Annotated in this window: 83 protein-coding genes and 1 riboswitch (1 of these 84 cut by a window edge); of the genes, 43 read left to right on the top strand and 40 right to left on the bottom strand. The window is 48.5% G+C overall.

From position 1 onward, the window contains the following. Positions 1-2,007 (bottom strand): efflux RND transporter permease subunit (locus L4D06_RS12760; protein ID WP_429739759.1); only part of this gene is annotated, 2,007 nt, incomplete at its 3' end. Next, a complete protein-coding gene (locus L4D06_RS12755; protein ID WP_429739757.1) occupies positions 2,004-3,413 on the bottom strand; it encodes an efflux RND transporter periplasmic adaptor subunit in 1,410 nt (469 codons plus the stop codon). The genes L4D06_RS12755 and L4D06_RS12760, both read right to left, overlap by 4 nt. 638 nt (positions 3,414-4,051) lie before the next feature. On the opposite strand from L4D06_RS12755, the gene leuA reads away from it, so the two are divergent. From leuA to L4D06_RS12705, 10 genes are all read left to right on the top strand, one after another. Then, the gene (leuA, locus tag L4D06_RS12750; protein WP_274164739.1) at positions 4,052-5,608 is read left to right on the top strand and encodes a 2-isopropylmalate synthase; all 1,557 of its coding nucleotides are present in this window, start codon (positions 4,052-4,054) and stop codon (positions 5,606-5,608) included. 2 nt (positions 5,609-5,610) lie between these two features. Beyond that, the gene (gene leuB / locus L4D06_RS12745) at positions 5,611-6,699 is read left to right on the top strand and encodes a 3-isopropylmalate dehydrogenase (RefSeq protein ID WP_429739755.1); all 1,089 of its coding nucleotides are present in this window, start codon (positions 5,611-5,613) and stop codon (positions 6,697-6,699) included. A 105-nt stretch (positions 6,700-6,804) separates the two neighbouring features. Next, entirely contained in the window at positions 6,805-8,205 is a 1,401-nt protein-coding gene (gene leuC / locus L4D06_RS12740; RefSeq protein ID WP_429739753.1) for a 3-isopropylmalate dehydratase large subunit, read from the top strand. Between the two features lie 9 nt (positions 8,206-8,214). Beyond that, positions 8,215-8,817: a 3-isopropylmalate dehydratase small subunit gene (leuD, locus tag L4D06_RS12735; RefSeq protein ID WP_017017735.1), complete on the top strand. Its 603-nt coding sequence runs from the start codon at positions 8,215-8,217 to the stop codon at positions 8,815-8,817. 229 nt (positions 8,818-9,046) lie between these two features. Then, positions 9,047-9,853, top strand: coding sequence for a DUF547 domain-containing protein (locus L4D06_RS12730; protein ID WP_429739751.1), 807 nt, complete (start codon positions 9,047-9,049; stop codon positions 9,851-9,853). Between the two features lie 38 nt (positions 9,854-9,891). Continuing rightward, positions 9,892-9,996, top strand: a riboswitch (TPP riboswitch). 74 nt (positions 9,997-10,070) lie between these two features. After that, entirely contained in the window at positions 10,071-11,042 is a 972-nt protein-coding gene (gene thiB, locus L4D06_RS12725) for a thiamine ABC transporter substrate binding subunit (protein ID WP_429739766.1), read from the top strand. A gap of 4 nt (positions 11,043-11,046) precedes the next feature. After that, positions 11,047-12,648 (top strand): thiamine/thiamine pyrophosphate ABC transporter permease, encoded by a 1,602-nt coding sequence (gene thiP / locus L4D06_RS12720; RefSeq protein WP_429739750.1) that lies wholly within the window; start codon positions 11,047-11,049, stop codon positions 12,646-12,648. After that, a complete protein-coding gene (gene thiQ / locus L4D06_RS12715; RefSeq protein WP_429739748.1) occupies positions 12,632-13,321 on the top strand; it encodes a thiamine ABC transporter ATP-binding protein in 690 nt (229 codons plus the stop codon). The genes thiP and thiQ overlap by 17 nt, the downstream gene beginning before the upstream one ends. A gap of 93 nt (positions 13,322-13,414) precedes the next feature. Further along, positions 13,415-14,413: a GGDEF domain-containing protein gene (locus L4D06_RS12710; RefSeq protein ID WP_429739746.1), complete on the top strand. Its 999-nt coding sequence runs from the start codon at positions 13,415-13,417 to the stop codon at positions 14,411-14,413. A gap of 178 nt (positions 14,414-14,591) precedes the next feature. Then, entirely contained in the window at positions 14,592-16,040 is a 1,449-nt protein-coding gene (locus L4D06_RS12705) for a transporter substrate-binding domain-containing diguanylate cyclase (RefSeq protein ID WP_274164732.1), read from the top strand. A 143-nt stretch (positions 16,041-16,183) separates the two neighbouring features. Here L4D06_RS12705 and L4D06_RS12700 read toward each other — a convergent pair whose 3' ends face one another. Continuing rightward, positions 16,184-17,557 (bottom strand): PhoH family protein, encoded by a 1,374-nt coding sequence (locus L4D06_RS12700; protein WP_028023530.1) that lies wholly within the window; start codon positions 17,555-17,557, stop codon positions 16,184-16,186. A gap of 321 nt (positions 17,558-17,878) precedes the next feature. Between L4D06_RS12700 and rapA the strand changes: the two genes are divergently transcribed. The 3 genes from rapA (at position 17,879) to L4D06_RS12685 (ending at position 22,687) form a co-directional block, all read left to right on the top strand. Continuing rightward, positions 17,879-20,797, top strand: a complete 2,919-nt coding sequence (rapA, locus tag L4D06_RS12695; RefSeq protein ID WP_429739743.1) for an RNA polymerase-associated protein RapA — start codon at positions 17,879-17,881, stop codon at positions 20,795-20,797. Positions 20,798-20,969: 172 nt separating this feature from the next. Continuing rightward, entirely contained in the window at positions 20,970-21,692 is a 723-nt protein-coding gene (gene rluA / locus L4D06_RS12690) for a bifunctional tRNA pseudouridine(32) synthase/23S rRNA pseudouridine(746) synthase RluA (protein WP_429739741.1), read from the top strand. A gap of 41 nt (positions 21,693-21,733) precedes the next feature. Continuing rightward, positions 21,734-22,687: a D-2-hydroxyacid dehydrogenase gene (locus tag L4D06_RS12685; protein ID WP_429739739.1), complete on the top strand. Its 954-nt coding sequence runs from the start codon at positions 21,734-21,736 to the stop codon at positions 22,685-22,687. Positions 22,688-22,752: 65 nt separating this feature from the next. On the opposite strand, the gene djlA is transcribed toward L4D06_RS12685, so the two are convergent. After that, on the bottom strand, positions 22,753-23,580 hold the full coding sequence (gene djlA / locus L4D06_RS12680) for a co-chaperone DjlA (protein WP_274164728.1): 828 nt from the start codon (positions 23,578-23,580) through the stop codon (positions 22,753-22,755). Positions 23,581-23,787: 207 nt separating this feature from the next. Here djlA and lptD point away from each other — a divergent pair, with 207 nt between their 5' ends. Genes lptD through L4D06_RS12650 form a run of 6 tightly spaced genes read left to right on the top strand, consistent with a single transcriptional unit; the run spans position 23,788 to position 30,504 of the window. Further along, positions 23,788-26,139 (top strand): LPS assembly protein LptD, encoded by a 2,352-nt coding sequence (gene lptD, locus L4D06_RS12675; RefSeq protein ID WP_429739737.1) that lies wholly within the window; start codon positions 23,788-23,790, stop codon positions 26,137-26,139. Between the two features lie 22 nt (positions 26,140-26,161). After that, positions 26,162-27,457: a peptidylprolyl isomerase SurA gene (gene surA / locus L4D06_RS12670; RefSeq protein ID WP_274164726.1), complete on the top strand. Its 1,296-nt coding sequence runs from the start codon at positions 26,162-26,164 to the stop codon at positions 27,455-27,457. Continuing rightward, a complete protein-coding gene (gene pdxA, locus L4D06_RS12665) occupies positions 27,447-28,439 on the top strand; it encodes a 4-hydroxythreonine-4-phosphate dehydrogenase PdxA (protein ID WP_274164725.1) in 993 nt (330 codons plus the stop codon). The genes surA and pdxA overlap by 11 nt, the downstream gene beginning before the upstream one ends. Further along, a complete protein-coding gene (gene rsmA / locus L4D06_RS12660) occupies positions 28,436-29,248 on the top strand; it encodes a 16S rRNA (adenine(1518)-N(6)/adenine(1519)-N(6))-dimethyltransferase RsmA (protein ID WP_274164724.1) in 813 nt (270 codons plus the stop codon). The genes pdxA and rsmA overlap by 4 nt, the downstream gene beginning before the upstream one ends. A gap of 29 nt (positions 29,249-29,277) precedes the next feature. Beyond that, positions 29,278-29,652: a Co2+/Mg2+ efflux protein ApaG gene (apaG, locus tag L4D06_RS12655; protein ID WP_429739735.1), complete on the top strand. Its 375-nt coding sequence runs from the start codon at positions 29,278-29,280 to the stop codon at positions 29,650-29,652. Between the two features lie 15 nt (positions 29,653-29,667). Beyond that, positions 29,668-30,504 (top strand): symmetrical bis(5'-nucleosyl)-tetraphosphatase, encoded by an 837-nt coding sequence (locus L4D06_RS12650; protein WP_429739733.1) that lies wholly within the window; start codon positions 29,668-29,670, stop codon positions 30,502-30,504. Positions 30,505-30,703: 199 nt separating this feature from the next. Here L4D06_RS12650 and folA read toward each other — a convergent pair whose 3' ends face one another. The 6 genes from folA to rplU all read right to left on the bottom strand — a co-directional run bounded on the left by folA (position 30,704) and on the right by rplU (position 34,759). Next, the gene (folA, locus tag L4D06_RS12645) at positions 30,704-31,183 is read right to left on the bottom strand and encodes a type 3 dihydrofolate reductase (protein WP_429739732.1); all 480 of its coding nucleotides are present in this window, start codon (positions 31,181-31,183) and stop codon (positions 30,704-30,706) included. A 55-nt stretch (positions 31,184-31,238) separates the two neighbouring features. Continuing rightward, positions 31,239-31,703, bottom strand: coding sequence for a threonine/serine exporter family protein (locus L4D06_RS12640; protein WP_274164720.1), 465 nt, complete (start codon positions 31,701-31,703; stop codon positions 31,239-31,241). Further along, positions 31,700-32,467: a threonine/serine exporter family protein gene (locus L4D06_RS12635; RefSeq protein ID WP_274164786.1), complete on the bottom strand. Its 768-nt coding sequence runs from the start codon at positions 32,465-32,467 to the stop codon at positions 31,700-31,702. Before L4D06_RS12635 ends, L4D06_RS12640 begins: the two co-directional genes overlap by 4 nt. A gap of 149 nt (positions 32,468-32,616) precedes the next feature. Beyond that, positions 32,617-33,792, bottom strand: coding sequence for an Obg family GTPase CgtA (gene cgtA / locus L4D06_RS12630; protein ID WP_429739731.1), 1,176 nt, complete (start codon positions 33,790-33,792; stop codon positions 32,617-32,619). A gap of 380 nt (positions 33,793-34,172) precedes the next feature. After that, a complete protein-coding gene (gene rpmA, locus L4D06_RS12625) occupies positions 34,173-34,430 on the bottom strand; it encodes a 50S ribosomal protein L27 (protein WP_028023518.1) in 258 nt (85 codons plus the stop codon). 17 nt (positions 34,431-34,447) lie between these two features. Continuing rightward, positions 34,448-34,759 (bottom strand): 50S ribosomal protein L21, encoded by a 312-nt coding sequence (gene rplU / locus L4D06_RS12620; RefSeq protein ID WP_274164718.1) that lies wholly within the window; start codon positions 34,757-34,759, stop codon positions 34,448-34,450. A gap of 269 nt (positions 34,760-35,028) precedes the next feature. Here rplU and ispB point away from each other — a divergent pair, with 269 nt between their 5' ends. Together ispB and L4D06_RS12610 are read left to right on the top strand one after the other, a co-directional pair. Further along, positions 35,029-36,000 carry an octaprenyl diphosphate synthase gene (gene ispB, locus L4D06_RS12615; RefSeq protein WP_429739729.1) on the top strand — a complete coding sequence of 324 codons (972 nt, stop codon included), beginning with the start codon at positions 35,029-35,031 and terminating at the stop codon, positions 35,998-36,000. Between the two features lie 96 nt (positions 36,001-36,096). Next, a complete protein-coding gene (locus L4D06_RS12610; protein ID WP_429739728.1) occupies positions 36,097-36,783 on the top strand; it encodes a DUF3313 domain-containing protein in 687 nt (228 codons plus the stop codon). 201 nt (positions 36,784-36,984) lie between these two features. Here L4D06_RS12610 and mdh read toward each other — a convergent pair whose 3' ends face one another. After that, the gene (gene mdh / locus L4D06_RS12605; RefSeq protein ID WP_274164715.1) at positions 36,985-37,920 is read right to left on the bottom strand and encodes a malate dehydrogenase; all 936 of its coding nucleotides are present in this window, start codon (positions 37,918-37,920) and stop codon (positions 36,985-36,987) included. 304 nt (positions 37,921-38,224) lie between these two features. On the opposite strand from mdh, the gene argR reads away from it, so the two are divergent. The 3 genes from argR (at position 38,225) to L4D06_RS12590 (ending at position 42,141) form a co-directional block, all read left to right on the top strand. Continuing rightward, the gene (argR, locus tag L4D06_RS12600; RefSeq protein ID WP_429739726.1) at positions 38,225-38,695 is read left to right on the top strand and encodes a transcriptional regulator ArgR; all 471 of its coding nucleotides are present in this window, start codon (positions 38,225-38,227) and stop codon (positions 38,693-38,695) included. 397 nt (positions 38,696-39,092) lie between these two features. Continuing rightward, entirely contained in the window at positions 39,093-41,651 is a 2,559-nt protein-coding gene (locus tag L4D06_RS12595) for a TRAP transporter permease (protein ID WP_274164713.1), read from the top strand. 55 nt (positions 41,652-41,706) lie between these two features. Continuing rightward, positions 41,707-42,141: a universal stress protein gene (locus L4D06_RS12590; protein ID WP_274164712.1), complete on the top strand. Its 435-nt coding sequence runs from the start codon at positions 41,707-41,709 to the stop codon at positions 42,139-42,141. Positions 42,142-42,220: 79 nt separating this feature from the next. Here L4D06_RS12590 and L4D06_RS12585 read toward each other — a convergent pair whose 3' ends face one another. Both L4D06_RS12585 and mpl read right to left on the bottom strand, forming a co-directional pair. Then, a complete protein-coding gene (locus L4D06_RS12585; RefSeq protein ID WP_429739724.1) occupies positions 42,221-42,853 on the bottom strand; it encodes a flavin prenyltransferase UbiX in 633 nt (210 codons plus the stop codon). Beyond that, positions 42,846-44,234 (bottom strand): UDP-N-acetylmuramate:L-alanyl-gamma-D-glutamyl-meso-diaminopimelate ligase, encoded by a 1,389-nt coding sequence (gene mpl, locus L4D06_RS12580; protein ID WP_429739723.1) that lies wholly within the window; start codon positions 44,232-44,234, stop codon positions 42,846-42,848. Before mpl ends, L4D06_RS12585 begins: the two co-directional genes overlap by 8 nt. Positions 44,235-44,549: 315 nt before the next feature. Here mpl and fbp point away from each other — a divergent pair, with 315 nt between their 5' ends. After that, positions 44,550-45,566, top strand: a complete 1,017-nt coding sequence (gene fbp, locus L4D06_RS12575; RefSeq protein ID WP_274164709.1) for a class 1 fructose-bisphosphatase — start codon at positions 44,550-44,552, stop codon at positions 45,564-45,566. Between the two features lie 70 nt (positions 45,567-45,636). On the opposite strand, the gene tamB is transcribed toward fbp, so the two are convergent. After that, the gene (tamB, locus tag L4D06_RS12570; protein WP_429739721.1) at positions 45,637-49,386 is read right to left on the bottom strand and encodes an autotransporter assembly complex protein TamB; all 3,750 of its coding nucleotides are present in this window, start codon (positions 49,384-49,386) and stop codon (positions 45,637-45,639) included. After that, complete coding sequence (gene tamA, locus L4D06_RS12565) at positions 49,386-51,107, bottom strand: autotransporter assembly complex protein TamA (protein WP_429739720.1); 1,722 nt, start codon at positions 51,105-51,107, stop codon at positions 49,386-49,388. The genes tamB and tamA overlap by 1 nt, the downstream gene beginning before the upstream one ends. Before the next feature lie 148 nt (positions 51,108-51,255). Between tamA and msrA the strand changes: the two genes are divergently transcribed. Then, positions 51,256-51,897 carry a peptide-methionine (S)-S-oxide reductase MsrA gene (gene msrA / locus L4D06_RS12560; RefSeq protein WP_429739719.1) on the top strand — a complete coding sequence of 214 codons (642 nt, stop codon included), beginning with the start codon at positions 51,256-51,258 and terminating at the stop codon, positions 51,895-51,897. A 147-nt stretch (positions 51,898-52,044) separates the two neighbouring features. On the opposite strand, the gene L4D06_RS12555 is transcribed toward msrA, so the two are convergent. Continuing rightward, on the bottom strand, positions 52,045-52,254 hold the full coding sequence (locus L4D06_RS12555; RefSeq protein ID WP_028023504.1) for a DUF1107 domain-containing protein: 210 nt from the start codon (positions 52,252-52,254) through the stop codon (positions 52,045-52,047). A gap of 494 nt (positions 52,255-52,748) precedes the next feature. Between L4D06_RS12555 and L4D06_RS12550 the strand changes: the two genes are divergently transcribed. Both L4D06_RS12550 and L4D06_RS12545 read left to right on the top strand, forming a co-directional pair. Further along, entirely contained in the window at positions 52,749-53,303 is a 555-nt protein-coding gene (locus L4D06_RS12550) for a YtfJ family protein (protein WP_274164705.1), read from the top strand. Between the two features lie 290 nt (positions 53,304-53,593). Beyond that, positions 53,594-54,511: a TIGR03899 family protein gene (locus L4D06_RS12545; RefSeq protein ID WP_274164704.1), complete on the top strand. Its 918-nt coding sequence runs from the start codon at positions 53,594-53,596 to the stop codon at positions 54,509-54,511. A 28-nt stretch (positions 54,512-54,539) separates the two neighbouring features. Here the strand turns inward: L4D06_RS12545 and cysC are convergent, their stop codons facing one another. The 5 genes from cysC to cysG are packed head-to-tail and all read right to left on the bottom strand — an operon-like array spanning position 54,540 to position 60,700. Further along, complete coding sequence (cysC, locus tag L4D06_RS12540) at positions 54,540-55,160, bottom strand: adenylyl-sulfate kinase (protein ID WP_274164703.1); 621 nt, start codon at positions 55,158-55,160, stop codon at positions 54,540-54,542. 17 nt (positions 55,161-55,177) lie between these two features. Continuing rightward, positions 55,178-56,905 carry an SLC13 family permease gene (locus tag L4D06_RS12535; RefSeq protein WP_274164702.1) on the bottom strand — a complete coding sequence of 576 codons (1,728 nt, stop codon included), beginning with the start codon at positions 56,903-56,905 and terminating at the stop codon, positions 55,178-55,180. A 6-nt stretch (positions 56,906-56,911) separates the two neighbouring features. Next, entirely contained in the window at positions 56,912-58,345 is a 1,434-nt protein-coding gene (cysN, locus tag L4D06_RS12530; protein WP_429739718.1) for a sulfate adenylyltransferase subunit CysN, read from the bottom strand. A 10-nt stretch (positions 58,346-58,355) separates the two neighbouring features. After that, a complete protein-coding gene (cysD, locus tag L4D06_RS12525) occupies positions 58,356-59,264 on the bottom strand; it encodes a sulfate adenylyltransferase subunit CysD (protein ID WP_274164700.1) in 909 nt (302 codons plus the stop codon). Between the two features lie 14 nt (positions 59,265-59,278). Further along, on the bottom strand, positions 59,279-60,700 hold the full coding sequence (gene cysG / locus L4D06_RS12520) for a siroheme synthase CysG (RefSeq protein ID WP_429739716.1): 1,422 nt from the start codon (positions 60,698-60,700) through the stop codon (positions 59,279-59,281). 323 nt (positions 60,701-61,023) lie between these two features. Between cysG and L4D06_RS12515 the strand changes: the two genes are divergently transcribed. Both L4D06_RS12515 and L4D06_RS12510 read left to right on the top strand, forming a co-directional pair. Next, complete coding sequence (locus L4D06_RS12515; protein WP_429739714.1) at positions 61,024-62,979, top strand: bifunctional 2',3'-cyclic-nucleotide 2'-phosphodiesterase/3'-nucleotidase; 1,956 nt, start codon at positions 61,024-61,026, stop codon at positions 62,977-62,979. 256 nt (positions 62,980-63,235) lie between these two features. Beyond that, positions 63,236-63,700, top strand: coding sequence for a GNAT family N-acetyltransferase (locus tag L4D06_RS12510; protein ID WP_274164697.1), 465 nt, complete (start codon positions 63,236-63,238; stop codon positions 63,698-63,700). Positions 63,701-63,740: 40 nt separating this feature from the next. On the opposite strand, the gene L4D06_RS12505 is transcribed toward L4D06_RS12510, so the two are convergent. Further along, a complete protein-coding gene (locus L4D06_RS12505; protein ID WP_429739711.1) occupies positions 63,741-64,376 on the bottom strand; it encodes a LysM-like peptidoglycan-binding domain-containing protein in 636 nt (211 codons plus the stop codon). Between the two features lie 337 nt (positions 64,377-64,713). On the opposite strand from L4D06_RS12505, the gene bamJ reads away from it, so the two are divergent. Then, entirely contained in the window at positions 64,714-65,334 is a 621-nt protein-coding gene (gene bamJ / locus L4D06_RS12500; protein WP_274164695.1) for a BamJ family beta-barrel-assembly machinery protein, read from the top strand. A gap of 194 nt (positions 65,335-65,528) precedes the next feature. Here bamJ and L4D06_RS12495 read toward each other — a convergent pair whose 3' ends face one another. Beyond that, on the bottom strand, positions 65,529-66,461 hold the full coding sequence (locus L4D06_RS12495) for a LysR family transcriptional regulator (protein ID WP_274164694.1): 933 nt from the start codon (positions 66,459-66,461) through the stop codon (positions 65,529-65,531). A 148-nt stretch (positions 66,462-66,609) separates the two neighbouring features. Between L4D06_RS12495 and L4D06_RS12490 the strand changes: the two genes are divergently transcribed. The 8 genes from L4D06_RS12490 (at position 66,610) to L4D06_RS12455 (ending at position 73,760) form a co-directional block, all read left to right on the top strand. Further along, positions 66,610-67,170 carry a rhodanese-like domain-containing protein gene (locus L4D06_RS12490; protein ID WP_429739709.1) on the top strand — a complete coding sequence of 187 codons (561 nt, stop codon included), beginning with the start codon at positions 66,610-66,612 and terminating at the stop codon, positions 67,168-67,170. Beyond that, complete coding sequence (locus tag L4D06_RS12485; protein WP_429739707.1) at positions 67,167-68,084, top strand: quinoprotein relay system zinc metallohydrolase 2; 918 nt, start codon at positions 67,167-67,169, stop codon at positions 68,082-68,084. The genes L4D06_RS12490 and L4D06_RS12485 overlap by 4 nt, the downstream gene beginning before the upstream one ends. Before the next feature lie 15 nt (positions 68,085-68,099). Beyond that, a complete protein-coding gene (locus L4D06_RS12480; protein ID WP_274164691.1) occupies positions 68,100-68,894 on the top strand; it encodes a quinoprotein dehydrogenase-associated SoxYZ-like carrier in 795 nt (264 codons plus the stop codon). A 542-nt stretch (positions 68,895-69,436) separates the two neighbouring features. Then, positions 69,437-71,245: a methanol/ethanol family PQQ-dependent dehydrogenase gene (locus L4D06_RS12475; protein ID WP_274164690.1), complete on the top strand. Its 1,809-nt coding sequence runs from the start codon at positions 69,437-69,439 to the stop codon at positions 71,243-71,245. Between the two features lie 125 nt (positions 71,246-71,370). Further along, positions 71,371-71,820 carry a plastocyanin/azurin family copper-binding protein gene (locus L4D06_RS12470; protein WP_274164689.1) on the top strand — a complete coding sequence of 150 codons (450 nt, stop codon included), beginning with the start codon at positions 71,371-71,373 and terminating at the stop codon, positions 71,818-71,820. Between the two features lie 81 nt (positions 71,821-71,901). Further along, positions 71,902-72,279 carry a hypothetical protein gene (locus tag L4D06_RS12465; RefSeq protein ID WP_274164688.1) on the top strand — a complete coding sequence of 126 codons (378 nt, stop codon included), beginning with the start codon at positions 71,902-71,904 and terminating at the stop codon, positions 72,277-72,279. Between the two features lie 9 nt (positions 72,280-72,288). Further along, positions 72,289-73,170: a quinoprotein dehydrogenase-associated putative ABC transporter substrate-binding protein gene (locus tag L4D06_RS12460; RefSeq protein ID WP_429739704.1), complete on the top strand. Its 882-nt coding sequence runs from the start codon at positions 72,289-72,291 to the stop codon at positions 73,168-73,170. Positions 73,171-73,175: 5 nt separating this feature from the next. Then, positions 73,176-73,760 (top strand): DUF2380 domain-containing protein, encoded by a 585-nt coding sequence (locus L4D06_RS12455; protein WP_429739703.1) that lies wholly within the window; start codon positions 73,176-73,178, stop codon positions 73,758-73,760. Positions 73,761-73,886: 126 nt separating this feature from the next. Here the strand turns inward: L4D06_RS12455 and L4D06_RS12450 are convergent, their stop codons facing one another. Next, positions 73,887-74,660, bottom strand: coding sequence for a hypothetical protein (locus tag L4D06_RS12450; protein WP_429739701.1), 774 nt, complete (start codon positions 74,658-74,660; stop codon positions 73,887-73,889). A 211-nt stretch (positions 74,661-74,871) separates the two neighbouring features. Between L4D06_RS12450 and L4D06_RS12445 the strand changes: the two genes are divergently transcribed. The 3 genes from L4D06_RS12445 (at position 74,872) to L4D06_RS12435 (ending at position 77,300) form a co-directional block, all read left to right on the top strand. Next, the gene (locus tag L4D06_RS12445) at positions 74,872-75,774 is read left to right on the top strand and encodes a LysR family transcriptional regulator (RefSeq protein WP_429739699.1); all 903 of its coding nucleotides are present in this window, start codon (positions 74,872-74,874) and stop codon (positions 75,772-75,774) included. Positions 75,775-75,824: 50 nt separating this feature from the next. Then, complete coding sequence (locus tag L4D06_RS12440) at positions 75,825-75,983, top strand: hypothetical protein (protein ID WP_429739697.1); 159 nt, start codon at positions 75,825-75,827, stop codon at positions 75,981-75,983. A 609-nt stretch (positions 75,984-76,592) separates the two neighbouring features. Next, entirely contained in the window at positions 76,593-77,300 is a 708-nt protein-coding gene (locus L4D06_RS12435; RefSeq protein WP_429739695.1) for a hypothetical protein, read from the top strand. Positions 77,301-77,393: 93 nt separating this feature from the next. Here the strand turns inward: L4D06_RS12435 and L4D06_RS12430 are convergent, their stop codons facing one another. The 6 genes from L4D06_RS12430 to nosP form a co-directional block, all read right to left on the bottom strand. Further along, positions 77,394-78,155: a phosphoadenylyl-sulfate reductase gene (locus tag L4D06_RS12430; RefSeq protein ID WP_274164681.1), complete on the bottom strand. Its 762-nt coding sequence runs from the start codon at positions 78,153-78,155 to the stop codon at positions 77,394-77,396. Further along, positions 78,148-79,866 carry an assimilatory sulfite reductase (NADPH) hemoprotein subunit gene (cysI, locus tag L4D06_RS12425; protein ID WP_429739692.1) on the bottom strand — a complete coding sequence of 573 codons (1,719 nt, stop codon included), beginning with the start codon at positions 79,864-79,866 and terminating at the stop codon, positions 78,148-78,150. Before cysI ends, L4D06_RS12430 begins: the two co-directional genes overlap by 8 nt. Then, the gene (locus L4D06_RS12420) at positions 79,866-81,689 is read right to left on the bottom strand and encodes an assimilatory sulfite reductase (NADPH) flavoprotein subunit (RefSeq protein WP_429739690.1); all 1,824 of its coding nucleotides are present in this window, start codon (positions 81,687-81,689) and stop codon (positions 79,866-79,868) included. The genes cysI and L4D06_RS12420 overlap by 1 nt, the downstream gene beginning before the upstream one ends. Positions 81,690-81,976: 287 nt before the next feature. After that, positions 81,977-82,207, bottom strand: coding sequence for a thymidylate kinase (locus tag L4D06_RS12415; RefSeq protein WP_274164678.1), 231 nt, complete (start codon positions 82,205-82,207; stop codon positions 81,977-81,979). Positions 82,208-82,289: 82 nt separating this feature from the next. Continuing rightward, positions 82,290-84,923: a hybrid sensor histidine kinase/response regulator gene (locus tag L4D06_RS12410; protein ID WP_429739688.1), complete on the bottom strand. Its 2,634-nt coding sequence runs from the start codon at positions 84,921-84,923 to the stop codon at positions 82,290-82,292. Further along, positions 84,924-86,177: a nitric oxide-sensing protein NosP gene (nosP, locus tag L4D06_RS12405; RefSeq protein ID WP_429739686.1), complete on the bottom strand. Its 1,254-nt coding sequence runs from the start codon at positions 86,175-86,177 to the stop codon at positions 84,924-84,926. Between the two features lie 355 nt (positions 86,178-86,532). Here nosP and L4D06_RS12400 point away from each other — a divergent pair, with 355 nt between their 5' ends. Continuing rightward, positions 86,533-87,201 (top strand): LuxR C-terminal-related transcriptional regulator, encoded by a 669-nt coding sequence (locus tag L4D06_RS12400; protein ID WP_274164675.1) that lies wholly within the window; start codon positions 86,533-86,535, stop codon positions 87,199-87,201. 50 nt (positions 87,202-87,251) lie between these two features. Here L4D06_RS12400 and L4D06_RS12395 read toward each other — a convergent pair whose 3' ends face one another. From L4D06_RS12395 to L4D06_RS12350, 10 genes are all read right to left on the bottom strand, one after another. Then, the gene (locus L4D06_RS12395) at positions 87,252-89,288 is read right to left on the bottom strand and encodes an insulinase family protein (RefSeq protein WP_429739684.1); all 2,037 of its coding nucleotides are present in this window, start codon (positions 89,286-89,288) and stop codon (positions 87,252-87,254) included. 14 nt (positions 89,289-89,302) lie between these two features. Beyond that, the gene (pqqE, locus tag L4D06_RS12390; RefSeq protein ID WP_274164673.1) at positions 89,303-90,433 is read right to left on the bottom strand and encodes a pyrroloquinoline quinone biosynthesis protein PqqE; all 1,131 of its coding nucleotides are present in this window, start codon (positions 90,431-90,433) and stop codon (positions 89,303-89,305) included. After that, positions 90,405-90,671 carry a pyrroloquinoline quinone biosynthesis peptide chaperone PqqD gene (pqqD, locus tag L4D06_RS12385; RefSeq protein ID WP_274164672.1) on the bottom strand — a complete coding sequence of 89 codons (267 nt, stop codon included), beginning with the start codon at positions 90,669-90,671 and terminating at the stop codon, positions 90,405-90,407. Before pqqD ends, pqqE begins: the two co-directional genes overlap by 29 nt. A gap of 76 nt (positions 90,672-90,747) precedes the next feature. Further along, a complete protein-coding gene (gene pqqC, locus L4D06_RS12380) occupies positions 90,748-91,509 on the bottom strand; it encodes a pyrroloquinoline-quinone synthase PqqC (RefSeq protein WP_274164671.1) in 762 nt (253 codons plus the stop codon). A gap of 114 nt (positions 91,510-91,623) precedes the next feature. Beyond that, entirely contained in the window at positions 91,624-92,544 is a 921-nt protein-coding gene (gene pqqB, locus L4D06_RS12375) for a pyrroloquinoline quinone biosynthesis protein PqqB (RefSeq protein ID WP_429739682.1), read from the bottom strand. Between the two features lie 181 nt (positions 92,545-92,725). Beyond that, entirely contained in the window at positions 92,726-92,797 is a 72-nt protein-coding gene (gene pqqA / locus L4D06_RS12370) for a pyrroloquinoline quinone precursor peptide PqqA (RefSeq protein ID WP_081796241.1), read from the bottom strand. 164 nt (positions 92,798-92,961) lie between these two features. Continuing rightward, positions 92,962-95,121, bottom strand: coding sequence for a 4Fe-4S binding protein (locus L4D06_RS12365; protein WP_429739680.1), 2,160 nt, complete (start codon positions 95,119-95,121; stop codon positions 92,962-92,964). 101 nt (positions 95,122-95,222) lie between these two features. Continuing rightward, the gene (exaC, locus tag L4D06_RS12360) at positions 95,223-96,731 is read right to left on the bottom strand and encodes an acetaldehyde dehydrogenase ExaC (RefSeq protein ID WP_274164668.1); all 1,509 of its coding nucleotides are present in this window, start codon (positions 96,729-96,731) and stop codon (positions 95,223-95,225) included. Positions 96,732-97,131: 400 nt separating this feature from the next. Beyond that, on the bottom strand, positions 97,132-98,898 hold the full coding sequence (locus tag L4D06_RS12355) for a PQQ-dependent methanol/ethanol family dehydrogenase (RefSeq protein WP_429739678.1): 1,767 nt from the start codon (positions 98,896-98,898) through the stop codon (positions 97,132-97,134). Positions 98,899-99,031: 133 nt separating this feature from the next. After that, on the bottom strand, positions 99,032-99,932 hold the 3' portion of the coding sequence (locus L4D06_RS12350; protein WP_429739764.1) for a substrate-binding periplasmic protein. Its footprint extends 140 nt past the window's final position; only the last 901 of its 1,041 coding nucleotides appear in the window; its start codon lies beyond the right edge, outside the window; its stop codon occupies positions 99,032-99,034.

Raw genomic sequence — 99,932 nt, 5'->3', positions numbered from 1 at the left:
ACCCGGCCCCATAGCGGGTTGCTTGATCACCAAAGAGATGGGCTCGGTCAGCACGCCAATGTCTTGTTCCCATGCAATGGCGAAATCATCAATCAAGGTGTTACGGGTTTCTGCGCTCAGTAAATCCAATCGCACGGTGGCGATATGCGGCCCACTTTCGTCGGCATCGGCATTGGCGTTAAATTGCTGCGTAATGTGTGAAATCAAAGGCTCGCTTTCGCCGTTTTCTTTACTTAGGCGGTCACCAATACGCATCGCGGATCCCACTAAGGTTTTAACCACTTTTTCGGTTTGTGACAGCGACGAACCTGGCGGCAAAATAATGCGCGCTTCCACGATGTCACCATCAAGTTCAGGGAAACCCACAAACCGGACAGAACCTGACGCAAGAAGCGCAAACGAGATCAACAACATCGCCATCACGCCGCCAACGAAGGCATACCGCCATTCAACAACGCGTGTGACTAAGGTAGCGAGCGTGCCTGCTCGAAACCGTTCAAATGCCGCCAAGAAGCGACGCTTAAACGCCAAGTCGGGTTTGGGATCCCCCGCTTTTGATAACGAATGCTGAAGGTGATGCGGCAATATCAGGAAGGCTTCTACCAAGCTCAAGGTCAGCACCAAAATCAGCACCATGGGCACGACGCGAAGCACGGCCCCCATTTCCCCTTGGAGGAATATCAGGCTCCCAAATATGCACACCGTGGTGAGATAGGATGAAACCACGCCGGGCATCACTTTCTTCACACCGTTGACCACGGCATCTTCAAGTTTCTGTCCCCTATCTATGTGGGCCGCAATGGATTCAGATATCACAATGGCATCATCCATCATGATACCGATGGCCATGAGTAGCCCCACCAGCGACATGATGTTTATCGATAAGCCCAACTGCGCCATCAAGAAGAATCCGCCCAAGAAGGCCACGGGCAAGCCTGCCGCAACCCAGAATGAATAGCGGAACGAGAAGAATAGCCACATGACACCGAACACCAAGAGCACACCCTGCCACGCATTGCGCACCATCATGGTGAGGCGATCCCATAGTAGCGAGGAGAAATCATTGGTGAGGTTTAAGGTGACGCCGTTTGGCGCAATGATTTGCTGATCGTTAACAAACTGCTCGACCCGCGCTTTGATCCGCAAGGCATCATCAGCTTTGTTTTTACTGATCTTAAGCAGTGCTGATGGTTTGCCATCAAACCACACTTGTTGCTCATCTAGCTCAAAACGTTCGGTGAGTGTGGCGATATCTTGCAATCGGATCACACCACCTTGGCTATCCGCAGCCACCACCACGCGGGCTAGCGTGTCTGCGGTAATGCGTCTTTCATCAAATCGGATCAGCAAGCTTTTGTCAGCAAGCTCTACATTACCGCTCGGCAAGTTGATGTTTTGGGCACTGATTTGCTCGGCAATGTCAGACACGCTCAACCCAAGCTGTCGCACCGCACTTTCTTTTACTTCAACGCGGATTTGGCGATCAGAAAAGCCAGCGACACTGACCAAGGGCACGTCATAGTCTTGTTTCAACGTTTGTTTGAGGGATTCTGCGTAGGCTTTTAACCCCACCCAATCTGTGTCTGCCGCGATCGCGACATCCACGACGGGTTCATTCCAATCAAGCTCGCGAACAACAGGCGGTTCGATGTCACTGGGGAAGTTGTTTACCGCATTGATCTGCGTTTGAATGTCCACCAGCATGCGAGAGATATCGGCAGTTTTATCAAGTTTCACCACTAAGGATGCTGAACCTTCTAACGCTTCACAGCGTGTTTCCACAATATTCGACAAGCCATCAACGGCTTCTTCCATCAGCAAGCAAATGTTTTGCTCTACTTGCTCAGGGCTTGCGCCTGGGTAGACGACATTGGCAAGAATGTAGGGCGGAGCAAACTCGGGGAAGGTTTCGCGCTTGAGCTTAGGTAATGAGGTTAAGCCAATTAAGATCAACGCAAGCATCAACAAATTGGCCGCGGTGGGGTGCCGCGCGAAATAGCGGATCATGATGCATCCTCAGTCGCTGCGTTGTCGCTTTCAGCACTGCCATTGGCAGCTTGATCATCGTCAGCGACGACGCGCTCCCCATCGAGCGTAAAGGTGCGCAAAGCCATGCCCGGCACAGCAGGCAGCAGATCGTTCACGACCAATTGCTGACCGTCTTTGAGATCGCCAGCGATCGCAACCCGATCGCCATGTCGGAACAGCACATCAACAGGCTCAACAGCCAGTACACCCTCTTCCATCAAATACACTTTGTCGCCACGCAGCGCTTGCTCTGGGATCACCCAATGCGCCACTGGCTGCCCTTCGATCGTGGCTTGTACAAACATCCCATTAACCAAAGAGGGTAATGCCGCCAATGGGTTTTGCGTTGCAGCATCGGATTCTGACGATGAAAGATTAAGCGGAATTTCGAGGATCACGCCGACCGTGGCTTGGTTCAGGTTCACGGTGTCGCTTAATCGCGCCACAGTAGCAGACCATGTTTGATTAAAGCTGCCACTCGACAAAGCAACATTAGCGGTTAATCGCGCCAAATGTCCATTCCCTGACGGCATGTCGCTTGGGTCGTTACTCGGGGCGGCATTGAGAGAATCAAACAGGGTTTGCATGTCGTGAATCGAGACTTGCGCGTCGACTTCTACCGCTTCCAATCCGTGTGCCACCACCATGATTTGTTGCGGCGTGACAAACTGATCTTTTTCGATGTTCACTTCGGCAATACGGCTATTCACAGGCAACACAACGTGTGTTTTCTCCAGATCGCGCTCCGCCTGAGTAAGCGCTAATTGGCTTGCATCCAACTCTGCTTCGGTAATCAGGCGCTCGTCAGGCAGCACTTTCAGTTGGCTTTCTAAATCTTGCACGCGGGTTTGTTGCGACAAATACGCTTGCTGCTCGGTATCTAAATCCGATTGAGACGTGAGACCTTTTTGACGTAGATTTTTCTTTCGCGTTAACTCGTCTTTACTCAAGGCTAAACGACGTTTTTCAATGTTCAGCGTGGTTTTTACGTTGCTACTGTCCAAATCCAATTTTGCCAATCGCGCCCGTTTCGCACTGACATCCGCTTGCGCTTGGGCAACGGCTAATTGGTAATCGGTTGGGTCAATGCTTAGGAGTGCGGTACCAGCAGGGAGAATGCTGCCCTTTTCAAGATCGGGATTTCGATAAATCACCTTGCCGTTCACTTCCGCGATGGCTTGCCACGTGAGTTTTGGCGTCACACGACCGAACCCCGTCACCACAGGTGAAATGGTTTGCTGCGTTAAGGTAAGCACATCCACTGGTCGCGCTTTCGATTGCGCAGGTTTTACCGGAATGTCTGGGCGGGCTTTAATCGCTATCACCAACACCAAAATGCCGATTGCCAGCACAGGAAAGAAAAGCAGCTTTCGGCGCAGTGTCATAGTGAGAGACCTCCATATCTAACCGGTTTTATGCCCGTGCGCACACAGGTATCGCGGACATAGGGTTCGTGCTTTAAGCATGAAAGCTTATTTAATGACAAATACTACGTTGGAACATCCACCTTTTCTCTCAATTTACAAAACATTGCATTACCAGTTAGTCAATTTGTGACAAGCCGAGCTGAAGCAAGTTGCTGTCACTTGGGCCAAAAGTACACTGTTCTTCACAAGCCAGACGCTTATTAGGCCATTCGAAAACACACCATCGATTTCAATCCCCGATTTCACCCAAAACCTTAGTTAGTGAATAACACTATTATCAAGCAATAAAAGCAGTGTTTTGCACCACGGTTAACATAATGAATAATGCTTTCTTGTTATTTTCTAATTTAACATTGACGTAATAGTAAACAGTTTGGTATTCATTTGTTCAGAGCCTTTTAGAGAACTGTAAAAATGATGAATCGCATTTTCCTCCTAGACCTACTCCTTCTCGTGAATTTTTCGCGCGGGTAGTCATGGACTGAAAATAGCATTCACCAAGACATACGAAACCCGCGCAGAGAGCGCGGGTTTTTTCGTTTGGCCTGCAGCGGTGCGGAGTATTAACCCAAAAACGGGCAAGAGAGGGAACGACCATGAAAGACCGAGTCATCATATTTGACACCACCTTACGTGACGGCGAACAAGCGCTGTCTGCCAGCCTAACTGTGAAAGAGAAGCTGCAGATTGCACTCGCACTCGAGCGTTTGGGTGTAGACGTGATTGAAGCGGGTTTCCCAGTTTCAAGCCCTGGCGATTTTGAATCTGTTCAAACTATCGCGAAAACCATCAAGAACAGTCGCATTTGTGGTTTGTCTCGCGCCGTCAATAAAGACATTGATGTTGCCGCTGAGTCATTGAAAGCTGCAGAAGCTTTTCGTATCCATACGTTTCTGTCGACGTCGACGATCCACGTTCAAGACAAACTGCGTCGAAGCTACGACCAAGTGGTTGAAATGGGTGTCAACGCAGTAAAACGTGCACGTCGTTATACCGATGACGTGGAATTCTCGTGTGAAGATGCAGGCCGCACACCCATTGATAACTTGTGCCGCATGGTGGAAGAAGCCATCAAAGCGGGCGCGACCACAGTCAACATCCCTGATACTGTAGGTTACACCGTGCCGGGTGAGTTTGGTGGCATCATCGAAACTCTGTTCAACCGTGTTCCTAACATCGATAAAGCGGTGATTTCTGTTCACTGTCACGATGACTTAGGCATGTCGGTTGCCAACTCCATTGCCGCAGTTCAAGCGGGTGCACGTCAAATCGAAGGCACGATTAACGGTATTGGTGAGCGTGCGGGTAACTGTGCATTGGAAGAAATTGCCATGATCATCAAAACCCGCAGCGAACTGCTGGGTGTTGATACTGGCATTAATCACACCGAAATCAGCCGCACCAGTAAAATGGTCAGCCAGCTTTGCAACATGCCAATTCAATCGAACAAAGCGATTGTCGGCACGAATGCATTCAGCCACAGCTCTGGCATTCACCAAGATGGCATGATCAAAAACAAGAACACCTATGAAATCATGACACCTCAGTCGATAGGTCTTGGCCAGAAAGCCTTGAACCTAACCAGCCGTTCAGGCCGCGCTGCGGTGAAGAACCACATGGACACCATGGGCTACAGCGACACGGATTATGATTTGGACAGCCTATACCAATCATTTTTGAAGCTAGCCGACCGAAAAGGCCAAGTTTTCGATTATGACTTGGAAGCCTTGATGTTCTTCAATAACCTGCAAGAAGAAGATGACTTCTATAAGTTGAAGTACCTAAGCGTACAAAGCGGCAGCGTGAAAGCGACCGCCACCATCAGCTTGAAGTGTGGTGATGAAGAAGTCAGTGATGCCGCCATTGGTAACGGCCCTGTCGATTCTTTGTATCAGGCGATTTACCGCATTACTGGGTATGATATCGTGCTGGACAAATTCGACCTGACCGCGAAAGGCGAAGGCGAAGATGGTCTAGGTCAGGCGGACATCATCGCAAACTACAAAGGCCGCAAGTACCACGGTACGGGCGTGTCGACAGATATCATTGAAGCGTCGGGACAAGCGTTGCTACACGTCATCAACAGCATTTATCGCGCTAACCGCATCGCTCAAATAAAAGAACAAGCAACTTTAAAAACGGAGACAGTGTAACCATGGCAGGTACGTACAAAATTGCCGTTCTACCGGGCGACGGAATTGGCCCAGAAGTCATGCAACAAGCACACAAAGTATTGGATGCGGTTTCTAAAAAATTCGATATCCAATTCGAAAAAGAAGAGTTCGATGTGGGCGGCATTGCCATTGATAACCATGGCTCACCACTACCAGATGCAACCCTAAAAGGCTGTGAAAATTCTGATGCGGTGCTGTTTGGTTCTGTCGGCGGCCCAAAATGGGAAAACCTGCCACCGAACGAGCAACCAGAACGCGGCGCATTGCTGCCTTTGCGTAAGCACTTCCAGCTATTTTGTAACCTTCGCCCAGCGCAAATTCATGCAGGTCTTGAAGCGTTCTCGCCACTGCGTGCTGACATTTCTGAGCGCGGGTTCGACATCGTCGTTGTACGCGAACTCACCGGTGGTATCTACTTCGGTCAACCAAAAGGGCGTGAAGGCTCTGGCCCTGAAGAGAAAGCGTTTGATACCGAGGTTTACCACCGCTACGAAATCGAACGTATTGCGCGTATCGCGTTTGAATCTGCACGCCTTCGCCGCAAGAAAGTCATGTCTGTTGATAAAGCGAACGTTCTGCAAAGCTCAATCTTATGGCGTGAAGTGGTAGAAGAAATCGCCAAAGATTACCCAGATGTTGAGCTTTCACACATCTACATCGACAACGCAACCATGCAGTTGATCAAAGATCCTTCGCAGTTCGACGTGATGCTGTGTTCAAACATCTTTGGCGATATCATTTCTGATGAGTGCGCGATGATCACGGGCTCAATGGGCATGCTGCCTTCTGCCAGCCTTAACGACAGCAAGTTCGGCATGTATGAACCTGCAGGTGGTTCAGCACCAGATATCGCAGGCAAAAACATTGCCAACCCAGTGGCGCAGATCTTGTCTGCCGCACTGATGCTTCGTTATAGCTTGGGCGAAGAAGATGCGGCGCGTGCTATCGAAGATGCAGTGAGCAAAGCACTCGAAGCGGGCGAACTTACCGCAGACCTTGCAGGTGACAGCACCCCACTGACCACGTCAGAAATGGGTGATAAGATCGCCGCCTATGTCAGCGAAGCATAAAAAATTATACGGATCATGATAGCTCTACGTCATCGGATTCACAGGTAAATTCTAAGCGAGCTAACGCCCTGTGAATTCGATAACAATGAGAAAAAGGATTGAGCAATGTCGGCAAAAACATTATACGAAAAAGTTTACGACGCCCATGTGGTGGTAGCAGCAGAAGGCGAAACGCCTTTGCTGTATATCGATCGCCACTTGGTGCACGAAGTGACCTCCCCTCAAGCCTTTGATGGCTTACGCGAAAAAGGGCGTCCAGTACGTCAGGTATCGAAAACCTTCGCGACCATGGATCACAACGTTTCCACACAAACCAAAGACATCAACGCCTCTGGCGAGATGGCGAAAATCCAAATGGAAACGCTGGCGAAAAACTGTGAAGAGTTTGGCGTCACCCTTTACGATTTGAACCACCCATACCAAGGAATCGTTCATGTCATGGGCCCTGAACTGGGCATTACCCTGCCGGGTAACACCATTGTGTGTGGTGATTCACACACCGCCACTCACGGCGCATTTGGTGCATTGGCGTTCGGCATTGGTACGTCAGAGGTTGAGCACGTTCTTGCTACTCAAACCCTGAAGCAAGGCAGCGCTAAGACCATGAAAATCGAGGTCAAAGGCAAAGTCGCTGAAGGGGTAACCGCAAAAGACATCGTGCTTGCCATCATTGGTAAAGTGGGTCACGCAGGCGGTACGGGTTATGTGGTGGAATTCTGCGGTCAAGCGATTGAAGATTTGACCATGGAAGGCCGTATGACGGTGTGTAACATGGCTATCGAGTTGGGAGCGAAAGCGGGCTTGGTTGCACCAGACCAAACCACCTTCGATTACCTGCAAGGCCGTAAATTCTCGCCAACTGGTGCGGATTGGGACGCAGCCGTCGCTTACTGGAAAACACTGAAAACCGATGACGACGCAACATTTGATGCGATCGTGACGCTAGAAGCGGCTGACATCAGCAACCAAGTGACTTGGGGCACAAACCCAGGTCAGGTGGTTGGCATCAATGGCGTGGTACCTGCACCTGAAAGCTTCAACGATCCGATTGAGCGTCACTCTGCTGAGCGCGCGCTGAAATACATGGGCATTGAAGCGGGCCAGAAAATCACTGACATCAACATCGACAAAGTGTTTATTGGTTCTTGCACCAACTCACGCATTGAAGACATGCGTGCTGCGGCAGCCATCGCAAAAGGCCGTAAAGTGGCAGCAGGCGTTCAAGCCCTAGTCGTACCGGGCTCTGAGCAAGTAAAAGCACAAGCAGAAGCAGAAGGTCTGGATAAGATCTTCGTTGACGCAGGCTTTGAATGGCGTCTGCCGGGTTGTTCTATGTGCTTGGCGATGAACAACGACCGTTTAGGTCCAAAAGAGCGCTGCGCATCAACCAGTAACCGTAACTTCGAAGGCCGTCAGGGCCGTGAAGGTCGTACACACTTGGTGAGCCCTGCAATGGCTGCAGCAGCCGCAGTTGCTGGCCACTTTGTTGACGTTAACAGCTTATAAGGAATCACCATGTCAGGAATTAAACAACATACCGGTTTGGTGGCACCGCTGGACGCAGCAAACGTCGATACTGATGCCATCATCCCGAAGCAATTTTTGCAGAAAGTAAATCGCACCGGATTTGGTAAGCACCTTTTCCACGATTGGCGTTTTCTGGACGAAGCAGGACAGCAGGACAACCCTGAGTTCGTGCTAAACCAACCACGCTACAAAGGCGCAAGCGTGCTGCTTGCTCGCGAAAACTTTGGCTGTGGATCTTCCCGCGAACACGCACCGTGGGCATTGGCAGATTTTGGTTTCCAAGTGATGATCGCACCGAGCTTTGCTGACATCTTTTACGGTAACTCCATCAACAACCAGATGGTGCCTGTTCAGCTAACAGAAGCGGAAGTGGATGAGCTGTTCGCGTTTGTCGCGAACAACGAAGGTGCAGAGATCTCACTCGATCTTGAAGCACAAACAGTCACTGCTGGCGACAAATCGTATTCGTTTGAAATCGATTCGTTCCGTCGTCACTGCTTGCTAGAGGGCTTGGACAGCATTGGCCTGACGCTGCAACACAGCGATAAGATCGCCGAATACGAAGCAAAGATTCCTTCTTTCTTGGCATAGGCCTTGCGTTTGCAGTGATTCACTCAGAACATAAACCGATCTTGATGGTCGGTTTTTTTATGCATTTGGTACACGAATTCGAAGAAAGAAAATCGCGCGTGTTCGGGTCTTATATACCCAAGCTATCTGAATATTCCTGAAGATGCTCGGGTGTATGTAACACAACACATAGACAATAACGCCAATACGAGCACACTAATGCACGTTCACACTGAGTTAGGGATACGCCATGCACAACGCTTTGTCACGTTACGTCACTTTGTTCGCTACTTTGATCTTGTTTTCGAGCGATGTCTTGGCCGCACCAAAAAGCGAGTTGTGGCCCATTTGGGATAGCAGCAACGAAACAAATTCAACCGCTTTTGACCACAGTAAATGGCAACAGATTTTAGATACGTATCTTACTGAACAAGGTCAGCACACCCTGTTCAACTATGGCGCTGTGACAAAACAAGATAACGCCTTACTGGATCAATACTTATCTGATCTGACCGCTCTCGACCCGCGTCACTACCGTCAGAGCGAACAATTTGCCTATTGGGTGAATCTGTATAACGCACTCACTGTAAAACTTATTCTTGATGAATACCCGATTAAATCGATCACCAAGCTGGGGGGATTTTTAAGCTTTGGCCCTTGGGATGACAAAGTCACTACAGTTGCAGGGCAAGCGCTAACCCTTAATGATATTGAGCACCGTATCCTTCGTCCAATTTGGAACGATTCACGCATTCACTATGCCGTCAATTGCGCCAGCCTAGGTTGCCCAAACCTTGCTAAAACTGCTTTTACCGCCAAGAACACAGAGTCTTTACTTGATGCGGCTGCAACACAGTTCACCAATAGCCCTAAAGGCGCCACTATCAGTGACAATACCTTAACGCTGTCGTCCATTTACGATTGGTATGGCGTTGATTTTGGTGACAATGAACAAGCCATTTTGTCGCAGATAGACGAGTATCGCGACGGGAAGCCGCTGAAAGGCTGGACGGGTAAAATCAAATTCGATTACGACTGGTCGCTCAATAAGCCATAACAATTATTGGTAATCATCTCCTTGATGATTACAATATCAACCATCTCGTGGGGAGCTGACATGAAGTTGGCTGAGATTGCGAATGCTAAACCCATACACCTGAACCAGATAATGCTGGCGTAGGAATGAGATGTCGCGGAGTGCAACTCAACTCAATGACCCTCAGCCTCGCCGAACATGATGTGAGGCAACCATGAAAATCCCATTTTCCACCCTGATGTTAACCATGGCCATGGCGGGCCCTGCGTTAGCCGATACTTCAAACACGTTAACCGTTTACACCTACGACTCATTTGCAGCAGATTGGGGCCCTGGCCCTGCGGTAAAAAAAGCGTTTGAAGCTCAATGTGATTGCACCTTGAACCTAGTGGCATTGGAAGATGGCGTGACCATTCTTAACCGCTTGCGTCTTGAAGGAAATAACAGCAAAGCTGACGTCCTACTTGGCCTAGACACCAACTTGATGGCTGAAGCGGAAAAAACGGGATTGCTTGCGCCACATACTGTGGACGTGAAAAACGTCACACTGCCGGATGGTTGGAATAACACCACATTCGTTCCTTATGACTATGGTTACTTTGCTTTCGTTTATGACAAAACCAAATTGGAAAACCCGCCAAAAAGCCTGAAAGAGCTGGTCGAAACACGCGACGACATTTCCGTGATCTACCAAGATCCTCGAACGTCTACCCCAGGCCAAGGCTTGATGCTGTGGATGAAATCTATCTACGGCGATGATGTCACAACGGCATGGCAAAAACTGGCAGGCAAAACCGTTACCGTCACCAAAGGCTGGTCTGAAGCCTACAACATGTTCTTAAGTGGCGAGTCAGACATGGTGCTGTCATACACCACATCTCCTGCTTACCATTTGATTGCCGAGGAGAATGCCAACTTCACCAGCGCTAACTTCGCAGAAGGCCATTACATGCAAGTTGAAGTGGCGGCAAAAGTGAAAGGTTCAGACAATTCAGCGCTTGCAGATGAGTTCATGCAGTTCATTCTTAGCGATGGCTTCCAGAATACGATTCCAACCGGAAACTGGATGTATCCCGTCACTGGCGTTGAGCTGCCAAAAGGTTTCGATACCTTGTCGGTTCCAAACAAAAGCTTGCAATTCACACCTGAAAAAGTAGCGGATAATCGCCGCAACTGGATCCGTGAATGGCAATCGGCACTGGTGAAGTAACATTGTGCTAAACCCTTCAAGAACTTGGCCGGGAGTAATTTCGGCTTCGTTAATAGCGGTGCTGATCAGCGCCGCTTTATTTTCTCTGCTATCTCAAGCGCCGTCGTTAGACGTCGCTTCGTTGTGGTGTGACCCTTACCTTCAACACGTCACTGTTTTCAGTTTCAAACAAGCATTCTTGTCTACCTTGCTTTCTGTGGGTCTCGCTATTCCCGTTGCCCACGCCCTATCACGCCGAGAGTTCAAAGGCAAAGCCCTACTGCTCAAGCTCTTTTCAATGACACTGGTACTCCCCGTATTGGTTGGCGTGTTTGGTCTTTTAGCCATTTATGGCAAAAGTGGCGTGTTGGCTGACACGATGTCGTTATTGGGTTTGGAGTGGGATGTCAGTATTTATGGACTATCCGGCATTTTGCTTGCGCATGTCTTCTTTAACTTGCCCTTTTCTGCCCAACTCTTGGTGCAAGCATTAGAACAAATCCCCGCAGATCAGCGGCGGTTAGCCCAGCAATTAGGAATGCGAGGCTGGCATCAGTTCCGCTTACTTGAATGGCCTTATCTTCGCCAACAATTGCCACATGCTATTGGCTTGGTATTTATGCTGTGCTTCACCAGTTTCGCCACTGTCATGGCATTAGGGGGAGGACCGAGCGCCACCACCATCGAACTTGCCATTTACCAAGCAATTCGCTTTGATTTCGATCTTCAAACCGGAGCCTTGCTTGCATTATGGCAACTGCTGCTATGTGGGATTTTTCACCTTGTCGTTCAACGTATGATTAAACCCGTTTCGTTACAAGGAAAGGACAGTCACATCGTTTTACCCAAGCGTTGTGACACTCGCGCAGAGCAAGTGTGGGATGCAATATGGATCAGCTTTTCGGCGTTATTAGTACTGCCGCCTTTAGCGATGGTGTTACTCAGTGGCATCAATCCCAGTGCCTTAACGGTATTAACACAATCTGCGTTATGGCAGGCAACGGCAAACTCACTCTCACTGGCATTTGGTAGTGCTATTTGTGCATTTGTATTGGGTGCATCAATCATACTGACCAGTCGATTTTGGCGCATATCAGGCCATATAAAACGCGCAGATGGTATTGAGATGACGGCGTCGTTGATATTAGTTGTGCCCAGTGTCGTACTCGGGACGGGCCTCTTTTTGATGCTTCGTGAACACATGGATGTCTTTAGCTCACCTTATTTGCTTATTTTGGCAGTCAATACCTTGATGGCCTTACCGTATGTTGTGAAAGTGCTGAGCCAACCCGCTTACCAACTTGCACAGCAATACCATAGCTTGTGTAATAGCCTCGGAATCAAAGGCATTAACCGCCTACGATTGGTAGAATGGCGCGCACTGAAAAAGCCCATAGCGAGGGCTTTCGCTGTGAGTTTCGTGCTTTCGACTGGAGATTTGGGAGCCATTGCACTGGTAGGAAGCCAAGATTTTCAAACCCTGCCGCTTTATTTATTCCATTTAATGGGAAGCTACCAAATGGACGCCGCTGCCGCAGCCTCGCTTGTGCTGTTTGCCTTGAGCCTTGGCAGCTATGCCCTTATCGAAACATTGTTCACTAGGAAATCTCATGCTGCACGTCAGTGAATTGTCTCATCACTATCAGACTGAAACGCTCTCGTTTTCTTTTCAGTCTGAACCAGGATCAATTACGGCGATACTCGGCCCTAGTGGCGCGGGAAAGAGCACCTTGTTATCACTGCTCTGCGGATTGTTGGCGCCAAGCGGGGGAAGCGTGGCATTTGGCGATCAGGTGTTTACCCATTTACCAGCGCACGAGCGACCTCTTTCAGTTTTGTTTCAAGAGCACAATCTGTTTGGTCATTTAAGCGCTTTTGACAATATTGCACTCGGAATAAGCCCCAGCTTAAAACTAACATCAGATGATAAAACATCGGTCATCCAAGCAGCCCAACAAGTAGGACTACAAAGCTATCTCGACCGCCTACCAGGGCAACTGTCTGGTGGACAAAAACAGCGAGTCGCACTCGCTCGCTGTTTAGTTCGAAATCGTCCTATTTTACTACTGGATGAGCCATTCTCTGCGCTAGACCCTACGCTACGCAAAGAAATGCTTCAGCACGTTAAACAGTTAGCACAACAATTTAACACCACTATTTTGATGGTGACTCATCACCCAGAAGATGCGTTGGCTATCGCTGATAAAGTGTTGCTAGTAGACGCAGGAAAAGTGGTTTATCACGCTTGCGCGTCGGAACTTAACGCCCCTAACGACACCATAAAGCGCTTTATTTCATAGTATTATCACTCGTGATCTGGTCAAACATTGCGCATCAACAAACCGCATCTATACTTGTTTTTAAGACACTTGAATCATAAGAGAGATGCGATTGTGACTGTTACCAGTATTGATGTGCTGGACTCGGTGGTTGATATTACAGCTCAGACAGAGTCCGATACCATTTCTGAAAGCCTCATCACGACAATTTTGCAATTGACGCCGGCAAATCAGGTTTTGGTGTTGGATTATAACCCTGAAACCAACCCAGAATTTATGGTGGTCGCGTGTTCAGACATTTTCCTTTATGAAGAAGAAAAAGATGCGATTGAGCGTATTCTGCTGAACTGCGTGTCTTCCGGTGAAAATATTGTTCAGTTCTGCGCCACAGAGAGTCAATCTTTGCTTGCTGTGCCAATTTACGGAGAAGGCGAAGACATCACCGCGGTGGTCTTCTGCAAATGCGACCAGCTCAAAGGTGATGAAGTTCAACTGATCGAAGGTCTTGCCAAGATTTATGAGAACTATCAAAAAATTATCTCAGCAAGCGAGCGAGATGGTTTGACTGGCCTTTATAACCGTAAAGTTCTCACAACCAAAATCGATTTACTCTTGGACCGTTTTCTTATCCAAGGAAGCAGCATTACCGACGACCCTTCTCACCACCATTGGGTCTGTATTTTCGACATCGACCACTTCAAGCTCATCAATGATGCTCTGGGACATGTGTTTGGTGATGAGGTTATCCTGCTGATTACCGCCATGATGAAAAAGGCGTTTGGTGACGATGATCTTTTATTCCGCTATGGCGGCGATGAATTTGTGGTCATTATGCACCCTCAATCTCGTGAAGAGATGGAAGCGACCATTCGAGGCTTCATCAAAACCGTGAACGAACGTGACTATGGGCAAGCAAAAGATGTGTCCATTTCAATGGGAGCCGCGGCAATCAGCGACCAAGAGCTTAATGCGATCACCGTTCTTGGCTTCGCCGACCAAGCGCTATATAAAGCGAAGCAAAATGGTCGTAATCAAGTCGCCTTTTATGAAGAACTCATTGCCAATGGTGAGCTACAAGCTTTAGTGCCTGAAGACGACGTTGAACTGTTTTAGACACATTTCGAATTGCCACGCCACACTTTAGAGCCGCCATCAGTGCGGCTTTTGTTTTTGCGATCTTAGTTGCACTTTCATACCAATCATTCCATTGACAAAAACATCACGAATACATTTCCTAAGTGAAGAGGGTTGCGTATAATCCTCGTCAGAAAATCTAGACAGGTCGATACTCTTGCATTCATTTATACCCAGCATTCGCCAGCTTACTGCTATCTCGCTGACGTTGTTTATGTTTTTGATATCACCTGCTTCGTATGCCGACACAAAGCGCTTAATTGTGACTGGCTCTTCGACATGGCAGCCATTCTCTTTCATTAATCGCGATGGGCAACCTGAGGGCATCATGGTTGACTACTGGCGCCTGTATGCGAAAGCAAATAATGTGGATGTGCGCTTCAACCTTTTACCATGGAGTGAGTCTCTCCAGTACGCGGCAAATACACCAGGCGTTATTCATGGTGGGTTGGGCTATACCGGAGATAGAGCAGAAGTGCTGGCTTTTTCCCGTGAATTACCACTCAATCGCTACAACGTCAGCCTTTTCGCGCAAAAAGATCTGCCTTTTGAAGATTTTAAAACTCTTGATTCAGTGATTGTAGGCACCGTCAAAGACAGTACCAAACATGCCTTTCTCGCATCACGTATTCCTGAAAATAACATCAAACTATTCCCGACGTTTGGATCATTAAATGAAGCGGCTTATCGCGGAGAGGTTGATGTTTTTATCGACGATCTCAGCACAGCACTTTACGACATGCGCCATTCCGGCAAGGCTGGCCTATTTACACCACGCAGAAAGCTGTATTCCTTCCCGATGCACTTTGCTATCAACAAAAATGAAAAAGACTCAATCACCGCTATTGAGCACGGCTTAGACAAAATCAGCGAAGATGATGTTGCCGCCATTTACGCAAAATGGATTCCCGCCAGTAAGATCAATGCTGTTCTTCCTTGGTTAAACAAAACCGCCCACTACATCATCTTATTCTCTTCACTTCTGCTTCTGATTGGCGGACTGGGGCTCTACCATCGCCTTTTAAGATACCGAACGGAAGAACTAAAAAGTGCTGTTGAAGCGCTAAAAGACACCAATAACCGTCTAGAGTCTGCGGTGAAAAACGACGTCCTCACTGGCGCAAAAACTCGGCATCAATTTTTCACCCAACTCGCTGACAAACGTTTTTCACCCTCCCCGTTTGTGGTCGCGGTGTTGGATATTGATGGGCTCAAGCACATTAATGAAAACCATGGTCAAGATATCGGCGATATGGCGTTAAAACACCTCGCCACTCAATTACGCCTTCAGCTTTCAAGCCAAACCATGTTTGCGCGTCTTGGCGGTGGGGAGTTTGCGATTCTGTTTGATTTGAGTGATAGCAGTCAGGCGGTACGCAAACTGAGTCAGCTTCAGAAGTCCCTGCAGTTGAGTGCACTTTATATTGACCAACAAGTCATTCCTGTGAGGTTTACGGCGGGAGTTGGCTGTTATCCCTATGATGGCGAGCAGGGAGAAGCCTTAGTGCGTATTGCCTCTAGTCGTATGCGAGCGAATAAACCTCAATATAGCACCACCAGTGCCAACGATCATGAGCCTGAAAGCATGGAGCGTCACTGGGCATAGTGCCCGGCCAAAAGCATCACGATGGTAACGCGACATACTGACTTTGCGTTGATTCAACGCCCATTAACGCAGATAAGAATATTAAGAAAAACAAAGGCTGCCTATCGGCAGCCTTTTTGTTATCTCTCGCTTTATATGTATTTCTACAAGTTTTCTTCAGCAAACTCCGCCAAGCGGCTTCGCACCACACCATTGAGATAAACGCATGCGCTGCCTTCAAAGTTCTTGAAGCGCTCAACGATATACGTCAACCCTGATGTCACAGGTGTTAAGTACGGGCTATCAATCTGTGCCAAGTTACCGGAACAGACAATCTTCGTGCCTTCACCACAGCGCGTAATAATGGTTTTAAGCTGTGATGCAGTGAGGTTTTGACACTCATCCAGAATCACAAACGCATTCTGGATCGAACGTCCGCGCATAAAGTTAATGGATTTAAACTGAATGTTGGCTTTATCCATGATATATCGCATGGAGCCATCGGTGCATTCGTCATTCTTATGCAGCGCTTCGAGCGTATCGGTCACTGCGCCAAGCCAAGGAAGCATTTTCTCTTCCTCTGTGCCCGGCAAGAAGCCTATTGATTCGGCGATTTCTGGGGTGTTTCGAGTGACAATAATTTTGTCATACATGCCCTTTTCCACCACCTGCTCAAGCGCGGCAGCCATGGCAAGAATGGTTTTACCACACCCCGCAGGCCCAGTGAGGATCACTAAATCGACACTGGGATCAAGCAAGGCATCGACTGCCATTCCTTGATAGATATTCTTTGGACGAACGCCCCATGCTTCACGATGCATTAAACGTTCGCGGCTGATGTCTTTTAGCTGAAGTTCACCGTCGGTGAGTCCAACCACGCGCCCAGCGAAGTCCTTGCCTTCATCAAGGAGGTACTGGTTGATATAGGTGTTGTCGACCATTTCACGTGGAACCGTGTGCAGCGTTGTTCTTCCGCTGTTTCGCGTTTCACATTGCCCGACTCTGTCCCAGAAGCTGCCCTCAAAGACTTGAAAGCCTTTGGTCAGTAAGCTGACGTCATCAATAAGTTGATCAGTTCGATAGTCCTCAACATACAATACGCCCGCCCCTTTGGCGCGAAGTCGCATGTTTATGTCTTTGGTGACTAGAACCACTTTGCGAGGTGTGCGTTTAGCTTGCAGGAACAAAACGGCGTTGAGGATTCGGTTATCACCTGCCTTATCGGCAAAGGCTTGTACTGTTTCTTTGATTTCAAAATCCACAAGGATTGAAACCGTGCCGGTCGCTCCTTCTTTGCCTACCACGATCCCTTCTGAGATCTGGTCCGGCGTTGCGTCTTTGAATATATCTTCGAGGGCCCGAATCGCTACCCGTGCATCACGAGACACATCTCGCTTGCTGTCTTTGATTCGGTCAAGCTCTTCGAGGACAGTCATCGGAATGACCACATCATGTTCTTGAAATGAATAGATGGCGAATGGTTCATGAAGCAGGATGTTGGTATCCAGCACAAAGAATTTCCGTTCGGCATCGCCCATAGACACCTCCTTGGTAACATAGGCAAGTGGGATTCCCACATATTCCCAAATGACAATTGTCTTTGTGATAAAGACACTGTCATCGGGGTATATTCTTAATCGTAAGACAATTTCAACGAATTACCCGTCGACAAGCCCACATTTTCATTAATTTGTTGCCTATTTGTTACACGCGCCAAATTTACTACATTGACCGTGACCATGCTCACAACTTCAAGTACCATTAGCAGCCATTTTCTGAGTGCTCAACATGACCTACAATGTAGTTCTCAAGAAGCACGCTCCAATTTGTGTCAGCTTTAACCAGAGGTTTCTTCCCTTATGCCATACGCCCTCGGACAACGTTGGATCAGCGATACTGAAAGTGACCTAGGTCTTGGTACCGTGGTTGCTATCGACGCCCGTACCGTTACCCTAATGTTCCCTGCCAGCGAAGAAAATCGTTTATACGCCCGCAGCGACGCGCCAATCACCCGTGTCATGTTTAACGTGGGTGACACTATTGAAAGCCACGATGGCTGGTTTTTACAGGTCGAGCACGTTGACGAAGAACAAGGCGTTCTAACCTACACAGGTCAACGCACTGACACAGGCGAAGATAACGTCAAGCTCCGCGAAATCTTGCTGAGCCACCAAATTCGATTTAACAAACCACAAGACAAACTGTTCGCTGGTCAAATAGACCGGATGGATCGCTTTGCACTTCGCTATCGCGCCCTGAAAAACCAATATGAGCAACACAAAAGCCCAATGCGTGGTTTGTGTGGTATGCGTGCAGGCCTGATCCCGCACCAGCTATTCATCGCTCATGAAGTGGGCAGACGCCATGCTCCTCGTGTACTGCTGGCAGACGAAGTGGGTTTGGGTAAGACCATTGAAGCGGGCATGATCATCCACCAGCAGGTGCTGTCTGGTCGCGCTTCTCGCGTACTTGTTGTTGTGCCTGAAACGCTGCAACACCAATGGCTTGTAGAAATGCTTCGCCGTTTTAACCTGCATTTTTCCGTGTTCGACGAAGAACGTTGTGTTGAAGCCTTCGCTGATGCCGACAACCCGTTCGACACCGCTCAGTTGGTCCTGTGTTCGCTCGATTTCTTGCGTAAAAGCCGCAAGCGCGCAGAGCAAGCAGCGGAAGGCGAATGGGATTTGCTTGTGGTTGATGAAGCGCACCACCTTGAGTGGAGCGAAGAGAAGCCAAGCCGCGAATATCAAGTCATCGAAGGTATTGCTGAAAATACGCCAGGTGTGTTGCTACTGACCGCGACACCCGAACAGCTAGGCCACGAAAGCCATTTCGCTCGCTTGCGCCTGCTCGATCCTGACCGTTTCTATGACTATCAAGCGTTCGTTAAAGAAGAGCTTCAGTACGCTCCCGTTGCTGATGCCGTCAGCCAATTGCTGTCTAACGAAGCATTGAGCAATGAAGCGAAGAACAGCATCACTGAGCTGTTGTCTGAGCAAGACGTTGAGCCGTTGCTCCGTATTGTCGAAGCCAATGACGTTGACGACCTTCAACAACGCGACGCTCGAAATGAATTGATAGATAACCTGATGGATCGTCATGGCACCGGCCGTGTCCTGTTCCGTAACACACGCGCAGCCATTCAAGGCTTCCCGCAACGTCACCTGAACTTATACCCCTTGGCCTTGCCATCACAGTATCAAACAGCGATGCGCGTGGCGGGGATCATGGGCGCAGGCAATCAAAGCCTTGAGCAAAAAGCCGTTCAGTGGCTGTACCCTGAAGATATTTATCAGCAATTTGAAGGCGAAGACGCTAGCTGGTGGGGATTCGACCCGCGCATTGATTGGCTGCTCGACTTGCTTAAATCAAACCGCCAAGAAAAAGTGCTGGTTATTTGCTCTCGAGCGCAAACGGCTTTGTCATTAGAGCAAGCATTGCGTGAGCGTGAAGGCATTCGTGGCACCGTATTCCATGAAGGGATGTCGATTTTAGAACGTGATAAAGCAGCAGCTTACTTCGCTCAAGACGAAGCTGGCGCGCAAGTGCTTATCTGTTCTGAGATTGGTTCTGAAGGTCGTAACTTCCAGTTTGCAAACCAACTGGTGATGTTCGACTTGCCAATGAACCCTGACCTGCTTGAGCAACGCATCGGCCGTCTTGATCGCATCGGTCAAAAGCGCGATATCGAAATTCACGTTCCTTTCATGATCGGGACTTCGCAGGCGCTATTAGCACGTTGGTACAATGAAGGCCTTAATGCCTTTGAAGAAACCTGCCCAACGGGTCGCGCGGTATTCGAACACGTTCAAGATGATCTATTGCAGTTGCTAGCGAAAGGCAGCATCGACGACTCACTTGATACCTTGGTTGAAACCAGCGCAGAAATGCACCACCGCTTGAAAGGCGAACTGGAAAAAGGTCGCGATCGCTTGCTAGAAATGCACTCGAATGGCGGTGATGAAGCAAAAGCTCTGGCAGAGAAAATCGCTTCTCTCGACGGCGACACCAACTTGGTAACGTTCGCATTGGGTCTGTTTGACACTGTGGGCCTAAACCAAGATGACAAAGGCGAAAACGCTATTGTTGTCACACCGTCTGAGCATATGCTGGTATCAAGCTATCCAGGGTTACCAAGTGAAGGTTGCACCATTACCTTCGATCGCGAAACGGCATTATCACGCGAAGACATGCGCTTTATCACTTGGGAACACCCGATGATCCAAGGCGGCATTGATTTACTCCTATCAGAAGACGTGGGCTCTACGGCGGTATCTTTGCTTAAAAACAAAGCCTTGCCTGTGGGCACACTGTTCCTAGAGCTTCTGTACGTTGCCGATGCGCAAGCGCCGAAAAGCTCTGGCATCCACCAATTCTTGCCGGCTGCGCCTATCCGAGTTTTGCTTGACGCAAAAGGCAATGATTTGGCAGCTCAAGTGGAGTTTGAAGGCTTTAACCGTCAGTTAAGCCCAGTGAATCGCCACCTTGGTAGCAAACTGGTCTCTTCCGTACAGACTCAAATTCATGGTTTGATTGAAATGGGCACTCCGATTTCACAAGCGCACCTCGCGACAGTGAAGGAAAGCGCCGAAGCGGAAATGACCACCAAACTGCGCAGTGAACTGGATCGTCTTCAGGCACTGAAAGCGGTGAACCCAAACATTCGTGATGATGAATTAGAAAGTTTGGAGTCACAGATGGCAGATTTGCGCACTTACATCAGTCAGGCACAAGTTCGTCTTGATGCACTGCGAGTGATCGTGGTCAGCCACCAGTAAGCTTCTCTGAGCACATCGATTAAGGCACTGCTTCGGCGGTGCCTTTGTTTTTCTACCCTCATATCCCACCACCTCAAAGTAGGTCCATGCCTGTTCAGCGAGAATGTGTTTGGGTATAGCCTTTCAAGCGTGTCGTGCTACACTTTCGGCCGTTTAATTTTCGAGCGAACTCATGAGCGACTTTATCTACAATCCGCCAACAGAGCCTTGGCTGGATGTTATTTATCAGGACGATGACATTATCGCCCTCAATAAACCCAGCGGACTGCTAACGAATCCTGGTCGCGATCCTGCGCACTACGACAGTGCTTGGTCTCGTATCAAGAAAGAGTTTCCAAACGCCGAATTGGTGCATCGCCTTGATATGTCCACATCAGGTCTGATTGTGTTCGCCAAACACAAAGAGGCTGAGCGTCACCTTAAAGCGCAATTTCGTGAACGCATCACCCACAAACTTTATTACGCTCGCGTATGGGGCAATGTGGAAAATGATGAAGGTCGCGTTGATTTACCTTTGATTTGTGACTGGCCGAATCGCCCCAAACAAATGGTATGTTTCGAAAATGGCAAACCCTCGGTCACAGATTACGAAGTGATCAAGCGTGAGAGAAAAACCACCTTGATGCGCCTTTTGCCTATCACGGGTCGCTCTCACCAACTTCGCGTGCATATGCTGGCACTGGAGCACCCTATTGTCGGTGACGAGTTCTACGCCTATCCACAAGCCTACAAGTATTCACCGCGCTTACAACTTCATGCGGGCGAACTCTGCTTTTTACACCCAGGAACTGGCGAACCGATGCACCTATCTGCGCCTTGTGATTTTTACGCTAATGCGCCTTCTGATACATTGGTCAAACGTGGCATTCAAGCAGACCCAAGTTTGTTGAAATAGCGTAATCAACGTTCTACAGTGGCGGAAAAAGGAAGTCCGCCATGGAAAAGATTGTTTTTCTCGACAGCGCCACCATCCCCGCTCACATTCGTATTCCTACGCCTTCTTTCCCCCATCATTGGGAAAGTTATGAGTCCACGTCACAGGATCAGGTACTTAGTCGTCTTGCGGATGCCAGCATTGTTATCGCTAATAAGGTCGAACTTAGCGGCGAGATACTCTCACAGTTACCCTCATTAAAGTTGATAGCCGTTTCTGCCACAGGCTATAACAACGTGGATACCGACTGGTGCCATGCCAATCACTTACCAGTTTGTAATATCCGTGGATATGCCACGCGATCGGTGCCCGAGCACGTGATGGCGCTGACTTTCTCGCTTCGCCGAAACCTCAATGCATACCACAGAGATATTGAAAACGGGGTGTGGAAGGAAAAAAATCAATTCTGTTTTTTCACCCATCCCATTGGTGATATAGCAGAAGCCACGTTAGGGATAGTCGGCTCTGGAAGCCTAGGGCAAGGCGTTGAAGCCTTAGCCAAAGCCGTGGGCATGAAAGTTATCCGCGCCGAGCGTAAAGGCGCAGAGCAAACCCGCGAAGGGTATGTCTCGTTTGATTCCGTGCTTGAACAAGCTGATGTCGTCACACTGCACTGTCCACTCAATGAAGGGACACTGAACATGATTAGCGAAGACGAGTTGGCCAAGATGAAGCCTTCTGCTATCTTGATTAATGCGGGTCGCGGTGGGTTAGTCGACGAGAAAGCACTGGTTCAGGCGTTAAAGAAAGGCGTCATTGCTGGCGCAGGGGTCGATGTGTTCACACAAGAGCCCGCCACCCTAACCAATCCCTTGCTTGCCCATGCAGGCATGCCAAACCTGATACTGACTCCGCACGTCGCATGGGGCTCTGATTCCAGCATTCAGGCACTCGCCAACCAGTTAACCGAAAACCTGGATGCTTTCGTGGCTGGCGAACCACAGAACTTGGTGTAAGAAAAACGCGATGACCAAATCCGTCACCGAAAATTGTTACCCATAAATTCGGTATCAGAGAAGGGCTATTTAAAGCCCTTTTCTTTTTTAATCAAATCGTAGGCACCTTGGATCTCTTGCGCTTTTTGCTTGGCAATTTCCATCATCTCTGGCGGAAGACCCTTCGCGGCCAGTTTGTCTGGATGGTGCTCGTTCATCAACTTGCGATGAGCACGCTTAATCGTTTGCCCATCAGCATCCTCATCCACCCCTAGGATTTGGTATGCGCCTTTCAAACGCTGGCCGTTGTCAGGTTGCCATTGCTGGTGATGCCCTTCGCCACTTCCACCATGCTGTTGGTAGAACTTGAATGCCGCTTCTTGCATCGCAAGACGCTGTTCAAGTTGTTGGCGAGAGAAACCTAGCATATCGGCTATGGTATAAAGCACTTGGCGTTCGCTAGGCTGAACGGTGCCATCGGCGTACGCTGCTTGAATTTGAACTTCTAAGAAAAACTGCAATAAATCAAAGCGCCCACCTGTCGTGCGCTTTACATCTCGAAGTACATCTTCCAATGGAAAACCGCTTTCTTTGCCTTCGCGAAATGCATCTTGCGCCTGACGACGCGCTTCGCCTTGTAGACCCATTCGGTCCATCAAGACGGAAGCTAAGCGGATTTCATTTTGTGTTACCTGACCTTTGGCTTTGGCAACATGTCCCATAACCGCGAATGTGGCATGGAAATAAGCCTGCTGACGCGCTTGTTGATTCTCGCCACGAAAACCTCCACCCAATGCGCTATTTTGTCTGGCTTTATCGAACTTATGACCTAAAAACAGACCTAACAATAATCCAAATGGCCCACCTAGCAGGTAACCAAAGAATGCCCCAAGTACTTTTCCCCAAATCGCCATGCTTATTTCTCTTTTTGATTAACCTATCGCGTTTGCAACAACATACTGCTCACTCATACCCAAACCACCTTTAAAATATTGATGACAGAGGTCGTTTGGGTATATGAGTAATTTGCATTATCATAACCCACATTTTGCAGCAAAATTTGCCGACACGCAGCGCCAGTGTATAACAGTGCCGTATGCCAACAACAGGATTGAGTTTTAATGTCACCGACTGCCAAAAGTTTTTTGTCCTCCATGATTTGGCTAGCGTTGTATGGCCAAGCGATGGCGGAAGAGGCAAACGACGCGCCAAACAACACCCAACCTTTGGTTATCCCAACTGCAACTTGCCTTGCACCAGAGTACCGTTGCCTTCCTGCAAACTCGCAGACAGGCGACATTAACAATGCTCCCGTCATCATTGTTGCAGACCATGCCGAAGCGAAAGCAAACGAGAAAGCGATTTATCGCGGTGACGTCATTGTGACTCAAGGCAACCGCACCGTGAAGTCGGACACTGCCACTTTACGTCAGCCAGAAAATATCGTCACGGCGGAAGGCAACGTCTATTTTCATGACGGCGAAATCGCAGTAAAAGGCAAATCTCTTCAATCGAACCTCGACACTGAAGACACCACACTGACCGATGCCACCTACAACATGATGTGTGAACCTGGGCGCGGACAAGCAAAACGAGTATTCAAAAACGGAACCACTTTCTATGAGTTAGAAGATGGAACCTACACAACCTGCCCTGACAATGATGACAGTTGGCGTTTTAGTGCAGGAAAAATTGAAAAAGAAGATGGCGATATATTTGCCGACCTTTACCATGCGCGCTTTGAAATCCTCGACACCCCTATTTTCTATCTTCCTTACCTGCGCGTTCCCGTTGAAGATGGCCGATTAACCGGTTTTCTATACCCATCAATCAGCTGGAATGACAATGATGGGGTTGAAATCTCGACCCCATTTTATTGGAACATTCATCCGCAAGCGGACATGCTGATCACGCCAAAATATATGTCAAACCGTGGCCTTTTTATGACCATGGAGCCTAATTATTTGACACGAGCTGGCAGTGGCGGCATGACGTTCGAATACATGGGCGAGGACAAGCTATATCCCAACATCGATAAAAGCTGGGGCTTTAACTGGCGTCACTCTGGCATCCAAAACCACTGGAAGTACGATGTAGATTACAGTCAAGTCAGTGATATTAGTTATTTCTCCCGCCATACGGACTCTCGCGTTGGTAGTCGTGAAGACAATACTTTGTTGCAAACGGGCGATGTGTCATACCGAGATGTCAATTGGGATAGCACCCTGAGCGTGCGTAATTTCCAGTCGTTGAGTCCAAACACATCGGTCTATCGCCTGTTGCCACAACTTGCCATGAACTATTATCGCCCCGAACTTGGCTATGGCATGGGCTTCTCAATGCCTGCGCAAATCAGTAAATTTGCGACAGATAATGACAGCAAACCTGATGCGTTGCGTATCAACCTTGAGCCCACACTCGTGCTGCCTTATAACTTGCCGTGGCTTAGCGCTTCCGCCGAAGGTAAGGTGTATTACACCTATTATGACCAATCCAATATCGAGGGTGTAACAGGCTACAACGGGGAAACACTAGACAGCACTGTCTCACGCGCGGTTCCAATGGCAAGACTGCATGGTATGGTCACGCTGGAACGAGAAGGGGCGCTTTTTGGCAACAGTTATACTCAAACACTGGAACCACAGGTTCAATACTTGTATATCCAAGACGTTGACCAAAGTGGTATCTACAACCCCGTCAATTATGCGGGAGGCGGCTATGATACAGCACGCCTTCAAACCGATTACTACGGTTTGTTTCGTGCTAATCAGTTCAGTAGCGTTGACTATATAAATCCGGCCAATCAATTCACTGTAGGTGCCGCGTCGCGCTTTTTTGATGATGCCTACAAAGAGCGCTTTAACGTCGCTTTCGGCCAAATCTACTATCTAGACACGCCGAGCAATCAAGATGAAACATCAATAAATTATTCAGCGTGGGCCATCGAGAGCGAACTCAACGTCAATGATAAGCTGTTTGTGCGTGGCTCATTGGAATATGACAGCAACTTAAGTAACCTCCAGTTTGGTAATGCCACGGTGGAATATCGAGATGGTGGCTTCTTCGCACAAACCAGCTATCGCTATGTATCAAAAGATTACATATCCAGTACCATTGGGGCCAACAACTTGGATCTGATCACGGAAGATGGCATTTCCCAAGCAGGGTTAGTGACAGGCTTCCCCATCACTGACAGTGTAAATTTTACCGGGCAGTATTTTCACGATTTGACCCAAGATTTGATGCTGGAGAATCAATTAGGCATCACTTATACCTCGGCCTGTTGGGTCATAGGGTTGCACTACAACGAGTACTTAATGGCGCGAAGCAACATCAATAACCCTGCCGTTTATGACAACAGTATTTCCCTGTCCTTCAGCTTATTGGGACTTGGCGCAAACGCAGGTTTTGGTTATAGCACCGGCAGCGGCAATGCACTGGGCTACAGAAGCCCATTTGGCTTAAAGAATTAATAGTGAGATTTTGGAACCGCTAATGAATAAATGGACGAAAGCTTTACTGGCATCAGCAATCTCAGCCAGTTCGTTGTCAATCTCTGCCGCTCCGGCAGAACTCGATCGCGTGATCACCGTGGTGAATGAAGGCGTTATTCTGTCGAGTGATGTTGAGGCATTGAAAAAAACAGTCACTCTCAATGCGAGCGCAGAATCACTGCCACCTGCTGACGTATTTGAACAACAGGTTCTCGATCAGCTCATTTTAGAAGAGCTTCAACTTCAAGAAGCAAACCGTCTTGGCATCCGTATCGACGATACCCGTTTAGAGCAAGCAATTGAAGATATTGCTAAAGAGCGAAATATCTCGGTCGCCAAGCTAAGGGAAAGCCTCAAGCAAAGCGGGATTTCTTGGTCTGAATATCGTGACCAAATTCGCCGTGAAATCACTATCAGTGAAGCACGAAACGCGCAAGTGCGTCGCCGTATCAACATCCTGCCTCAGGAAGTAGAATCGCTGGCGTCACAACTTAACGCAAAAAACCTCGAAAAGGTTCAGTATAAACTTAGCCACATTCAGCTGCGCTTAGACGAAGATGCTGAAAAGTCGGAACGCGACGCTGTCGCCGCTAACGCTGATGAACTCGCTTCCCAGCTCAAACGCGGTAAAGATTTCGCGACGCTGGCACTGGCTAATTCAAAAGGGCCAAAGGCACTTAATGGTGGCGACTGGGGTTGGCTGCGACTTGAAGAAATGCCAACTATCTTTGCTGACCAAATTGGCAACAATGGTAAAGGTGCCATTTTAGGACCGTTCCGAAGTGGTGTCGGATATCACATTCTAAAGATCACAGATGTTCAAGGTCTTGAGTCTGTTGCCGTCACTGAAGTCAAAGCGCGTCATATTCTGATCAAAACATCGATAGTATTGAGTGATGAAGGTGCAAAACGCCAATTGGACTTAATGCTCAAGCAGATCGAAAACGGTGATAAAACCTTTGAGGATTTAGCCAAGCAATACAGCGCAGATCCAGGCTCTGCCGTGAAAGGCGGTGATTTAGGCTGGCAGACAACCGAAATTTACGTCCCAGAGTTTAAAGATACAGTAGATGCCCTTCCTGAAGGCGAAATCAGCGAACCGTTTAAAACCGTTCACGGCTGGCACATTGTCGAAGTGCTTGATCGTCGCCAAGCCGATCGCACCGACGCTGCAATGCAGAATCGTGCCTATCGTATGCTTTTGAATCGGAAATTTAATGAAGAAGCACAAGCATGGTTGCAAGAGCTTCGTGCTGGTGCTTATGTCGAACAAATTGGTGACACGGATGAAAGCTAATCCACAACGCATCGCTATCACGCCAGGAGAACCGGCAGGTATTGGTCCTGATCTTGTTCTCGCTTTGGCTCATGACGCATGGGAACACGAGTTGGTCATTTGCGGCAATAAAGAGATGCTTGCACAACGTGCCAAGCTATTGGGTCTCAACGTCAATTTGGTGGATTATAACCCTGATGCCGCTCCAAAAGCGCACACACCAGGGACACTCGTTGTGTGTGATGAGCCGATGGGGGCAGACGTTATTGCTGGTCAGCTTAATGAAGCCAACGGCAAATATGTATTAAACACATTGAGTCGAGCCGCTGAAGGCAACATGCAAGGTGAATTCGCCGCCGTGGTGACAGGCCCTGTTCACAAGGGCGTGATTAACCGCTCTGGCGTATCATTCAGTGGGCACACTGAGTTTTTCCAGCATCAGGCCAATGTTCAACAAGTTGTGATGATGCTGGCAACCGAAGGGTTGAGGGTGGCATTAGTTACTACCCATATTCCTTTGGCTTATGTGTCAAAAGCCATCACCGAAGAACGTCTTTTCCAAGTCATTGAAATTCTCAATGACGATCTAAAAACCAAGTTTGGTATTGCTGAGCCTAAAATCTATGTATGCGGTTTGAATCCGCATGCGGGTGAAGATGGCTGTTTGGGCAGAGAAGAAATTGACGTCATTGAGCCAGCTCTAGAAAAGTTGCGTGAACAAGGGATGAACCTGATTGGTCCGCTCCCTGCTGACACTCTCTTTCAAGACAAGTACCTGAAAGAAGCTGATGCCGTGCTTGCGATGTATCACGATCAGGGCTTGCCTGTGTTAAAATTTAAAGGATTTGGAAAGTCGGTCAACATTACGCTTGGCTTACCTTTCATCCGAACTTCTGTAGATCATGGTACCGCATTGGATTTAGCGGGTACCGGAACGGCGGATACTGGAAGCCTGCGGACTGCGCTCTCCCACGCCCTCGAATTAGTAGATAAGAAATCATGAGCGATAATGTCCATCTAGGTCACCGCGCCCGTAAGCGCTTTGGTCAGAACTTCCTAAACGACCCGTACATCATTGACGGTATTGTGTCTGCAATCAATCCTTTGCCAGGTGAAAATCTCGTGGAAATCGGCCCTGGTCTAGGTGCACTAACCGAGCCAGTTGCGCGCGAAATCGACAAAATGAGCGTGGTTGAACTCGACCGAGATTTGGCTGAACGTCTTCGCCACCATCCGGAACTGTCGAAAAAACTAACTATTTATCAAGGCGATGCAATGAAGTTTGACTTCGCATCCCTATCGTCGCCAGAAAACCCGCTGCGTATTTTTGGTAACTTGCCATACAACGTGTCTACACCACTCATGTTCCACTTGTTCACCTTTACAGGTGCAGTGAAAGACATGCACTTTATGCTTCAAAAAGAAGTGGTAAATCGCCTTGCTGCGGGTCCGAATAGTAAAGCCTATGGTCGCTTGACCGTGATGGCACAATACTACTGCAAAGTTGTTCCAGTACTTGAAGTGCCACCAGAGGCGTTTACACCAGCACCAAAAGTCGACTCTGCGGTTGTGCGTCTGATCCCGCACAAAGAGTTGCCACACCCTGCAACCAGCCTGAAATGGCTAGAACGTGTCTGTCGAGAAGGTTTTAACCAACGCCGTAAAACCGTGCGTAACTGCTTTAAGGCATTGGTTGAAGTAGAGACTTTGGAATTGTTGGGCATCAACCCTACAGCCCGTCCTGAAAGCCTATCGCTTGGGCAGTTTGTTGCGTTAGCAAACTGGTTGGATGCAAATCACCAACAACAATAACAATAGAAAGAAAAGGAAGCGCGACAGGGATGGTTAATAACAAATTTATGGTTCGGGTTGTCACTCACTATGTTGAAGAGCAGTCCGAACCAGACAAAAAGCGCTATGTCTTCTCGTACACGATCACCATTGAAAACAATGGCGATCGTGACGCACAACTTCTACGTCGTAAATGGCTTGTCACTGACTCAAATGGCAAAAAACTGGTCATTGAAGGTGATGGCGTGGTCGGTGAGCAGCCTCACATTCGTGCTGGCGAGCAATACACCTACACCAGTGGCACTGTTATCGAAACACCAGTAGGTGCGATGCAAGGCTTCTACACCATGGTTGATTTGAATGGCAAAGAGTTTGATATTGAAGTCATGCCTTTTCGCCTCGCCTTACCCAATATTCTTCACTAGCTTTTAGGAACTTTCGTGGCGACTTACCTTGTCGGTGATATCCAAGGCTGCTTTGACGATCTTAGAGCACTTTTAGATACTGTCAGCTTCAATGAAAAGCACGATCACCTCTATCTTGCAGGCGATCTTGTTGCTCGTGGACCGGATTCCTTGTCAGTCTTACGCTTTGTGAAATCTCTTGGTGATCATGCGCATACGGTACTCGGCAATCATGACCTTCATTTGTTAGCCGTCGCCGAAGGATTCAAAAAACCAAAAGCGAAAGACAAAACCCAACCAATTTTGGATGCCTCAGACAGAGATGAACTGCTGCATTGGCTTCGACAGCAACCTTTGCTGTTGCATTACGATAAACGAAACGAGCTCGTCCCCGGTTTTGTGATGACTCATGCAGGGATCCCACCGTGCTGGGATCTTCAGAATGCCAAACATCACGCCAAACGAGTCGAAAAGATCCTACGAGGGGATGACTATCACTGGCTGCTCCAAAACATGTATGCCAATGAGCCTACACACTGGTCAAATGAACTAGAAGAGATCGAGCAATACCGATACACCATCAACGCTTTCACTCGTATGCGTTTTTGTTTGAAAGATGGTGCTCTCGACATGGCGTGTAAACTGCCTCCAGACCAAATGCCCCATGGGGAACTTGTACCTTGGTTTGAAGTTACGCCAAGGCAAAACATTGAAGAAACACTCGTATTTGGACATTGGGCGGCGCTCGGTGGCGTGGTTAATCGCCATCTAATGGGACTCGACACAGGTTGTGTCTGGGGAGGATCACTAACGATGATCCGTTGGGAAGATGGGCAAAGATATTCACTTCCTTGCCCAATACATGCTGATTAGCGTCGATACCTATACCCAATCAACCTGAAGATGCTCGATTTCAGAGGCCATCAGTGCGTTCAATTCAAGGCAAATTTTTGTAGAAATAGTCATTCTATCTCACAGGAATTTAACGATGAAGTGGACGCACTGAGGGCCTCCCTTCGGGCGAGTTTACTGAATCCTGCATCTTCAGATTGTTTGGGTATAAGCAATTTGACTATCGATCAAGTACAACAAATTCCATGTTGTACTTGTTCTTTTCATCAGCATCAAAATACTCAGAATGGCTGGTTACCCATCCCTCTCCCCATTCAGGAAAACAAGTATCCCCATCAATATCTGCATCAATGAACGTTAAATACAAACGATCAGCTTTAGGAAGTGATGCGCCATAGATTGTACCACCACCGATGATCACCGCTTCTTCTACACCATCAACCAAGATCAGCGCCTCTTCGATGCTGGTGGTGCTTTCAACACCTTCAGCCATCCACTCACTGTTACGACTGATCACTATGTTTCGACGCCCTGGCAACGGCCTACCTATCGATTCATACGTTTTTCGCCCCATGATCACAGGTTTTCCCAGCGTATTGCGTTTGAACCAACCAAAGTCGGCAGGCAGGTGCCATGGCATCGTATTATCTTTTCCAATGACTCTGTTTTTCGCCATCGCTGCGATCATGCTGATTTTCATCGTGAGCGGATTTCCTTTGTTGTTAAGCATCGTGTCTTGCTCTGTGGTCGCTATGCTACACCACGGACTTTCTTCGGTAAAACAAGAGTCCTGGCATTGCTAGTCCGATCGCCAACGCTGCGATAATAAACAGCGCTTTAATACCATTGTTCATCATGGTTGCCCAAAGCGCGTCACTGACTCCCAAACTATTAATTTCCACTAATGCAATCATGGCCTTGAATGCAAAAACACCTGGCACCATCGGAATAATCGCAGCAACCGTAAATACTTTAGGATGCGCCATGAAGCGTTGAGACCAATACACACCCACCATTCCTACCAAGGTCGCCGCACACAGTGTCGCCCATTCAATCGGCACGCCGTAGTGCATCAAAAGGTATCGACTTCCATGCCCAATAGCACCACCAATTGCACAGTATTTTAGTGCCTTTACAGGCACATTAAACACCAAAGCAAACCCAACAGCGGGGATTGCAGCAAAAAACATATCATGAAGAAGGCCAAGTAACAGGGTCATAACCACCCCCAAATACCCGTCACGTTCATCGCACCGACAATGCCAAGACTTGTGGCTAACGTAAGTAAACTTGCCATCACCCAGCGGGCTATCCCCATGTTGACGTAGCCTTTCACCATGTCAGATACCGCGTTGATCAATGGGAAACCGGGCACCAACATCAGTACCGACGATGCCATGGCAAGATAAGGCTGATTGCCGATACTCATCATTGCGCCGATACTCGACACGAGCGTGGTGACAAATGCCGTGACACCAAAGTTGAGTAAAGGATTGAACTGGCGATGACCTATTTCCTGACGCACAACCATACCGACAAACGAAGCAACAAACGTCAAGACAAACACCGACGCATCGCCACCCGATAAACGACTGAAGCTTGCGCATGATAAGCCAATCACAACAGCGACAAGCCAACGGTTATAACGTTGAGGGGAGATGCGATTCAAACGCGCCTTTACGCCATCTTTATCAAGAAGGTGTTTTTCCGTCATGATCAATATGCGCTGGATCTCAGTGATCACTCGCATGTTGATCCCGCGATCAGGACAGCGGCGTGCAGTCGTAATGCAGTGATCATTATGTATGGTGGTGATCACCATTGAACTGGCCGATAACGATATCTCCACGCTATCCAAGCCAAGTGCCTCACCCAAACGGCAACAAATATCACTCACCAAACGGCTTTCTGCACCGTGCTGCAACAGCATTTGCCCTGTCTGACTCACTAATCGAGACACACTCCGCTGCGCATCTTCATCCATTTCAGCCACTCCTTGCACCATGCTCACTCCTTGATTGATATTAATAGCAATGCGGTGAACTTCGGTTTTACGTGAGTTTCCGTCGGTTTACTTTGATATGGATGAAAAAAAACCGCCTCTATGAGACGGTTCTTTTAAATAACGGTTAATTATGGGCGGTAAATGATTTCGACATCGTAGTCGTCTTCATTCCAATCGTCCCAATCATCATCATCGTCATCAGAGCCTTCTTGCTGCTGCTTGATCTGTTGCTCGTGGTAATCATCCCACTTGAATTCAACCTTATTCTCTTCTGCTACTTCTTGTGTCAGCTCAACAGGTAGAGATTGAATGAATTCCATCAGATCAAACGTTAGCTGCTGGGTGTTGCCTTTATTGATCGCAGAGATTGCGTAATAAGGTTCATCCCAACCCAGCGCTTCAAGCACACGTTCGATTTGTGCTTGGGCGTCTTCTTCCGACATAAGATCCATCTTGTTAAAGACGATCCAACGTGGCTTATCCGCCAACTTATCGCTGTAGCGTTGCAGCTCTTCGATGATGGTGAAAGCATTGTCGACAGGATCTGAGCCATCAACAGGCATCAGGTCAATCATGTGTAGAAGCACACGACAACGCTCAAGGTGTTTCAAGAAGCGAATACCAAGACCCGCGCCTTCTGCCGCACCTTCGATAAGCCCTGGAATATCAGCTACCACAAAGCTCTTATCTTGCGCCACACGCACAACACCAAGACTTGGCACCAAGGTTGTGAACGGGTAATCCGCCACTTTTGGTTTAGCCGCTGATACCGCACGAATAAAGGTAGATTTACCAGCATTCGGCAAACCAAGCATACCCACATCAGCCAACAGAAGTAGCTCTAGACGCAAATGACGCAATTCACCTTTGGTACCCATACTTTTTTGGCGTGGTGCACGGTTTACTGATGATTTGAAGCGGGTGTTACCCAATCCATGCCAACCACCTTTTGCGACCATGATCTTCATATCATGTTGAGTCAGATCGGCAATCACCTCACCAGTATCTTCATCAACTGCACGTGTACCCACTGGCACTTTCAATACCAGATCGTCACCACGTTTACCGGTACAGTTACCCGCACGACCATTTTCGCCACGAAGTGCAGCATGGTAACGCTCAAAGCGGAAGTCGATCAGTGTGTTCAGGTTTTCATCAGCAAGCAGATATACATCGCCGCCGTCACCGCCATCGCCGCCATCAGGGCCACCACGGGGTACATATTTTTCACGACGGAAGCTAACGGTACCATTACCGCCATCTCCCGCTTCAACGCGGATCACCGCTTCGTCTACAAATTTCATCTTCTTCTCCATACCCAGCACGACCTAACCAGAGGCGAGGTATTACATGTCTTAGGGTTAACATTGGCGATTTAGCAGCACCCTGATGGAGCACTTTGGGCTGATGATCATAATGATCTTAGGATCAAATGCCACACTGCGTTTAATATCGTCATCGATTGTGCACGAACAAAGTGAATCGTGACACCTGTGACGTTTGCGTGACGAGAATCCTATACTTCGCTAAACGAAGTTCACGCAAATATAGCCGCTTAGTCGCCTTTAAACGCTATATATCCAAGTCACGTCAAAGAGGCAAGTCGCCTATTCTTAAAAGTCACTTGGATATACAACAAAAAGCCCCGCCGTAAGGCAGGGCTTCAGAATAAGTTCGAGTGCTATTACTCAGCTTCGATACTAATGAACTTACGGTTCTTAGGACCTTTAACTTCGAACTTCACTTTGCCATCAGTCAAAGCGAATAGAGTGTGGTCTTTACCGCAGCCTACGTTAGTGCCCGCGTGGAACTTAGTACCACGTTGACGAACGATGATGTTACCTGCAAGTACAGATTCGCCACCGAAACGCTTAACACCTAGACGTTTGCTTTCTGAATCACGGCCGTTACGAGTAGAACCGCCAGCTTTTTTATGTGCCATTTATCTCTTCTCCTAAATTAAGCGCTGATGCCAGTAATTTTGACTTCAGTGAACCACTGACGGTGGCCCATTTGCTTACGAGAATGCTTACGACGACGGAATTTAACGACTTTGATTTTGTCGCCACGACCGTGAGTAACTACTTCAGCAGTTACTTTACCGCCTGCCAGGAACGGTGCACCAACGGTAACTTCTTCACCGTTAGCAACCAGCAGAACTGAATCAAACTCAACAGATGAGCCAGTTTCAATGTCTAGCTTTTCCAAGCGAATAGTTTGGCCTTCGCTTACACGGTGTTGTTTACCACCACTTTGGAAAACTGCGTACATGGGTTTCTCCGCATTTCCGCACAGCCTACTGCGTTTAAAAAGTGAGCAGTTAGGGGTGCGCATTTAATTCATCAATAGGGCGCGAATTCTACGGCAAGATTTGCCGACTGGCAAGAGGGCAATGAAAGAAAATTGGCGAAAACCTGTCCACTGTTACTCACCCTTGTTTTTCTGACTAAAGACCCTGTGTCGAGGCGTAAATTTTAGTGTACTATCAACGCAAAAATGACAGCATCGTACTGCATTCTTCCCTTGGACCGGACGCATCAATGGATTTTAACACCATCCAAGCACTTATTGCCGATGACATGGCAAAAGTTGATAAAAAAATACTTGCGCAACTAGATTCTGACGTCGCACTCATCAACCAGCTGGGCTTTTACATCGTCAGCGGTGGAGGAAAGCGTCTGCGCCCTATGCTCGCCCTCTTGGCTGCCAAATCACTCAATTATCAGGGTGAGGGGCATGTCACCGCTGCCGCATTTGTCGAATTTATCCACACCGCAACCTTGCTCCACGATGACGTCGTGGACGAGTCTGATCTCCGTCGTGGTAAAGCGACCGCAAATGCAATGTTCGGCAATGCTGCCAGCGTACTTGTTGGCGACTTTATCTATACACGCTCATTTCAGATGATGACACAGCTTAGATCCTTGAGGATCCTCGATGTCATGAGCGAAGCCACGAACGTGATCGCTGAAGGTGAAGTGTTGCAGCTAATGAACTGCAATGATCCAGATACGTCTGAAGCCAGCTACATGCAGGTGATCTACTCAAAGACAGCCCGTTTGTTTGAGGCGGCAACGCAAATTGGTGCGATCCTTGCCGATGCACCTGAGCACCTCGAAGCGGCACTCCAAGATTATGGTCGTTATTTAGGAACGGCTTTCCAACTGATCGATGACGTGATGGATTACACATCACAAGGCGATGAGATGGGCAAAAATACTGGCGATGATCTTGCTGAAGGCAAGCCTACCCTTCCTTTACTGCACGCCATGGCTAACGGCAATGAGCAACAAGCAGCAATGATCCGTGAAGCGATCGAGCAAGGAAACGGACTTGATAAGCTGGATGCCATACTGGCCTGCATGGAACAAGTCGGCTCATTGGAATATTCGCGCCTTCGCGCAGAAGAAGAAGCAGAGAAAGCCATTCAGGCACTTTCCCCAATTCCAGAATCTCCTTATAAAGAAGCACTCAAAGCACTTGCTCATCTTGCAGTGAACCGCAAAAAGTAACGACGAAAGCGCACTTCATCGAAGTGCGTTTTTATTTCTGCTCTCTTTTATTCACCTTTTCTCTAACTCGTTTACCTGCATGGCAAGGAGCCTGTTTTGACATCTCTCATCACCAAAATCACCTTATTGCTGACATTGAGCTTTTTCCTGTTTGGCTGCACATCGAGCCATCGCCCTTCTGCCACCAGCTTTACAAGCTATGAGGATTTTCAAGCAGGACCGGAAGGAGGCGTTGATTTAGTGTGGGCGCGAATAGGTTTACGAGACGCAGAGCGACTGAAGCGTCAAATTGCTCAATATGATGCCGTCGTCATTGATCGTATTTATGTGCTTACAAATGAAGACAATGCGCTGAGTGACGAACAAATCATGGAACTAACCACTTATCTCGCGGATCGCCTTAAAAAGAAAATCACACCGTACAAACCTGTTGTGGATACGCCGATTGAAAACAGCCTACGTCTTAGCATCGCGATCAGTAATGTAGAAACCCCTAACCCTATACTCGCAATAACAAGCAGCCTATTGCCCGTTGGCTTAGGAATTTCAACCATCTCGAAGATCACAACTGGTGAACACACCAACGTCGGTAGTGCGACCATCGAACTGCTCGCAAGTGATGCAAATACAGACAAGCCACTATTTGCAGCCATCGATCGTGAAGCTGGAAACAAAGATCTCTCGACCATGATCGATTCACTTGATGACGCCAAAGATGCCATTAACTGGTGGGTAGATCGTTTAGGTCAAACCTTGAAAGGTGAATTTGGACAAAATAATTAACACGCTGGCTTCGTGTCTAAGATCGTATCACGTACTTAAAGCATGCCACGAGACGCAGTGTTAACTAACCGGGTTAGTGCTTCTTGTTCTTATTCTCGCCCAACACAGCTTAAGTAACACGAAGATATGTCTGCTCCTAGACAAAATATCAGGCATAAAAAAAGCGGCTTAGTCAGCCGCTTTTTTTGCTTCCGCTTGTGATTACTTCACAAACTCTTCACCCAAGGTGATGTCTTTACGCAGCGTGTCTAGCATGCTGTCGAGCGCTTCTTGCTCAAACGCACTCAGTGGGCCATGGTCAAGAATCTCTTCGACACCATCTTTACCCAAACGTACTGGTTGCGCGAAGAAACGAGCATATTTACCGTCACCTTCAACGTACGCGCACTCAACCACGTCTTTCTCGCCTTGTGCAGCGCGAACCAATGCCAGACCAAAACGGCAAGCCGCTTGACCCATAGAAAGCGTAGCAGAACCACCGCCAGCTTTGGCTTCAACCACTTCTGTACCCGCATTTTGGATACGTGGTGTCAATGCCGCCACTTCTTCTTCCGTAAACTCAACACCTTCAACTTGTGAAAGTAGAGGAAGAATCGTTACGCCTGAGTGGCCACCAATAACTGGAACACGTACGTTGCTGGGATCTTTACCTTTCAGCTCAGCCACGAACGTTTCTGAACGAATGATATCCAGCGTCGTGATACCAAACAGACGGTTCTTATCGTAAACACCTTTCGCTTTAAGCACTTCAGCAGCAATCGCTACTGTTGTGTTTACAGGGTTGGTAATAATACCAATCAATGCTTTAGGGCAAACATCAGCGATTTTTTCGCTAAGAGAACGAACGATACCCGCATTAACATTGAATAGATCCGAACGATCCATACCTGGCTTACGAGCAACACCCGCAGAAATCAGAACCACATCAGCACCTTCAAGTGCAGGGGTTGGATCTTCACCGCTGAAGCCTTTGATCGTTACCGGCGTTGGGATGTGGCTTAAATCAACTGCAACACCAGGGGTAACTGGAGCAATGTCATACAGAGCCAGATCTGAGCCCGCAGGCAGACGGTTTTTCAAAAGCAGGGCTAAAGCTTGACCAATGCCACCAGCGGCGCCAATCACAGCAACTTTCATCACGTTCTCCTTATTTACGATTATTGTTATATCCAGATCTTGGGATGCAGCAACTCGTCGCGGTTTACGATATAAAGCAGGCTACTGATCCCATTATGTTGACCTAAAAGCATCATACGTGGCTTTCGACAGTGCCGACAAGCTTATCAAGGTTAGGATAAGCCACGCTTCTCATTTTTCTTTTTAAAGGCCAACACAGGGCGTTAAAGGTGATAGGTGCGTCACTTTACTGCGGATTTTATTGCCCGCGACTGAATCACTATGCAAAAATGCGCCATCCTGACACGGGCAAGAAAGAAGAAATATGCGTAATTCAGACAAGCAAGACCAATTAGTGAAAGCCTTTAAAGCGATCCTAAAAGAAGAAAAATTCAGCTCGCAGGGTGAAATCGTTGATGCGCTCAAAGCGCAGGGTTATGAAAATATTAACCAATCTAAAGTCTCTCGCATGCTCACCAAATTTGGCGCAGTGCGTACCCGAAACGCAAAAATGGAAATGGTTTACTGCCTGCCAGTAGAACTTGGCGTGCCAACCACCAGTAGCCCATTGAAAGAGCTGGTGATGGATATTGATTACAACGATGCACTCGTTGTCATTCATACGGGCCCAGGTGCAGCACAACTAATCGCTCGCTTGCTCGATTCTTTGGGTAAAGCTGAGGGGATTTTAGGTGTCGTTGCTGGTGATGACACAATCTTCATTACCCCAACGCGTGCTACCACCACCCTCGCTCTCTTTAATTCCGTTTGCAGCCTGTTCGATTACAGTTGTTAATACGGTAAAAATTGCACATTAAGGCAGGATATTTTTCTAAACGTCCTGCCTACTTTTATTCCCATACATTCACACATCCTCATTAAAAATCATCTCATATTTGAGACTTTTACGTTTTCTTACTCCCAAAGCCTCAAATCGATGTGAAAAACCATGACAAAATGTACCTCTAGATTTAAATTCTTGATACAGGTTTGTTGCAAGCCAGCAACGGCTTGGCGTATTTTCTACTGAACAAACCGCGTGTTAACCAAACTTATGCTTTACAGCTGACATTGAAAGATGAAAAAAATAGCCGTATTCAACGAGCTGAAGAGATAGCCGGCTTTGACGCGGGTTAATCACACAAGATGTCAGATGTTTTTACACTTTCATTTGCCAATATAGGGACAATGGCATGACGAAGACGACCGAGACACCGCTCGACGCACAGGACATCGTCGCGCAAGCGGACACAGGTGCCCGATCACCTTCAGGGTTCCCTGGACGCATCCTTTGGTTCGTTCCATTGTGCTGGTCAATATTCCAGCTCTGGTACGCCTCTCCATTTACCGTTGCGCTAAACGACACCGAAGCGCGCTCTATTCATCTTGCGTTTGCTATTTTTCTAGCATTCACAGCTTATCCCGCACTAAAACGCTCTCCACGAGATCGTATTCCTCTCCAAGACTGGGTCTTTGCACTCTTAGGAAGTTTCGCGGCGGGATATCTGTTCCTCTTTTACTCTGAGCTTGCTACACGAGCAGGAGCCCCCACCTCATTTGATATTGTGGTTGCCGTTACTGGCATGGTGTTACTCCTAGAAGCCACACGTCGAGCACTGGGTCCACCTTTGATGGTGGTTGCCGCTGTATTCTTGATATACACCTTTGCTGGCCCTCAAATGCCAGATGTTATCGCGCACAAAGGGGCAAGCCTTAACAAAACCATGTCACATATGTGGCTAACAACCGAAGGTGTCTTTGGTGTAGCCCTTGGTGTATCGACCTCGTTTGTATTCCTGTTTGTTTTGTTCGGCGCATTGCTTGATCGTGCGGGTGCAGGTGGCTACTTCATCAAAGTCGCGTTCTCATTGCTTGGTCACATGCGTGGTGGCCCAGCAAAGGCAGCGGTTGTTGCATCAGGTCTATCTGGCCTTATCTCAGGCTCTTCTATCGCCAACGTTGTAACCACAGGTACCTTTACCATTCCGTTGATGAAACGTGTTGGCTTCCCTGGCACGAAAGCAGGCGCAGTCGAGGTTGCGGCTTCAACAAACGGTCAGCTTACGCCACCTATCATGGGTGCAGCGGCGTTCTTGATGGTGGAATACGTGGGTATTCCGTATATCGAAGTCATTAAAGCGGCTATCTTGCCCGCCATCATTTCTTACATCGCTCTGATTTATATCGTCCACCTTGAAGCCTGTAAGGCGGGTATGACAGGTTTGCCACGTCGTCATACGTCGACATTCCTACAAACCCTACAAAACATCGTGGTTATCATTATCGGTATCTGTGTACTTAGCTTCGCGGTTTACTACGGTATCGGTTGGACCAAAGACGCATACGGCGCAGCAGCAAGCCCAATTATTGGCGTGTTGATATTTGCCGCTTACGTCGCCCTCGTTCGCTACTCTGCACAATTCAAAAAGGAAGCCGTTGAAGACCCTGCGGCGACAGACCTTTCAGAAGTGCCCGATCCAGGCCCAACCGTTCGTTCAGGCCTTTACTACCTGCTACCGATCGTCGTGCTAGTGTGGTGTTTGATGGTTGAGCGCTTCTCTCCTGGTCTTTCAGCATTCTGGGCAACCATGTTCATGATGTTTATTGTTGTGACTCAGCGCCCTTTGATGGCTTTCTTCCGCAAAGAAGGTGAGTTTGCCACGGCAATAAAAGATGGCTTTGTCGACTTAGCTGAAGGTTTTGTCGCGGGTGCACGCAACATGATCGGTATTGGTGTGGCAACAGCTGCAGCGGGTATCGTTGTCGGCGTGGTTACGCTAACAGGCATCGGCTTGGTCATGACCGACTTCGTTGAGTTCATCTCTGGCGGTAACATCATTCTGATGCTGCTATTTACAGCAGTTATCAGCTTGATCTTGGGTATGGGCCTACCGACCACGGCAAACTACATCGTGGTATCGACCCTGATGGCGCCAGTTATCGTGACCTTGGGTGCGCAAGAAGGCCTGATCATTCCATTGATTGCCGTCCACTTGTTCGTGTTCTACTTCGGTATCCTCGCAGATGATACCCCACCTGTAGGCTTGGCCGCATTTGCCGCCGCAGCGATCGCGAAATCAGACCCCATAAAAACGGGTATCCAAGGCTTTACCTACGATATTCGAACCGCGATTTTGCCATTCATGTTCATCTTCAATACACAGCTGTTGTTGATGGATCTTGATGGGCCTCTACATCTGTTCCTTACCATCTTCTCAGCGGTCGTCGCCATGTTGGTGTTTTCTGCCGCCACACAAGGTTGGTGGCTGACGAAGAACAAATGGTACGAAACCGTATTAATGCTGTTGATCACATTCGCATTGTTCCGCCCAGGTTTCTTCTGGGATGAACTTTACGCACCAACTAACGATTATGCAGGCACAGAAATCATCAAAGTGGCAGAGACATTGCCTGATGGCCAAACCCTGAACATTCAAGTGAAGGGTGAGAATATCGACGGCAACATCGTGACTAAACACGTTCACCTCCCTGTTGATACCGCACAAGCAGAAGGCTTGGCGCGTGTCTTATCGACAGGTTTAGAACTGCGTGACGAAGACGGTGGAAAGTACATCGACATGATTCAATTTGGTAGTCCCGCAGAAAAGGCAGGTATCGACTTCGACTGGGAAGTGGTTCAAGTCAGCACACCTGCAGAACGACCAATGAAAGAATGGGTGTTTGTACCCACCTTGCTGCTACTGGCTGGTCTGGGGTGGAACCAACGTCGCCGCCTGAAGCAAACGGCATAAAAACGGTCGGGGCCTTGCGCCCCGCCGGATTACTTTAACGAAGAGAGTGTAATCCATGTATAAGCACATTCTGGTCCCGGTTGATTTGAATGATGAACACTTCGGTGATAAAGCCGTTGAGCATGCCGTTTGGTTAGCTTCGCAAACAGGGGCAACCTTGCATTTGTTAACTGCATTACCCGGTATTCATAACTCCATGGTCGCTTCATACTTCCCTGAAGATGCTGCGCTCAAAATGAAACAAGACGTTCAGGACAGCTTAAAAGCATTCGCCAAGCGAATGATCCCTGAAGGCATTGCCTACGATTATTCGGTGGCCGAAGGCAAACCCTATAAGGTGATTGTGAAATCGGCAGAGCGTCTTGGCTGTGATTTGATTGTCATGCCAAGCCACAAGCGCTCACGCACGAATAAGCTACTTATTGGCTCTGTTGCCACCAAAGTCCTTGAGCAATCTAAAGTCAACGTGTTGATTTTAAAGCCTCAGTAAAACTGATTGCTTGGTAGAGCTGGCATAAAAAGGGACGGTAGATACCGTCCCTTTTTATTTGGAAACCGATCGATCACTTTCATGACCGTTGATCATAGCCCCAGCGCGGCACCAAACCTTGCTCAACACCAAGATGATCCAAAATGCGCGCAACCATGAAATCAACCAGATCGTCGATCGTTTGAGGTTGATGATAAAAACCTGGCGCAGCCGGCATGATGGTGACGCCCATCTTAGAAAGCTTGAGCATATTCTCTAAATGCAGCGTCGAAAACGGCGTTTCGCGAACCACCAACAACAATTGGCCTCGCTCTTTTAGCACCACATCCGCAGCACGTTCAGCCAAGTTATCCGACATACCATGAGCAATCGCAGCAAGTGAGCCCGCAGAACATGGACACACAACCATCTGCTTTGGCGCAGCCGAGCCAGACGCTACAGGAGAAAACCAATCCTCCTTGCCACACACATTCAACTTATCCGTCGACACAGTAAGGTGCTTTGTCAGCGCCTTTTTTGCGGCATCGGGGCCGGATGGCAGCTTTAAACCATGCTCGGTCGCCAACACCACACGCGCCGCAGATGAAATTAGCAGATAGACCTCATAGTCTGCTGCCAACAAACATTCCAACAAGCGAATGCCGTAAGGCGCACCAGATGCACCACTCCACGCAAGCGTGATACGTTTGTCGTTTTTCGCCAAGTTAACCATGCGCCTCCAAGGTGTCACGGTTTGATTTTTTGCTCTCTAACGCTGCTTTCAGCTTGTCATGAATACCGCCAAAACCGCCGTTACTCATGACCAATATCACGTCGCCACGGCCTACATTTGACGCAATGGAAGCGACCAGCGCGTCAATATCATCAAAACACTCAGACGGTGCGCTACACGCATCAGCAACTTCTTTTACCGACCATTTGATGTGGTCAGGTTGGAACAACGTCACTGTGTCAGCACAGTCCAAAGACGGGGCAATATCATCTTTATGTACGCCAAGCTTCATGGTGTTGGATCTTGGTTCTAGGATCGCATGAATACGTCGCTCACCCACTTTCGCACGCAAGCCTTCCAATGTAGTTTTAATGGCAGTTGGGTGATGGGCAAAATCGTCATAAACGGTGATGCCTGCGAAATCACCTTTGTGCTCAAGACGGCGTTTTGTGTTGATGAAAGATCCTAACGATTCACAGGCCAAATCTGACGTAACACCCACATGTCGCGCTGCGGCGATGGTCATCAGTGCGTTGCTGACATTATGATCGCCAATCAAGTCCCACTTGACCGTACCAACACACTCGCCTTCAAACCACACATCAAATTCGCTACCATCAATGACACATTTTTCAGCTTTCCATAAGCCATCTTCACCGGCAAACTCAAGCTCGCTCCAACATCCCATGTCTAAGGTGTCTTTGACATTCACATCCTCAGCAGGCGCAATGATGCGACCAAGACTTGGAACGGTGCGCACCAAATGGTGGAATTGGCGCCTTATCGCAGCAAGATCGTCAAAGATGTCCGCATGATCGAACTCTAAGTTGTTCAAAATCAAAGTGCGTGGATGGTAGTGAACGAACTTTGATCGTTTGTCGAAAAAGGCACTGTCATACTCGTCCGCTTCTACCACGAAAAACATACTCTCACCCAATCGCGCCGACACACCGAAATTGCCTGGTACACCGCCAATCAAAAAGCCCGGCTGGTAGCCGCAATCTTCAAGTACCCAAGCTAACATGCTGGCCGTCGTGGTTTTGCCATGGGTTCCTGCCACCGCTAGCACCCAACGATCTTTAAGTAAGAATTCAAGCAACCACTGCGGACCTGACGTGTAATTCAGATTTTTATCAAGGACATATTCAACGCAAGGATTACCTCGGCTCATCGCATTACCAACGACAATGAGATCAGGCGCGGGATCAAGCTGAGAAGGATCGTAACCTTGAATGATTTCGATCCCTTGAGATTCAAGCAATGTGCTCATTGGAGGGTACACATTGGCGTCACAGCCTGTGACTTTATGGCCCAATTGTCGGGCTAAGATGGCTGCGCCACCCATGAAGGTGCCACAAATTCCTAAAATATGTATATGCATAACGCTTCGTCAGCCTTGAAAGTCACTTTATCTTGGTGTGCACCGCGCTGCGATCACAGTTCCAAGCTCGTTCAAATTACTTCGTTACTATTAAAAAGTTCTACACTTTAAACTCGGTAACAAGTTGATTTACTGTTCAGATGTTGCGCAATTCTTGGATGCTCTTCTGTTTGGCATCCGTCTTATGTCTACATTGAAAAGAGTAACTCAACATAGAAAGTAAGGAGCATTTTTGCCTATTGCTTGTGGCGTGTGCCTCTTTGTTTTCAAGCATCTTACCCAAGAATTTAGTTACAGACATCAAAAGGATCTGAAATGTCAGATATGCGAACACTTGGCGAGTTCATCGTCGAAAAACAGCATGAATACCCCCATGCCAGTGGCGAACTGAGCTCGCTCCTGTCTTCTATCCGACTCGCAGCTAAAATCGTCCACCGCGAAATCAACAAAGCGGGCTTGGTTGATATTACTGGTGCGTTTGGTAGTGAAAATGTGCAAGGCGAACAACAACAAAAACTCGACGTCTATGCCAATGAAAAATTTAAGTCTGCCATGGCTGCAAGGGATCAAGTCTGTGGCGTTGCCAGCGAAGAGGAAGATGACGCAGTTATTTTCGACAACGCGCAAGGGCATAACGCTAAATACGTCATATTGATGGATCCGCTCGACGGCTCTTCCAACATCGACGTAAACGTCTCCGTAGGAACTATCTTCTCCATCTACCGCCGTGTGTCTCCGATTGGAAGTTCAGCAACGATGGAAGATTTCCTACAACCTGGAAACCAGCAAGTGGCAGCAGGCTATATCATTTATGGCTCATCCACCATGCTGGTTTACACCACAGGCAATGGCGTTCATGGTTTCACCTATGACCCATCAATCGGTGTGTTCTGTTTATCACATGAAAACATGCGCATTCCCGATCAAGGCAGCATGTACTCGATCAACGAAGGCAACTACATCAAGTTTCCATTGGGTGTGAAGAAGTACCTGAAATACTGCCAAGAAAATGAGCCTGAAGATAACCGCCCTTACACATCGCGCTACATCGGTTCTTTGGTGTCAGACTTCCACCGCAACATGCTCAAAGGCGGCATCTATTTATATCCGAGCACCGCAGCTTACCCAAGCGGTAAACTTCGCCTGCTTTACGAGTGCAATCCCATGTCATTCATCATGGAGCAAGCTGGCGGTAAAGCGTCAGACGGGAAGCAACGCATCCTAGATATCAAACCCACCGAGCTTCATCAACGTGTCCCCTACTTTGTCGGCTCAACCGACATGGTGAACAAAGTGGAAGCATTCTTAAAAGATAACCCTGATCAGGATTAAGACATGAAGAAGCCCGCTGCAGCGGGCTTCTTATTCACCTTCAATCCAATGTTTATGGTCGATCCGTTATCTACTTAATGCTGAACTGATAGAGCAGATCCACCGCATTATCTGCGCCCGATACTGCTTCAACATACAAATCTTTCAGCAAGCGATAGCGCACAGTGAATTCAGGTAAGCTGGTGAAAATACCCACGCCATATTTGACTTGAAGACCAGGTAGTATGTAACCCGACACTTCCACCATCTCATCATTACCGCTGCCAGATGTGTCCACACTCAAATCTTGCACGCCAAAAGCTTCACCAATTTGTCCAACCAATTTACCGCTTTGAGAGAGCCCAAGACCAATCAGCATGGACGTCATGGCATTGCCATCGGATTCACTGTCCAGATTCTGTCCACGCGTAAGATAAGAGAGCGCATTTGCTTGTGGCATAGCAGGTTCCGAAAACACGCTCACTTCAGGTGCATCTGCAGGGCCTGTTACACGGATACCCGCTTCAACCCCATCCTCAATGGCATCAGGGTTGCGGATCGCCTCGATCTGAAGATACGGTTGCTCTGGCGGCCCATTAAACAGGATCTGCCCTTTTTGGATCAGCAAATCTTGACCAAACGATCGATACGTTCCTTCCTCTAAATTGATTTCGCCGCTAACACTTGGGCCTTTATTGTTACTACCAACATCGAGTTTGCCGACCAGATTTGTTTTTAAACCAAAAGCTTCAAGTCGCACATCGTCGCCGATATTGACACCAATTTTGGCGTTAATCGTGATAGGAGAGGCTTCCGTTTCATTAATCGGCTTAAGCTCATTATTCAAAATGACCACATCACTTGAAACCTGCACCGCTGATGGAGGAAGAGACTCAACAACAATCCGCCCCCAAGGTACTGAGACATTGCCAGTGACATCAATTTTCTTTGGCGTCGCTTTCAATGTCATATCAGGGCTGACCTCAAGTGCCACCATAGGTGGCACCACGACTTTCAAACGCTGACCTTTAACATTTAAAGACGCTAGCCAAGCATGGATGTCTCGCCAATCCGCATTCCCCAGCAACACCAAATCGCCATCGGGCGTTTTAATATCGCCATTTATACGTCCTTGCTGACCAAACAATCCAATCGTGACCTGACCTTGTTTCACTTCCACAGGCGCAGACAAGCTTTGTAGTTTCAGATCAGTCAACTTGATACTGCCCGTAGCGTTAGGCGCATCAAGATCGCCAGTGATCTTCACACTGCCGTTGATCATTCCCGCTAACTCCGTATCCTCACCAAGCAAAGGCGCCAATAAATCGAGGTTAAGCGCATCGATATCGAAGGTGCTTTGTAAAGCTCGCTTCGTCCCCTTCAGGTTGGTCATGAGTGCGTTGAGTGAGATGGAGCCATTGTTGGCTATATCAATCAACACATCGGCATTGAGCTTGTCATCTTTGAGCGTGGCATTCACCGTACTCGTGTTCCAACCGAGAGTGAAAGGTTGGTCGAGTTGCTCAACAATCTGTCCTTTATCAAGGGTAATGTTTGCTTTCACCGTCGGAAGTGCTTTCGGCTGCCATGCTACATCAGCATTGGCATCAAGCTGACCTGACAATGTTGTGGTGACGGGAAGAAAAGACTGAAGAATATCAAGATTAAAGTCGACGATAGACACCTGTGCTGCGCCACTGTCTGACACAGAAATAGGCTTATCTAAACAGATTTGGCTTTGACCTTGTGTCCAACAAAATGCACCAACATCAACCTGATTGGTTTTCAGTGAATAGCTCAGGGGGACATCGTGTTCCAATGTCCAAGGGCCAACCGGCGTCGTGAGCTTGGAGGCGTATAGCGTGCCTTTCCAGCCCTCTTCACGATCAAGGCTACCTCGCAGCGCTATGTCTGTGCCAACAGGGGTTCCTTTCATTGAAAGTGATAGTGTTTGATCTGTCTCATCGCCTGAAGCTCGCAACGCCAACTGAGAAACATCGACACCTTCGGCCTTTAGGCCCGACACATCAAAAATCAAGCCACCACTCACAATGGGGAGCGGTGTCACCGAGCCTCGCACATTGACACTTTGCACCGTCACTAGCTCTTCCCAACTCAATGTATTCGCATTTAACGTCATTGCAGCCGTTGGCTTATCAAGCGTTCCAGACAGCACCACATCACCTTGAACACTGCCTCCTGCTTGCGGCAAAGAGGCTGACAATGTGGGTAGATTGAGTTTCACAGCAAGGTCGAGTTCTTTGTCGATTTTGCCCGTGACAGAAACCTTATTCGGACCATGAGCTAACAACAAACCGTTCGTCTCGACCTTCAAGTCTCCACTGCCTTGCACGTCAGAGGCATCAAGTTGTCCCGCCAAGGTCAGTGCCTGATCGCGGATGATGCCCTGAATATCGAGCTCAGGAAGCATCACTTTCCAGCCCCCCTGCGCCGTCAACTCTCCCGCATTCTTGACCTTACCCGTGAGTTTGCCTTCCGCTTCAGGCCATTTGATCCCCGGTTGAATATCGGTGAAGTCGAGTGCCGTTTTCCACTTCACACGGTCAGCCCAGCTCACGTTGGCTGTGCCCGCGACGCTTCCACCTAAGGTATCTAGTGAAAAGTCGCTCAATGAAATCTCGGACAAATTGCCACGGAGTTTCGTGGAAAGCGCCATATCAGGGATCACATCCCCAGTGGCAGAGGTTTTTAGCGACGCGCTGTAGCGCTTGAGACTACCATTCGCGTTGAGCGCTGTTGATGTCAGCCGATACTCTGCTGGCTTATCAATAGGCCACTGTAAATTCCGACTCGTCAGCATCAGATTAAAAGGCAAATTAGGATCGAGCACATTCAGATTGCCAGAAAGGTTTGCTTTCAATGTGCCATTGAGTTGCGCCCCTAACGCTAAGTTGGATAGATCGCCGCTCGCATCCAGTGTCAGTGAATGACCACCTAATGGAGGCATGCGAATGTTCGCATCAGCCACCAACTTAAGTGGATAATCCCCTTTCAGTGAAATATCAGCGTTAAGGGAAACTTTGCCTTGCTCGGCATCAAGCACTAACTCTGAGAGAGTTACGTCGTGACCTTCGGCTTTACCCACCAGCAGAAACTGATGAATCACCTGCTTTTCTGGCAGCAGTAACGTAGCATCACTAAGCTCAAAGCGCTCCACCACCACGTTTAGAGGTAACGACACGTCAGGCAAAACAAGAGGTGAATCCCCATCATCTTTTTTGCTCTGATTGTTGGCATCATCAGACGCCGGATCTTGGCTGCTGCTTGATGCCGCCAGTTCCACCATCACGCCCCGCCATACAGTCGGTTTTAGTGTCAACGTACTGCGTTGCATTTGGGCTTCGGTGGTCAGCGTATCCCAATGCGCCTTGGTACCCAGGATATCGAGTGAAATATCACTCAATGAAACACCTTTGAGGAAAATAGGGATTGGCGAAGAAATCTCAGTAAGAGGTGCAGACTCGGTTTCAGGAGCAGGGTCGGCGGCAGAGTCACTCTCTTTCACGATCACCGTCAGCCCGTCGGCTGTTAGCCCCTCAATACACAATGCTGGGCCGCTCAAACACTTGCTCTCAATGTCGAGAGACAACGTGTTTCCGGTCAGCGAAAACGCAGTGTCCTGATACGACAGCCCTTCAAGGGTAAAGCCATTAAGCAACGCACCTTGGCTGCGCTCAATCGTCAATTCAGGTAATGCCTCTTGCGCCGCCCAAACTGCAATTCTGACCCCTGCAGGTGTTAGCAATAGCGTCCCGACAGTGAGTACGATGAGAACCAATAAAAGTACGATGACGACGGCGAAACGATTTAACCAGCGCATTACAGTTCAGGACCTAAACTAAAGTGGATCATGAAGTTATCATCTTTGTTCTCAAATCCATGTGCGACATCGAGACTGATGGGCCCAACAGGAGACTCCCACCGAACGCCAACACCGACAGACGTTTTCCAGTCAGGCGAACTGCTGGTCCAAGCATCACCAGCATCAGCAAACAAAGCAGCCCACCAATTTCCAGACACGCGATAATTGTATTCCAGCGACCCGGTCGCCAAATAGCTACCACCTTCAAGTTTCCCTTTATCATCTTTTGGCGAAATTGATTCATAGCTATAACCGCGAATGCTATTGTCGCCACCCGCAAAAAAGCGCAGTGACGGCGGCACGCGCTCAAATTCATCCGTAAACACCCCACCGCCACCAGCTCGGTAGATGAACCGATTATTTTGGTTAAGGCTACGAATCCAAGCCGTTTGACCAACTACCCGATAGAGATTGATGTCCGAGCCCCAAATGGGATCCGCCATTTCGAAGGTGATCGACTGTTTATCCCCCCACGAGGGCATTGCACCGCCTCGGCTTCGCACCCGTGAAAAGTTAATACCTGGCAATATGAGGTTGGAGATATCTGACACACTGGCTTGGGTGTAATCGGAATACAACCAACGCAAATACACTGATCGCTGCCAGCCCGTGTCATATTTCCAGTGGCGAGAAACTGACGAAGTTAGCTCCAAGCTTTTCGTGTCGTTGTTATCAACATTTTCAAGACCCACCTGTACTTGATAATACTCACGCTGAACGTCAGCAAGCGGGATTTTATAGGTTGATTCGAGTGTTTGCTTAGGGCTAGACACATACAAATCAGTATTCAAACTGTGCCCACGACTATTGAACCAAGGCTTTTTCCAGCCGATTTTGACTCGCGGCCCAACATCAGTGGAGTAGCCAACACCCGTTTCAAATTGGTTGCGTGGGGCGGGCTCCAAGCTCACAGAAATAGGTACACGATCATCACGTAGCTCGTTCAAGCCCGCTTCCACAAGTACGGATGAAAACCATCCTGTATTGGCCAATGCTTGATTGAAGGCCCCCAAATCACTGACTAGGTATGGTTCTCCTTCCCCGAAGGTCAACATACTGCTCAAACGCTCTTCGTTGATTTGACTGTTGTGATAGTAAACGTTGCCAAAGTGATAACGCATACCACTGCTGAAATGCAGTCGGAGAAATGCTTGATTTAGACCGGGAGCGACTTCCAAACGCGTCAGGGTGTAATCCGCGTCGAAATAGCCCCGACGTATCGCAAGGCTTTGAATAGCCGATTTTAACGCGTCGTATTTTCCTTGATTAAGGATCTCACCCTTTTTGGGTGCACCTTCCAATAACGTTTTGAACGCAGGATCTTTTTTAGCATCACCAGTAAGCTGAATATCGACTTCTGAAATAATAACCGGCTGACCGGGGTCTATATTCAGCAAGACGGTAGCATCGGTGTCTGATTGCTTTTCAACCGTGTAGTTAATTTGGGGAGAGTAATAGCCTAATGCCTGTAAGGCTTTCTTGATTTCATCCGTCACTCGAGCTTGTAAGCGAAAATTAAGGCGACGCTCATTCTCAGGAATAGCATCGATGTACACACTGACATTATCCATCAACGCGTCATCAAGACCTTTGATATCGAAGTCAACATCGGCAATGGCTACGCCAGGTAGCCACACTGCACCACTCAATAACCAAGATAGTAATCGTTTTTTAATCATTAACCGTACGTTCTCTCTCATCCTGAGAGCCATTTTAATTCTTACTGAACAATATGACCCCTTATATGCACCGATGTTTTGTTGCAAAGTTGCATCAAACCACGATAAATATGGGTTCAGTAACATGCAGACAAAAAGGAGTCACGGCATGCTCAACAACAAACAATCGGCTGTCACCGCTGAACAAGCGCTTCCCAACCGAATGACGGAAATTATTCCGGCTGAAACACATGCCGTCAATGGCGCGCCACTCAGTAAAATCACGCCTGAGGGTCAAGGACAGATATTACTCGGAATGGGGTGCTTCTGGGGGGCTGAACGTCTTTTTTGGAAACTAGACGGCGTCTTATCAACATCTGTCGGCTATAGCGGTGGATATACCATCAACCCAACCTATCAAGACGTGTGTACCGCACAGACGGGACATACCGAAATTGTCCAAGTGATTTACGATCCTAGCGTCGTATCCTTGGAAGCTATTCTGACACACTTTTGGCAAAGTCATGATCCCACACAGGGAATGCGTCAGGGAAATGACGTCGGCACTCAATATCGCTCAGCGATTTACTATTTCGATGATGCGCAAAAAGCCGTTGCGCTAGCGAGTAAAAATGCCTATCAAGCAGCGCTAGTCGACGCTGGGAAACCAGCAGAAATCACAACAGAAATTGCACAGGCTGGCCCGTATTACTTTGCGGAAACCTACCATCAGCAATATCTTCATAAAAATCCAAATGGCTACTGCGGCATTGGTGGTACAGGTGTCTGCTTACCTCCTTGGGAGCGATAATCTATCGTTCGTAAAGCGAGCAGTTAGCGCTTTGGGGCCTCGATGGCTGGAAACATACAAGCTTAAAGGCTTAAAAATAACGCTTAGAAACGCAAAACGCCCGTCATCGACGGGCGTTTTTTCACTTCGTGAGCGTACAGTAAGTTGCTACGCAGCGGCAGCTGTCATCGCTCGAATCTCATTATTCACTTCGGTCATCACGCTCAGCGCACGTTTGTCTTTTTTCTCTGGCGGCAACAGTCTACCCCCATCAAACTCAAACGCACCGATGCCATCAATATAGAGCCTTCCGCGAAAGAAACCTTTCACGTAGCGGGCAACCTGACGTGGGCGGTATTGATTAAAAATACGCAGCATGAGTGAACTCCTCCATGTCGATAATATAAGACCTGCATCGCACACCATTAGTTTCATCAATGGCTGACAATTTTACGATGCAATCTGAATGCCAAAAGTTCAGGGATCGTCCACTTCGAGACGTAGTCGGTAAATGTAGGCAAGGCATCCCTATTTCTTACCACACCGAGTAAGCGTAGCTAAAAAATTTCACATGACAACTTTAAGACACATTGACGCAATAATGATTCATTTTAGCACATGATAAATTTCCAATTTTGAGTGGTTGGATCTGTTATTGATACGGGAGAGCACCCTGTATCGGCTATAGTCAAAGTCCGAAACCTTATAAAGATGAAGAACTTCAATGTCTGTTGCACATCATGGTGGAGCCGACAAACGACTTATCATCTGTGTCTGCTTTACTGCTCTCCTAGACACGACAATAAGCACTGAAGTCACATCTTGAGATCACTCGGACAAATCACACACTAATAAATGGGGACATAACCTCTATGCGTTGTATTAAAACTCTTGCCTTAGCAACCGCTCTCATTTCAGGTTTCGCTTCGGCACACATAATTTCGAACGGCCAAACTGTGCCTTCGGCGACCGTTGAAAAATACGGTGAGTTAACGCTGAACGGCGATAGTGTGGGCTATCAAACATGGAACAGCAGCAACCTCACCGGCAAAGTTCGTATCATTCAAGCCATTGCAGGACGCAGTAGCTCGAAAGAAATGAATGCGCCATTAGTGGAAGCAATTAAAGCGGCAGACTTTTCAAACGACACCTACCAAACAACAACCATCATCAATCAAGATGATGCGATTTGGGGCACTGGTGGCTTTGTTAAATCATCCGCTGAAGACAGCAAAAAAGAATTCAGTTGGTCATCCATCGTTCTGGATGAAAGCGGTGCAGTTGCCAAAGCATGGCGACTACAAGAAGAAAGTTCAGCGATTGTGGTGATCGATCCTCAAGGCGTTGTACGATTCGTGAAAGAAGGGGCGCTAACGGACACTGAAGTGACCCAAGTAATTGATTTAGTCAATAAGCTCATGCAGTGATCTTGCTCACCGCTTGAACGAAAAAAACCCGCCATTGGCGGGTTTTTTTAATGTTTTTGGATAACTAGCCGATAAACTGAGACAGATAGAGCAAAGTAATAACATAGAAAACGACAAGTAGGATATTCACAGAATTCACTCTGAACTTCTTCACTGTGATGATTCCTCCCTGTTTAATCGACATGGCAAATGTTAACAAATTTAAAGTTATTTTAACATAGTTGATTATCTATCGATTTCGCTAAACCGTTGCTAAAACATTCATTTAACGCATGCGTACGGATAACATCATGGCTGAACCTAATAAAAATGGTGTGATTGAAGCTGTTATTGTCGAAGACAAGGGCACTAAGCACTCTAACAACACGCAAGGTGGACATGAGAGTCACATCAAGTCCAGTCAGCACCGTTTAGCGGCTATCGCAACGGCACACCATATTGATGCAAAGCTGCACGAAATTGAGCACGATAGCCTCACGACTCGCGCTGCCTTTAGGCAACTGCAAATCAAACAGCAGCAACAGGCCAACCTCGAAAAAATCATCAAAGTGACACACGATCTTTGCCGAGATGAGACAGCCAGTTCACCGGATCCTGATTGGCTATATCGTTTCTTTGAAATGGCCAAAACCATCTATGGCGAAGGAATGCAAAACCTGTGGGCTCGGATCTTAAAACAAGAGATCCTCAAGCCGGGGAGCACGTCTCTCAAAGCATTGGCACTGCTGGAAACCATGACGCAGCGTGAAGCTCAAGCACTGCAACGCGCTTGCTCTCTCGCCTGTACATTTGGAAGTGATGGTGCCAATAAACTCATCACGGGTTTTCGTCACCCCGAAAGTGGGATGAAAAAATACTTTAAGCCGGATCTTGCCGAAAGGCTGGCACTGGGAAGTTTTAAGCTGCCGTTTACTGATTTGATGCTTTTGATGGATTTGGGACTCATATTGAGAACCGAATTGGAATCAGGCCAACTGGAGCCGACCTCTGCAGTGCCATTAAGTGGGCAAGGAAAGACGTTTATGATCACGCCGCTTCGCAAGAGCACGCGCATCTATTACTACCGCTTTAGTCCAACAGGCAATGAATTGGCAAAATTGGTGGGGCAGAAAGCGCATCCTGAATATCTCGATGCGTTAATGGCGCTCCTGTCGCATGCGTTTTCTATCAACAGTGATACGGGTTCAACCGTTAACGAAAAAGCCTAACACCAGAAGCGCAATACAAACGGTGTGATCAGGCGATCACACCTTGCTTACGTAAAGTTATGAGGCATTGCTCCACAATCGCATCCACTTCATGTTGATCAGTATGAAGATGGATCTCTGGGCTTTCTGGCGCTTCATACGCAGAACTGATCCCAGTAAACGCTTTAATCTCACCCGCACGCGCTTTTTTATACAAACCTTTAGGATCGCGTGATTCGCAAACATCGAGAGGTGTATCCACATACACTTCCAAAAACTCTCCGTCAGGCAATAATTCACGGACTAATTGACGCTCTTCACGAAATGGCGAAATGAACGCAGACAACACGATCAGACCAGCGTCAGTCATCAATTTTGCCACTTCACCCACACGGCGAATATTTTCTCGACGATCATGATCCGAAAAACCCAGATCGCGACACAGTCCATGGCGAACATTGTCACCGTCCAACAGATATGTGTGATAACCCAGCTCTGCTAACTTGTTTTCCAGCGCACCTGCGACCGTCGACTTACCTGAGCCAGAAAGCCCCGTAAACCACAATAGTGCCGGGCGTTGCTTTTTCTGCTCGGCACGGAAATCTTTATCGATGGCATGGCGATGCCAAACCACGTTTTCATCCGTATGCTTCGAGTCCAAAGCACTCATAACTCTATCCTTGTTGTTTAAAATGGAAAAAATACAGGGATCAATCCCAGCACCAGCGCAGAGTAGACCAGTGATAATGGTAACCCAATACGCAGGTAATCCGTCAGTTGGTAGTTGCCCACGCTGTAAACCAGCAGATTAGTTTGATAACCATACGGCGAGATAAAGCTAGCACTCGCGCCGAACAAGACTGCCATAATAAATGGCATCGGATCTACTCCATATCCGAGAGCCAAGCTATATCCGATAGGAAAGGCCAGCGCCGCCGCCGCATTGTTGGTGACCAATTCGGTCAATACCAGTGTCAGCAAATACGTTGCGATGAGTGCTCCGTACACCCCCCAGCCATTAAACCAATAGATGAACAACTCACCCATCTGTTCAGAGAGCCCAGAAGAGATCATTAACTGCGCCAAGCTCAGTGCACTGCCCACAATCACGACAATTTCAGCAGGAAATCGACGTTTCAACTCAACGAGATTGACGACACCCGTCAACAACAGGACGGTCAAATATGCAGCCAAACCATTAAGCAGAGGTATCCAGTTCATGAGTGCTGAGCCAATCACTGTGGCAAAGCCAGCCAATACCCACGCGCTCATCGCTGAATCTAGTCGTGCACTAGAGTCCAAACCATTCACTAGAACAAATTCACGCTGCAATCGTTGCTGCGCTTTGGCAAAGCCTTTACCCGGTACAATGACCAAGGTATCACCCGCCTGCAAAGAAATATTACCTAATCCACCTTCTAACTTTTCGTGTCCTCGACGAATCGCCACGACCACAGCATCAAAGTTCTCTCGGAACTTGGCTTCTTTGAGAGACTTACCCAAGATAGACGCACTGTGACTAACCACCAGCTCAAGCAAGTTTTGCCCATTAATATGATGCTGACCAAACAGGGCCAAACCTTCAATTTCTTGTAATGTCGCAACGCTCTCTACATCACCACAAAATTGCAGTTTGTCCCCTTCGCGCATAACGGTGTCGGGACAAACAGGTGCAATGATCTCACCATCTCGCACAATTTCAGCAAGAAACAGTCGGCGCAATGCACGTAATCCATTTTCGGATACGGTGTTTCCTGCCAATGGCGATCCCTTAGACACAACCGCCTCTAACACATAAGGCAAGTCGTCATCACTGTGATCGTCATGGTTAGGCAGCAAATAGCAAAAAGGGATCAAAACCAACAAGCCACCCGCTAAGACAGCAAGACCAATCATGGTTGGGGCAAAGAAGCTCAACGTCGGGAGGCCGGCATTTTCGACAAAGCTATTAATAATAAGGTTAGTCGAAGTGCCAATCAGAGTAAGGGTGCCGCCAAGAATTGCCGCGTACGACAGGGGGATAAGAAGACGCGACGGCGCATGGCGGCGGTTTCGTTTTACTGCACCAATCAATGACACGACGACCGCCGTGTTATTGGTAAATGAACTCAATACGGCAGTGGAAAGCCCAAGCTTTGCCACGACAGTACCCAAACGGCCACTGGCGAGTTGCCCACTCACCCAGCTCACCAATCGGGTTTTTTCTAACGCTGCTGACGCAAGGATCAGCATCACCAGTGTTAGCAGAGAACTGTTAGTGAAGTTCCCTGCCAATGCATCAATCGAGATCAATCCAGATTGAAACGCAATGAATGCCACCGCTGCGAATAAGATGGCAGGCTTGATCTTGGTAAACACCAAACCTGCAACCACCGCAAGTAGCAGCCCCACCACCAGAGACTGATCCCAGCTCATGACGGATTATCCCAGCAGCTTGCTGATGTCGCGAGCATTCCAATGAGGGAAATGCTTGCGAACCAGAGCGTTGAGTTCAACTTCGAACGCCGAAATATCGGTGCCTTGAACGTTTGACGCTTGATCTTCAAGCAGCTCACTGATCATGCCCGCACCCACGGTCACGTTGGTCAGACGATCAATCACAATGAAGCCACCTGTATCCGCGCAATCTTGGTAAAGATCAAGTGATACTGATTCTGTTAGCTCCACCTCACATTCGGCAATGCCGTTCAATGGCAAGCTATCAGTGTCAAAGGTTTCCAACGAGTTGATGTCGACTTGGTGACGGATTTTACTCACTGAACCGACAGTTTTCTTGCCCGCCACTTTAATGTCGTATTGACGACCAATCTCTAATGGAGACTCATCCATCCACACAATACTTGCAGCCAGCTTGCTGGTCGCTGTTTGTGTGTCAGCAACAGGGACAATCAAATCGCCACGGCTGCAATCAATCTCATCTTTCAGTGTTAGAGTGACAGCTTGGCCGGCATGAGCAAACTCAAGGTCACCATCAAAAGTAACAATGCGCTCAACCGTCGATGTCTTGCCTGACGGCAACACTTTGACTTCATCACCCGGACGCACAGAGCCGCCAGCAATGGTGCCAGAAAAGCCACGGAAATCGAGGTTTGGACGATTCACATACTGCACAGGCAGACGGAACGGCCCTTTATCTTTGTCGCTGCTTACGTCCACAGTTTCCAGCATGGTCAAAAGCGTATCGCCTTCATACCACGGAGATTGCGCACTGCGCTCAACCACGTTGTCGCCTTCAAGGGCTGACAAAGGAACAAGCTGGATATTGATGTTAGGGTTCAGCTTCTTAGCAAACTCCAAGTACTCCGCTTTGATTTCTTCAAAGCGTGACTCTTCAAAACCCACCAAGTCCATTTTGTTCACCGCAACAATGAACTGACGAATTCCCAATTGGCTCGCAATGTAAGAATGACGACGAGTTTGATCCAATACGCCTTTACGCGCATCAATCAAGATCACCGCCAGATCACAGGTCGATGCACCGGTGGCCATGTTACGGGTGTACTGCTCATGCCCAGGGGTATCAGCAATGATGAATTTACGTGGACGCGTTGAGAAGTAACGATACGCAACGTCGATCGTGATCCCTTGTTCGCGCTCTGCTTGCAGGCCATCAACCAACAAGGCCAGATCCGGCTTCTCGCCAGTTGTCCCGACTTTTTGACTGTCGGAGTGAATTGCTGCTAGCTGATCTTCATAAATCTGGTGTGAATCGTGGAGCAAGCGGCCGATAAGGGTACTCTTACCGTCATCCACCGAACCACAGGTTAGAAAACGCAACAAGGATTTATGCTGATGCTGTTCTAGGTAGGCCTCGATACCCATCTCGGCCACTTGTTGTTCAATTACGCTGTTCATGCTTAATCCCTTAGAAATATCCCTGACGTTTCTTCAATTCCATTGAGCCGGACTGGTCGTGGTCAATCGCACGGCCTTGGCGCTCACTTGAGGTCGCCACCAGCATTTCTTCAATGATGCCCGGCAAAGTGTCTGCCGTGGATTCAACCGCACCCGTCAGTGGATAACAGCCAAGTGTTCTGAAGCGCACACTTTTGTATTCAACTTTCTCGCCTTCGCGCAATTCCATACGGTCGTCATCCACCATGATCAGCATGCCGTCACGGTCAACCACTGGGCGAATTTCTGACAAGTACAACGGCACAATGTCGATGCCTTCTAGGTAGATGTATTGCCAGATATCAAGCTCAGTCCAGTTCGACAGAGGGAAAACTCGAATGCTTTCGCCTTTGTTCACTTGGCCGTTGTAGGTGTGCCAAAGTTCAGGACGTTGGTTTTTCGGATCCCAACGGTGGTTCTTATCGCGGAAGCTATAAACACGCTCTTTTGCACGGCTCTTTTCTTCGTCACGACGTGCGCCGCCGAAAGCTGCATCAAACCCGTATTTATCTAGCGCTTGCTTCAAACCTTGGGTTTTCATGATGTCCGTGTGCTTTGAAGAACCATGTACGAATGGGCTACAACCCATTGCAAGGCCTTCAGGGTTTTGGTGAACCAGCAATTCAAAGCCGTACTTATCTGCCACTTCATCGCGAAACTTAATCATTTCCTTAAATTTCCAGTCAGTATCGACATGCAAAAGAGGAAACGGGATCTTGCCTGGGTAAAACGCTTTACGCGCTAGGTGAAGCATCACAGAACTGTCTTTACCGATGGAGTACATCATCACCGGATTATCAAATTCCGCCGCCACTTCACGAATGATATGGATACTTTCTGCCTCAAGTTGCTTGAGGTGGGTAAGGGTCTTGGCTTCCATTCTTTGATATTTCCTTAGCCTAAATTAACCACGGACGGTGCATGGATCTCACCTGCCGTATCGAAGGATTGCTTTCCAAACCAGTTCAACTGATCGGCAAGTTGAACCACTTCACCGACGACAATCAATGCAGGTGAACCTACACCTTCCGCCAGTGACTCAAGTTCACTTAACGTTCCCTTGTAGATTTTCTGATTGGTACGCGTACCGTTTTCTATGATTGCAACGGGCGTCTGAGGGTCACGCCCATGCTGAATTAATTGCTCTTGGATATGGGCACTTTTCATTAACCCCATATAGATCACCAAGGTTTGGCGACCTCGAGCCAGTGTTGCCCAACGGAAACTGTCGTCTTCTTTTTTCAGGTGACCAGTAATGAACATCGCCGTTTGTGCATGGTCGCGATGGGTAAGAGGAATGCCAGCATAAGCTGTAGCACCTGCCGCTGCGGTAATGCCGGGGACGACTTGGAATGGCACACCCGCTTCTTGAAGCACTTGAAGCTCTTCACCGCCACGACCAAACATGAAAGGATCGCCGCCTTTCAGACGCACAACGCGGTGTCCTTTCTGGGCATACTTTACCAACATGGCATTGGTCTCTTCCTGAGACACACTGTGGTAGCTTGCGCGTTTACCAACACAAATCAGCTCAGCATCGCGGCGGCAAAGCTCCATGATTTCGTCAGACACCAAGTAGTCATAAAGCACCACATCTGCTTGCTGCATCAATTGCAGGGCGCGAAGGGTCAGCAAACCAGGATCACCGGGTCCTGCACCAATCAAGGCCACTTCGCCTTGCAGTGATACACCCTTTGTTAGCTTTTCAAGTTCTTCTTTGGCACCGTCTTCATCACCTGCTGCCACCAGCGAGCTAAAGCGACCATCAAACGCCATTTCCCAGAACTTTCTTCGCCCGTTCAGGGTGGTGACTTTCTTTTTCAAGGTGTCACGAAACTCGCCGGCAAGCTTTGCCATGCGACCCACGTGAGAAGGAATGAGGGTTTCGAGCTTTTCGCGCAACAAACGCGCCAAGACAGGGGATTTACCCGCAGAAGAAATCGCAATCACAATCGGACTGCGATCAACAATAGAAGGAACGATAAAGCTACACTTCGGTGTGTCATCCACCACATTGGCGAGAATGTTTCGTGCGTTTGCCGCTTGCGAAACCAGTTCATTCACCAACGGATTGTCCGTGGCTGCAATCACCAAAAACATGGATTTCAAGTGCTCAGGCGAGAAGCCTTCTTGCACCCAAGTCAACTCACCACGCGCTGCCGCTTCAACCACTTCGCGATCTGCATCAGGAGACACAACAGTAACTGCCGCGCCCGTTTTCATCAGCATGCGTGTTTTGCGCCATGCAACTTCACCGCCGCCAACCACTAAACACGGTCGGCCTTCCAGCTTCGCAAAAATCGGCAAGTAATCCATAGTGAGCGTCCTTTCAATCCTTTGACCATCACTATAAAGAGTTGCTGATATTACTTGAAATTCTAAAATTTCATTTTTTATAACGTTTTGGTTATTTAGCGTCTTTCTCGCGGTTAAAACAGGGCATGTAGTGAGATCACAAGTTTCACGCTTTGCGATGCACAAAGCGTGAGCACCATAAAATTATTTAAAAATCGAGATCACACTAATCAATGAAATGTAACCATTCGAGCTGTCTACTATGCACAATATGCCCATATCCACTCTTTGCATATTGAAGAAATCGGTATTGCCCCTTTGTCGTAGATCCTTAGGAGACACACATGACACTTTCACCTCGACCACTCTCTATTGCTGTTCTATCTGGCCTGCTCGTCATGGCAAGCCCTGCAATGGCAGAGACCATCAAGCTGCGTATCATCGAAACCACCGACATTCACACCAATGTGATGGATTACGATTACTACAAAGACAAGCCAAGCGAAAAAATCGGCTTGGTTCGCACAGCCACCTTGGTGAAAAAAGCACAAGATGAAGTGAAAAACAGTGTGCTGGTGGACAATGGTGACCTGATTCAAGGCAGCCCAATGGGCGATTACATGGCAGCCAAAGGCATTGCAGACGGTGAAATTCACCCTGTCTACAAAGCCATGAATCAACTCAATTACGACGTGGGTAACATTGGCAACCACGAGTTCAACTACGGCCTCGATTTCCTTGACCGCACCTTAGATGGCGCAAATTTCCCTTACGTCTCAGCAAACGTCTTCGATGCCAACACCGGCGAGTCATACTTCACGCCTTACATCATCAAAGAACACACCATGACGGACACTGATGGCAAAGCGCATTTGGTGAAAGTGGGCTATATCGGTTTTGTGCCACCACAAATCATGGTGTGGGATAAGAAAAACCTCGACGGCAAAGTGATTGCAAAAGACATCAAAGCCACCGCAGACAAGCTGGTACCTGAAATGAAAGCCAAAGGCGCTGACGTGATTGTCGCTATCCCGCACTCAGGCCTATCGCAAGACGAATATAAAGCCATGGCAGAAAACTCGGTGTACTACCTCGCCGATGTTGATGGTATTGACGCCATTGCCTTTGGTCACTCTCATGCCGTCTTCCCAGGCAAAGGTTTTGATGACATTCAAGGTGTCGACAATAAAAAAGGTACCATCAAAGGCGTGGCGGCCGTTATGCCTGGTCGCTGGGGTAGCCATGTCGGCATCATGGATCTTCAATTAGATAAACAAGGCGAAGATTGGGTAGTGACCCCAGTTCAAACCGAATCACGACCGATCTTTGATGGTGAGTCTATCGCACAGGCCGATCCTGCGATGCGTAAGGCACTAGAAAACGATCACAAAGCGACCCGTGAGTTCGTCAACCAGCCGATTGGGAAAGCCAATGACGTGATGTACAGCTTCCTCTCACTGGTACAAGACGACCCAACGGTTCAGATAGTCAACCTTGCGCAAAAAGATTACGTTGAACGCTTTATTCAAGGCGATCCAGATCTAGAAGGTATCCCTGTTCTTTCTGCTGCCGCACCATTTAAAGCGGGTGGCCGTAAAAACGACCCAGGTAACTACACCGAAGTGGAAGCAGGCGAACTCACCTTCCGTAACGCCGCAGACCTTTATCTTTACCCGAACACATTGGTAACACTGAAAGTCACCGGTCACGAGGTGAAAGAATGGCTAGAGTGCAGCGCTGGGCAGTTTAACCAAATTGACCCAACATCAACGGCGCAGCAATCACTGATAAACTGGGACGGTTTCCGTACCTACAACTTCGATGTTATCGACGGTGTTAACTATCAAATCGATGTCACCCAACCTGCGCGTTATGACAGCGATTGCAACCTCGTTAATCCAGATGCAGAGCGTATCAAAGGCCTGACCTTCAATGGCAAGCCAGTACAGGCAACTCAGCCATTCTTGGTCGCAGCGAATAACTACCGCGCTTACTTGGGTAAATTCCCTGGCACAGGCAACGATTTCATTGCGTTTGCCTCGCCTGATGAGAACCGCACTGTGGTAGCAAACTACATCAGCAGCGTCACCAAGGAAAAAGGGGAAGTCACGCCAACGGCGGACAACAACTGGACGTTCGCCCCAATTGAAACTGACGCCAAACTGAATGTGATTTTTGAAACCTCACCAAGCGACAAAGCCGCGCAATTCATCAATGCCAAAGGACACTACCCAATGGAGAAAGTCGGTAATGATGATGTTGGTTTTGCTCAGTATCAAATTGACCTGAAAAAACATTAACAGACTGTTAACGCCCTGTTTAATTATTGAAAAAGACCAAAAATAAGACAAAAAAACCGCGGCCTTAGTCGCGGTTTTTCATTATCTTATCGAGCAGTTTTGGGGGAATTGGACTAAAAACCTAAAGGCGTGTTTACCTTTTCTGTTTGCCCTTCAGTGGGAATCCAACCCTCGCCTCGAAATACGGTTGTATAAAACAGAAAAGGTAAGCGCGTTGTCGCCCAAGATTTTTGATAATTATTAGGATACTAAAACCATGCAATGGATAAGCTTGACCTTTGGTCAGTTGTCTACGCGCCAACTGTACGATTTGCTTCGGTTACGCACCGATGTATTCGTGGTTGAGCAAAACTGTCCTTACCCTGAACTTGATGGTCACGACCTACATCCCGAAACCCGACATTTAATGGGCTATCGCGATGATAAAATGACCGCCTATGCACGCATACTGCCTGCTGGGCTAACATACCCAGAAATCAGTATCGGGCGCGTAGTGACCGCCAATACTGAGCGCGGAAATGGCAGTGGCAATGTCTTGGTGCGCCAAGCCATTATTGAAGCTCATGATGCCTGGCCTGAAGCGCCAATCACTATTGGTGCTCAATACCACTTGCGAGAGTTTTACCGTCGACATGGCTTTGAAGAAATTTCGGAGCAATACCTCGAAGACGGAATACCGCACATTGACATGCGAAGAGCAGAAACAAAAACGGCTGCGTAACGCAGCCGTTTTTATCGAGATATCGAATTAGCGTAAGATACTATTTTCGGCGGGCAAAGCTACCGTCTGACAATCTAAAGAAGATCACTGACTGCGTGCCTGCGCTTTCAATTTGAATGATATCGAGATCGCCCTGCGTATCACGCTTAAAGCGCAATAACTGACCCGGCTGAATTTGACTGAGAGGTTTGTCGTCACCTTCAATCGCTGATATTGCGTACAAATCCTTTAACGGCAAATTTTGCGCTCGGAAAATATTAGACAGCGTGTCACCGCGAGCCACCTCGTAGTTAACCCAATCCGTATCAATGGTTTGTGGCGCGACGACAGGAGTCGATGTTCTCTCAAAGTCAGTATCTTCAGAAGCTGTGTTATTCGAGTTCTTGGTCGATTGAGGTTCATCCAAGTTCAGAGGGACAGCAACTCGCTGCCCATCAACGATAGCGTTAGTTTGCGATGGCTCGCTGGAAGGCCACAACAGCAGTAATACCAGTAACACGGCCAAGGCTGACACACCGATTCGATGCGGCTTTGGTAGCGCGGTCCAATACGGCTTCACTTTCTCTAACGCAGGGCGCAACGCGGCTATCACTTTGTCACGCACCTGTTTTATCACCTCGCCCAGAGGCGGCGTGGTGGTTTCCTTTTGGTTTTCACGCTTTCCTTTCAAGGTCATCACCTCTCCCAATTTCCTCATCGGGTCTCGTCCAGTATGCTAAGAATGCTTGTGTGCATAGTAGACTCACAATATCAGCAAAGTGTCAGCGTCATCACATTGAATTCACGCACAATGCCGGATAATTCAAACGCTGTGAAGCGTGTATCGCGGCATAACACAGGCTAATAGTGGTACTGTCCGGCATTTTTAAACCAGATTCAAGTAACACGATTTGTCCCGAGCTACCCCCACCTGTTATCCTTTCACACTTTAAACCTAAACGCGGTGGGGATGTCACATTTCACCCGTGGTTTGGGTGTATACCCGAGTAACCTCAAAATTAAAGAGAGACGACATGTCTGAAGTAAAACTAGAGACCGTAGAACAAAAAGCAAGCTATGGCATTGGCCTACAAATGGGTCAGCAACTGGCTGGAAGCGGTCTAGAAGGACTGAACGTTGACGCTATCGCACAAGGTATCGCAACTGCACTGGCTGGCGAAATGCCTGCAATCGAAGTTGACGAGATCAACAATGCGCTGCGTGAACTGCACACTCAAGCAGAAGCCGTTCGTCAAGAAGCTGCAAAAGAAGCTGCAGCTGGCGGCGAAGCATTCCTTGCTGAAAACGCAAAGCGTGACGAAGTGACCGTGACTGATTCTGGCCTTCAGTACGAAGTACTGGTTGAAGGTACTGGCGAAATCCCAACCAGCGACAAGCAAGTACGTGTTCACTACCACGGCATGCTAACTGACGGCACTGTGTTTGACAGCTCAGTAGAGCGCGGTCAACCTGCTCAGTTCCCAGTGACTGGCGTTATCCAAGGTTGGGTAGAAGCTCTACAAATGATGCCTGTTGGCTCTAAGTGGAAACTGTCTATCCCTCAAGACCTAGCATACGGTGAACGTGGCGCTGGCGCTGCAATCCCACCATTTGCTGCATTGGTATTCGAAGTAGAACTGCTAGAAATCCTGTAATTTCACTGCATTTCTTCAAGCAAAAGCCAGCGTTCGCGCTGGCTTTTTTACCATTGGCATTCCATTGTTTTGCGGGAAGAGTACGGATATCCCGACGTTTTACCCGACCAATCAATTCAAACAACGCAGCATGCCAAACAGCGTAGCCTTTCAAGCGACGCAATGCATCAAACGACATAGCCTTTTCCACTGACCTAATTTGCCGCTTGCCGCTCATCGCCCTCGTCGTCATGCTCTTCATCGTCCCAGGGTAGATGCGTTGTAAAATGCTCTGAGAGAAAGTCCACAAACAAACGCACCTTGGCAGATAGATTTCGATTAAAAGGGTACACCGCCCATACCGCAGAATCACTGGGGCGATACTCAGACAATATTTCGACCAGCTCCCCAGATTGCAGTTTCTGCCTCACGTAATAATCAGGCAACTGCGCCAAGCCTAGCCCACGTAGCGTCGCATCCAACACAGCGCTTCCACTGTTACCATGCCAACGACCCTTTGGCTTAAACTGAATCGTGGTGCCATTGTCTTGAAACGCCCAAGACTCCACCAACCCCACCAAACAATTGTGTTCATGCAACTGTTCCAGATCGCGCGGTACGCCAAACTCTTTGATATATGCAGGTGAAGCGCAGACATGCAGTTTCCGCGGCGCAAGTTTCTTGGCCATTAGCGTGCTGTCTTTGAGATCCCCCGTGCGAATCGCCAAGTCATACCCATCATGCACCATGTCTATCACATCATTTGTGAAGTGAAATTCTACACTGAGCTTAGGGTGAACCTTGATAAAGTCGTTGGTCAATGGCGCGATATACTTTTCGCCAAACACTGACGGAGCAGTGATCTTCAACGTACCGACTGGCTCGGTTTGCATTTGAGTAACGAGCGCCTCTGCCTCACCGAATGCTTCGATAAGATTATTACAGTGCTCAAAATAGGTTTTGCCGACCTCAGTCAGCGTGATCTGTCTGGTTGTACGATAAAGTAAACGTGTACTTAACCTGCCTTCCAACGCATCAATACGTCGGCTGACGTGGGAAGTTGAAACACCTAACTTTCGTGCGGCGGCGGTGAAACTACCACTGTTAACAACTTCAACAAATTCTTCAACACCACTCCAACGGTTCATCTTTGCTCCACTGAAAAGAAGTTTATTGATTGCTGCAACAATAAAGCCCGCCCTTTGACGGTCTGATTGTTATCCTAAGGTTAATCCAAAATGGATGGCTCTCTGCCCATCTCCTACTAAGGTAGGAGAATTATCGGAAGAAAGTAGTATGAACAGCCACGTTGAAGGAAAGAAAAAGCATCTTAAGTCTGCGATTTTGCTCTGTTTTTGCGCATTTAGTGTCACGGCCAATACAGAACCGCAGTCTATGTCGGAGCCCGACAGTTACCGCATGGAGAATTTTCGTGCGCCTGTACCAAACACATTGCAGGGCGCAAACGTGATTAACTCGCCACAGGCGCTCAAACAATTTATCGCTCATCACGATCCACGCTTAATTGACGTTTATCCCGCCCCCAACAAGCCAGATAATTTACCTGACACCACACTCTGGATTGAACCAATAAGAGAAACCTTGCCCAACGCATTGTGGCTTGCCAACGTCGGACACGGCATCATGCCGGACGCTCTGATCTCGCTGTTGTCAGAAAACGTCAAACACTCCCAGCCTATTGTCGTCTTTTGCGAGCCTAATTGCTGGCACTCTTGGAACGCGGCCAAGCGGGCACTTGAACTCGGCGCACAAGATGTTTACTGGTACCGGGCTGGTGTGAAGGGTTGGCGTGAGGCAGGATTTGAGCTAGAAAAACATACACCGATCCGCCCATGAGTATCGTCAAAGATCTTCTTTTCACGCTGACTGTTTGGCTATTTGCATTCACAGCATCCGCCAACACCCAAGCGGTATTGCCAATGAAGGAAGTGGCACCGGGTATATACTTTCATCAAGGTAAAATTGACGACCTGTTCTCCACACAGACAGATCCCGTCGCCAACATTACGGTGGTCATTGGCAAAGAAGCTGTCGCCGTTGTCGATACGGGGGGAAGCCGACGAGCAGGTGAAATGCTCTATCGAGCCATTCGCCAAATCACAGCGCTACCTATTCGTTATGTTATCAATACCCATGTACATCCCGACCACAATTTTGGCAATCAGGCGTTCGTCTCCGAACAACCTCAATTCATTGCCCATACTCGCTATGCTGGCGACTTTCATGCCAAGGCCAACTATTACCTACAACGCCTAACAGCACCGTGGTTTGAAGGCACCACCCCTATTGCCGCGACGCATTTCATTGAAAAAGAAACTGAAATCGACTTAGGCCAACGCACCCTCGTGCTAATGGCTCACGAACGCGCCCACACGCGCCATGATTTAACGGTATTTGATGCCACCACAAGAACGCTGATCGCTGGTGATTTGCTGTTTGTTGACCATGTTCCATCACTAGACGGCAGCCTTACTGGTTGGCTTTCGGTTATCAACACGTTAAACGCCATGCCTTATCTACGGGTCATTCCTGGACATGGCCCTATTCAAACAGGAAAAAATGCATTTGATGCACAAACACACTACCTTCGCTCACTGGCACAAGAAGTTCGTGCCGCTATTAATCAAAACATCGATATCAACACTGCCAGCCTTACGGTACTAAGATCCCATGCCGACAACTGGAAACTGTTTGAACAGTTTCACGGACGCAACGTTATTCAGGCATACAAGGAACTGGAGTGGGAATGATAAGAGGTATTCATCATGAACAAGACCCCCGCGTTACTTGCCACACTACTTGCCGCCTTGCTGACTGTTTTTTCGCCGTCGTTGTTGGCACAAAGTCAGCAAGAAAGCGTTAACTGGCCACTGATACGTGACAGTTTATTTCCGGGATCTCCCCAAATCTTAGAAGATGGCATCGTGGAATTGGTTTCACCCGTTCGCGCCATCGACGCCGCGCTAGTGCCGCTCGACATCAAAGTGAATGTCAGACAAAACGACCCCAATCCGATCAAGCGCATTCATCTTATTGTCGATAACAATCCTTCCCCTATTGTCGGGACCTTCGACATGAGCCCTAACAACGGCGTGGCAAACATCTCTACGCGTGTGCGCGTCAACGCCTACAGCCCTGTCCGAGTGATTGCACAAACCGCCGACGGTAAACTCCATATGACAAGCAACTATGTGAAGGCATCGGGCGGTTGCTCCGCCCCTGCCGGCGCAGATGATCTGCTTGCTCGTCAACGTATGGGCAAAATGAAACTCAAAGATTTAGGAAATACTGATACGCGCATGCTGCAACTGCTGATCAGTCACCCCAACTACAGTGGCCTGCAGATCGATCAAGTCACACGCCACTGGATCCCTTCGGATTACGTCAGCGATGTGCAGATCACCCTCAATGGCGATCCTGTGATGCAATTCAACGGTGGCATATCGATCAGCGAGAACCCGACGTTCACGTTCCATGTTGATGCAAACAAACAAGGAACACTGAAAGCCGATGTTAAAGATTCAATGGGACGAGAATTTTCCCGCGAATGGGACATTTGAATGTGATGTAATAAATCCCAACAAAAAACAAGGGTATTAAGATGTCGTATCTTACTGAAAAGACAGAGACGGCATCTGTGCCTTTGCATTGAAATCTCTCAAAGACCACGTTGACACCCGCAAATTTAATCATTATTTATCAATCATTTAATCGACAAATATCAGCTATTCGACATTATTGCCTTGCAACAAAAGTGTTGTGCTCCTTTGCTCCTCACACAACCTCAAAAGCTGCCATAAACTCAATTCACCAACGTTTTGATGACGACACTTCATTACGAATGTGCGGCAAGCATTGTCGCTTCATCCGATGTTGGAATGAATTGGCATTCGGGGTCAATGCTGAAACGCGAGACCGCATGTTGTAGATCGCCAACAAGCCATAAACACAATCTTATGCTCCGTCATATGTTGAGTCCTGGCCCAAATAGCGTCACTCACAACCCGCGGATTGCGCCCATCAAAAATTGAGACAACAAAGGGCTGATGTGCCTTTGAGCACCAAGCGCTCAATAGCACTCGCTGTCACGGAGGAAGTAAATATGATAGGTGTAAAAAGGTTGCGAAGCAGTTTGCTCGCAGTAGCAACTGTTTCCCTAACTCTGCTGTTTCCAGCAGCGTCTCAGGCAAACGACGAGCTATTGAAATTACAGCAAGATCCGGATCAGTGGGTGATGTGGGGCGGTAATTATTCCGGAACACGTTACAGTGAACTAGATCAGATCAATGCAAAAAACGCGAAAGATCTTCAAGTCGCATGGACGTTCTCAACGGGCGTTTTGCGCGGTCATGAAGGCGGGCCGCTTGTGTTGGGTGACACCATGTACATTCACACACCTTTCCCCAACAAAGTCTTCGCGATTGATCTAAAAACCAAAGCGCTGATTTGGGAGTACTCCCCCAAACAGGACTCATCCGTTATCGCTGTGATGTGTTGTGATACGGTCAACCGCGGTCTGGCATACTCAGACGGCAAAATCTACTTACAACAAGCCGATACCACCTTGGTCGCTCTCGATCAGAAAACCGGTGAGGTGGTTTGGAAAGTCGTTAATGGCGATCCTAAATCTGGCGGCACAAACACCAATGCACCATTGGTCGTTAAAGACAAAATCATCACAGGGATCAGTGGTGGTGAGTTTGGTGTCCGCGGTTACCTCACAGCCTATAACACCAAAGATGGCAGCGTAGCTTGGCGTGCATACAGCACAGGACCAGATGACGAAATGCTTGTTGATCCCGAAAAAACCACAGAGATGCTTAAGCCTATTGGCAAAGATTCAAGCCTTGAATCTTGGGAAGGCGACCAATGGAAAATTGGTGGCGGTACCACTTGGGGTTGGTTTACTTACGACCCTGAGCTGAACCTTGTTTACTACGGAACGGGTAACCCAAGTACGTGGAACCCTTCTCAACGCCCTGGCGACAACAAATATTCCATGACCATCATAGCGCGTGATGCTGACACGGGTATGGCCAAATGGCTCTACCAGATGACACCGCACGACGAGTGGGATTATGACGGCATCAACGAAATGATCTTGGTTGATAAAAAGTTCAACGGCAAAGATCGCAAACTACTGGTTCACTTTGACCGTAACGGTTTTGGCTACACACTCGATCGTGCCACTGGTGAGTTATTAGTTGCGGAGAAATTTGACCCTGCTGTGAACTGGGCAACCCATGTCGACATGGAAACAGGTCGTCCACAAGTCGTTGCTAAATATTCCACGGGTCAAAATGGTGAAGATGTTGATACCAAAGGCATTTGTCCAGCAGCACTGGGTTCAAAAGACCAACAACCCGCTACGTACAGTGAGCGTACGGGTTTGTTCTATGTACCAACTAACCATGTGTGCATGAACTACGAACCATTTGAAGTGGCGTACACCGCTGGCCAACCCTATGTTGGGGCGACGCTGTCCATGTTCCCAGCCCCGGATAGCCACGGTGGCCTAGGTAACTTCATTGCTTGGGATGCGGAAAAAGGTGAGATTGTTTGGTCAATCCCAGAGCCGTTCTCAGTATGGAGTGGCGCGCTAGCGACCGGTGGTGGTGTGGTGTTTTACGGCACACTTGAGGGCTACCTCAAAGCAGTGGACGAAAAAACCGGTGAAGAGCTTTATCGCTTCAAAACACCGTCCGGCATTATCGGGAACGTGAATACTTATGTTCACGACGGCAAGCAATACATCGCGGTTCTTTCCGGTGTGGGTGGCTGGGCTGGTATCGGTATGGCCGCGGGTCTCGAAGGTGATACTGACGGACTTGGCGCCGTAGGTGCATATCGTAAATTGTCAGACTACACCCAGCTTGGCGGCGTGTTGACTGTTTTTGCACTGCCTAACTAATCAATACTATAAGGGGAGTTTAACTCCCCTTTTCTCAATTTCGACGCAATGCTACTCGTTGAGTAAAGAGGTTCCCCTCTACACTCAACGTTATCGTTAAACGTTAATGCGAAAAAGGAATTTGTATGGCTAGACGTTTTTTATGGTCAATTTGCTTGTTACTTGGATTAACAAGTCAGGGATATGCAGAAGAATTTGAAATACAGGCTGTCGGCGTGAAATTCGCACCAATGGTCGTGGTGTTGCAGCCGGGTGACCGAGTTTCATGGACAAACATGCCCGCACATCTCATCGAAACCATTGATGTAATGGTGCCTGAAGGCACTGAAAAAATTAAAACCGAGATGGGTGTCGATGTGAGCTTCGTCTTCGAAAACGAAGGGGTTTACGTCTATAAATGCACACCGCACTGGGGGGCGAGAATGGGCGGTGTTTTGTTGGTGGGTAACCCAAGCGACATAGACGGCATCATTGACAGTTACATGGAAGAGATCAAAAAAGATAAGTCATTACTCCCCGCCAAAGGGCTACTGAAGAAATTCCGTAAGCAGCTTCAAGCTCAGGGATTATTGTAAAGCCAATTATTGTTACGCAATAGACGTCGTCACATAGACGTTAACACCAAGACGTCGCAAGTAGATTGCAGGAGGCAGCTTATGTTAAAAGCAGTAAAAACGGTAAGTTCGCTCATTGGTTTGGCACTACTGGCACTCTCCTCGCCGGCGAACGCCAATGACTATCCCACACTCGAAAGAGTCAAATTCGTTCAAGAATGCATGGCACTGAAGGGCGGACCCTCTTACGTCAACATGTACGGTTGTAGCTGTGTGATAGACAAAATAGCCAACCAACTCACCTTTGATGACTATATTCATGCCGATGCCTTCTTGCGCCTGCGTAACATGCGTGGCGAACGCGGTGGCTACTTCCGCTCATCCAAAGACAGCCGCACCGCAAGAGGCGAACTGCTTGCGATTCGCGATGAAGCGGATCAGCAATGCTTCGTCGCCCAACAAATCACTCAAGTCCAATAGGAGGCAAAGATGAACTCGTTTTCTAATCGCTGTATTGCCCTCTTCACTTTGTCACTGGCCTTCATACTCTCTCCGGCATTGGCAGCAGCAAACATCTCAACGCCGTCACCTCTGCCAGACAAGTTAAGAATCTGTGCGGACCCCAATAACCTCCCGTATTCAAACAAAGATCAGCAAGGGTTCGAGAACAAAATCGCTGAACAGTTGGGCGAATATTGGGGACTCGATGTGGAATACGTTTGGTTTCCTCAGCGTATGGGTTTTATCCGCAACACCTTGAAAAATTGGTCAGATGATAACGGTCGATTCGCGTGCGATCTTGTCATCGGTGTTCCCTCTCAGTTTGATATTGCGGCGACAACGAAACCCTATTACCGCTCATCCTATTCGATCATCTTCAAAAAAGATGGCCCACTAGGCTCGGCTGTCACCCAACAAGATGTCGCGACTCTCCCTGACAGCGTAAAAACATCACTGAATATCGCCGCGTTTGCTCCCTCTCCAGCGGTAACTTGGCTGAGAGATAACGGGTTTAAAAGCAACACCTCTTTTTTCCGCATCATGAATGGTGATGGGGAAGATTACCCGGGAAAAATGGTGAACCGCGTTGCTGACGGAGAGTTCGATATGCTGGTGATCTGGGGGCCAATTGCAGGCTATTTTGCCAAATTTCATCCCGATCTTGCGGTGATCTCAATGGTCTCCGAAGGCAACAATGTATTTGATTTCCCCATGTCGATGGGCGTGAGGTATGGCGAGAGGCCATGGAAAGAAACCGTAGAAATGGCCATGGATGCTAACGCACCTCAAATCGCCATGATCTTAAATGACTACGGTGTTCCCGTTGTTGAAGCCTCATCTAAACCTTTCGGTGGCGATGATGATGACTAACTGTCATGAACAAACATAAGGACAATGCGGTGCCATTTATCGTCAAAAAAACGATAAGTGGCATCAAACCGTTCGTGATCATGTTGTTCATTGCTTTGCTATTGGCTTGGGTACCTATTGTCTTCGCATCCATCGCGGTACTGGATTTTGAACTCAATGATCTCACCTTGCAGGAGAATCTCAGAGACTCGCAATATAGCAAAAACGCCCCTAATGCCCCAGAGTTAGCCCGCACCGCGACATTGGCGCCTTTACTCAGAAGCACACTCAGTTCACAGTATGACCTCATTGTGAAACCCGTACCTTCCTCGCTTCACGCTAAGGCAGACCAAGGTTTTGGGTATTTATTCTCTCATCCACAAGCCGCAGCCCAGCTAGGGAAAACCGTCGATGCTGAGTGGGTCGTCGTCAGTCGCCTGCATAAACCCAGCTTTCTGTTCGCATACTTAATAACCCATGTTGTACACGTACCAACGGGGAAGCAACTACCTGAAATCATCGTGGAAATAAAAGGGCAGCAACAAACGCTTAATCAACGTGGGATCAATGCATTGGCCAAGAAAATATTCAACGTGGTGCAACAGCGATAAACCTTGAAGTGGCAATAGGTAGCGTAAATAGATGGGAGATAGGAGATGGGAAAATATTAGTCACAGTACCTCAGTAAAGTACCAACATCCTTGTTGGTCGACGACATCCTATCTATATACAAACAATCAGAATTGGTGATTGAACTCTAAACGCCACTCCACACTGCTGCTCGTCGCTGCACTGTCTGAATAATTACCGAATAGGCGCACATTCTGACGGGGATTAAGCTGATAGCTTGCCGCCACTTCGTGATACCAACCATCCATCAAATCAGCCATGTAGTGGTTACTGTTCAAAGTATTAATGTACATGGGGTTGTAGTTGAGCCAAATATCATCATTGATGCTGTATTTGGCGTATGTTCCAACCACCATGTAGGTCGAAGGAATCGCATAGCCCACACTGCCGACCGGATTATCACTGCCACGAATTTCCGCCGTGTCAGTCACGGTTAAGCCTGCGCCCGCTAGGGGGTAAAGCTGCAAATCCCCCATTGGCGGTAGCGCCTGTATGAAGCTGTATGATGCGCTGCCAAGATCACTGGCAAAATCCCAATTCACATCAAGTTGTGAACCCCGCCCTGTCGTCGTATCCAAACTGAAATGGCGATAACGCAAGGAATCAAAGCTGTCGTTTCCATCCAAATGCAGCAAATCCCCTGCAAACCCTTTTAGCTCCAAAATATTCATTGCCATGGTATCGGGGTCACCGGTGTCATACGCCATGCCGAGTTTAAAGTTCAGCCCTTGGTCTGTGATACCCATACCGCCTTGGGTATAAACTGCCAATGGATCAGACATGTCTTGCAGTACCTCTTTGTTTTCTTGTGCTAGCAAAGAAGAACTCCCCAACGACAAAGAAACCAAAGCAAAAGCGCGAGAATAAGAAGAGATTGTCATAACGTTTCCCCAGAAATAACAAAGGGAACTTCGGTACGTCCCCTTTTAAGTTGCGTGTGTTTAGCGATACCACTCAATGTCATTGCCCCTCTTTATGTGAAATAAAGGCCGTGTATCGATGTGGAAATGTTATCGAGTTGACACATCAGCTTGAATAAAGATAACTTTATAAAAAATATAACTACTGGCTATGTATTGAGGTGTGACGTTTATGGATTCCAAGCTCGACTTGAACCTGCTTTCAGTTTTCTTAGATGTTTACAGACTGCGATCTATTACGCTTGCTGCGGATGCACTCAACATGACACAGCCAGGTGTCAGCGGGGCATTAAAGCGGTTACAACAGCAAATGGGGGTCGAATTGTTTGTGCGGGAAGGACGTGGTATCAGTCCAACGTCGGCAGCGGTTCAGCTGGCTAGCGATATTTCACCGGCCTTTGAACAAATGGCGAAAGCCATGGGCAACATCAATCAGTTCACGCCTCTGCACCACCGTAAGTTCAATGTGCTGATCAATGAAGTCGTCCTCCAAATTCTCCAGCCCTTGGTAGAGCGTTCCGAACTGCTAGGAAACTGCACCATTCAGTTCAACCCAACGCCAAAAAATGAAGAAAACATGCTGGAGATGCTGAGTCTGCAAAAAGCCGACCTGGCCATTGATATAGGCAAAGTCGACGGCCAGTCATACGCCTCCGTACCGCTATTGGAGGAGTCGATGAAACTGATTTGTGCCAAAAACCATCCAAGGGTTCAGAGCACCATCAGTAAAGTGCAGTACTATCAGGAAAAACACATTACTCTGCGCGTTCGTCGATCTAATCTTTATGCAGCAGATTTTTTCACCACGGAAATATTGCAAGAGCGTAAAATCAGCGCTGAATGTGAATCCGTTTTATCCATGATGGCGTTGGTCAGCGACAGCGACTGTATTGCCATGACCAGTGAAAAACTGGCCGGTAAGTATGCCGAGAGATTTGGGTTGCAGGTGTTATCCCCACCCTTTGAAACACAAAAAGTGGTGCATCAAATCGTCTGGCATAAACGAAATCAGCACAGTCCTGCCAATCAATGGCTGAGAAATACGCTTATGGACCTCATCACCACCACCACATAACAAGCGATACGCCACGTGTGTCGCCACGCTATAACACAGGAGAGCACACCATGAAATCGATGATATTGCTTTTAACACTTCTGCTCAGCGCATGCAGTGCAGATATAGGACGTGGAATAGCGGAAAGTGACTGTTCGAATATCCGCAATAACGCAGACCGAGAGCAGTGCTATAAGGACGTAGAACGAACGTTTGAGCACTATCCGTAACCTACTATGCGGAATATACCTGAAGGCTTTCGCCATTCATCTCCTGATTGACTCAACAATCAGCGCTGCTGATTTTCACATCAAACCATTCTAGTCAGAAACCCCATTCGGTATAAAAAAATCTCAGCCAGATCATCGCTTAATCGCAATCTCAACAAACAGTAAACCTCACAACCCCAAAAGAAAACAAAACAGAAAGCTATAGGTAAGTCATTAATTAAAAAAGAAAAGTATAAACATTTCATACAATGACTTTTTATTTACACATGCCATTAAAGAGTAAGCCTGTAATTAACCCCATATCAAAAGTGTTCAAACCAAAATTTTTTGCATGAAAAAAAAATAATGCGAAAACCACCTAATCATTGCGTTTACACGCCAATAATAATTCTCAAAATTAAGAAGAAAACACCATGGAATCGCATTTTGACTGTCATTTTGAAGGTTTCCCGTAATCACCCTGATGACCCAAATTTAAATCGTCTCAAGATTTCACCAGACAGCCTTGACCACATATCCGGCACAAAAGCGCACTAATCTCAGTCGAAGCGGGAAAACAAAGTCCCTTCTTAAAAACATCGACAGCGCGTTATATGGGAGCAACAAGGTATGAAACGGTTAGTGGTAGCAGTACTCGTAGGATCAATCATTCCAATGGCAGCAATGGCGGCTAAAGGTGGCAATGGAAGCACCCCAAATGGAAAACCCTTCCAACACATTCAAGGGCAAGTCGCAGACTTACAATCCCAAATCGATAGCTTAGTGGGACGAGTCGATAGCCTTGAAGGTCATGCTGTGGCTGTTGATGATGCGATTGCAACACTCCAGCTTGAAACACAAGACCTTCAAGCTCAAATCAATAGCACCAACGGCGACGTGTCAGATCTTCAATCTGAGGTCGATCAAAACGGTATATTGATCGCGGCTTTAGAAGCGCAACAAACGCAGCTAGCACAACAGCTGGACATGAAGCAAAACGTTATCGACGGATTGTGTCCCGATGGAACAGCAATTAAAGCAGTCAACAACGATGGTTCTGTTGTTTGTTCTGATGCCAGTGGCGGCTTGGATGACCTAGACCGAGTCATCGCCTATAGCTCTAATTACTACTACGCGAATGCCACATGTCCATCTGGCTTTACCTTAACGGGCGGGGGCTTTTCTATCGGGTATTATAATCAGTTGCGAAACTCCTACCCATCAGGCAACACTTGGCATGTCTACGCCAATTATAACTATTACTACTCGAATGTATATGCTTATGCCGTTTGCGTGAGAGGGACAGGAAGCACCAACTGGCAATATGTTTACTACTAATTAAGTCACGTATTTCGGCTGGATAATTTTTCATAAAAAAAGTGACGCTAGTAAGCGTCACTTTTTTGTTCGTCAATGGCAATATTGAGAGGGTTAAATCCCTTCGCCGTCACCACTCACATCATCTTCATGCAACCCACACTCGCGTTTGAGGCCGAAGAAACGGGTCTCTTCTTCTGTCATGCCTTCTTCAAGTTTACGCGTGGTATGGACATCGCCCACTGACACATAGCCTTGGTCCCACAATGGATGGTATGGCAAGCCATGCTCTTTCAAGTAGTAGTGCACGTCTTTGTTGGTCCAGTCGATCACCGGCAAAAACTTGAACACGCCATTTTGAATACCAAGAATAGGCAGGGTTTGGCGAGAGCTTGATTGGTCTCGGCGAAGCCCCGAGAACCAAGTGCCCACGTTCAGTTGATCCAACGCGCGACGCATTGGTTCAACTTTGTTGATGCGGTTGTATTGTTGAATACCGTCAACGCCTTGCTCCCACAATTTACCGTATTGTGCTTCTTGCCATGCAGAGCTCTGTTCCGCGCGATATACACGTAAATCCAGAGACAACTGCTTGGTTAAGTCATCAATAAACTGATAGGTTTCAGGAAACAAATACCCCGTGTCGGTCAAAATAACCGGTGTATCCGGTTTCTCTTTGACCACAAGATGCAGCATAACTGCAGCCTGAATGCCAAAACTTGATGACAAGGCAAATTCGCCCTGCAGATTTTCCAACGCCCACCGAACCCGCTCCTGTGCTGACAGGGTTTCCAGTTCAGCGTTAATTGGCGCCAGTTCCAAGATTTGCTGCGCCTTGTTCAGGCCAAGCAAATCGGACAGTTGAAAATTAGGCATAGAAATCCCTCTTAGAGACTTTCACTTCCGCAATAATGCCAGCGCGGATAACAAAATCACCGAAGCCTTCGCCGTCGTTACGCTCTGTCGCCCAACGGCCAACCAGCGCATCGATATCTTCAAGGATCTGAGCGTCAGTGATGTTCTCTTTGTACATTTTAGGTACTCGCGTACCTTCTCGGTTACCACCTAGGTGCAAGTTATAGCGACCAGGGGCTTTACCCACCAAACCGATTTCCGCCAGCATGGCGCGGCCACAACCGTTTGGACAACCCGTCACACGCAAGATGATGTGCTCATCTTCCAAGCCGTGTTTTTCCAAAATGTCTTCAACGTCTGTCACAAACTGTGGCAAGAAACGTTCTGCTTCTGCCATTGCCAGTGGACACGTTGGGAAGGCGACACATGCCATGGAGTTCTTGCGCTGCTCGCTGACACCGTCGTCAATCAGTCCATACTCACGGGCGATCTTTTCGATCTTCGCTTTGTTGGATTTCGACACGCCTGCAACGATCAAGTTTTGATTCGCTGTCATGCGGAAGTCACCTTTGTGGATCTTCGCAATCTCAGCCACGCCAGATTTTAGCGGTTTACCCGGGTAATCCAGCAGACGACCATTTTCGATGAATAGTGCTAAGTGGTGCTTGCCATCAATACCTTCGACCCAACCGATGCGATCGCCGCGGTCAGTGAATTCATAAGGGCGAACCGCTTCAAACGTAATGCCTGCGCGTTTTTCCACTTCCGCTTTGAATACGTCAGTACCCACACGATCCAGCGTGTATTTGGTTTTCGCATTCTTACGGTTTGAACGGTTACCCCAATCGCGTTGTGTGGTCACAACGGCAGCGGCAACATCCAAGGTTTTGTCTAGTGCAACAAAGCCCAAATCATCCGCTTTACGTGGGTAGGTTGCGGTATCGCCATGGGTCATCGCAAGGCCACCACCAACCAATACGTTAAAGCCCACCAGCTTGCCATTATCTGCAATCGCCACGAAGTTCAGGTCGTTCGCGTGAACATCCACATCGTTTTGCGGCGGAATAACCACTGTGGTTTTAAATTTACGTGGCAGGTAGTTAGAACCCAAAATCGGCTCTTCGTCTTGATGACCTTCTACCTTCTCACCGTCTAGCCAAATTTCCGCGTAAGCGCGTGTTTTAGGTAGCAGGTGCTCACTGATTTTCTTCGCCCACTCATACGCTTCTTGGTGAAGCTCTGATTCAACAGGGTTGGTGGTACACAGCACGTTACGGTTCACGTCACCCGCTGTTGCAATAGAGTCGATACCAATCTTGTTCAACGTTTGGTGCATCAGCTTGATGTTCGGTTTCAACACGCCATGAAACTGAAACGTTTGGCGAGTTGTCAGGCGAATACTGCCGTACATGGTGTGCTCAGTCGCGAACTTGTCAATTGCCAGCCATTGCTCTGGCGAGATGATGCCACCCGGCATACGTGCACGAAGCATGACGTTTTGCAGCGGCTCAAGCTTTTGCTTTTGACGCTCGGCACGAATATCACGGTCATCTTGCTGGTACATGCCATGGAAACGGATCAGCTGGAAATTGTCTGCTGTGAATCCACCCGTCACACGGTCTTTCAAATCTTTCTCAATCGTACCGCGCAGGAAATTACTTTCTCTTTTAAGGCGCTCATTGTCCGCTAGTGGGCCAAGCTCTGTACCCAACTCAACTTTCTTGTCACTCATTAATACACATCCTTTTGATAGCGCTTGGCCTTACGCAGTTCATTCAAATAGCTTTCTGCGTCTTCTCGGCTTTTTCCACCTTGCTGCTCTACAACATTAATCAATGCTTCATGGACATCCTTCGCCATGTGGGTTGCGTCGCCACAGATGTAAAGGTATGCGCCTTCTTGTAGCCACTGCCAAACCGCAGCAGATTGCTCAAGGATTTTATGCTGAACGTACTCTTTCTCGGCTTGATCTCGGCTAAAGGCGAGGTCAATTTTGGTCAACAAACCGTCTTTCAGGAATTTCTGCCACTCGACTTGGTAGAGGAAATCTTGAGTGAAGGTACGATCGCCAAAGAACAGCCAGTTTTTCCCTTCTGCACCACGCGCATCACGCTCTTGCATGAAGGCGCGGAACGGTGCGATCCCGGTTCCAGGGCCCACCATGATAATCGGCGCATTGTCGTCAGCAGGCAGTTTGAAATTGTTGTTGTGCTCGATAAACACTTTTACAGATTCAGCGTCTTCAGCGCGCTGTGCCAAGAAGCCTGATGCACCGCCAAATCGGGTGTTGTCGCCGTTTTCAAACTCAACCAACCCGACCGTTAGGTGCACTTCTTCACCCACGTCTTCTTGGCTTGAAGCTATGGAGTATAAGCGCGGCGTGAGTTTGCGCAGTAAACCAATCAACTGCTCTGCAGCCAACTTGGTTTTCTTCTCGCCGAGCACATCCACTACTTGGGTATTATTGGCATACTGGCGAAGCTTGTCTTTGTCTTCAGCCAGTTTCTGCAGCTTCTTACTGCCTGACAGCTCTGCATATGCAGCGACTTGTTGTGGGTTTGCTGATGTAATTTCAAACTTATCGGTGAGTGCTTTACGTAGCGACAAAGACTCGCCTGCCACGTCAACACTATCATCGCCGGTCAAACCCACTTTCGCTAGAATTTCATCGACCAACTCTGCGCTATTACTGTAATACACGCCAAGTGCATCACCCGGCTGGTAGGTTAAACCAGACTCACCCAAATCAATTTCGATGTGGCGAACATCTTTGCCAGAATCACGACCGGTGATTTTCTGGTTAGTCACAAGCTCTGCCGCGTAAGGATTTTGTTTGTTATAAGCCGATGCAGCACCTGCAGTGGTTGCGGCGTGAAGAGGAACAACCACTTCATCAACGCCACCACCAATGGTGTCTTTCACTTTACTCAGAACATCTGCGCTCCAAGTTTCTGCATCAGCGTCATAATCCACGTCACAGTCGAGACGCGGCACAATCGCTTTTGCACCCTGCTTAGAGAGGAAAGCATCAAAATCTTTACCGGTTTGGCAGAAGAATTCGTAGCTTGAATCACCCAGACCAATCACTGCATATTGCAGCTTGTCGAGCTTAGGTGCTTTCTTAGACTGTAAGAATTCGTGTAGGGAAATCGCATTATCAGGCGGCTCGCCTTCACCGTTGGTCGATGCCACGATGATCACGTGCGTCTCTTTCGCCAGATCACGGGGTTTGTAATCATCGGCAGAGAACAATGCCACGTCTACGCCGTCAGCTTTCGCGCTCGCTTCCAGTGCTTCAGCAACACCTTTCGCATTACCGGTTTGAGAGGCATAAATAATTGTCAGCTTACCCGCAGGCTTTGCCGCAGTGGCAACCGCTTGAGCAAGTGGTTGTGGGTTGCTACCTGCTGCTTCAGGTGTTTGGCTTAAACCCCAAAAATATCCGCTAATCCACGCCAACTGCTGTGGCGACAGTTCTGCCACGGTCTGTTGAAGTTGACCGATCTGCTTATCGTTAAGCGGGCTTGCCAGTGCAGAAAGTTCCTTGAGTAACATGTCACGACATTCCTTTTCTATTTCGTGAGCATAGATTAGCTATTCGCCGTAATAACTAGAAAGAATAGAAATGCATGTTTTATAACCGCGAGTATGAGCCACTGCGAACTATCAAGCCATTCAGGCATATAAACCTAGTCGCACGGGGAGGCAAAAGTGATCGGATTTTGGACTAGGGTCGCTAAGGCATGGCATTCAATAGATGAAGCACACGTTGAAGGAACAAACACGATTGCCAGAAAGAAAAGCAGGTCTTCTCGACATGGCGAGAAAAAGCGTGGAATGCGTTATACGTCGACGATACGCACTTGATGAAAACCAATATCCAGAGCACTTTCAGTGGCGATATCCACATCACCAAAACACTGCTCTAAGCCGTTACCGTCTGTCAGCGGCACAAGCCCACCTCTCGCATGGCGAAACTCGACAATCCACCCATCGCGGGATAACGAAGGTTCTACCACCGCCTCCACCAGCATTTCCTGACTATAGAGGGAACGAAGTTCTGATTTTGTCATTGCGCCTTCCTGTTCACGTACCAAAACAGAGGGGAATACTAAAAAGCATAGTCGCCCCGACTTGGATGCGCCACAGGCCAAATTATCGATTTCGAGACGCGATAGACGTGTTTTTCAGTGGCAGGCTATCGACATGTTCGCCACTCAATAAATGCACCATGGTCATTTTCAACCGCATGGGCGAAATGGGTTTATGTAGCACCAGATACCCGCAATCTCGCGCATGATGCTGCAACTCTTCACTGCGATTAGCCGTCACAATCACGGTCGGTACTGGCTGTAACCGCTGAGCATTGATAGATTTAGCCAGCGCCAGACCCGTTAATTCATTGTCGAGATGATAATCCGCAATCAGCAGTTCCACTGGGCATTGCACGGTATCACAACTGATTTGCAGTTCTTGCAATGAACTGGCGGTGGTCACTTCACAGCCCCAACGCTGTAAAAGCTCTTCCATTGCACGACAAATGTTTTGGTCGTTATCCACCACCCACACTCGCGCTCCTTGAAGCACCACACCACCATCCGTCACCAGAGTTTCTACATTGCGGGCACTCTGAGCCTCCCTTGCTCCGTAAGGGACTAACACTGAAAAACGAGACCCTACTTCGGGGATGGAATTCACGGTGACAGCATGCCCTAACACACTGGAAATTTTATCGACGATGGCAAGCCCTAAGCCTAATTGGGTATGATGATCATGCCCTGTACTCAGACGTTTAAACTCTTGAAAAATCTCGTTCTTCTTATCTTCAGGTATGCCCATTCCGGTATCGAGCACCTCAATACGAAGTCCATCTCGGCAACGACGACTTCCCAGCAGTATTTTTCCGGACGACGTATAACGCAGGGCATTGGTCATTAAATTGCGAAGAATACGGGCAAGGAGCTGAGAATCAGAATAAATGTAGGCAGAGCTCGGCACATAACGTACTTCGACCTGACTGCCCTCTGCGGCATGTGAAAAATCATGGGCGATATTATCCAGCAAATCACTAACTGGGAAAGACTGCTTGTCGGCCCTGACCACACCAGCATCCAGTTTAGATATATCAACCAGCGTTGTGATCAATGACTCCACATCTTCCAAGGAGTGAGTGAGGGAATTCACCAATTGGCGTGCAGACGGGGACATCCGATGGCTGAGTAACGATCCCAAATACAATTGGGCAGCATTGAGGGGTTGCAACAAATCGTGGCTTATCGCTGCAAGGAATTTGGTTTTCGATAAATTCGCGCGCTCCGCCTCTTTCTTAGTTTCCAGCAAGCGCTCTTGGATCACTCGACGCTCTTCAACTTCATCCTGCAGTTGGCTGTTGAGTGCTTGCAACTGCGCCGTCCGCTCTTGCACACGAAGTTCGAGGGTTTGATAGGCCTGCTCCAATTTCGTCGCGTTTTGGCGGCGCTCGGTAATGTCCCAATTAAGAACAAATAACCCTGTAATTTTTCCGCTCGACGACTGGTTCGGCACATAGCTTTTTACCACGTAACGCGCTTCACCGCTGGCATTGTATTCATCAATTTCAAACACCACGGACTCACCAGAAAGAGCACGTTCTACATAAGGCTTCAACGCCGCAAACTTGGATTGGCTACGAGAAATTGAAATATGCTGCCCTAGCAACTCACCCGGCGGGAAGCCATACCATTGGTCATACGCTCGGTTGGTGAATTGATACCGAAGATCGTCACCCACATAAGCAATCAAGGCGGGCACATTGTCAGTAATCAACCTGAGCCACTGCTCTGTTTCACGCAACTCTTTTGCATCAAGGTAGCGCTGCGTAATGTCGGTGTAAGTATTGACGTATCCGTCATCGTCCATGGCATGACTGCGCACTTCGATAACCCGGCCATCGGGCAAGGTTTGCACGCGGATCCCTTCCGGTGGATGCGTCCCTCCCAAACCAATGCGCCACAAGGTCATGGGGGAGTCTGCGGTTAACGCTTCAATATGCGCGCCATTGAGTTGCGTTTGAGCGAAGCCTGTCATGGCAAGAAAGCGCTGATTGAACACTTGAATATCACCGGTATGGCTCACCATGAGTACACCTTGCGACAAGTTATCGACCATGTTTTGCAAGACACGACTTTTCTCTGCCATTGCCGCTTCAAAGCGTGCCGTTTCAGCCAGCTTTAACTGTGTGACGTCAGAGTAAAGCATCACCATCCCGCCATCACTCGTTTCTCGCTCTTTGATTTGCAGCCAGCGATCATCGTGCAGCTTGATAGTATGCCCATTATGGTTTTCACCAGCTTCACGCACGATCAAGCCGTGCTCTTCGGCGAGTCTGCGAATTTTTTCAGGTGTCAGAGCGGGGGTATTCAGTGAAATAGCATTATCACGCCAATAGCGCTGAAAATGGCTATTGGAGTACACCAGTTCACGATTGGGATCGTACAAAGCAAAGCCATCAGAAATCGATTCAATGGCATCGATAAAACGCTGATGCGCTTTCTCTGCCTGTGATTTGGCCTGCGACAGTTGACGGTTTGTGGACTCAATGGATTGCAGCGCATGATTCAGCTCATCGGTTTTTTCTCGTACCTGATCGGCCAGTACCACCGAATGTTGGAAAGCCCCCCAAGCATCTAGCTGACCACTACCTCCTTGTTCGACGCGACGAACCAATGCATCAATCATCTTTTTCTGACGAGCATTCTCTTTTTTAAGCGCCGCGATTTCTTGTTCCAGTGCTTGCTGCTTTTTGTCCACTTACCCTACCTTTCTCTCGGCATGACCGTCGACGCGTTCGTCTGAATGGACCTCAGGGTGTTCGCCATTGGCATCCGCAAGGAAAGGTTTAGGAGACTCAGGCGGTCGCCCAATCATTACACCGGTTAAGGTTTGGTTCATATGTATGCCGTTTAGCTGCTCGCCATACGTATTAAATCCGATTAATCGAAATCGCGAGAACATAGCTTTCGCTTTGTCCCGCATCAAGGCTTGCTCGATTTCTAAGCGACGCAAAAAGCAGTCACACCCTAATGTCAGTTCGAGCTGGCCGATACGGGCTTCGATGGCACTGAGTTTCTCTTGGGTATCTGCAAACAAGTCGCCCGGTTTCATCGCCGTCACCACGATGCCATCGTCCACGGCGCAATAAAAATCCAGGCTCAGATCGTCATTGACCTTCTGGATTGAGCGCACGTAATACTGATCGCCAATAAGTACTGCCAGCGGATGAAGGGCATAAATTTCAGGGCGAAGATCTTCTAACGTAATACCCACTTCTCGTGCATAAACTTGTGCTGCAGGTTCAGCGTTAAATTCATACACGCGCCGCGCTGCACAATCAGCTTCCGTCACCACTAATTTACTCTCAAGACTTTCTATGTGGTGGGTGGTGAAAACTTCGAACGGGCAATGCGTGTTGAACATCACCACAATCGCTGATTCAGTATGAAATGCGCCATCACTGTAAACATGGGTATTGGCAAGGTTGATATCATCTCCCGCTGAACCACCAAAGTGAGGTAAACGACCTAACGCAGTGTCTAGCGTTACCAAAAAACGCTCTTCGTTGGGGGATAACCCATCAATCAAGGTCAACACGAAGGAGTTACTGCTGATTGGCGCTTTCTGATCTTGCTGACACGCATCCACCAAAGAGCTCACACATAATTGAGCGGCCTGCAGGTCGAGCTCTTCCAGCGGGACTCGGGCGCCTGAGACTTTAAAATCACGACGAGAAAAACCCAGTGCGCTGATACTGCTTTTGGCATAGCCAGATTGCGTAATTTCACCCGCAGAGGTACACCCCATCACTTCGCAATGAGAAAACGCGTGGTTGATTTCTTTACCGAGCGATTCCAAATCGTAGACTGATGAGCAAAAAAACAGCACAAAGCCTATCTCTTCGTTATCAAGCTGAAGCGCCAATTCATGCGCAGCCTTTACTGCATCCAGTTGATAGGATGCAGCACGATAAATAGCTTGTTGATTGTCCGAAGTTTGAGTTACTGCCATGTCACCCTCCTGCTCGCGCATCATGTTGAGCGAGTCCGAATCCTGTTGCGTATGTTTTAGTTTACTCGCTCATGAGGAAATTAAGCCTCATACTTAGGAAGGATATTTACATTTTTGCAAAGTCAGCAGCCCCAAATTTTCAAGAATGTGACACCATATGGTCACAAGTGGAATCAGGGTCACTACACTGAAGAGCGTGTGAAGGCGTTTGGTTGCGTATGGTGGGATGACACGTCTTACACATAACCTGCAGAAAAAACACGATAAATAATGCGATGTCAGTTTATCCAGCAAAAATAATAGTTGTAAGCCCTGTCAGGAAGATAGCGGTGCGACTACTTGAAAGGACTGTTTTATGTACAAATTTCTCGTTGCCGATGATCACCCTCTTTTTCGTGATGCCTTAATCTCCGTTATCCGGGGACGTTACGAAGAGTGTGACATTCTTCAATCAGAGGACATTGAGCACACGCTCGTGCTGGCGGACGAACATACAGATTTAGATCTCATCCTACTGGATTTGAATATGCCCGGCATGGCCGGCCTCAAAGGGCTGCTTGAATTGCGTAATCAATTTCCGACCATTCCCGTCGCCATTATTTCCGCAGAAACCAACAAACAAATCATTCTTCAAACCATTGCTTACGGCGCCGTCGGCTTCATCGCAAAAAGTGCACCTAGAGAAAAAATGCGAGAGGCGTTTGAGCAAATATTGGACGGTCACGTCTATCTTCCGGCTGATATTATTCGTGCAGAAAACGATAAAAATAGTGGCCACAGACGTAACGACGACCCCCAGTTTTCACCCGAAATGTTGCATACCCTTACGCGACGACAGTTGCTGGTTTTGAAATCCATGGCACAAGGCGCGGCGAACAAACAAATTGCCTATGACCTCAATATTTCTGAGACTACGGTGAAATCTCACGTCTCAGCGATATTGAAAAAACTCGGTGTTCACAATCGGATCCAAGCGGTGGTTGGCGTGACTAACATCGACTTCGATCGCTATTTAAGACGCTGACCCTTACCCCACACAGATCATCGTCAACAATGGAATCTTCAATATTAGGGTCAGTGCAAGGTAGCGTGCTTTAACGCATAGAGCACTTGAGTTGCCAACTGCGCCAAACTGGCGGGCGAGACGACAGAAAAATCCAATGCCACACTTCGCCCAACGGTATTGAGTAATGTCTGATGAAAACGCGCATTTGATTTGTTGTATCGCGCCGAGACCAGACCCAATCCACCATCACAAACCTTCTCGATATCATCTTCGTCCAGCGGCGAACACAGCGTTTCAAAGGCGTTCAGCAACGCAATGAAGCTAACACTAGGGTCGCTATCCGCCACGGAATCAAACGTCAATTCGTAGCTCATTAAATCAAACGAAACACCAAGGCTATAACAGCGACCACCAAGTCGTCGCTGCAAGATCAAAGAAGACGCCATCACGGCTTGCCCCAAAGCAGCGATCGTCCCCGCCTCTGTAGTATGAGGAAAAGATAACGCGACATGCATAGCGGTTTCATCATCGCGATGGCTCGCCATGATGGTGCCAGCGCGAAACACCGGCACACTGCCTGCGCAGTTCAACACAATACCTTGTGCGGTGTGTTGCCACTCTGCATCCATCGCGTGGATCTCATTCGCACTTAAGGTGTGGTGCCAAAAATGGCGCAATAGCGCCATATCACTTTCTGGTAAATCGACCGTCAGCCCCTTCACCACTGCATTGGCGCAGTACCACTCTTTAATCTCTCCCAAAATGGGCTTGCTCTGCATCCACGCCCACCGCAAAGTTCGCTGCTCACAAAGCTCAAGCCAGCGCGTCAAATCAGCGCGGGTTTTTGTGTCTCGTGCATTGAATCGACACAATATCGCTAGGCGAACCAACGGTGGGCACGGCGCTATCCACTCACCCTGACATTGTTTGTCTGTAAACGAGAATGTCGGCAGCTGCTCGCACACCTCCCCTTTTAAATAAGGGGGTGCAAACGGCGTGGTTGAAAATTGGTGATACAAACGCTGTAGGCCATCCCCCCAGCGAGTGGCCATGCGCTGGCCTTGCTGAAGCTTAAAATAGCCGGATTGCCATGCGGTACGCTTAGCCGATAAACGTTGGCGCGCTCCTTCAACTAACTGCTCAAGATCAGATAATGAGCATTGCTGCGAAACACGAAATCGCAACGCTGGGGCTGGTTGAAAATCGTTGTTCAGAGGGAGTAACTGCGCACCTAGCTCACTCAAGGGTTGGCGATATTTCAGTGAACTTAAGGTGGCATGCAGCACCGCCGCCCAATGAGAAGATAACGCCAAAGACTCAATACGCTCATCGTCTTTTTCAGCAACAACGGAAGAGAAAATATCTTGTTCACTTAGCGTAACCGAAAATGGTGTTCCCACGCCGTCTAACGCCTTAGAAACTTGACGCCACAGCGCCACCATCGGCCATGATCCCGCCGTGATGAGTAAGATGTTTTCAGGGCGATAATAGTGATGGTGGTAACGGCGAAGCGCCGCAATGTCCAACTGCGTGATGGTATCTGGCATACCGCCAAATAGCGGGGCACGTGGCACACAATTTACCGCTTGCACCGTGGAGGCATGAAAATGTTCAATCCTCATGTATTCGCTGATTTCACGATACAAGGTGCCTCCATAATCATCCCCTAAAGGATGGAAGATCTCTTGCTCAAAGTCCTCCAAGGTCAACTGGGGTGACAACACGCTGTCAGCAAAAAAACCGATCCCACGTAACGCAGAATGGGGATCATAGCCTGACAAATGAAAACGTGTGGATTCCTTTTTCGTACTGGCATTAAATTCCAACAACGCCAACTCGCTGCGTAATGAGAAAAAGGTGTCGCTATCGGGGAACCGCATCGATCCACGCAAGACCATATGCTCAAGCGCATGCGTGATACCACTATCATCTTCGACGGGGGTAGGCACCACCAGCGAGGCACTTAACCGTTGATCCTCCGATGCGGCATGATGCCAATGCATCATCCCACTAACATGACGATAGCCCACCCATCCGGTGCCCAGTTGCTGATCCTTTGGCGGCAGCAAGATCCAATCCGGCGCAGCGGGGTGCGGTTTCGCCATAAATGTTCCTTAGGTCATGGTTTCACAGAAAGGATCACCTGGCTGTTCTTCACGGTTCGCGCTAATGCCATGCTATGACAGCCTTGGTTGGCCTTAGCCACTGCCTCTTCAATCACATGATGATCGGGAGACTTACTGCAAACCGGATCTGCGTTAGCAGGGTCACCCGTCAGCAACATAGCCTGACAACGACAACCGCCGTAATCCTTTTCCTTCTCATTACAGCTTCGGCAAGGTTCCCGCATCCAGTCAAATCCGCGGAAGTGATTAAAGCTCTCAGCGTCATACCAAATATCCGAAAGCGAGTGCTCTTTCACATTTGGATGCGGCAGATCCAGTAACGCTGCACTATGACATGGCAGTGCTAAACCATCAGGGGCGATATTCATGAATATATTCCCCCAACCACTCATACATGGCTTAGGCCGATCTTCATGATAATCCGGTGTCACAAAGATGAATTTTGGACCGTCCCCTTGCTGTGAGTCGCGCAATGCGTTGACTTGGGCTTCGGCTTGTTCAATTTGCGTGCGGGTAGGTAACAAGGCATCTCGGTTATGCAGCGCCCAACCATAATATTGCGAGGTGGCCAGCTCGACGAAATCAGCATTCAGTTCAATGGCAAGTGCCATGATAGCCTCAATCGACTCAATATTTTGCCGCGTGATCACCACGTTCATCACCATCGGAAAACCATGTGCTTTCACCGCATTAAACATGGCTTTCTTGTGCGCGAATGCATGCCGTTTTCCCGCGATCGCATCACTTAAATCCGGATCCGCAGATTGAAAGCTGATCTGAATATGATCCAGGCCCGCATGTTTGAGTGCTGCAATGCGCTTTTCCGTTAAGCCAACCGCGGAGGTGATCAGGTTAGTGTAGTAGCCCAGCTGATGAGCGTGAGCAACCAATTGCTCTAGGTCTTTGCGAAGCAAAGGCTCGCCACCCGAAAAACCCAGTTGTACCGCTCCCAGTTCACGTCCTTGTGTCAGTACGCGACACCACTCTTCCGTGGAAAGCTCATCTGCCGCATCACCGAGATTAAGTGGATTAGAACAGTAAGCGCAGTGAAGTGGGCAGCGATAAGTCAGCTCTGCCAACAACCAAAGCGGGGGATTAACAGCGCTCGATCCATTTTTTGTCATAAGCCACCTCCACAAATTGATGCACATCGTCTGCTAAATCCGCACCGGGGAATTTCTCTTCAAGCAATGCAATCACTTCACCGACCGCACGAGGCGAAGCAAACTGCGCTAAGATCTCCGCGGCACTGTCACTCAGTTTCACCATCCCTTCAGGGAATAACAGCACATGGCAATCCTGTGCTTTTTCAAACTGCATACGAAACATGGTATTTCGCTGGTACTTCGCTTCATCCGTCACGCGTTGTCACTCCTTGCTTCCTGCCACTTTTATACGCCAAAGCTCCCTGCCATTGATCTTAGTTGGCGATCAGCCTTTATGATCGATCCAGCGCATGATGCCAAACTGGCTTGTCAGTAATACCCACATACGGCGGGCGCTCAAATTCATACGCCATGCTAATGGCATCTAACAATGACCATAGAATATCGAGCTTAAATTGGAGAATGTTGAGTGCTCTTTCTTGCTGTTCAACGGTTTGAAAATGATCGAGCGTGATCGACAACCCATGCTGCACATCACGACGAGCCTGACTTAACCGTTGACGAAAATACGTTAATCCTTCGGGGTCAATCCACCCATAATGCGTTGGCCACGAGTCCAACCTCGACTGATGAATTTCGGGGGCAAACAACTCGGTTAGCGAAGAACATGCAGCTTCTTGCCACGTGGCACGGCGAGCAAAGTTCACGTAAGCATCCACGGCAAACCGCACGCCTGGCAAAACCCATTTCTCATCAATCACATCTTGGCGGTCCAAACCAACGGCTTCCGCTAAACGCAGCCATGCTTCAATGCCACCCCATTGGCAATCCAAACTCTCATGTCCATCATGATCAAGAATGCGTTGTACCCATTCTCGGCGGATCGCGGGATCGCGGCAATTCGCCATGATGGCAGCATCTTTCACCGGAATGGATGTTTGGTAATAGAAACGGTTCGCCACCCACGCTCGAATTTGCGCCTTGGAGCAGTTGCCACTGTACATAGCCTTATGGAAAGGATGATGAATATGGTAATACTGCCCTTTGGTGAGCAGTGCATGCTGAAAGTCTTCTCGGCTCATCGCGTTCGTCATCATCCCTCCTTGGGTTTATGTGATTTTTTATCTGATTACTTTTATGTGATTGTTTTTAGTTCTGGCGCCAGAGTGTCTTTCACCCGACCAGATACTCAAGTCATCAAATAGCACCTAAACAGTGATTATCATTCCGTCAAAGGCGATGTCGACGCCTGCATCTAATACCGCTTGGTGCTCATCAGAATCAGGGTCCAAGATCGGGTTAGTATTGTTAATGTGGATCAGAACTTTTCGCGGTTTTTCATACTGTGACAGCAAAGACAACATGCCGTTTTCACCGGACACAGACAGGTGCCCCATGTCACTGCCCAGCGACACCCCAAGCCCTTCTCGGATCATTTCATCGTCCGTCCACAACGTGCCATCCATCATGAGGCAATCGGCATCAGCCATCGCCGCCAAAACAGCTGGATCATCATTCGACCCAAGGCCTGGCGCATAAAGCAGGGATTTTCCAGTGTGGGTATCAGTGATTTTTAACCCGATGTTATCGCCGGGGCGCGGGCGGTTGCGGAAAGGGGAAAATGGCGGTGCATTCGACGTTAACGTAATCGGGGTAAAACGTAATGCCGGCACCGCCGGAATACTCCAGCCTTCAGAAGATTGTGCGTCGACAGTGTGAGTGCGATATCCCCCTTCCCAATGCTTCATCATCGACAAGATGGGATAACTAGTACTGAGTTCTTCAGCCACTTCTGACGTGCAATACAAATCCAGTGGAAGGCCTTCACGCAGGATCAGAAGCCCTGTCGTGTGGTCAATTTGTGCATCAGTGACAATCACTGCACAGACTGCAGAGCCACGCGCTCCCGTTGCTTTAGCTAGCTGAGGCGTGGCATTAATTTGTTGGCGGATATCAGGGGAGGCATTAATCACCACCCAGTGTTCACCGTCATCGCTCACCGCAATGGACGATTGGGTACGAGGTAAGGCTCGGCTGGTACCATCTCTTACAGACTGACACATGCGACAATGACAATTCCACTGAGGGAAACCGCCTCCGGCGGCTGAACCAAGCACCACTATCTGCATTCACCCACTCCTTTGCTTGTGACATATCCATTCAATTCATTATATTTTCTATATCGATTTCTGTACTGACTGGGCATACCCGCCACTGTTATCTGCAACGCGTCTTACAGCTATCGATATATTCAGAAAAAAGGCATAAAAAAAGGGATGCACCCTAAGGCGGCATCCCATTTCGACTCTCTCAACGATTGCTGATATAGAGGGTGACTTCGAATCCGAGTCGCAGTTCTGTGTAGCTAGGTTTTTTCCACATGGTGATTACTCCTTGTACCAGATACTAAAGTGACAAAATGCTCGCCACCGACATTTAGCGTAATAACAAGAAGGAAAACTACCAATCCTACTTTGTGATGATTTCTCTACTCCGAGACACAATAGACTTTTGCCAAATCAGGGAAAGCTGTTGCAATGCGCCTCTCACCCCTGTGTTTTGTGTGAAGAAACAACCACTACCACACTTTCCGCTTTTGAGGCTGCCGCATTCAAAGGCTCTACTTGGATGGGGGCGGCCCTTCGCGACGTTCGATTCTTACCGTATTTGTTTGCCACGCAGCGATGCTCATCACTGACAATCGCCAAGCACTCCAAACACTGAACACACTCGTTGTAGTCAATGTGCCCTTCTTTGCGGATAGCATGAATACCGCAGTGTTTTTCACACAAACGACAGGGACTGCCACATTCGCTTCGGCGCGTTAGCCAACTGAATAAACGAAAACGTCCAATCACTGCCAACCCTGCTCCTAACGGACACAAATAACGGCAATAGGCTTTGTGAACTCGAGCGCTCACCAGCAGCAAGAGCACGGCATAAAGCACAAAGGGCCAAGTGCGCTCAAACATTAAGGTGACCGCGGTTTTAAAGGGCTCGACTTCTGCCATGGTTTCCGCAAGCGACAATTGAAAAAAGGCGGTCCCCACCAACACCAACAGCACGCCATATTTCAGATAAATAAGCCGTTGATGTATAACCTCACTCACCTTCCACTGGCGCAGACGGCATTTCTGCGCGACCACAGCCACCAGTTCTTGCATCGCGCCAAAAGGACATAACCAGCCGCAGAAGAGCCCTCGCCCCCACAAAAACAGGCTGATAAACACGTACGTCCACAGCACAAACAAAATGGGATCGAGCAAGAAAACACGAATATCGAAGCCATTCCAAACGGATAGCAACAAGGTGTAGATGTTCACCACGGACAACTGGCCTTGGGCATAGAAACCAATAAAGACCGTCACAAATACCAAAGAAACCAAGCGCACTGGCGTCAAATAACGGCTAAACCGAGCCAATCGATGTTGAAACATGAACACGCCCGTCAGCAACGTCAAATACACCGCAACGATGACAATCTCTGCGAGTCTGTCTTTCCAAATCCGTAACCAAAGTGGCAGCGGTGGTTCAGGTGGCGTCACGGCAACTAACACGTCATCAGGCAGCGTATATAGACTGTCGACGAAGACATGTTCCGATTCCAGATGGTTTTTCACCAATTGCACCGTCATTCCCACAGAAATAGGCAATGATGGGTCAAACCCACTTTGGTCAGAAAAGGTGAAAATATTGACCCGCTCAAACGGGGCAAGGGGTAGTGCAAAACCTGCATGTTGAAGATGGAACAAGTCGGCATCGCGCAATGACAATGGGCTGTCTTGCTGGCGCAAAGAAAAGCGAGCAGGCGTTGTGCCTGCCACAAAATCATCTGCCACAAAATGATACGCCCCACGAGAGCCCACCAAAATGGCAACCTCGCTAGGGGCAAGTGAGTCCATCACGCGCTGATATTCCGCCTCTCCCAACACGTTTTTACCCACAAGTGCAGGGTTCAGCACTGCCAGTGTCAGGTCAATAAACGGCGCACTATCTGGCTGCTCTGGATCCCGCGCTTTTTCAAGCCGAGACACATTTACGCCAAGTGCGGAAGCGGCATCCTCATTACTCAGTTGCCAGTGATACAGCAAGCCCGCATCGGTTAATTGTTTTAAAGTTTGAGGCTGAAACGCGTTAGTGTTGAACCTGGCCTGCACCGCCGTTCCAAACCCCGTTAGCCTTGCCTGCGCCACTTTTCGTGCGGCGGCCATTATCGTGTCATGCACCACCATGACCGACACCGTCGCCTTGGTCACACCATCAAAATAGACAATATCGTCACTGGCAATGCGCTGCTGATCGCTGCCAACCAACACCTGCTGCTTCAGCGACAATCCACCATATTGGTCAATGAAGTCCACCAGCGGTTTTTCGCCAAGACCGTGCAAAAAAATCGGTTCATGATGACCTAACAACGAAAGGCCGATGATGCGTCCTTCTGTATCGAGACCGACACGAAGATTGATGCTGTCGCCAGAAAAGCCGGGGAAGTCGGTCAAGTCATCGGTTTCAAACAGGTAACCAATAGGCTGATCGAGTTGATAAATTTCGGTAACGGGAAGGGTGTCGCTGGAAGCTTTCATCCGCGTCGCACGGGGAAAGATCGTCGCCGCATCGTCGCTCACTTCTAACCAAGATTCGGCAGAGACAATGAAAGGCAGTAAGATCAACAGCAACCACAGAAATACGGTACTACGCCATCGCATGACTAACCTGCTCATAAAAAAAGCGGGGGTTCACAACCCCGCAAAGCTATGTATCAGGCAGCGCGGGGAGGCCGCGACTGCCTTCTACGAGCGGACAAGGACTAGAAGAAACCTAGCGGATTAATGTCATAGCTCACCAATAAGTTTTTGGTTTGCTGATAGTGGTTGAGCATCATTTTGTGCGTTTCACGGCCTATGCCTGACTTCTTGTAACCCCCAAATGCCGCATGAGCAGGATAGAGGTGATAACAGTTAGTCCACACACGTCCGGCTTGAATTGCACGGCCCATGCGGTAAGCACGGTTCACGTCACGCGTCCACAGACCGGCACCCAGACCGTATTCGGTGTCATTCGCAATAGCGAGCGCTTCCGCTTCGTCTTTAAACGTTGTCACAGCGATCACTGGGCCAAAAATCTCTTCTTGGAAAACACGCATGTTGTTGTCGCCTTTGAAGATGGTAGGTTGCACATAATAGCCCCCACCAAAGTCAGCCGACCCACCGCCTAATAACAATTCCGCCCCTTCAGCACGACCAATATCCATGTAGCTCAAGATTTTTTCGTACTGCTCATTCGAAGCCTGAGCGCCAACCTGCGTCTCAGTGTCCAGCGGATTGCCGTGCTTGATGGCATTCGCGCGCTCAATCACTTTGGCAATGAACTCTTCGTAGATACTTTCTTGAACCAGCACGCGAGAAGGACAAGTACACACTTCACCTTGGTTAAAGAAGGCCAGTACGCACCCTTCAACCGCTTTACTGATAAATTCATCTTCTTGCTGCATCACATCTTCAAAATAGATGTTAGGTGACTTACCACCTAGCTCAACCGTTGATGGGATAAGGTTATCTGCAGCGCAGCGTAAAACATGGTTACCAATTGCCGTAGAACCCGTGAAGGCGATTTTGGCAATGCGTGTTGAGGTCGCTAGTGCCTGTCCCGCTTCTGGACCCATGCCGTTAACAATGTTCAGGACACCCGGTGGCAACAGATCACCAATGATTTCCATCAACAACAAAATACTCGTCGGCGTTTGCTCTGCCGGTTTTAATACGATGCAATTACCGGCGGCTAAGGCTGGGGCAATTTTCCATGCAGCCATCAGCAGAGGGAAGTTCCACGGGATAATTTGGCCAACAACACCGAGCGGCTCGTGTATGTGGTAAGCCACGGTATTGGCGTCGATCTCTGCCGCCGACCCTTCTTGCGAACGAATGCAGCCTGCAAAATAGCGAAAGTGATCAACACATAAAGGGATGTCTGCATTAAGGGTCTCGCGCACGGCCTTGCCGTTTTCCCATGTTTCTGCCACCGCCAAATATTCGAGATTAGCTTCAATGCGGTCAGCAACTTTCAGCAAAATATTCGAACGCTCAGTGGCTGACGTCGCTCCCCACGAGGCTTTCGCTTGGTGCGCTGCGTCAAGCGCGAGTTCAATGTCTTCTGCACCAGAGCGCGGGATTTCAGCAATGACCTCTCCCGTACAAGGTGAGGTGTCTGTGAAATACTGTCCTTTGATTGGCGGAACCCAGTCACCGCCGATGTAGTTAGCATAACGCGCCTTAAAGTTAACGACGGCTCCGTCGGTATTTGGTTTTGCGTAAATCATCTGTCCACCCCTATTGGCGATTGTCTCTGTGTCGTCCCTAACATGTTTATTCGCAACAGTGTCAGGCGTTGTAGATAGAGTATGAAACTCTCACCGGATCTCTCCATCGCTCCATGGTTGGCAAAATCTCATACTTTGGAGGGAGATGAAGAGTGTGGGTGACGCTCAATCCGACGATTTACGGGCCCAGCGGTTAGATGGAACACCCGTCAGACTGGCTTTTTTGATGGCAACTCAAGCGATCATTTACACACTTCGAGCTCATCGCCATGGCACTGAATCCATAGCACTGAAGTTGAACGCAAAACACGAAAATGCCGAGCTTTTGCTCGGCATGATTCGATGTTACGCATATCCCTTATTCAGCGAGAATTATCCCACCGAGAATACGTACGACGGTTTAGCTTTTTGGCAATTTGAACGTCCACACCATTCCGCCTTGGTTGAAGTTCTTCACGCGTTTCGCCACATCGCCGCCCCAAAGTGGCACCGCACCACCCCAGCCTGACAAGACGGAAATGTATTGCTCACCGTCCATTTCCCATGTGACAGGGCTACCGACAATGCCGGAGCCGGTGTTGAACTTGTAGAGCACCTCACCCGTTTTGTCGTCCAACGCGAGCAAGTAGCCTTCGGGGTTACCCGTGAATACCAAACCACCCGCAGTGGTTAACACTCCGCCCCACAATGGCGCGTAGTTTTTGTATTCCCACACGCGCTCACCCGTTTTCGGATCATAGGCACGCAGCACGCCAATGTAATCTTCGTTCAGAGCTTTAATGGTAAAGCCCGCACCAAGGTAAGCAGCGCCTTTTTTGTAGGCGACCGGCTCATTCCAAATGTCCATTTGCCATTCGTTCGCTGGCACATAGAACAAGCCCGATTTTTGGCTATACGCCATCGGCATCCAGTTCTTACCGCCTAAGAAAGACGGTACTGCTACCACGGTTTCTCCCTGCTTACCGTCTTTAACATCATTGGGATCGCCAGGACGATTGTCCTCAACATACTGAGGTCGACCTTTGTCATCGAGCCCCGTCGCCCAGCTGATTTTATTGACGAATGGGAAGCCACGAATGAATTCACCGTTGGTGCGATTCAGTACATAGAAGAAGCCATTTCGGTCAGCCGTCGCCGCCGCTTTAACTTGTTTGCCGTTTTCGGTGTAATCGAAGGAAATGAGTTCGTTCACACCATCAAAATCCCAACCATCATGTGGCGTGGTCTGAAAGTGCCACACAATTTTTCCGTCATCCGGGTCTATCGCAAGGCGAGATGAAGAGAAAAGGTTATCCCCCGGACGCATATGTGAGTTCCACGGGGCAGGGTTGCCCGTGCCAAAGAACAGCAAATCGGTATCAGGATCGTATGTGCCGCCTAACCAAGGCGCTGCGCCACCGCTTTTCCAAAGATCAGCTGGCCATGTTTGTCCCGGCTTTCCACCTGAAATCCCGTTTTCGATTTTTTTCCCGTCTTTGTAGACGTAGCCCATGTGCCCTTCAACCGTTGGACGCTCCCACACCAACTTACCTGTCTTCGCATCATACGCTCGCACTCTTCCTACAATCCCGAATTCACCACCGGATACACCTGTAATCACATTGCCTTTCACAATAATGGGCGCAGCGGTGATCGAGTAACCGTCTTGGTAGTTATCAACGGTTTTCTTCCAGCGAACTTTGCCGGTTTTCGCATCCAAAGCGACAAGTTTGGCGTCTAACGTCCCGAAAATCACCAAATCGTCATACAAGGCAACACCACGGTTGATCACGTCACAACATGGCATGATGCCATCAGGCAAACGCGCATCGTACTGCCACAGTTCGTCACCCGTGTTCACATCAATGGCGTAAACACGAGAATACGAACCTGTCACGTACATGACACCGTCTTTGACCATGGGCTGACTTTCTTGCCCACGTTGTTTTTCACCGCCGAGTGAGAATGCCCAAACAGGACGAATTTCTTTTACGGTGTCGCGGTTTATCGAATCAATAGGACTGTAACGCTGCCCTCGAAGCCCGAGACCATAAGTCACTATATCCTCAGGGGTTTCCTGATCGGCGAGGATGTCTTCGTCCGTGACACCCGCATAAACCGGTGTGGCGGTTAACGCGAGTGATAGCGCAGCATAAATGCCGCAGCGTTTAAATGACTTTGCTGTCATGGGAATACCTCATTGTTGGTTCACTGCTTGGGTAAGCTTGTCGTGTGGTTGTTGTCATGCCTGTTGCTGCCGCTAATGGGCTCTGTCGATAAAACAGACAAGCAGGCGCGAAATGTCTTGTCGTCACAACACCTCAAGGAACATATGCCACCGTATTGCTTGCTTGTGGTGAAATGCCCTCTTCGACGTCGTCTTCTGGTTCAGGTAGATAACGGCTCGGCAATTGATAACGAAGACCGTATTTTTCACCCCAACGCAAAACATCGCCGTTTTGTATGTGTGCGACCACGATGTCTTCCAGTGCATATGCCAACTGACGGTAGTTTGTGTGCACTGCGATACCAAGTTCCCACTTGGCCCGACCAAGTAAAGGGAAAGCCAGTTCGGTGAGTTGCATGTCGCTGACGTGCAAGTTGCTGGTGTTGTTACTTATTTGGGGATGGCGAGATGGCTTTACCTGTTGAGCGCCTGACGACGCATTTTTTTGGATGGGATTTCGTTGAATGACATGGTGTGAGGCTGAGGATAAGGCGATATGGTTGAGCCATTGCAGCTGCGAACTCATGCCCAGCACCATGCCAACATCACCTTCCGTGAGCGCGGAAAACGCGTCTTCTACGGAAGGAAATGTTCGGCTGTTGTCGCGGAAGCGGCCGCCGTATGCGGTGGTCAAATAGACTTGCGGTACGGTATCCACTTCCACGCCAACGGGGTGATACATAAAACGTGCGGCGGTTTGAGGCTTATCAAGCTGATTGGCATCATACGCCAGCAACCAACGCTCTTCCTGGTAAGGCGCAAACATATGCACCAGCTCGTGCGCAGGTAATCCAAGATCGTCACGTTGCATTGCGAATTGTCTGTCATAAGGCACTCGCATCATCACATCAGCTTTCACGCGACGACCGTCTTCGCTGGTCAGATTCATGCCTTTCCACAAGTAGTTACGCATGTCGTCTTCCACCGTTTCATCAGGTGTCATCCAATGCAGCTTCAATGTCACGCTCAAGCCTTTAGCCAAAGCCTTGGCCAGA

This window comes from Enterovibrio makurazakiensis, from assembly GCF_050336585.1.
Lineage (GTDB): Bacteria > Pseudomonadota > Gammaproteobacteria > Enterobacterales > Vibrionaceae > Enterovibrio > Enterovibrio gelatinilyticus.
This window is presented reverse-complemented; position numbering and strand designations above follow the sequence as displayed.

Coding starts and splice junctions, on each gene's coding strand:
- L4D06_RS12755 (WP_429739757.1), bottom strand. CDS start 3,413: ATGACACTGCGCCGAAAGCTGCTTTTCTTTCCTGTGCTGGCAATCGGC.
- leuA (WP_274164739.1), top strand. CDS start 4,052: ATGAAAGACCGAGTCATCATATTTGACACCACCTTACGTGACGGCGAA.
- leuB (WP_429739755.1), top strand. CDS start 5,611: ATGGCAGGTACGTACAAAATTGCCGTTCTACCGGGCGACGGAATTGGC.
- leuC (WP_429739753.1), top strand. CDS start 6,805: ATGTCGGCAAAAACATTATACGAAAAAGTTTACGACGCCCATGTGGTG.
- leuD (WP_017017735.1), top strand. CDS start 8,215: ATGTCAGGAATTAAACAACATACCGGTTTGGTGGCACCGCTGGACGCA.
- L4D06_RS12730 (WP_429739751.1), top strand. CDS start 9,047: ATGCACAACGCTTTGTCACGTTACGTCACTTTGTTCGCTACTTTGATC.
- thiB (WP_429739766.1), top strand. CDS start 10,071: ATGTTAACCATGGCCATGGCGGGCCCTGCGTTAGCCGATACTTCAAAC.
- thiQ (WP_429739748.1), top strand. CDS start 12,632: ATGCTGCACGTCAGTGAATTGTCTCATCACTATCAGACTGAAACGCTC.
- L4D06_RS12700 (WP_028023530.1), bottom strand. CDS start 17,557: ATGGGCGATGCCGAACGGAAATTCTTTGTGCTGGATACCAACATCCTG.
- rapA (WP_429739743.1), top strand. CDS start 17,879: ATGCCATACGCCCTCGGACAACGTTGGATCAGCGATACTGAAAGTGAC.
- rluA (WP_429739741.1), top strand. CDS start 20,970: ATGAGCGACTTTATCTACAATCCGCCAACAGAGCCTTGGCTGGATGTT.
- L4D06_RS12685 (WP_429739739.1), top strand. CDS start 21,734: ATGGAAAAGATTGTTTTTCTCGACAGCGCCACCATCCCCGCTCACATT.
- djlA (WP_274164728.1), bottom strand. CDS start 23,580: ATGGCGATTTGGGGAAAAGTACTTGGGGCATTCTTTGGTTACCTGCTA.
- lptD (WP_429739737.1), top strand. CDS start 23,788: ATGTCACCGACTGCCAAAAGTTTTTTGTCCTCCATGATTTGGCTAGCG.
- surA (WP_274164726.1), top strand. CDS start 26,162: ATGAATAAATGGACGAAAGCTTTACTGGCATCAGCAATCTCAGCCAGT.
- pdxA (WP_274164725.1), top strand. CDS start 27,447: ATGAAAGCTAATCCACAACGCATCGCTATCACGCCAGGAGAACCGGCA.
- rsmA (WP_274164724.1), top strand. CDS start 28,436: ATGAGCGATAATGTCCATCTAGGTCACCGCGCCCGTAAGCGCTTTGGT.
- apaG (WP_429739735.1), top strand. CDS start 29,278: ATGGTTAATAACAAATTTATGGTTCGGGTTGTCACTCACTATGTTGAA.
- folA (WP_429739732.1), bottom strand. CDS start 31,183: ATGAAAATCAGCATGATCGCAGCGATGGCGAAAAACAGAGTCATTGGA.
- L4D06_RS12640 (WP_274164720.1), bottom strand. CDS start 31,703: ATGACCCTGTTACTTGGCCTTCTTCATGATATGTTTTTTGCTGCAATC.
- L4D06_RS12635 (WP_274164786.1), bottom strand. CDS start 32,467: ATGGATGAAGATGCGCAGCGGAGTGTGTCTCGATTAGTGAGTCAGACA.
- cgtA (WP_429739731.1), bottom strand. CDS start 33,792: ATGAAATTTGTAGACGAAGCGGTGATCCGCGTTGAAGCGGGAGATGGC.
- rpmA (WP_028023518.1), bottom strand. CDS start 34,430: ATGGCACATAAAAAAGCTGGCGGTTCTACTCGTAACGGCCGTGATTCA.
- rplU (WP_274164718.1), bottom strand. CDS start 34,759: ATGTACGCAGTTTTCCAAAGTGGTGGTAAACAACACCGTGTAAGCGAA.
- ispB (WP_429739729.1), top strand. CDS start 35,029: ATGGATTTTAACACCATCCAAGCACTTATTGCCGATGACATGGCAAAA.
- mdh (WP_274164715.1), bottom strand. CDS start 37,920: ATGAAAGTTGCTGTGATTGGCGCCGCTGGTGGCATTGGTCAAGCTTTA.
- argR (WP_429739726.1), top strand. CDS start 38,225: ATGCGTAATTCAGACAAGCAAGACCAATTAGTGAAAGCCTTTAAAGCG.
- L4D06_RS12595 (WP_274164713.1), top strand. CDS start 39,093: ATGACGAAGACGACCGAGACACCGCTCGACGCACAGGACATCGTCGCG.
- L4D06_RS12590 (WP_274164712.1), top strand. CDS start 41,707: ATGTATAAGCACATTCTGGTCCCGGTTGATTTGAATGATGAACACTTC.
- L4D06_RS12585 (WP_429739724.1), bottom strand. CDS start 42,853: ATGGTTAACTTGGCGAAAAACGACAAACGTATCACGCTTGCGTGGAGT.
- mpl (WP_429739723.1), bottom strand. CDS start 44,234: ATGCATATACATATTTTAGGAATTTGTGGCACCTTCATGGGTGGCGCA.
- fbp (WP_274164709.1), top strand. CDS start 44,550: ATGTCAGATATGCGAACACTTGGCGAGTTCATCGTCGAAAAACAGCAT.
- tamB (WP_429739721.1), bottom strand. CDS start 49,386: ATGCGCTGGTTAAATCGTTTCGCCGTCGTCATCGTACTTTTATTGGTT.
- tamA (WP_429739720.1), bottom strand. CDS start 51,107: ATGATTAAAAAACGATTACTATCTTGGTTATTGAGTGGTGCAGTGTGG.
- msrA (WP_429739719.1), top strand. CDS start 51,256: ATGCTCAACAACAAACAATCGGCTGTCACCGCTGAACAAGCGCTTCCC.
- L4D06_RS12555 (WP_028023504.1), bottom strand. CDS start 52,254: ATGCTGCGTATTTTTAATCAATACCGCCCACGTCAGGTTGCCCGCTAC.
- L4D06_RS12550 (WP_274164705.1), top strand. CDS start 52,749: ATGCGTTGTATTAAAACTCTTGCCTTAGCAACCGCTCTCATTTCAGGT.
- L4D06_RS12545 (WP_274164704.1), top strand. CDS start 53,594: ATGGCTGAACCTAATAAAAATGGTGTGATTGAAGCTGTTATTGTCGAA.
- cysC (WP_274164703.1), bottom strand. CDS start 55,160: ATGAGTGCTTTGGACTCGAAGCATACGGATGAAAACGTGGTTTGGCAT.
- L4D06_RS12535 (WP_274164702.1), bottom strand. CDS start 56,905: ATGAGCTGGGATCAGTCTCTGGTGGTGGGGCTGCTACTTGCGGTGGTT.
- cysN (WP_429739718.1), bottom strand. CDS start 58,345: ATGAACAGCGTAATTGAACAACAAGTGGCCGAGATGGGTATCGAGGCC.
- cysD (WP_274164700.1), bottom strand. CDS start 59,264: ATGGAAGCCAAGACCCTTACCCACCTCAAGCAACTTGAGGCAGAAAGT.
- cysG (WP_429739716.1), bottom strand. CDS start 60,700: ATGGATTACTTGCCGATTTTTGCGAAGCTGGAAGGCCGACCGTGTTTA.
- L4D06_RS12515 (WP_429739714.1), top strand. CDS start 61,024: ATGACACTTTCACCTCGACCACTCTCTATTGCTGTTCTATCTGGCCTG.
- L4D06_RS12510 (WP_274164697.1), top strand. CDS start 63,236: ATGCAATGGATAAGCTTGACCTTTGGTCAGTTGTCTACGCGCCAACTG.
- L4D06_RS12505 (WP_429739711.1), bottom strand. CDS start 64,376: ATGACCTTGAAAGGAAAGCGTGAAAACCAAAAGGAAACCACCACGCCG.
- bamJ (WP_274164695.1), top strand. CDS start 64,714: ATGTCTGAAGTAAAACTAGAGACCGTAGAACAAAAAGCAAGCTATGGC.
- L4D06_RS12495 (WP_274164694.1), bottom strand. CDS start 66,461: ATGAACCGTTGGAGTGGTGTTGAAGAATTTGTTGAAGTTGTTAACAGT.
- L4D06_RS12490 (WP_429739709.1), top strand. CDS start 66,610: ATGAACAGCCACGTTGAAGGAAAGAAAAAGCATCTTAAGTCTGCGATT.
- L4D06_RS12485 (WP_429739707.1), top strand. CDS start 67,167: ATGAGTATCGTCAAAGATCTTCTTTTCACGCTGACTGTTTGGCTATTT.
- L4D06_RS12480 (WP_274164691.1), top strand. CDS start 68,100: ATGAACAAGACCCCCGCGTTACTTGCCACACTACTTGCCGCCTTGCTG.
- L4D06_RS12475 (WP_274164690.1), top strand. CDS start 69,437: ATGATAGGTGTAAAAAGGTTGCGAAGCAGTTTGCTCGCAGTAGCAACT.
- L4D06_RS12470 (WP_274164689.1), top strand. CDS start 71,371: ATGGCTAGACGTTTTTTATGGTCAATTTGCTTGTTACTTGGATTAACA.
- L4D06_RS12465 (WP_274164688.1), top strand. CDS start 71,902: ATGTTAAAAGCAGTAAAAACGGTAAGTTCGCTCATTGGTTTGGCACTA.
- L4D06_RS12460 (WP_429739704.1), top strand. CDS start 72,289: ATGAACTCGTTTTCTAATCGCTGTATTGCCCTCTTCACTTTGTCACTG.
- L4D06_RS12455 (WP_429739703.1), top strand. CDS start 73,176: ATGAACAAACATAAGGACAATGCGGTGCCATTTATCGTCAAAAAAACG.
- L4D06_RS12450 (WP_429739701.1), bottom strand. CDS start 74,660: ATGACAATCTCTTCTTATTCTCGCGCTTTTGCTTTGGTTTCTTTGTCG.
- L4D06_RS12445 (WP_429739699.1), top strand. CDS start 74,872: ATGGATTCCAAGCTCGACTTGAACCTGCTTTCAGTTTTCTTAGATGTT.
- L4D06_RS12440 (WP_429739697.1), top strand. CDS start 75,825: ATGAAATCGATGATATTGCTTTTAACACTTCTGCTCAGCGCATGCAGT.
- L4D06_RS12435 (WP_429739695.1), top strand. CDS start 76,593: ATGAAACGGTTAGTGGTAGCAGTACTCGTAGGATCAATCATTCCAATG.
- L4D06_RS12430 (WP_274164681.1), bottom strand. CDS start 78,155: ATGCCTAATTTTCAACTGTCCGATTTGCTTGGCCTGAACAAGGCGCAG.
- cysI (WP_429739692.1), bottom strand. CDS start 79,866: ATGAGTGACAAGAAAGTTGAGTTGGGTACAGAGCTTGGCCCACTAGCG.
- L4D06_RS12420 (WP_429739690.1), bottom strand. CDS start 81,689: ATGTTACTCAAGGAACTTTCTGCACTGGCAAGCCCGCTTAACGATAAG.
- L4D06_RS12415 (WP_274164678.1), bottom strand. CDS start 82,207: ATGACAAAATCAGAACTTCGTTCCCTCTATAGTCAGGAAATGCTGGTG.
- nosP (WP_429739686.1), bottom strand. CDS start 86,177: ATGGCAGTAACTCAAACTTCGGACAATCAACAAGCTATTTATCGTGCT.
- L4D06_RS12400 (WP_274164675.1), top strand. CDS start 86,533: ATGTACAAATTTCTCGTTGCCGATGATCACCCTCTTTTTCGTGATGCC.
- L4D06_RS12395 (WP_429739684.1), bottom strand. CDS start 89,288: ATGGCGAAACCGCACCCCGCTGCGCCGGATTGGATCTTGCTGCCGCCA.
- pqqE (WP_274164673.1), bottom strand. CDS start 90,433: ATGACAAAAAATGGATCGAGCGCTGTTAATCCCCCGCTTTGGTTGTTG.
- pqqC (WP_274164671.1), bottom strand. CDS start 91,509: ATGACGAACGCGATGAGCCGAGAAGACTTTCAGCATGCACTGCTCACC.
- pqqB (WP_429739682.1), bottom strand. CDS start 92,544: ATGCAGATAGTGGTGCTTGGTTCAGCCGCCGGAGGCGGTTTCCCTCAG.
- L4D06_RS12365 (WP_429739680.1), bottom strand. CDS start 95,121: ATGCGATGGCGTAGTACCGTATTTCTGTGGTTGCTGTTGATCTTACTG.
- exaC (WP_274164668.1), bottom strand. CDS start 96,731: ATGATTTACGCAAAACCAAATACCGACGGAGCCGTCGTTAACTTTAAG.
- L4D06_RS12355 (WP_429739678.1), bottom strand. CDS start 98,898: ATGACAGCAAAGTCATTTAAACGCTGCGGCATTTATGCTGCGCTATCA.